This is a genomic window from Streptomyces sp. col6 (assembly GCF_008042035.1).
Lineage (GTDB): Bacteria > Actinomycetota > Actinomycetes > Streptomycetales > Streptomycetaceae > Streptomyces.
The window spans coordinates 1,306,962-1,418,319 of record NZ_RDBL01000013.1 but is presented as its reverse complement, the minus strand read 5'-3'; the positions used below and the strand labels follow the sequence as shown (position 1 = coordinate 1,418,319).

107 protein-coding genes, 7 tRNA genes and 2 pseudogenes (1 of these 116 running past the window's edge) are annotated in these 111,358 nt (G+C 72.4%); 39 read left to right on the top strand and 77 right to left on the bottom strand.

The genetic code is table 11. From position 1 onward, the window contains the following. Both EAO73_RS23170 and EAO73_RS23165 read right to left on the bottom strand, forming a co-directional pair. Positions 1-257, bottom strand: partial view of a DUF6167 family protein gene (locus EAO73_RS23170; RefSeq protein ID WP_147973385.1) — the 5' portion only. 97 nt of this gene lie to the left of the window's left edge; 257 of the gene's 354 nt are visible here — the first part of the coding sequence; the start codon lies at positions 255-257; its stop codon lies beyond the left edge, outside the window. A gap of 7 nt (positions 258-264) precedes the next feature. After that, on the bottom strand, positions 265-705 hold the full coding sequence (locus EAO73_RS23165; RefSeq protein ID WP_147973384.1) for a DUF948 domain-containing protein: 441 nt from the start codon (positions 703-705) through the stop codon (positions 265-267). A gap of 215 nt (positions 706-920) precedes the next feature. Here EAO73_RS23165 and EAO73_RS23160 point away from each other — a divergent pair. After that, a pseudogene (locus EAO73_RS23160) lies at positions 921-3,162 on the top strand (ATP-binding protein). Positions 3,163-3,180: 18 nt separating this feature from the next. Here the strand turns inward: EAO73_RS23160 and rpsD are convergent. Next, complete coding sequence (rpsD, locus tag EAO73_RS23155) at positions 3,181-3,795, bottom strand: 30S ribosomal protein S4 (RefSeq protein ID WP_018524225.1); 615 nt, start codon at positions 3,793-3,795, stop codon at positions 3,181-3,183. Positions 3,796-3,983: 188 nt separating this feature from the next. Between rpsD and EAO73_RS23150 the strand changes: the two genes are divergently transcribed. Beyond that, positions 3,984-4,685 carry a DUF2470 domain-containing protein gene (locus EAO73_RS23150; RefSeq protein ID WP_191134174.1) on the top strand — a complete coding sequence of 234 codons (702 nt, stop codon included), beginning with the start codon at positions 3,984-3,986 and terminating at the stop codon, positions 4,683-4,685. Between the two features lie 33 nt (positions 4,686-4,718). Here the strand turns inward: EAO73_RS23150 and EAO73_RS23145 are convergent, their stop codons facing one another. The 4 genes from EAO73_RS23145 to EAO73_RS23130 form a co-directional block, all read right to left on the bottom strand. Then, positions 4,719-6,095 carry a replication-associated recombination protein A gene (locus tag EAO73_RS23145; RefSeq protein ID WP_147973382.1) on the bottom strand — a complete coding sequence of 459 codons (1,377 nt, stop codon included), beginning with the start codon at positions 6,093-6,095 and terminating at the stop codon, positions 4,719-4,721. Positions 6,096-6,170: 75 nt separating this feature from the next. Continuing rightward, complete coding sequence (locus EAO73_RS23140; protein WP_147973381.1) at positions 6,171-6,806, bottom strand: vitamin K epoxide reductase family protein; 636 nt, start codon at positions 6,804-6,806, stop codon at positions 6,171-6,173. 278 nt (positions 6,807-7,084) lie between these two features. Next, positions 7,085-8,347, bottom strand: a complete 1,263-nt coding sequence (gene hisS, locus EAO73_RS23135; RefSeq protein ID WP_147973380.1) for a histidine--tRNA ligase — start codon at positions 8,345-8,347, stop codon at positions 7,085-7,087. Between the two features lie 13 nt (positions 8,348-8,360). Further along, positions 8,361-9,056 carry an MBL fold metallo-hydrolase gene (locus EAO73_RS23130; RefSeq protein ID WP_147973379.1) on the bottom strand — a complete coding sequence of 232 codons (696 nt, stop codon included), beginning with the start codon at positions 9,054-9,056 and terminating at the stop codon, positions 8,361-8,363. A 147-nt stretch (positions 9,057-9,203) separates the two neighbouring features. Between EAO73_RS23130 and EAO73_RS23125 the strand changes: the two genes are divergently transcribed. From EAO73_RS23125 to EAO73_RS23115, 3 genes are all read left to right on the top strand, one after another. Further along, complete coding sequence (locus tag EAO73_RS23125; RefSeq protein ID WP_147973378.1) at positions 9,204-9,998, top strand: peptidylprolyl isomerase; 795 nt, start codon at positions 9,204-9,206, stop codon at positions 9,996-9,998. Between the two features lie 174 nt (positions 9,999-10,172). Continuing rightward, a complete protein-coding gene (locus tag EAO73_RS23120) occupies positions 10,173-11,402 on the top strand; it encodes a DUF349 domain-containing protein (RefSeq protein ID WP_147973377.1) in 1,230 nt (409 codons plus the stop codon). A 203-nt stretch (positions 11,403-11,605) separates the two neighbouring features. Further along, on the top strand, positions 11,606-12,214 hold the full coding sequence (locus EAO73_RS23115) for an ALF repeat-containing protein (RefSeq protein WP_147973376.1): 609 nt from the start codon (positions 11,606-11,608) through the stop codon (positions 12,212-12,214). Positions 12,215-12,220: 6 nt separating this feature from the next. Here EAO73_RS23115 and EAO73_RS23110 read toward each other — a convergent pair whose 3' ends face one another. The 15 genes from EAO73_RS23110 to pgsA form a co-directional block, all read right to left on the bottom strand. Next, entirely contained in the window at positions 12,221-14,779 is a 2,559-nt protein-coding gene (locus EAO73_RS23110) for a RelA/SpoT family protein (RefSeq protein WP_147973375.1), read from the bottom strand. A gap of 148 nt (positions 14,780-14,927) precedes the next feature. Beyond that, positions 14,928-15,479: an adenine phosphoribosyltransferase gene (locus EAO73_RS23105; RefSeq protein ID WP_132904159.1), complete on the bottom strand. Its 552-nt coding sequence runs from the start codon at positions 15,477-15,479 to the stop codon at positions 14,928-14,930. After that, positions 15,476-16,585 carry a protein translocase subunit SecF gene (gene secF / locus EAO73_RS23100; RefSeq protein ID WP_147973374.1) on the bottom strand — a complete coding sequence of 370 codons (1,110 nt, stop codon included), beginning with the start codon at positions 16,583-16,585 and terminating at the stop codon, positions 15,476-15,478. The genes EAO73_RS23105 and secF overlap by 4 nt, the downstream gene beginning before the upstream one ends. 1 nt (position 16,586) lies before the next feature. After that, positions 16,587-18,320: a protein translocase subunit SecD gene (secD, locus tag EAO73_RS23095; RefSeq protein WP_147973373.1), complete on the bottom strand. Its 1,734-nt coding sequence runs from the start codon at positions 18,318-18,320 to the stop codon at positions 16,587-16,589. 148 nt (positions 18,321-18,468) lie between these two features. Further along, entirely contained in the window at positions 18,469-18,945 is a 477-nt protein-coding gene (gene yajC / locus EAO73_RS23090; RefSeq protein ID WP_147973372.1) for a preprotein translocase subunit YajC, read from the bottom strand. A gap of 164 nt (positions 18,946-19,109) precedes the next feature. Continuing rightward, on the bottom strand, positions 19,110-20,183 hold the full coding sequence (ruvB, locus tag EAO73_RS23085; protein WP_147973371.1) for a Holliday junction branch migration DNA helicase RuvB: 1,074 nt from the start codon (positions 20,181-20,183) through the stop codon (positions 19,110-19,112). Positions 20,184-20,260: 77 nt separating this feature from the next. Then, positions 20,261-20,887: a Holliday junction branch migration protein RuvA gene (gene ruvA, locus EAO73_RS23080; protein WP_147973370.1), complete on the bottom strand. Its 627-nt coding sequence runs from the start codon at positions 20,885-20,887 to the stop codon at positions 20,261-20,263. Beyond that, complete coding sequence (gene ruvC, locus EAO73_RS23075; protein WP_147973369.1) at positions 20,884-21,453, bottom strand: crossover junction endodeoxyribonuclease RuvC; 570 nt, start codon at positions 21,451-21,453, stop codon at positions 20,884-20,886. Before ruvC ends, ruvA begins: the two co-directional genes overlap by 4 nt. A 126-nt stretch (positions 21,454-21,579) precedes the next feature. After that, positions 21,580-22,332 carry a YebC/PmpR family DNA-binding transcriptional regulator gene (locus EAO73_RS23070; protein WP_147973368.1) on the bottom strand — a complete coding sequence of 251 codons (753 nt, stop codon included), beginning with the start codon at positions 22,330-22,332 and terminating at the stop codon, positions 21,580-21,582. Between the two features lie 61 nt (positions 22,333-22,393). After that, on the bottom strand, positions 22,394-22,987 hold the full coding sequence (pdxT, locus tag EAO73_RS23065; protein ID WP_147973367.1) for a pyridoxal 5'-phosphate synthase glutaminase subunit PdxT: 594 nt from the start codon (positions 22,985-22,987) through the stop codon (positions 22,394-22,396). 6 nt (positions 22,988-22,993) lie between these two features. Beyond that, on the bottom strand, positions 22,994-23,914 hold the full coding sequence (gene pdxS / locus EAO73_RS23060) for a pyridoxal 5'-phosphate synthase lyase subunit PdxS (protein ID WP_147973366.1): 921 nt from the start codon (positions 23,912-23,914) through the stop codon (positions 22,994-22,996). 150 nt (positions 23,915-24,064) lie between these two features. Beyond that, complete coding sequence (locus EAO73_RS23055; RefSeq protein WP_147973365.1) at positions 24,065-24,613, bottom strand: LemA family protein; 549 nt, start codon at positions 24,611-24,613, stop codon at positions 24,065-24,067. Positions 24,614-24,654: 41 nt separating this feature from the next. Beyond that, complete coding sequence (locus EAO73_RS23050; RefSeq protein ID WP_147973364.1) at positions 24,655-25,815, bottom strand: glycosyltransferase family 4 protein; 1,161 nt, start codon at positions 25,813-25,815, stop codon at positions 24,655-24,657. Then, positions 25,815-26,759, bottom strand: coding sequence for a phosphatidylinositol mannoside acyltransferase (locus EAO73_RS23045; RefSeq protein WP_147973363.1), 945 nt, complete (start codon positions 26,757-26,759; stop codon positions 25,815-25,817). The genes EAO73_RS23050 and EAO73_RS23045 overlap by 1 nt, the downstream gene beginning before the upstream one ends. Then, positions 26,756-27,406, bottom strand: a complete 651-nt coding sequence (pgsA, locus tag EAO73_RS23040) for a phosphatidylinositol phosphate synthase (protein WP_147973362.1) — start codon at positions 27,404-27,406, stop codon at positions 26,756-26,758. The genes EAO73_RS23045 and pgsA overlap by 4 nt, the downstream gene beginning before the upstream one ends. Positions 27,407-27,699: 293 nt before the next feature. Here pgsA and EAO73_RS23035 point away from each other — a divergent pair. Continuing rightward, positions 27,700-29,875: pseudogene (locus EAO73_RS23035) on the top strand (elongation factor G-like protein EF-G2). A gap of 152 nt (positions 29,876-30,027) precedes the next feature. Continuing rightward, positions 30,028-31,683, top strand: coding sequence for a hypothetical protein (locus EAO73_RS23030; RefSeq protein WP_147973361.1), 1,656 nt, complete (start codon positions 30,028-30,030; stop codon positions 31,681-31,683). A gap of 67 nt (positions 31,684-31,750) precedes the next feature. On the opposite strand, the gene EAO73_RS23025 is transcribed toward EAO73_RS23030, so the two are convergent. Further along, positions 31,751-32,311, bottom strand: coding sequence for an HIT family protein (locus EAO73_RS23025; protein ID WP_147973360.1), 561 nt, complete (start codon positions 32,309-32,311; stop codon positions 31,751-31,753). 66 nt (positions 32,312-32,377) lie between these two features. Here EAO73_RS23025 and EAO73_RS23020 point away from each other — a divergent pair, with 66 nt between their 5' ends. Beyond that, positions 32,378-33,055, top strand: coding sequence for a potassium channel family protein (locus EAO73_RS23020; RefSeq protein WP_147973359.1), 678 nt, complete (start codon positions 32,378-32,380; stop codon positions 33,053-33,055). Positions 33,056-33,084: 29 nt separating this feature from the next. Here the strand turns inward: EAO73_RS23020 and thrS are convergent, their stop codons facing one another. From thrS to EAO73_RS23005, 3 genes are all read right to left on the bottom strand, one after another. Then, positions 33,085-35,061: a threonine--tRNA ligase gene (gene thrS / locus EAO73_RS23015; RefSeq protein ID WP_147973358.1), complete on the bottom strand. Its 1,977-nt coding sequence runs from the start codon at positions 35,059-35,061 to the stop codon at positions 33,085-33,087. A gap of 103 nt (positions 35,062-35,164) precedes the next feature. Beyond that, entirely contained in the window at positions 35,165-36,370 is a 1,206-nt protein-coding gene (locus EAO73_RS23010) for a hypothetical protein (protein WP_147973357.1), read from the bottom strand. Continuing rightward, a complete protein-coding gene (locus EAO73_RS23005; RefSeq protein WP_147973356.1) occupies positions 36,370-36,936 on the bottom strand; it encodes a DUF4365 domain-containing protein in 567 nt (188 codons plus the stop codon). The genes EAO73_RS23010 and EAO73_RS23005 overlap by 1 nt, the downstream gene beginning before the upstream one ends. A 188-nt stretch (positions 36,937-37,124) precedes the next feature. Here EAO73_RS23005 and EAO73_RS23000 point away from each other — a divergent pair, with 188 nt between their 5' ends. Continuing rightward, a complete protein-coding gene (locus tag EAO73_RS23000) occupies positions 37,125-37,850 on the top strand; it encodes a 3'-5' exonuclease (protein WP_147973355.1) in 726 nt (241 codons plus the stop codon). Between the two features lie 70 nt (positions 37,851-37,920). Here EAO73_RS23000 and EAO73_RS22995 read toward each other — a convergent pair. Further along, positions 37,921-37,992, bottom strand: a tRNA-Val gene (locus tag EAO73_RS22995). A gap of 39 nt (positions 37,993-38,031) precedes the next feature. Further along, entirely contained in the window at positions 38,032-38,478 is a 447-nt protein-coding gene (locus EAO73_RS22990; protein ID WP_147973354.1) for an SRPBCC family protein, read from the bottom strand. Positions 38,479-38,561: 83 nt separating this feature from the next. Between EAO73_RS22990 and EAO73_RS22985 the strand changes: the two genes are divergently transcribed. Further along, complete coding sequence (locus EAO73_RS22985) at positions 38,562-41,042, top strand: SCO7613 C-terminal domain-containing membrane protein (RefSeq protein WP_191134173.1); 2,481 nt, start codon at positions 38,562-38,564, stop codon at positions 41,040-41,042. 62 nt (positions 41,043-41,104) lie between these two features. Here EAO73_RS22985 and EAO73_RS22980 read toward each other — a convergent pair. Together EAO73_RS22980 and EAO73_RS22975 are read right to left on the bottom strand one after the other, a co-directional pair. Then, a tRNA-Val gene (locus EAO73_RS22980) sits at positions 41,105-41,176 on the bottom strand. A gap of 54 nt (positions 41,177-41,230) precedes the next feature. Beyond that, positions 41,231-41,722, bottom strand: coding sequence for a TIGR02611 family protein (locus tag EAO73_RS22975; protein WP_147973352.1), 492 nt, complete (start codon positions 41,720-41,722; stop codon positions 41,231-41,233). A gap of 189 nt (positions 41,723-41,911) precedes the next feature. Between EAO73_RS22975 and EAO73_RS22970 the strand changes: the two genes are divergently transcribed. Both EAO73_RS22970 and EAO73_RS22965 read left to right on the top strand, forming a co-directional pair. Beyond that, positions 41,912-42,325 carry an SsgA family sporulation/cell division regulator gene (locus EAO73_RS22970; RefSeq protein ID WP_003959770.1) on the top strand — a complete coding sequence of 138 codons (414 nt, stop codon included), beginning with the start codon at positions 41,912-41,914 and terminating at the stop codon, positions 42,323-42,325. Positions 42,326-42,579: 254 nt separating this feature from the next. After that, complete coding sequence (locus EAO73_RS22965) at positions 42,580-43,155, top strand: CGNR zinc finger domain-containing protein (RefSeq protein ID WP_147973351.1); 576 nt, start codon at positions 42,580-42,582, stop codon at positions 43,153-43,155. Positions 43,156-43,159: 4 nt separating this feature from the next. Here EAO73_RS22965 and EAO73_RS36055 read toward each other — a convergent pair whose 3' ends face one another. The 3 genes from EAO73_RS36055 to EAO73_RS22955 all read right to left on the bottom strand — a co-directional run bounded on the left by EAO73_RS36055 (position 43,160) and on the right by EAO73_RS22955 (position 45,131). Then, positions 43,160-43,315 carry a hypothetical protein gene (locus tag EAO73_RS36055; RefSeq protein ID WP_191134172.1) on the bottom strand — a complete coding sequence of 52 codons (156 nt, stop codon included), beginning with the start codon at positions 43,313-43,315 and terminating at the stop codon, positions 43,160-43,162. Positions 43,316-43,473: 158 nt separating this feature from the next. Next, positions 43,474-44,445, bottom strand: a complete 972-nt coding sequence (locus EAO73_RS22960; protein ID WP_147973350.1) for an acetylxylan esterase — start codon at positions 44,443-44,445, stop codon at positions 43,474-43,476. Between the two features lie 224 nt (positions 44,446-44,669). Then, positions 44,670-45,131: a hypothetical protein gene (locus tag EAO73_RS22955; protein ID WP_191134171.1), complete on the bottom strand. Its 462-nt coding sequence runs from the start codon at positions 45,129-45,131 to the stop codon at positions 44,670-44,672. 158 nt (positions 45,132-45,289) lie between these two features. Here EAO73_RS22955 and EAO73_RS22950 point away from each other — a divergent pair, with 158 nt between their 5' ends. Then, positions 45,290-45,805: a DsbA family protein gene (locus tag EAO73_RS22950; protein WP_147973349.1), complete on the top strand. Its 516-nt coding sequence runs from the start codon at positions 45,290-45,292 to the stop codon at positions 45,803-45,805. A gap of 18 nt (positions 45,806-45,823) precedes the next feature. Here EAO73_RS22950 and EAO73_RS22945 read toward each other — a convergent pair whose 3' ends face one another. From EAO73_RS22945 to EAO73_RS22935, 3 genes are all read right to left on the bottom strand, one after another. Further along, complete coding sequence (locus tag EAO73_RS22945) at positions 45,824-46,660, bottom strand: GNAT family N-acetyltransferase (RefSeq protein WP_147973348.1); 837 nt, start codon at positions 46,658-46,660, stop codon at positions 45,824-45,826. Between the two features lie 66 nt (positions 46,661-46,726). Further along, entirely contained in the window at positions 46,727-47,548 is an 822-nt protein-coding gene (locus tag EAO73_RS22940) for an aminotransferase class IV (RefSeq protein ID WP_147973347.1), read from the bottom strand. Continuing rightward, entirely contained in the window at positions 47,545-48,582 is a 1,038-nt protein-coding gene (locus EAO73_RS22935; RefSeq protein WP_147973606.1) for a chorismate-binding protein, read from the bottom strand. Before EAO73_RS22935 ends, EAO73_RS22940 begins: the two co-directional genes overlap by 4 nt. Before the next feature lie 163 nt (positions 48,583-48,745). On the opposite strand from EAO73_RS22935, the gene EAO73_RS22930 reads away from it, so the two are divergent. The 5 genes from EAO73_RS22930 to EAO73_RS22910 all read left to right on the top strand — a co-directional run bounded on the left by EAO73_RS22930 (position 48,746) and on the right by EAO73_RS22910 (position 49,204). Beyond that, positions 48,746-48,818, top strand: a tRNA-Gly gene (locus EAO73_RS22930). 36 nt (positions 48,819-48,854) lie between these two features. Beyond that, positions 48,855-48,928, top strand: a tRNA-Cys gene (locus tag EAO73_RS22925). 1 nt (position 48,929) lies between these two features. Further along, positions 48,930-49,001 (top strand) — tRNA-Val (locus tag EAO73_RS22920). A 37-nt stretch (positions 49,002-49,038) separates the two neighbouring features. Continuing rightward, positions 49,039-49,110 (top strand) — tRNA-Val (locus EAO73_RS22915). A 22-nt stretch (positions 49,111-49,132) separates the two neighbouring features. Further along, a tRNA-Val gene (locus EAO73_RS22910) sits at positions 49,133-49,204 on the top strand. Here the strand turns inward: EAO73_RS22910 and EAO73_RS36670 are convergent. The 4 genes from EAO73_RS36670 to EAO73_RS22890 form a co-directional block, all read right to left on the bottom strand. Continuing rightward, positions 49,186-49,446, bottom strand: coding sequence for a zf-TFIIB domain-containing protein (locus tag EAO73_RS36670; protein WP_224756398.1), 261 nt, complete (start codon positions 49,444-49,446; stop codon positions 49,186-49,188). The genes EAO73_RS22910 and EAO73_RS36670 overlap by 19 nt on opposite strands. Positions 49,447-49,514: 68 nt before the next feature. Then, positions 49,515-50,474: a phosphotransferase enzyme family protein gene (locus tag EAO73_RS22900; protein WP_147973346.1), complete on the bottom strand. Its 960-nt coding sequence runs from the start codon at positions 50,472-50,474 to the stop codon at positions 49,515-49,517. Positions 50,475-50,777: 303 nt separating this feature from the next. Then, a complete protein-coding gene (locus tag EAO73_RS22895) occupies positions 50,778-50,969 on the bottom strand; it encodes a hypothetical protein (RefSeq protein ID WP_143626140.1) in 192 nt (63 codons plus the stop codon). A 186-nt stretch (positions 50,970-51,155) separates the two neighbouring features. Then, a complete protein-coding gene (locus EAO73_RS22890) occupies positions 51,156-51,416 on the bottom strand; it encodes a hypothetical protein (protein ID WP_147973345.1) in 261 nt (86 codons plus the stop codon). 204 nt (positions 51,417-51,620) lie between these two features. On the opposite strand from EAO73_RS22890, the gene EAO73_RS22885 reads away from it, so the two are divergent. Next, the gene (locus EAO73_RS22885) at positions 51,621-52,916 is read left to right on the top strand and encodes a serine/threonine-protein kinase (RefSeq protein WP_147973344.1); all 1,296 of its coding nucleotides are present in this window, start codon (positions 51,621-51,623) and stop codon (positions 52,914-52,916) included. Between the two features lie 122 nt (positions 52,917-53,038). Here the strand turns inward: EAO73_RS22885 and EAO73_RS22880 are convergent, their stop codons facing one another. The 8 genes from EAO73_RS22880 to EAO73_RS22845 form a co-directional block, all read right to left on the bottom strand. Further along, the gene (locus tag EAO73_RS22880) at positions 53,039-53,857 is read right to left on the bottom strand and encodes a TrmH family RNA methyltransferase (RefSeq protein ID WP_147973343.1); all 819 of its coding nucleotides are present in this window, start codon (positions 53,855-53,857) and stop codon (positions 53,039-53,041) included. A gap of 62 nt (positions 53,858-53,919) precedes the next feature. Beyond that, a complete protein-coding gene (gene cobA, locus EAO73_RS22875) occupies positions 53,920-55,170 on the bottom strand; it encodes a uroporphyrinogen-III C-methyltransferase (RefSeq protein WP_147973342.1) in 1,251 nt (416 codons plus the stop codon). A gap of 291 nt (positions 55,171-55,461) precedes the next feature. Continuing rightward, positions 55,462-58,836 carry a nicotinate-nucleotide--dimethylbenzimidazole phosphoribosyltransferase gene (gene cobT / locus EAO73_RS22870; protein WP_147973341.1) on the bottom strand — a complete coding sequence of 1,125 codons (3,375 nt, stop codon included), beginning with the start codon at positions 58,834-58,836 and terminating at the stop codon, positions 55,462-55,464. A gap of 331 nt (positions 58,837-59,167) precedes the next feature. Then, a complete protein-coding gene (gene cbiE, locus EAO73_RS22865) occupies positions 59,168-60,394 on the bottom strand; it encodes a precorrin-6y C5,15-methyltransferase (decarboxylating) subunit CbiE (protein ID WP_147973340.1) in 1,227 nt (408 codons plus the stop codon). Positions 60,395-60,502: 108 nt separating this feature from the next. Then, on the bottom strand, positions 60,503-61,180 hold the full coding sequence (locus EAO73_RS22860; protein ID WP_147973339.1) for a GNAT family N-acetyltransferase: 678 nt from the start codon (positions 61,178-61,180) through the stop codon (positions 60,503-60,505). A 102-nt stretch (positions 61,181-61,282) separates the two neighbouring features. After that, complete coding sequence (locus tag EAO73_RS22855) at positions 61,283-62,143, bottom strand: MetQ/NlpA family ABC transporter substrate-binding protein (RefSeq protein WP_147973338.1); 861 nt, start codon at positions 62,141-62,143, stop codon at positions 61,283-61,285. 71 nt (positions 62,144-62,214) lie between these two features. Next, entirely contained in the window at positions 62,215-62,883 is a 669-nt protein-coding gene (locus EAO73_RS22850) for a methionine ABC transporter permease (protein WP_147973337.1), read from the bottom strand. Then, a complete protein-coding gene (locus EAO73_RS22845) occupies positions 62,880-63,929 on the bottom strand; it encodes a methionine ABC transporter ATP-binding protein (RefSeq protein ID WP_147973336.1) in 1,050 nt (349 codons plus the stop codon). The genes EAO73_RS22850 and EAO73_RS22845 overlap by 4 nt, the downstream gene beginning before the upstream one ends. A 591-nt stretch (positions 63,930-64,520) precedes the next feature. Here EAO73_RS22845 and EAO73_RS22840 point away from each other — a divergent pair. Both EAO73_RS22840 and EAO73_RS22835 read left to right on the top strand, forming a co-directional pair. After that, positions 64,521-64,880, top strand: a complete 360-nt coding sequence (locus EAO73_RS22840; protein WP_147973335.1) for a hypothetical protein — start codon at positions 64,521-64,523, stop codon at positions 64,878-64,880. 2 nt (positions 64,881-64,882) lie between these two features. Next, positions 64,883-65,320: a hypothetical protein gene (locus EAO73_RS22835; protein ID WP_147973334.1), complete on the top strand. Its 438-nt coding sequence runs from the start codon at positions 64,883-64,885 to the stop codon at positions 65,318-65,320. Between the two features lie 24 nt (positions 65,321-65,344). Here the strand turns inward: EAO73_RS22835 and EAO73_RS22830 are convergent, their stop codons facing one another. Next, complete coding sequence (locus EAO73_RS22830) at positions 65,345-65,851, bottom strand: GNAT family N-acetyltransferase (protein WP_147973333.1); 507 nt, start codon at positions 65,849-65,851, stop codon at positions 65,345-65,347. Between the two features lie 204 nt (positions 65,852-66,055). Further along, entirely contained in the window at positions 66,056-67,216 is a 1,161-nt protein-coding gene (locus tag EAO73_RS22825) for a glycerophosphodiester phosphodiesterase (RefSeq protein WP_147973332.1), read from the bottom strand. A gap of 236 nt (positions 67,217-67,452) precedes the next feature. Here EAO73_RS22825 and EAO73_RS22820 point away from each other — a divergent pair, with 236 nt between their 5' ends. After that, positions 67,453-68,124 carry a lysophospholipid acyltransferase family protein gene (locus EAO73_RS22820; protein ID WP_147973331.1) on the top strand — a complete coding sequence of 224 codons (672 nt, stop codon included), beginning with the start codon at positions 67,453-67,455 and terminating at the stop codon, positions 68,122-68,124. 67 nt (positions 68,125-68,191) lie between these two features. Here EAO73_RS22820 and EAO73_RS22815 read toward each other — a convergent pair whose 3' ends face one another. The 5 genes from EAO73_RS22815 to argH form a co-directional block, all read right to left on the bottom strand. Further along, the gene (locus tag EAO73_RS22815) at positions 68,192-69,736 is read right to left on the bottom strand and encodes an MFS transporter (RefSeq protein WP_147973330.1); all 1,545 of its coding nucleotides are present in this window, start codon (positions 69,734-69,736) and stop codon (positions 68,192-68,194) included. Beyond that, the gene (locus EAO73_RS22810; RefSeq protein WP_147973329.1) at positions 69,733-70,284 is read right to left on the bottom strand and encodes a TetR/AcrR family transcriptional regulator; all 552 of its coding nucleotides are present in this window, start codon (positions 70,282-70,284) and stop codon (positions 69,733-69,735) included. Before EAO73_RS22810 ends, EAO73_RS22815 begins: the two co-directional genes overlap by 4 nt. Positions 70,285-70,380: 96 nt before the next feature. Beyond that, entirely contained in the window at positions 70,381-71,256 is an 876-nt protein-coding gene (locus tag EAO73_RS22805; RefSeq protein ID WP_147973328.1) for a sigma-70 family RNA polymerase sigma factor, read from the bottom strand. Between the two features lie 87 nt (positions 71,257-71,343). Further along, positions 71,344-72,315, bottom strand: coding sequence for an aldo/keto reductase (locus EAO73_RS22800; RefSeq protein ID WP_147973327.1), 972 nt, complete (start codon positions 72,313-72,315; stop codon positions 71,344-71,346). Between the two features lie 67 nt (positions 72,316-72,382). Beyond that, entirely contained in the window at positions 72,383-73,855 is a 1,473-nt protein-coding gene (argH, locus tag EAO73_RS22795) for an argininosuccinate lyase (protein ID WP_147973326.1), read from the bottom strand. Between the two features lie 110 nt (positions 73,856-73,965). Between argH and EAO73_RS22790 the strand changes: the two genes are divergently transcribed. Beyond that, complete coding sequence (locus tag EAO73_RS22790; RefSeq protein WP_147973325.1) at positions 73,966-74,559, top strand: pyridoxamine 5'-phosphate oxidase family protein; 594 nt, start codon at positions 73,966-73,968, stop codon at positions 74,557-74,559. A gap of 62 nt (positions 74,560-74,621) precedes the next feature. Beyond that, on the top strand, positions 74,622-75,329 hold the full coding sequence (locus tag EAO73_RS22785) for a L,D-transpeptidase family protein (protein ID WP_147973324.1): 708 nt from the start codon (positions 74,622-74,624) through the stop codon (positions 75,327-75,329). Here EAO73_RS22785 and EAO73_RS22780 read toward each other — a convergent pair. From EAO73_RS22780 to argC, 5 genes are read right to left on the bottom strand one after another with little or no spacing between them, the layout of a single operon-like run. Further along, positions 75,326-75,862 carry an arginine repressor gene (locus EAO73_RS22780; RefSeq protein ID WP_147973323.1) on the bottom strand — a complete coding sequence of 179 codons (537 nt, stop codon included), beginning with the start codon at positions 75,860-75,862 and terminating at the stop codon, positions 75,326-75,328. The genes EAO73_RS22785 and EAO73_RS22780 overlap by 4 nt on opposite strands. A gap of 10 nt (positions 75,863-75,872) precedes the next feature. Further along, positions 75,873-77,069 carry an acetylornithine transaminase gene (locus EAO73_RS22775; protein ID WP_147973322.1) on the bottom strand — a complete coding sequence of 399 codons (1,197 nt, stop codon included), beginning with the start codon at positions 77,067-77,069 and terminating at the stop codon, positions 75,873-75,875. Further along, complete coding sequence (gene argB, locus EAO73_RS22770; protein ID WP_147973321.1) at positions 77,066-77,968, bottom strand: acetylglutamate kinase; 903 nt, start codon at positions 77,966-77,968, stop codon at positions 77,066-77,068. Before argB ends, EAO73_RS22775 begins: the two co-directional genes overlap by 4 nt. After that, positions 77,965-79,119, bottom strand: coding sequence for a bifunctional glutamate N-acetyltransferase/amino-acid acetyltransferase ArgJ (gene argJ, locus EAO73_RS22765; RefSeq protein ID WP_147973320.1), 1,155 nt, complete (start codon positions 79,117-79,119; stop codon positions 77,965-77,967). Before argJ ends, argB begins: the two co-directional genes overlap by 4 nt. Next, complete coding sequence (argC, locus tag EAO73_RS22760; protein WP_147973319.1) at positions 79,116-80,144, bottom strand: N-acetyl-gamma-glutamyl-phosphate reductase; 1,029 nt, start codon at positions 80,142-80,144, stop codon at positions 79,116-79,118. The genes argJ and argC overlap by 4 nt, the downstream gene beginning before the upstream one ends. A gap of 111 nt (positions 80,145-80,255) precedes the next feature. Here argC and EAO73_RS22755 point away from each other — a divergent pair, with 111 nt between their 5' ends. The 5 genes from EAO73_RS22755 to EAO73_RS22735 all read left to right on the top strand — a co-directional run bounded on the left by EAO73_RS22755 (position 80,256) and on the right by EAO73_RS22735 (position 84,865). Next, positions 80,256-80,690, top strand: a complete 435-nt coding sequence (locus EAO73_RS22755) for a VOC family protein (RefSeq protein WP_147973318.1) — start codon at positions 80,256-80,258, stop codon at positions 80,688-80,690. Continuing rightward, positions 80,690-81,082 carry a DUF6193 family natural product biosynthesis protein gene (locus EAO73_RS22750; RefSeq protein ID WP_224756397.1) on the top strand — a complete coding sequence of 131 codons (393 nt, stop codon included), beginning with the start codon at positions 80,690-80,692 and terminating at the stop codon, positions 81,080-81,082. The genes EAO73_RS22755 and EAO73_RS22750 overlap by 1 nt, the downstream gene beginning before the upstream one ends. Before the next feature lie 26 nt (positions 81,083-81,108). Then, positions 81,109-82,077: a GlxA family transcriptional regulator gene (locus EAO73_RS22745; protein ID WP_147973317.1), complete on the top strand. Its 969-nt coding sequence runs from the start codon at positions 81,109-81,111 to the stop codon at positions 82,075-82,077. Between the two features lie 118 nt (positions 82,078-82,195). Continuing rightward, complete coding sequence (gap, locus tag EAO73_RS22740; protein WP_147973316.1) at positions 82,196-83,194, top strand: type I glyceraldehyde-3-phosphate dehydrogenase; 999 nt, start codon at positions 82,196-82,198, stop codon at positions 83,192-83,194. Positions 83,195-83,368: 174 nt separating this feature from the next. Beyond that, entirely contained in the window at positions 83,369-84,865 is a 1,497-nt protein-coding gene (locus EAO73_RS22735; RefSeq protein WP_224756396.1) for an FG-GAP and VCBS repeat-containing protein, read from the top strand. 62 nt (positions 84,866-84,927) lie between these two features. Here the strand turns inward: EAO73_RS22735 and EAO73_RS22730 are convergent, their stop codons facing one another. Next, the gene (locus EAO73_RS22730; protein ID WP_147973315.1) at positions 84,928-85,332 is read right to left on the bottom strand and encodes a DUF5997 family protein; all 405 of its coding nucleotides are present in this window, start codon (positions 85,330-85,332) and stop codon (positions 84,928-84,930) included. 58 nt (positions 85,333-85,390) lie between these two features. On the opposite strand from EAO73_RS22730, the gene EAO73_RS22725 reads away from it, so the two are divergent. From EAO73_RS22725 to EAO73_RS22705, 5 genes are all read left to right on the top strand, one after another. Next, positions 85,391-86,182 (top strand): LysR substrate-binding domain-containing protein, encoded by a 792-nt coding sequence (locus EAO73_RS22725; RefSeq protein ID WP_191134170.1) that lies wholly within the window; start codon positions 85,391-85,393, stop codon positions 86,180-86,182. Positions 86,183-86,221: 39 nt separating this feature from the next. After that, positions 86,222-86,734, top strand: a complete 513-nt coding sequence (locus EAO73_RS22720; RefSeq protein WP_147973314.1) for a DinB family protein — start codon at positions 86,222-86,224, stop codon at positions 86,732-86,734. Between the two features lie 46 nt (positions 86,735-86,780). Then, entirely contained in the window at positions 86,781-87,278 is a 498-nt protein-coding gene (locus EAO73_RS22715; RefSeq protein WP_147973313.1) for a peptidylprolyl isomerase, read from the top strand. A gap of 148 nt (positions 87,279-87,426) precedes the next feature. Beyond that, entirely contained in the window at positions 87,427-88,200 is a 774-nt protein-coding gene (locus EAO73_RS22710; protein ID WP_147973312.1) for a Clp protease N-terminal domain-containing protein, read from the top strand. Positions 88,201-88,278: 78 nt separating this feature from the next. After that, complete coding sequence (locus EAO73_RS22705; RefSeq protein ID WP_191134169.1) at positions 88,279-90,534, top strand: MMPL family transporter; 2,256 nt, start codon at positions 88,279-88,281, stop codon at positions 90,532-90,534. On the opposite strand, the gene EAO73_RS22700 is transcribed toward EAO73_RS22705, so the two are convergent. Both EAO73_RS22700 and EAO73_RS22695 read right to left on the bottom strand, forming a co-directional pair. After that, positions 90,497-91,057, bottom strand: coding sequence for a histidine phosphatase family protein (locus tag EAO73_RS22700; RefSeq protein ID WP_147973311.1), 561 nt, complete (start codon positions 91,055-91,057; stop codon positions 90,497-90,499). The genes EAO73_RS22705 and EAO73_RS22700 overlap by 38 nt on opposite strands. A 54-nt stretch (positions 91,058-91,111) precedes the next feature. Continuing rightward, positions 91,112-92,593, bottom strand: coding sequence for a PLP-dependent aminotransferase family protein (locus EAO73_RS22695; RefSeq protein ID WP_147973310.1), 1,482 nt, complete (start codon positions 92,591-92,593; stop codon positions 91,112-91,114). Here EAO73_RS22695 and EAO73_RS22690 point away from each other — a divergent pair. Both EAO73_RS22690 and EAO73_RS22685 read left to right on the top strand, forming a co-directional pair. Continuing rightward, the gene (locus tag EAO73_RS22690) at positions 92,592-93,536 is read left to right on the top strand and encodes a DMT family transporter (RefSeq protein ID WP_147973309.1); all 945 of its coding nucleotides are present in this window, start codon (positions 92,592-92,594) and stop codon (positions 93,534-93,536) included. The two genes, EAO73_RS22695 and EAO73_RS22690, sit on opposite strands and share 2 nt — an antisense overlap. A 47-nt stretch (positions 93,537-93,583) precedes the next feature. Continuing rightward, the gene (locus EAO73_RS22685) at positions 93,584-93,799 is read left to right on the top strand and encodes a DUF1918 domain-containing protein (protein ID WP_147973308.1); all 216 of its coding nucleotides are present in this window, start codon (positions 93,584-93,586) and stop codon (positions 93,797-93,799) included. 22 nt (positions 93,800-93,821) lie between these two features. On the opposite strand, the gene EAO73_RS22680 is transcribed toward EAO73_RS22685, so the two are convergent. Then, positions 93,822-95,090 (bottom strand): glycoside hydrolase family 10 protein, encoded by a 1,269-nt coding sequence (locus EAO73_RS22680; protein ID WP_191134168.1) that lies wholly within the window; start codon positions 95,088-95,090, stop codon positions 93,822-93,824. A gap of 198 nt (positions 95,091-95,288) precedes the next feature. Between EAO73_RS22680 and EAO73_RS22675 the strand changes: the two genes are divergently transcribed. Then, positions 95,289-96,149, top strand: a complete 861-nt coding sequence (locus EAO73_RS22675; RefSeq protein WP_147973306.1) for a 3-hydroxybutyryl-CoA dehydrogenase — start codon at positions 95,289-95,291, stop codon at positions 96,147-96,149. A gap of 83 nt (positions 96,150-96,232) precedes the next feature. On the opposite strand, the gene EAO73_RS22670 is transcribed toward EAO73_RS22675, so the two are convergent. The 9 genes from EAO73_RS22670 to infC form a co-directional block, all read right to left on the bottom strand. Then, a complete protein-coding gene (locus EAO73_RS22670; protein ID WP_147973305.1) occupies positions 96,233-96,763 on the bottom strand; it encodes an NUDIX domain-containing protein in 531 nt (176 codons plus the stop codon). Positions 96,764-96,813: 50 nt separating this feature from the next. Beyond that, the gene (locus EAO73_RS22665) at positions 96,814-98,163 is read right to left on the bottom strand and encodes a transcriptional regulator (RefSeq protein ID WP_147973304.1); all 1,350 of its coding nucleotides are present in this window, start codon (positions 98,161-98,163) and stop codon (positions 96,814-96,816) included. 308 nt (positions 98,164-98,471) lie between these two features. After that, positions 98,472-100,982 carry a phenylalanine--tRNA ligase subunit beta gene (gene pheT / locus EAO73_RS22660; RefSeq protein WP_147973303.1) on the bottom strand — a complete coding sequence of 837 codons (2,511 nt, stop codon included), beginning with the start codon at positions 100,980-100,982 and terminating at the stop codon, positions 98,472-98,474. After that, positions 100,982-102,109 carry a phenylalanine--tRNA ligase subunit alpha gene (pheS, locus tag EAO73_RS22655; RefSeq protein ID WP_132903394.1) on the bottom strand — a complete coding sequence of 376 codons (1,128 nt, stop codon included), beginning with the start codon at positions 102,107-102,109 and terminating at the stop codon, positions 100,982-100,984. Before pheS ends, pheT begins: the two co-directional genes overlap by 1 nt. 155 nt (positions 102,110-102,264) lie before the next feature. Further along, on the bottom strand, positions 102,265-103,416 hold the full coding sequence (locus EAO73_RS22650) for a PAS domain-containing sensor histidine kinase (protein WP_147973302.1): 1,152 nt from the start codon (positions 103,414-103,416) through the stop codon (positions 102,265-102,267). Positions 103,417-103,540: 124 nt separating this feature from the next. Further along, entirely contained in the window at positions 103,541-104,383 is an 843-nt protein-coding gene (locus EAO73_RS22645; protein WP_147973602.1) for a TrmH family RNA methyltransferase, read from the bottom strand. A gap of 114 nt (positions 104,384-104,497) precedes the next feature. Beyond that, a complete protein-coding gene (gene rplT, locus EAO73_RS22640) occupies positions 104,498-104,881 on the bottom strand; it encodes a 50S ribosomal protein L20 (RefSeq protein WP_143625552.1) in 384 nt (127 codons plus the stop codon). 107 nt (positions 104,882-104,988) lie between these two features. After that, positions 104,989-105,183: a 50S ribosomal protein L35 gene (gene rpmI / locus EAO73_RS22635; protein WP_003970213.1), complete on the bottom strand. Its 195-nt coding sequence runs from the start codon at positions 105,181-105,183 to the stop codon at positions 104,989-104,991. A 120-nt stretch (positions 105,184-105,303) separates the two neighbouring features. Further along, entirely contained in the window at positions 105,304-106,011 is a 708-nt protein-coding gene (gene infC / locus EAO73_RS22630) for a translation initiation factor IF-3 (protein WP_147973301.1), read from the bottom strand. Between the two features lie 341 nt (positions 106,012-106,352). Between infC and EAO73_RS22625 the strand changes: the two genes are divergently transcribed. Next, the gene (locus EAO73_RS22625; RefSeq protein ID WP_073967877.1) at positions 106,353-106,715 is read left to right on the top strand and encodes a DUF1844 domain-containing protein; all 363 of its coding nucleotides are present in this window, start codon (positions 106,353-106,355) and stop codon (positions 106,713-106,715) included. Between the two features lie 84 nt (positions 106,716-106,799). Here EAO73_RS22625 and EAO73_RS22620 read toward each other — a convergent pair whose 3' ends face one another. Beyond that, positions 106,800-107,507 carry an MIP family channel protein gene (locus tag EAO73_RS22620; RefSeq protein ID WP_147973300.1) on the bottom strand — a complete coding sequence of 236 codons (708 nt, stop codon included), beginning with the start codon at positions 107,505-107,507 and terminating at the stop codon, positions 106,800-106,802. Between the two features lie 83 nt (positions 107,508-107,590). Continuing rightward, complete coding sequence (locus tag EAO73_RS22615; protein WP_147973299.1) at positions 107,591-108,319, bottom strand: SseB family protein; 729 nt, start codon at positions 108,317-108,319, stop codon at positions 107,591-107,593. A gap of 86 nt (positions 108,320-108,405) precedes the next feature. Between EAO73_RS22615 and EAO73_RS22610 the strand changes: the two genes are divergently transcribed. Then, positions 108,406-109,308, top strand: a complete 903-nt coding sequence (locus EAO73_RS22610) for a serine hydrolase (protein ID WP_147973298.1) — start codon at positions 108,406-108,408, stop codon at positions 109,306-109,308. 10 nt (positions 109,309-109,318) lie between these two features. Here EAO73_RS22610 and mycP read toward each other — a convergent pair whose 3' ends face one another. Further along, positions 109,319-110,548 (bottom strand): type VII secretion-associated serine protease mycosin, encoded by a 1,230-nt coding sequence (gene mycP, locus EAO73_RS22605; protein ID WP_412074957.1) that lies wholly within the window; start codon positions 110,546-110,548, stop codon positions 109,319-109,321. Then, the gene (locus tag EAO73_RS22600; RefSeq protein WP_147973296.1) at positions 110,545-111,282 is read right to left on the bottom strand and encodes a hypothetical protein; all 738 of its coding nucleotides are present in this window, start codon (positions 111,280-111,282) and stop codon (positions 110,545-110,547) included. Before EAO73_RS22600 ends, mycP begins: the two co-directional genes overlap by 4 nt. Positions 111,283-111,358 lie beyond the last annotated feature (76 nt).

Genomic DNA, 111,358 nt, shown 5'->3' with positions numbered 1-111,358 from the left:
TGGCGCCGCGCGGGGAGTTCGGGGGCGACCGGGGCCTCCAGGCCCAGCGCCTCGCCGAGTTCGGCCTCGCGCCTGACCATGCCCTCACGGACGTCCAGCGCGAAGTCCTTGAGCTTGTGACCGGCCACGATCGCCTTGTTCGCGGCCTGCGCCGCGAGGCTCTCGGGGGTCAGCTGCTTGATCTTCCGGTTGACCTTGGTGGTGGCCCACACCCCGGCGGCTGCGCCGGCGGTGAACCAGAACGTACGGCGGAACATCGCTGCGTCAGTCCTTAGATCCGCGGGAATTTCGGCCGTTGCGCTTCCTGCCGCGCGCCGACGGCACGGTCCGGCCGACGATGACCGCACGCCGGGACCGCGCCTCCGGTTCGGGGGCGGACTTGCGGCCGATGGCCTGCCGGACGCCGTATCCGAACGCCGCGACCTTGACCAGCGGGCCGCCGAAGGTGGAGGCGACCGTGGTGGAGAGCGCCGAGGCGTTGGAGGTGACTTCCTGCACGTCCGTGGCGATGGCGTCGACCTTGTCGAGCTGGGTCTGCGCGGAGCGTACGGTCGCGGAGGCGTCCGCGAGCAGGGGGACGGCCTGTTCGGTCACGTCCGCCACAAGCTTGGTGGTCGCCCTGAGCGTCTGGGCGAGCCTCACCAGCACGACGGCGAGGAACGAAACCAGGATCGCCCAGAAGACGGCCACCAGAATCCCGGCCACCTCACCACCGGACACAGTGCACCGCGCTCTCTGGCTTGTCGTTGTCTCTGTCTTGTTCTCCTGCTCTGCGGCGAGGGCCGTCGTGGCGGCCGGTCGCCTTCCCCCGAGCCTATCGCGCCGGGGCTCACGCCCCGCACCCCACGACCGGCCGGACCACGGGAGTTCGGGCGACGAGATTGTACGGAGAGCTTTCAAGCCAGTACTCTGCGTGTTTCATGCGACGCCCTCAGCGCCCCTCTCCGCCCGCCGACGACTCCGGTGCCCCGGCCGCCGACCGCGACACCGGCGCGCTCCCCCACCCGGGCAACCTCCCTGCCGAGCTGAACGACTTCGTGGGCCGCGAGAGCGAACTCGGCGCCCTGGCAAGGTCGCTGGAGGACTCCAGGCTCGTCACGGTCACCGGGGTGGGCGGCGTCGGCAAGAGCCGGCTGGTCACCAGAGCGGCAGCGCTTTTGGAGAAACGGTACTGCGACGGGGTGTGGCTGGTGGAGCTGTCCACCGTCCACGACGCCGGGCTACTGGAACACGCCGTGGCCGCGGCGCTGGGCCTCACCGATCACACCGCCAGGCCGCCCCGCGCCGCCCTCGTCGAGCACTGTGCCGGCCGCGATCTGCTGCTGGTCCTCGACGGCTTCGAACACCTGGTGGACGACTGCGCCGCGCTGGTACGGGAGCTGCTGCGCCGCGCCCCCGGGCTGCGGGTGCTCGCGGCGGGCCGGCTGCCGCTGGAGCTGGAGGGCGAGGCGGTGCATCCGCTCGCCACCATGACGGACGAGGACGCGCTCCGGCTGTTCGCCGAGCGGGCCGCCGGGGTGCGCCCCGACTTCCGGCTGACCGAGCGCAGCCGGGGCCCGGCCCTGGAGCTGTGCCGCCGGCTGGACGGGATTCCGCTGGCCCTGGAACTGGCGGCCGGACGGCTGCGGGTCCTGTCGACCGAGCAGGTGCTGCAACGGCTCGACGACCGCTTCCGGCTGCTGACCGGCGGCAGCCGGGGCGCCCTGGACCGGCACCAGACGCTGCGCACGGCCATCGGCTGGAGCCATGAGCTGTGCGCCCCGCCGCAGCGGCTGCTGTGGGCCCGGCTCTCGGTCTTCGCCGGGCAGTTCGACCTGGAGGCCGTCGAGTACATCTGCAGCGGCCCGGATCTGCCCGCCGACTCGGTGCTCGACGTGCTCTCCGGGCTGCTCGCGCAGTCCGTGGTGCTGCGCGAGGACTCCCCCGTGGGCACCCGCTACCGGATGCTCGACACCGTGCGCGAGTACGGGGCCGAGTGGCTGGCCGCCACCGGGGACACCGACCGCCTGCGCCGGCGGCACCGCGACTGGTTCCTGGGCCTGGCGACCTGGTGCGAGCTGGACTGGTTCAGCCCCCGGCAGGCGGAGGTGGCGGCCCGGGTGGAGAGCGAGCTGCCGAATCTGCGCCGCGCCATGGAGTGCTCGCTGGAGACCCCGCAGGAGGCGCACCTGGCCCAGTACCTCGCGGGCACGCTGTGGTTCCTGTGGGTCGGCTGCGGACGGCTCTCCGAGGGCCGGCACTGGCTGGACCACGTCCTGGAGGAGGAGACCGCGTACGACTCCTCGCGGCTGAAGGCCCTGTGGGTGCTCGGGTACGTCGCGGTCCTCCAGGGGGACCCGGTGGGCGCGATCTCCGCCCTCACCGAGTGCCGCGAGGAGGCGGACGCGGCCGGCGACGCCACCGCGGCCGCGTACGCCGTACACCGCACCGGCTGCCTGGCCCTGGTCACCGACGACATGGAGCGCGCCCGCGACCTGCTGGGCGACGCGCTCGCCCGGTACCGGGAGCTGGGCGAGCTGAACAGCAACGTACTGATGGCCCAGGTCGAACTGGCCATGTCCACGGGCTTCCTGGGGGACCCGGAGCGGGCGGTCGCGATCTGCGAGGAGGTCCGGGACATCTGCGAGGACCACGGCGAGCGGTGGGCCCTGAGCTACGCGCTGTACGTCCTGGCCTACGCCACCTTGCAGCGCGGATTCCCGGAGCGGGCCCGGGAGCTGTTGGAGGAGTCGCTGTCCATCAGCCACTCCTTCCACGACCTGCTCGGCACCGTGCTCTCCCTGGAACTGCTGGCGCTCGTCACGGTGACCGAGGGCGACGCGGCCGAGGCGGCACTGCTCCAGGGGGCCGCCGACCGGATCTGGCCGTCGGTGGGGCTTCCGCTGTTCGGTTCGGCGCACTACGGGGCGCCGAGGGCCCGCTGCGAGGAGCTGGCCCTGCGGGAGCTGGGCGCGACACGGTACGCGGCCGCTCTGGGCGCGGGCGGGGAGCTGGGGACGGACGCGGCGGTCGCGCGGGCGCTCCTGGCGAGGCCCGGCGGGCGCGGGCAGGGCGAGGCCGGTGCCGGGGAGCCGGCCGGGGCCCCGGTGCCCGCGCCCGGCAGAACGCGAAAGCCCGCCGCCTCCCCGGGAACCGGGAAGGGGCGGGCCTGAGCGCCGGTGAAGAGCGGCTACGCCTGGATCAGCGGGCGTAGTACTCGACGACGAGCTGCTCGTCGCAGATCACGGGGATTTCCTTGCGGTTCGGGTCCCGGTCAAGGCGGAAGGCCAGGGCCTTCAGGTTCACCTGCAGGTAGCGCGGGGTCTCACCGTCGGTGTCGTAACCACCCTCGCGGGCCACCTGGAAGGGGACCTTGGAGCGGCTGCGCTCGCGGACCTGGACGACGTCGTCCGGGCGGACGCGGAACGACGGCTTGTCGACCTTGCCGCCGTTGACCTCGATGTGGCCGTGGACGACCATCTGGCGGGCCTGGTAGATGGTCCGGGCGATGCCCGAACGCAGGACCAGCGCGTCGAGACGCCGCTCGAGCTCGACGACGAGCGCCTCGCCCGTCTTGCCCTCGGCCTTCTTGGCGCGGTCGTAGGCACGCGCCATCTGGCGCTCGCTGATGTCGTACTGCGCACGCAGACGCTGCTTCTCCAGCAGACGGACCTTGTAGTCCGAGTTCTGCTTGCGGCCGCGGCCGTGCTCGCCCGGCGGGTAGGGGCGGGCCTCGAAGTACTTGACGGCCTTCGGCGTCAGCGCGATGCCGAGCGCGCGGCTCTTCTTGACCTTGGGACGCGACTGATTAGGCACGTTCTCCAGACCTCCGTTGTAGGTTAGGTTAGGCTCACCTTACTCAAGGAGATCGCATGTCTCGCCCTGGGAACACCACACACGTCACGGACAGCACAGACAGCATCGACGCACCTGATGGCGTCGAGATGACGGAGGACCGATCAGATCGTGGTCAGCCGCGTCCCAGCGGGCTTGAAATCACACGGATGCCGTCAGCAGCCGAGCGCACACGAACTCTCGTACAGAGTACCTGCTCCGCGGTACTGCTCGTTCCCGGGCTGGAAACAGCGGGCTGGGACCAGCTCACACCGCTGTCCCGCGGCGTGGGTCCGGACGGGGACGTGTTCCTGGAGTTCCCCGCGGACTCCCCGGCCGTACGGGCCGCGACACACGCCCAGGACGACGAGCTGCCGGCCGTGCTGGAGATCACGGACGTCGCCCCCGTCTCCGTACCCCACCGTATCCGCGGCCGCGGACGGGTCAGCGGCTGGCTGACCTCCGTGCCCGGTATGGCGGGCCCCGGCAGGATGCTGCTGCGGCTGGAGACCGGGGAGGCCCACATCGACGACCTGTGGGGGGTGGAGTGCGTCGACGCGGAGGCCTTCCGCGACGCGGCCCCCGACCCGCTGGCCGCCCACGAGACGGACCTGCTCCAGCATCTGTACGCGGGGCACGGCGAGGAACTGGCGACGCTGTGCGAACTGCTCGGCGAGCGCGCGGTGTGCACCTGCGCCGAGCACCGGCCGTCCGTCGTGCCCCTGGCGCTGGACCGGTTCGGACTGCGGGTGCGCTTCTGCGACCGGGACGGCGGCTGCTTCGACGCGCGCTTCGAGTTCCCCGAGCCGGTCCGCGACGTGGTCGAGCTCAGCCACGCCATGCACACCCTCTTCGCGGCGGCCGGGCACTGAGGAGCCCCCGCGTGAAGACCGCCCGCGGCCGGGTCAGGCCGTGCCCGTCCCGTCCTCGGCGTCCGTCCGGCCGAGCCGCTCCCTGACCCGGTCCACCACGTCCGCGTACCGTGCCTCGGCGCCGTAGCGGGTGGGGCGGTAGTACTGCTTGTCGCTCACGGCGTCCGGAGCGTACTGCTGGGCGGCGATGCCGCCGGGGACGTCGTGCGGGTAGACGTAGCCCTGGGCGTGGCCGAGCTTGGCCGCGCCCTTGTAGTGGCCGTCGCGCAGATGGGCCGGGACCGGGCCGGCCAGCCCCTTGCGGATGTCCTCGCGGGCCGCGGAGATCGCCAGCGTGGCCGCGTTGGACTTGGGGGCGAGTGCCAGGGCGATGGTGGCGTGGCTGAGGGTGAGCGCCGCCTCCGGAAAGCCGATCAGGGCCACCGCCTGGGCGGCGGCCACCGCCGTCGGCAGCGCCGTCGGGTCGGCGAGGCCGATGTCCTCACTGGCCGAGATCATCAGCCGCCGGGCGATGAACCGGGGGTCCTCCCCCGCCTCGATCATGCGGGCCAGGTAGTGCAGGGCCGCGTCCACGTCGGAGCCCCTGATCGACTTGATCAGCGCGCTCGCCACGTCGTAGTGCTGGTCGCCGTCGCGGTCGTACTTCACGGCGGCCCGGTCGACCGTCTCCTCCAGGGTGAGGAGCGTGATCTCCGTCTCCTGCTTGGACAGCGCGGCCCCGGCCGCGGCCTCCAGGGCGGTCAGCCCCCGGCGCGCGTCGCCCCCCGCGATGCGCAGCAGGTGCTCCTGGGCGTCCTCCGGCAGGCTCACCGCGCCGCCGAGCCCGCGCTCGTCGGTGAGGGCACGGCGCAGCAGACCGCGCAGGTCGTCGTCGGTCAGGGGCTCCAGTGTGAGCAGCAGGGACCGCGAGAGCAGCGGGGAGATCACGGAGAAGTACGGGTTCTCGGTGGTCGCGGCGATCAGGGTGACCCAGCGGTTCTCCACGGCGGGGAGCAGGGAGTCCTGCTGGGCCTTGGAGAAGCGGTGGATCTCGTCGAGGAAGAGGACGGTCTCCTTGCCGTAGCCCCCCGTGGCGCGGCGGGCGCCCTCGATCACCGCGCGTACTTCCTTGACGCCGGCGGTGATCGCCGAGAGTTCCACGAAGCGCTTGTTCGTCGCCTTGCTGACCACGTACGCGAGGGTGGTCTTGCCGATGCCGGGCGGGCCCCAGAGGATCACCGACGAGGGGCCCGCCGGCCCTCCGCTGCCCTCGCCGACCAGGCGGCGCAGGGGCGAGCCCGGCTTGAGCAGGTGCTGCTGGCCGACGACCTCGTCGAGCGTACGCGGACGCATCCGGACAGCGAGGGGGCTGCTGGACGGGTCCTTCTCCTGGCGGTCTTCGGCAGCTGCGGTAAAGAGGTCGGGCTCCACATCTCGAAGCCTATGCCACCCCACTGACAGCGCCGCCGGGCCGGACGTCCGGCCCGGCGGTACGGGAGGCGCCGGTCAGCTGGTCCAGAAGTCCCACCAGCGGGTCAGGATCAGCATGCCGATGATCCCGATCCAGAGCACCGGGGGCACCCAGTGGAACTCGGTGAGGCCGTTGCGCAGCCAGGCGGGCGCGGGGATGATCCCGTCCCGGATGTTGTGCGTGGTGATGTAGCAGAACATGAAGATGGTGGCGACCCAGGCCAGGCAGCACCACAGGCACAGCGAGTTGATGTTGTACAGCGACTGGTACTGGAGCCAGGTGCAGAAGCCGACGCCGAACAGCGTGCCCGCGTTCATGCCGAGCCAGTACCAGGGGCGGAAGCGGGCTCCGGCGAGCAGGGCCAGACCGATGGCGATGATCACCGGGTAGGTGACCATGCCGAGCCAGGGGTTGGGGAAGCCGAAGGCGGACGCCTGCTCGCTCTTCATGATGTTGCCGCAGGCCACCACGGGGTTGAGACTGCAGCCCGGGACGAAGGACGGGTCCTCCATCATCTTGAGCTTGTCGAGCGTGATGACCCATGCGGCGAGCGTTCCGGCGGCGCCCGTGATCATCAGCAGGATGGCCAGCGCGCGACTGCCGCCGAAGGTCCGCTTCCCGCCGCTCTCGTCCTGGTCGGAGGAGGGATGGTCAACCGCTGCAGTCGTCATATCGCCGTTTCCGTCACTGAGTAGCCTGCTGGGGCAGGGTCATTGTGCCGCACGGCTCGGCCGCTCTTCCGTTCGATGCACATAAAGGCGTACGCATCTCCGCGGGCCTGTGCGGGAGCGGAACCCCGGCCCCGCAGCCGCGACGAGGAACATCACGGTCCGCCCGGCCGTCCCCCACCGTCATCGGCCGCATGCACGGAATCACCGTCCGGGATGAATCCGCACCCACCGCGTTGACGCGAGGGCCCGGAGGCGGACGGACCGCCCCCGGGTACGTCTCACGCCAGGCGCGCGCGGACCGTCTCGACGACGTCGGAGACCGGGACCGGCGTCTGCTCGCCGGTCTCCATGTCCTTGAGCTGGACGTGGCCCTCGGCCAGGTCGCGCTCGCCGGCCACGATCGTGAACCGGGCGCCCGAGCGGTTGGCGCTCTTCATCGCGCCCTTGAGCCCCCGGCCGCCGTACGCGAAGTCGGCGGCGACGCCCTCCCGGCGCAGCCGGGTGACGACGCCGAACAGGACCCGGCGCGCCTCCTCGCCGAGCGGGACGGCGAAGACGCTGGTGGTGGAGGGCAGCTCCAGCTCGATGCCCTCGGCCTCCAGGGCGAGGACCGTGCGGTCCACGCCGAGCGCCCAGCCGACCGACGGGAGCGCCGGGCCGCCGATCATCTCGGAGAGGCCGTCGTAGCGGCCGCCGCCACCCACCGCCGACTGCGAGCCCAGGCCGTCGTGGACGAACTCGAAGGTCGTGCGCGTGTAGTAGTCGAGTCCGCGGACCAGCTTCTCGTCGTCCTCGTAGATCACACCCGCCTCGTTGAGCAGGTCGCGGACCTCCTCGTGGTACGCCTTGCAGGCGTCGCACAGGAAGTCGCGCAGCACGGGGGCGCCGGTCAGCTGCTTCTGGACCTCGGGGCGCTTGTCGTCGAGGACCCGCAGGGGGTTGATCTCGATGCGCCGGCGGGTCTCCTCGTCCAGGTCCAGCTCGCGCAGGAAGCCCTGGAGCGCGTCGCGGTAGACGGGCCGGCACTCCTTGTCGCCCAGCGAGTTCAGCAGGATGCGGAACTCGCGCAGGCCCAGCGCGCGGTACGCCTGGTCGGCCAGGATGATCAGCTCGGCGTCGAGCGCCGGGTCCTCGGCGCCGATGGCCTCGGCCCCGACCTGCGAGAAGTGGCGGTAGCGGCCCTTCTGCGGGCGCTCGTAGCGGTAGTACGAGCCGGAGTACCAGAGCTTGACCGGCAGGTTGCCGAGCTTGTGGAGGTTGGCCTCCAGGGCGGCGCGCAGCACGGACGCGGTGCCCTCGGGGCGCAGGGCGAGCTGGGAGCCGCCCTTGGTGGTGAGGGTGTACATCTCCTTGGTCACGATGTCGGTGGACTCGCCGACGCCGCGGGAGAAGAGGGCCACGTCCTCGAAGCCGGGGGTCTCGATGTAGCCGTAGCCGGAGTTCTTCAGCGGGGCGGAGATCGCCTCCCGCACCGCGAGGTACTTCGCGGAGTCCGGCGGGGTCAGGTCGTACGTGCCCTTGGGGGCCTTGAAGGTGCTCACGATGTCGCTCTCGTCACATTCCTCGTCGGGGCGCGTTCCCACCGGCCATACCGGTCAGGTACGGGTTGGTGGCGCGCTCGCGGCCGATGGTCGTCTGGGGGCCGTGGCCGGACAGCACCACGGTCGAGTCGTCGAGCGGCAGGCACACACGGGCCAGCGACTCGAGGAGCTCGGCGTGGTCGCCGCCGGGCAGGTCGGTGCGTCCGACGGAGCCGGCGAAGAGCAGGTCGCCCGAGAAGAGGACCTGGGGTACCTCATGGGTCTCGGGCATCCTGAACGTCACCGACCCCTTGGTATGGCCGGGCGCGTGCGAGACGCCGAACTCCATGCCCGCGAGCGACAGCCGCGCGCCGTCGCTCAGCTCCTTGACGTCGTCCGGCTCCCCCACCGTCAGCTCGCCCATGAGCGGCATCCCGATGGAGCGGCCCAGGGCCTTCTCCGGGTCGCTCATCATGTAGCGGTCCTCGGGGTGGATCCAGGCGGGGACGTCGTGTGCGCCGCACACCGGGACGACCGAGGCGACGTGGTCGATGTGGCCGTGCGTGAGGACGACGGCGACGGGCTTCAGCCGATGCTTCCTCAGCGCCTCCTCGACCCCCTGGGCGGCCTGGTGGCCCGGGTCGATGATCACGCACTCCTCACCGGCGGCGGGGGCGACCAGGTAACAGTTGGTCCCCCAGGCCCCGGCGGGGAACCCGGCAATCAGCACGATCGTCCTTAATGGTCGTCCTACGGGGAATGCGGCCGCGAGGTCGCAGCAGTTCAGAGCCTACCGGCGCTCCTCATTCCACAGCTAACCCATATACGGTACGGGGCAACCCAGGCCCGATCGGACGACGTACAAGGAGAACACCCGGTGGTCACCAGCGATCAGCGGCGGCGGCAGCTCGCCAGGGAGAAGTACGAGCGGCAGCAGCAGCGCCGGGAGGAGGCGCGCACCCGGACGAGGCGGCTGACGCTCGTCATCACCTCGGCGGTGGCCGTGGTGGCGGTCGTCGGCGGCGCCACGTACCTCGCCACCAGCGGGAACGACGACAAGGACAAGACGGACGCGGCGGCGAGCCAGAGTCCGTCCGCCGAGGCCTCGCCCACGCCGACGAAGAGCGAGAAGCCCGAGCCGGCGATGAAGATCGACAAGAAGGCCCAGTACACGATGTCGCTCACCACGAGCCAGGGCGACATCGCGTTCACCATGGACGCCTCGAAGACCCCGCACACGACGAACTCCTTCAAGTCGCTGGCCGACAAGAAGTTCTTCGACGGGACGAAGTGCCACCGGCTGACCACGGACGGCATCTTCGTCCTGCAGTGCGGCGACCCCAAGGGCGACGGCACCGGTGGCCCCGACTACACGATCCCGGACGAGAACCTGACCGCCCTGGGCAAGGCGGGCGCGGACGGCACGGTGACGTACCCGGCGGGCACGGTGGCGATGGCCAACACCGGTCAGCCGCACACCGGCGGCAGCCAGTTCTTCCTCGTGTACAAGGACAGCAAGCTGCCGCCCAGCTACACGCCCTTCGGCACCATGGACGCGAAGTCGCTGAAGGCCGTCGAGGCCATCGGCAAGGCCGGTGTGGACGGCGGCGGGGCCGACGGTGCGCCGAAGAAGGCCGTGAACATCTCGAAGCTGACCGTCGACAAGGTGTGATTCCGGCGGCGGGCGCCCGGTGCGGCCGAATAAATCCAGCCGCGCTGAGTGCGGACAGCCGGGCGGCCCGTCGCCTAGATTGGCGTCGTGCAGGGCGGGCGCTGCCCGCCCCAGGAAACTGTGGACGATGCCAGGGGGGTGATCCCCTCGCGGGCATCAGGTGGAGGAGGCGCTGTGAGCAGCGACCCGTGGGGCCGTGTCGATGAGACGGGCACCGTGTACGTGCGTACAGCCGACGGCGAGCAGGTCGTCGGATCGTGGCAGGCCGGTTCTCCGGAGGAGGCCCTGGCCTACTTCGAGCGCAAGTACGAGGGCATCGTGGTCGAGATCGGCCTCCTCGAACGGCGGGTGAAGACCACCGATCTGTCCGCGAAGGACGCGACGACCGCCATCGAGCATCTGCGCGGCCAGGTCGACGAGCACCACGCCGTCGGCGACCTGGACGCGCTGCGCAAGCGGCTGGACGCGCTCGTCGCGACGGTCGACTCGCGGCGCGAGGAGCGCAAGGTACAGAAGGCGAAGCAGGCCGACGAGGCGAAGCAGGCCAAGGAGGCCCTGGTCGCCGAGGCCGAGGAACTGGCGCGGAGCGAGCAGTGGCGCTCCGCGGGTGAGCGGCTGCGTGCCCTCGTGGACACGTGGAAGGGCCTGCCCCGGCTCGACCGCAAGTCCGACGACGAGCTGTGGCACCGCTTCTCGCACGCCCGCTCGGCGTTCTCCAAGCGCCGCAAGGCCCACTTCGCCTCGCTGGACGCCCAGCGCGAGGACGCCCGCAAGGTCAAGGAGAAGCTGGTCGCCGAGGCCGAGGCGCTCTCCGGGTCCACGGACTGGGGGACGACGGCCGCCCGCTACCGCGACCTGATGACGCAGTGGAAGGCGGCGGGCCGCGCCCAGCGCGAGGCCGAGGACGACCTGTGGAACCGTTTCCGCGGTGCCCAGGACGTCTTCTTCGCCGCCCGCGGCGAGGTCTTCGCCGAGCGGGACGCGGAGCAGGGCGAGAACCTCAAGCTGAAGGAGGAGCTCGCCGACGAGGCCGAGAAGCTGGTGCCGGTGACGGACCTGAAGGCGGCCCGTGCCGCGTTCCGGGCCCTCAACGAGCGCTGGGAGGCCATCGGCCACGTACCGCGCGACGCCCGTCCGAAGGTCGAGGGGCGGATGCAGGCCGTGGAGCGGGCGCTCCAGGAGGCCGAGGAGAGCGAGTGGCGCCGGACGAACCCGGAGGCGCGTGCTCGCGCGGCGGGTCTGACCGGTCAGCTCCAGGCGGCCGTGGACAAGCTGCGCGGCCAGATCGACGCGGCCCGTGCCTCGGGCAACAACGCCCGTGCCGACAAGCTGGCCCGTGAGCTGGAGGGCCGGCAGGCGCTGCTCGACCAGGCGCTCAAGGGCCTGGAGGAGTTCGGCGGCTGACACCCTGCCACCGGTTCGAGGGGCCTTTCCGCGTACGCGCGGGAAGGCCCCTTCCGCATGTGCAGGGCAACGAGAGGGGGGCGACGACTGCCGGGAACAGGCAATGTGCGGGAAGGGCCCCGAAGGCGATGATCTTCGTGCCGGCAGGCCGCACGGCCGGCCCGGAATCCCTTGTACGTTCCCGTAGTTGAGGCAGGTTCACGATGAGAACGACCCGCGTCGCCCTGACCGTGGCGGCCGCCGCCCTGGGCCCCGCCCTCCTGCTGTCCGGCCCGGCGTTCGCCGCCGGGCCGGCCGCCCCGTCCACCGCCGTCGCCGCCGCCGCCCCGACGGACTGGTCACCCGATGTCCCGGTGGACGACCTGTCCGACGACGACGTCCGCGTCGCCCTCTTCCGCATCCTGGGCGACCCGGACTCCGGCAAGCGCGTCACCAAGGAGGTCACCGCGCTCCTGGAGAGCGGCGACATCGCGCAGGCCCGCGCGTGGCTGAAGACCGGCTACGCCCTGGCGCAGGCCGAGGACGACCGGGTCGCGCTCTTCCGCATCCTCGCCGACCCCGACTCCGGCAAGCGCGTCGCCAAGGAGATCAACGCGCTCCTCGACCGCGACGACCCGGTGGAGATCCGGGAGTGGCTGGAGACCGGCTACCGCCTCGCCCAGGCCGAGGACGACCGGGTCGCGCTCTTCCGCATCCTCGCCCGCCCCGACATCAGCGACGCCCTGCGCGCCGCCGTCACCGCGGTGATCGACGGCACGCCCGAGGAGATGCGCTACTTCCTGGAGTACGGCCAGTACGAGGTCGACGCCTAGGAGCCCCTAGGGCCTGCGGGCCGAGGTCACCCGATAGACGTCGTACACGCCCTCCACGCCCCGTACCGCCTTCAGGACGTGACCGAGGTGCTTGGGGTCGCCCATCTCGAACGTGAAGCGCGAGGTGGCGACCCGGTCGCGTGAGGTCTGCACGGCGGCGGACAGGATGTTGACGTGCTGGTCGGACAGGACCCGGGTGACGTCCGACAGGAGCCGGGAGCGGTCCAGGGCCTCGACCTGGATGGCGACGAGGAAGACCGAGGACTGCGTGGGCGCCCACTCGACCTCCAGGATGCGTTCCGGCTGCTGCGAGAGCGAGTCGACGTTCACGCAGTCCGCGCGGTGCACGGAGACGCCGCTGCCCCGGGTGACGAAGCCGATGATGGGGTCGCCGGGCACGGGCGTACAACAGCGGGCGAGTTTGACCCAGACGTCCTCGACGCCCTTGACGACGACCCCGGGGTCGGCGTTGGAGCGGCGCTTGTTGCGGCTGCGCGAGGGCGGGGTGCTCTCCTCCAGGTCCTCGTTGGCCGCGTCCTCACCGCCGAGGGCCTGGACCAGCTTCTGCACGACGCCGGCGGCGGCGACATGGCCCTCGCCGATCGCGGCGTAGAGGGACGAGATGTCGGGGTAGCGCATCTCGTGCGCGAGGGTGACCAGCGAGTCGCCGGTCAGGATGCGCTGGATCGGCAGGTTCTGCTTGCGCATGGCCCGCGCGATGGCGTCCTTGCCCTGCTCGATCGCCTCGTCCCGGCGCTCCTTGGAGAACCAGGCGCGGATCTTGTTGCGGGCCCGGGGCGACTTGACGAAGCCCAGCCAGTCGCGGGAGGGCCCGGCGCCGGCCGCCTTGGAGGTGAAGACCTCCACCAGGTCGCCGTTGTCGAGCGTCGACTCCAGCGGCACGAGCCGTCCGTTGACCCGCGCCCCTATGGTGCGGTGGCCGACCTCCGTGTGGACGGCGTAGGCGAAGTCGACCGGGGTGGCCCCGGCCGGCAGCGCTATGACGTCGCCCTTGGGCGTGAAGACGAAGACCTCGTTGCGCGAGAGGTCGAAGCGCAGCGACTCCAGGAACTCGCTGGGGTCCTCGGTCTCCTTCTGCCAGTCCAGGAGCTGGCGCAGCCACGCCATGTCGTTGACGGTGTCCTGGCCCCGGCCGGTGTTCTTGGGGACGTCGGTGCGGACCTTGGAGGCGCCCGCGACGGCCTCCTGCTTGTACTTCCAGTGCGCGGCGATGCCGTACTCGGCGCGGCGGTGCATGTCGAACGTACGGATCTGGAGCTCGACAGGCTTGCCGCTGGGGCCGATCACCGTGGTGTGCAGCGACTGGTACATGTTGAACTTGGGCATCGCGATGTAGTCCTTGAACCGGCCGGGGACCGGGTTCCATCGCGCGTGGACGGTGCCGAGCGCCGCGTAGCAGTCGCGGACGGTGTCGACGAGGACCCGGATGCCCACCAGGTCGTAGATCTCGGCGAAGTCGCGGCCCCGCACGATCATCTTCTGGTACACGCTGTAGTAGTGCTTCGGCCGTCCGGTGACGGTGGCCTTGATGCGGGCGGCGCGCAGGTCGGACTGGACCTCGTCGGTCACGATGGCGAGGTATTCGTCGCGCTTGGGCGCGCGCTCGGCCACCAGCCGCACGATCTCGTCGTACATCTTGGGGTAGAGGATCGCGAACGCGAGGTCCTCCAGCTCCCACTTGATGGTGTTCATGCCCAGGCGGTGGGCGAGCGGGGCGTAGATCTCCAGCGTCTCGCGGGCCTTCTTCTCCTGCTTCTCCCGCTTGAGGTACCGCATGGTGCGCATGTTGTGCAGCCGGTCGGCGAGCTTGATGACCAGGACGCGCGGGTCCTTGGCCATGGCGACGACCATCTTGCGTACGGTCTCGGCCTGCGCGGCCTCGCCGAACTTGACCTTGTCGAGCTTGGTGACGCCGTCGACGAGCAGGGCGACCTGGTCGCCGAAGTCGCGGCGCAGGGTGTCCAGGCCGTACTCGGTGTCCTCGACGGTGTCGTGCAGCAGCCCGGCCATCAGCGTGGCCGGATCCATGCCCAGCTCGGCGAGGATCGTGGTGACGGCGAGCGGGTGGGTGATGTACGGGTCGCCGCTCTTGCGCTTCTGGCCCCGGTGCCAGCGCTCGGCGACCTGGTAGGCCCGTTCGATCTGGCGCAGGGTGGAGGTCTCGGTCTTGGCGTCGTTGCCGCGGACGATACGCAGCAGCGGTTCGAGGACCGGGTTGTACGGGCTGGAGCGCTGGACGCCGAGGCGGGCGAGCCTGGCCCGGACGCGGTTGGAGGAGCCGCCGGAGCGGGAGGCCGGGCCGGTGGGCGCGGCGGAACCGGCCGCGGGCTTCGCCGGCGGCTTGGGCGCGATCGGGACGGGCTCGGCCGGCTGGGCGGGGGAAGCGGGCGCGGGCCCGTTGGCCTCGGCGGACGCCGGGCCCGCCCCGGGCTGGGGCGCGGGGGGCTTCGGCTTCTCCGCGGGCTGCTGCTTCGCGGGCGTGGCGGGGGCCGCCGCGGGCTTGTCGGGCTGCGGGGCGGCGACTGGCTGGGCCTCGTCTGGCAAGAGCGCTCCTCGTGCGGATCCGGACACCCGGAAAGGCCATCGTATCGACCCTGCGGCCGGACCTCCCCCGGGGACCGTCAGAGCCCCCACAACGCCGAGGGGCACCCGGTTGTTCCCGGATGCCCCTCGAAGGTGGTGCGGGTGGTCCTCAGACCGTGATCAGGGCCTCCAGCGGGGCCCCGCGCAGGCCGTCGGCCAGCCGGGCCCGGCCGTCCAGGAAACCCAGCTCCATGAGGACGGCGACCCCGGCGACCTGGGCGCCTGCCCGGCGGATGAGCTCCAGGGAGGCGTCGGCGGTGCCGCCGGTGGCCAGGACGTCGTCGATGACCATGATGCGGTCCTCCGGCGACAGGTCCTCCGCGTGGATCTCGATCTCCGCGGTGCCGTACTCCAGCTCGTACGCCTGGCTGAGCGTGGCTCCCGGCAGCTTCCCGGCCTTGCGGACGGGTACGAAGCCGAGGCCGGCCCGGACCGCGACGGGCGCGGCCAGGATGAAGCCGCGGGCCTCCAGGCCGACGATCTTCGTGGCGCCGTGCCGCAGGCACAGCTCCGCGAGGGCGTCGGTGAGGGCCGTGAACGCGACCGGGTCCGCGAGCAGCGGGGTGATGTCCTTGAACATCACGCCCGGCTTCGGGTAGTCCGCCACGTCACGGATGCGGCTGAGCAGGAGTTCCCTCGTGCTCTCGGTGGTGCTGGTCATCGACGCTTCCCCGAGGTCCGGCCGTGGCCCCTGGGGGGCTGCTGGCGCTGGCCGACGACCGCACCGGCGGGCGTGGTGTCCTCCGGGTCGGCCGTCTCCTCTTCGTACCCGTCCGCCTCGGCGTCCTCGCCCTTGGCGGCGGCGGCCGCGCGCTTGGCGAGGACCCGCTTCTTCAGGGCCTTCATCTGCGGCTCGCGTTCCTTGAGGTCGGCGACCAGCGGGGTGGCGATGAAGATCGAGGAGTACGCACCGGCCGCGAGGCCGACGAACAGGGCGAGCGAGATGTCGTTCAGCATGCCGGCGCCGAGGACGCCGCCGCCGATGAACAGCAGACCGGCGACCGGCAGCAGCGCCACGACGGTGGTGTTGATCGAGCGGACCAGGGTGCTGTTGATGGAGCGGTTGGCGACGTCGCTGTACGTCCACCGGGTCTGCTTGGTGATCCCCTTCGTGCCCTCCTTGAGGCTGTCGAAGACGACGACCGTGTCGTAGAGGGAGTAACCGAGGATGGTCAGCAGACCGATCACGGTGCCCGGGGTGACCTCGAAGCCGACCAGGGCGTAGACACCGACCGTGATGGTGATGTCGTGGATCAGTGCGACCAGGGCCGCGACGGCCATCCGCCACTCGAAGGCGATGGCCAGGTAGATCACGACGAGAACCATGAAGACGCCGAGGCCGGTCCAGGCCTTGTTGGCGATCTGCTCACCCCAGCTGGGGCCGACCAGGTCGGCGGCGATCTTCTCCGACGGGACGGACAGGTCCTTGGAGAGCTTGGCCTTGATCTCGTCCGACTTCGCGGTGTCGACCTCGGTGATCTGGATGCGCAGACCGCCGTTGCCGAGCTTCTGGACGATCGCCTGGTGGCCGGAGGCATCCGTCGCCAGGTCCTCGGCGTCGGAGACGGACACGCTCGTCTTCGGGGTGGTGAAGACGGCACCGCCCTTGAACTCGATGCCCATGTTCAGGCCGCTGACCGCCAGGCCGACGATGGCCGTGATGGTGATCAGGACCGAGACGCCGTACCAGATCTTGCGCTTGCCGATGAAGTCGTAGCCGACCTCGCCTCGGTAGAGACGGGCGCCGAGATTCCCGAGTCGCGACATCTCACGCCTCCTTCGGATCGGTGGGGGCGTTGACACGACGGGAGCGGCGCAGCGGCGGCTTGGCGCCGAGGCGCTTCGGGTCCAGTCCGGACCACGGGTGACCGCTGGCGAAGAACTTCTTGCGGGCCATGATCGTCATGAGCGGCTTGGTGAAGAGGAACACCACGACGACGTCGAGCAGGGTGGTGAGACCCAGTGTGAAGGCGAAGCCCTGCACCTTGCCGACGGTGACCACGAAGAGGACGGCCGCGGCGAGGAACGACACGAAGTCGGAGACCAGGATGGTGCGCCGGGCACGCGGCCAGCCCCGCTCGACGGCGGGCCGCAGCGTGCGGCCCTCGCGGATCTCGTCCCGTACGCGTTCGAAGTACACGATGAACGAGTCGGCGGTGATACCGATGGCCACGATGGCACCGCAGACGGCCGGCAGGTTCAGCGCGAAGCCGATGGCCGGGCCGAGCAGCGACATGATCGTGTAGCTGAGGATGCCGGAGACCAGAAGGCTGAGCAGGGCGATGAGCGCCAGCCCGCGGTAGTAGGCCACCAGGTAGATCACCACGAGGGCGAGGCCGATGGCACCGGCGATGAGGCCGGCCCGCAGCTGCTCGCCGCCGAGCGCGGCGGTGACGGTGGTGACGCTCTGCTCCTTGAAGGAGAGCGGGAGCGCACCGTAGGAGAGCACGTTGGCCAGGTCCTCGGCGGACTGCTGGTCGAAGCTGCCGGAGATCTCCGCGTTGGCGCTCAGCTCCGTACGCACGGACGGGGCCGAGACCACCTCGTTGTCGAGCGCGATGGCGAACTGGTTCTGCGGCGACTGCTGCGCGGCGAGCTTGCCGGTGATCTTCCGGAACTTCTTGGCGCCGCCGCCGTTGAACTCCATCTGGACGATCCACTGACCGTTCTGGTCAAGGGCCGCCTTCGAGGACTTCACGTCCGTGCCGTCGACCTCGGCCGGGCCGAGGACGTACTTGGCGGACCCGTCCTGCTCGCACGCGACCACCGTGTCGGTGGCCTTGGAGCCCAGGGCCGCCTGGGAGCGGGCGGCCTTGGTCGAGCAGTCGAGCTCCTCGAACTTCTTCTGGAGCTTCGCGGCGGCCGCCTCTTCCGCCGCGGAGGCGGAGTCGCTCGCCTTGGGCGTCGGCGACGAGTCCTTCTTCAGGGCGCCGGTGACCGCGCGGCCCTGGGTGGTGGCGGACGCGGACGGCTTCGACGAGGAGCCGGTGGCCTTGTCGCCGTCCGTCGCCTTCTCGGAGGCCGAGGCCTTCGGCGACGGCGAGGTGCTGGCCTTGCCGGAGGACGAGGCGCTGGGCTCCGGGGTGGGCTTGCCCGCGGCGACGGTCAGCACGGGCCGGAAGTACAGCTTGGCCGTGGTGCCGACCTGCTCCCGGGCCTGGGCGGAGTTCGTGCCCTTGGGGATGTTGACGATGATGTTGCTGTTGCCCTGGGTCTGGACCTCGGCCTCGGAGACGCCAAGACCGTTGACGCGGCGCTCCATGATCCGAACCGCGGTGTCCATGTTGGTCTTATTGATCGCCTTTTCCTGGCCCGGCTCGGCCTTGGCCTCCAGCGTGATGGAGGTGCCGCCCGCCAGGTCGATGCCGAGTCGCGGCGTCGGCTGGTCGGCCAGGAACATCCCGCCCGTGAGGGCGACCATGACGATCAGGATCAGCGCCAGGGAACGCCCTGGCTTCCCCTGACCGCCGGCCGCGCCTCGGCCCTTCTTCGGTGCTGCCACCTTGTCGTTTCTCCCTGTCCAACCGCCCCGCGCCGGGTGTGCGCCCGAGCGGCCACGAAGTTTAGTGGGGGCCCGCCCCCGCGAAGGTGCGCACGGACCGGGGAGCGCCGCAGCCCTGTGGGCTCACGGCGTCCCGGCGTCGTACGGACTACTTCGCGTCGGACTCGCCGTCGGCCTTGCCCTCGGACTTCTTCTCGTCCTTGGCCTCGGCCTCGTCGCTCTCGTCCGCGTCCGTCTTCTTGACCAGGTCGGTCTTCGCGTCGTCGGCGTCGGTGGCGTCGGGTCCGGTCAGCGAGGAGGCGTCGTCGGGCACGACCGCGCCGTCGACGTCGAGCTCCTGCTCGTCGCCGTGGACGATGCGGTTGTACTCCGCGTCGTCCAGGACGGCGCCGATCGCGTTCTTCGCGTACACGGCGTGGACGCCGGGCGCGACCTCCAGGAGGACCGTGTCGTCGTGAAGCTCCTTGACGGTGGCGTACATGCCCCCGATCGTCCGGACGCCGGTGCCGGGCTGCATGTCATTGCGCATGGCCGCAGCCGCCGCCTGCTTCTTCTTGGCGGACCGCGTCATCAGGAACATGGCCCCGATGAGCACGATGAAGGGGAGGAGAGTCACGGGATTCACGGGACGAGTTTCCTTCGCACGACCGCGCTGGAAGGCGGCCTGGTCTACGGGGGTGGGTACACCGACCTGTAAGGGCGGCATCGGCGGAGTCTAAGCGAGTCCGCATCGATGGAACAACGCCCAGCATGGCACCGTGGTTCCGCTTCCGGTCAACCTGTGACGCATCACGCCCCGAACAGGCCCTGTTGTCCCGTTACGCCGTGCTGCGGCGGGACGAGCCCGAGGTGGGCCCAGGCCGCCGGTGTGGCGACCCGCCCGCGCGGCGTCCTGGCCAGCAGCCCTTCGCGTACGAGGAAGGGCTCGGCGACCTCCTCGACGGTCTCGCGCTCCTCCCCCACGGCGACCGCCAGCGTGGACAGGCCGACCGGGCCGCCGCCGAAGAGCTTCAGCAGCGCGCCGAGCACCGCCCGGTCCAGCCGGTCCAGGCCCCGGGCGTCGACCTCGTACACCCCGAGGGCCGCGGCGGCGATCTCCCGGTCGATCCGGCCGTCGGCCTTGACCTGGGCGTAGTCCCGCACGCGGCGCAGCAGCCGGTTCGCGATACGGGGCGTTCCCCGGGAACGTCCGGCGATCTCCGCGGCGCCCTCGGCGTCCAGCTCGACGTCGAGCAGGCGGGCGGAGCGGTGGATCACCCGTTCCAGTTCGGCGGGGGCGTAGAACTCCATGTGGCCCGTGAAGCCGAAGCGGTCGCGCAGCGGGGGCGGCAGGAGGCCGGCCCGGGTGGTGGCGCCGACGAGGGTGAAGGGGGGCAGCTCCAGCGGGATGGCGGTGGCACCGGGGCCCTTGCCGACGATCACGTCGACGCGGAAGTCCTCCATGGCCATGTACAGCATCTCCTCGGCGGGCCGGGACATGCGGTGGATCTCGTCCAGGAACAGCACCTCGCCCTCCTGGAGCGAGGAGAGGATCGCCGCGAGGTCGCCCGCGTGCTGGATGGCGGGGCCGGAGGTGATCCGGATCGGGGCGTTCATCTCCGCCGCGATGATCATGGAGAGGGTGGTCTTGCCGAGGCCGGGGGCGCCGGAGAGGAGCACGTGGTCGGCGGTGGCTCCGCGGGCTCGGGCGGCCTTGAGGACCAGGTCGAGCTGTTCGCGGACCTTCTCCTGGCCGACGAACTCGTCGAGGTCCTTGGGGCGCAGCGCCGCCTCGACCGCGGTGTCGTCGCCGTCCGCCCCGGCGTCGACCAGCCGCTCGTCGAGCCGGTCGTCCGTGCCGGCTCCGGTGTCGTCCCAGTTCATCTCGTCTGTCCGCCTCGGGTGGATCGGTGCCCGGCCGGGCGTGGCCGGCCGGGCGGAGAAGGGTGGCCCGCGCGGGGTCAGCGCGCCCGGTTGAGGGTCTGCAGGGCGGCGCGCAGCAGCTGCGGCACGGGCGGCCGGCCGCCCGCGGCGAGGGCTTCCTCGGCCTGTGGTGCGACGGCGGCGACCGCCTCGTCCGCCTCGCGGGTGGCGTAGCCGAGGCCGATCAGGGCGGCCTGGAGCTGGTCGCGCCACGAGGCGGAGACGGCGGTGCCGATGCCCTGGCCGGGGCTGTGGGCGCCGACCGGGTCGCCGAGCCGGTCCTTCAGTTCCAGCAGGAGCTTCTGCGCGCCCTTCTTGCCGATGCCGGAGACCGCGGTGAGGGCCTTCTCGTCACCGGTGGCGACGGCCAGGCGCAGGGCGTCCGGGGTGTGCGTGGCGAGCATGGCCTGGGCGAGCCGGGGTCCGACGCCGCTGGCGGTCTGCAGCAGCTCGAAGACCTGCCGTTCGTCGTCGTCGGCGAAGCCGTAGAGCGTCAGCGAGTCCTCGCGCACGACGAGGGAGGTGGCGAGCCGGGCCTCCTGGCCGACGCGCAGGGCGGCCAGGGTGTTCGGTGCGCACTGGACGGCCATGCCGATGCCGCCGACCTCGATCACGGCCGTGGTCGGGGCGAGCGCGGCGACGGGGCCGCTGACGAAGGCGATCATCGGGGGACCTTCCGGACGGGAACGGCTGCGGTGCGCGAGGGGCGCGGGGTGCGGGCGGCGGCCGCGGCGTGCGCCTGCTGGAGACGGTTGACGGCGGGGGCGCGCCAGATGTGGCAGATGGCGAGCGCCAGGGCGTCGGCGGCGTCGGCGGGTTTCGGCGGGGCGTCCAGTCGCAGGAGCCGGGTCACCATGGCTCCCACCTGCGCCTTGTCGGCGCGTCCGCTGCCGGAGACGGCGGCCTTGACCTCGCTGGGCGTGTGCAGGGCGACCGGGAGGCCGCGCCGGGACGCGCAGAGCATGGCGACCGCGCTGGCCTGGGCGGTGCCCATCACCGTGCGGACGTTGTGCTGGGCGAAGACCCGCTCGACGGCGACGCAGTCGGGGCGGTGCTCGTCGAGCCATTCCTCGATGCCGCGCTCGATCGCCACGAGGCGGTGGCCCAGCTCCGCGTCGGCCGGGGTGCGCACGACCCCCACGCCGAGCATGGTCAGGGGCCGGCCCGCGACGCCCTCGACGACGCCGACTCCGCACCGGGTCAGCCCCGGGTCCACGCCGAGAACCCGCACGGTCCCGCCCCTCCCTGCCGATCGGTCAACTGTTCCAGCAGGCTATCGGTCGGCACCGACAATGCGGCGGGCCGACGGGGTGTGTCCCGTCGGCCCGTCCACCACCCTCACCGCGCGGGGCGCGGCTCAGGCGTCGACCTTCTCCATGACCTCGTCCGAGACGTCGAAGTTGGCGAAGACGTTCTGCACGTCGTCGCTGTCCTCCAGCGCGTCGATGAGCTTGAAGATCTTGCGCGCGCCCTCCTCGTCGAGGTCGACCTGCATGGTGGGCAGGAAGTTGGCCTCGGCCGAGTCGTAGTCGATGCCCGCCTCCTGGAGCGCGGTACGGACCGCGACCATGTCGGTGGCCTCGCTGACGACCTCGTAGCTGTCGCCGAGGTCGTTGACCTCCTCGGCGCCCGCGTCCAGGACGGCACCGAGCACGTCGTCCTCGGTCAGCTCACCCTTGGGGACGATGACGACGCCCTTGCGGTTGAACAGGTACGAGACCGAGCCCGGGTCGGCCATCGAGCCGCCGTTGCGGGTCATGGCGACGCGTACGTCGGACGCGGCACGGTTGCGGTTGTCGGTGAGGCACTCGATGAGCACCGCGACACCGTTGGGGCCGTAACCCTCGTACATGATCGTCTGGTAGTCGACGCCGCCCGCTTCGAGACCGCCACCGCGCTTGACCGCGGAGTCGATGTTCTTGTTCGGGACCGAACTCTTCTTCGCCTTCTGGATCGCGTCCACGAGGGTCGGGTTGCCCTCGGGGTCCACACCACCGGTGCGGGCCGCGACCTCGATGTTCTTGATCAGCTTCGCGAAGAGCTTGCCGCGCTTGGCGTCAATCACGGCCTTCTTGTGCTTCGTCGTAGCCCATTTAGAGTGGCCGGACATCTGCCTTCTCCTTCGCGTCACCAAATTCCGTACGAACCCGAGAGATCCTACCGGGATCGAGTCACCCGGCCGCGCGCACCATCTCGGTGAAGTACGCGTGGAGGCGGTGGTCTCCGGTCAGTTCCGGGTGGAATGAGGTGGCGAGGGCGTTTCGCTGCCGCACCGCCACGATGTGGCCGCCGTGCTCGGCGATCACCTTCGCGCCGGCGCCCACGGACTCGACCCAGGGGGCCCGGATGAAGACGCCCTCCACCGGTCCGCCGCCGATTCCGGCGACCTCGACGGCCGCCTCGAAGGACTCGTTCTGCCGCCCGAAAGCGTTACGGCGCACGATCATGTCGATGCCGCCCAGCGTCTCCTGGCCGGACCGGGGATCGAGGATCTTGTCGGCGAGCAGGATCATTCCGGCGCAGGTGCCGTAGACCGGCATCCCGGCCGCGATCCGCTCGCGCAGCGGGTCCAGCATGCCGAACAGCGCGGCCAGCTTGGACATGGTGGTGGACTCGCCGCCGGGCAGCACGAGCCCGTCGACCTCGGCCAGTTCCTCGGGACGCCGGACCGGCCTGGCCAGGGCGTCCGCCGAGGCCAGGGCGATCAGGTGCTCCCGTACGTCGCCCTGGAGGGCCAGGACTCCGATCACAGGGGTGTCGCTCATCGGTGACTACCAGCCGCGGTTGGCGTAGCGCTCGGTCTCGGGCAGCGTGTCGCAGTTGATGCCGACCATGGCCTCGCCCAGGTTCCGGGAGGCGTCCGCGATGATCTTCGGGTCGTCGTAGAAGGTGGTGGCCTTCACGATGGCGGCGGCGCGCTTGGCCGGGTCGCCGGACTTGAAGATGCCGGAGCCGACGAAGACGCCCTCGGCACCGAGCTGACGCATCAGCGCCGCGTCGGCCGGCGTGGCGACGCCGCCCGCGGAGAAGAGGACGACGGGCAGCTTGCCCAGCTCGGCGACCTCCTTGACCAGCTCGTAGGGGGCGCGCAGGTCCTTGGCGGCGGCGTACAGCTCGTTGTTGTCGTAGCCGCGCAGCCGGGCGATCTCGTTCTTGATCTGGCGCAGGTGGCGGACGGCCTCGACGACGTTGCCCGTACCTGCCTCGCCCTTGGAGCGGATCATGGCCGCGCCCTCGGCGATACGGCGCAGCGCCTCGCCCAGGTTGGTGGCGCCGCAGACGAACGGGGTGGTGAAGGCGAACTTGTCGCTGTGGTTGACCTCGTCGGCCGGGGTCAGGACCTCGGACTCGTCGATGTAGTCGACGCCGAGGGACTGCAGGACCTGCGCCTCGACGAAGTGCCCGATGCGGGACTTGGCCATCACCGGGATGGACACCGCCTCGATGATCTCCTCGATCATGTTCGGGTCGGACATCCGGGCCACGCCGCCGTCCTTGCGGATGTCGGCCGGCACCCGCTCCAGGGCCATGACGGCCACGGCGCCCGCGTCCTCGGCGATCTTCGCCTGCTCGGCGTTGACGACGTCCATGATCACGCCGCCCTTGAGCTGCTCGGCCATGCCGCGCTTGACGCGGGCGGTGCCGGTGGCCGGGTTGTCGGCGGACTGCGGGGTGCTGGGAAGCGTGGACACGGATGACCTCACTGGGGGGAGCGAATGCGGGAGCGCCGAATGACGCACTCCTGAGCAAACTCCCCGGCACCAGTCCACAGCAAGGGCCAATGAGAGGCCGGTGGATCGTTTTGGCCCGCACCCCCGTGTACGGGGAGGGGCCACTGTCCGTCAGCTGCCGGGGCGGTCCGCCAGGGCCACCGGCGGCTCGTCGTCCATCTCGAAGGCCAGCGGGAACGGGGCGTGCCCCGCCAGCCGGAACCAGCGCACCGTGCGGTGGCGCCGCAGCGCCCGCGCCGCCCGCACCGCGTCGTTGTGGAAGCGGCGCGCCATCGGCACCCGCCGCACCGAGGCAGCCAGCTCGGACGCCGCCTCCTGACCCCCGGGGATCTCCCGCACCGCCTCCACCTGCGCGCTCTCGCCGAACACCGCGCGCAGGGCGGCGCTCAGCTCGCTCTCGGCGACCTCGCGATGGTCCTGGGGCGACTGCCTCGCGGCGTGCGCGGCCTCGTACAGCACGATCGACGCGGCCGGGTCGAGGACCCCGGAGGTGGCGAGCTCCTGGGTGACCGACGCCCGGCGCAGCAGTTGCGCGTCGAGTGCGGCCCGCGCCGCGTCGATCCGGGTGTGCAGCCGGTCGAGGCGGCCGGCCGTCCAGCTGAGGTACAGGCCGATCGCGACGAGCACGACGACGGCCCAGATGATGAGGGTTACGGTCACGGGCGGCAAGGCTACCGGGGCGCAGGCTCCCGCCCGGCCGGTTACTCCCGGGCCAGCCCGAACCGGGCACGCAGACCGGTGCGTTCGTCCGCCGCGACCGAGGCGGCGCCGTCCGTCACCGTCTCGTACACCGCGAGGATGTCCGCCCCGACCGTCGACCAGTCGAAGCGCCGGACATGGGCACTGCCGCGCTCGCGCAGTCCGGCACGCCGCTCCGGGTCGCCCAGCAGCCGCACCGCCGCCGCGGCCAGCGCGTCCGCGTTCTCGTTGGCGAACAGCTCGCCCGCCGCGCCCTGGTCCAGGACCTGCGCGAAGGCGTCCAGGTCGCTGGCGAGGACCGGCGCCCCCGCCGACATCGCCTCGACGAGGATGATGCCGAAGCTCTCGCCGCCGGTGTTGGGCGCCACGTACAGGTCGACGCTGCGCAGCAGCCGCGCCTTGTCCTCGTCGCTCACCATGCCGAGGAACTCCACGCGCGGGCGCATCTCCTTCGGCAGCGAGGCGACGGCCTCCTCCTCGTCGCCCCGGCCGGCCACCAGCAGCCTGGTGTCCGGGCGGGCGGCCAGGATCGCGGGCAGCGCGCGCATCAGGACGGGCAGACCCTTGCGGGGCTCGTCGATGCGGCCGATGAAGCCGATCGTGCCGCCCTGCCACTCGGGCCTGGGCTCGGCGCGGGCGAAAAAGTCGACGTCCACACCGTTCGGGATGACCACGGCGTCGCCGCCCAGGTGCTCGACGAGGGTCCGGCGGGCGTACTCGCTGACCGCGATCCGCGCGCTGATCTTCTCCAGCGCGGCCTGCAGGATCGCGTACGCGGCGATCATCGCCCGGGAGCGCGGGTTCGATGTGTGGAACGTGGCGACGATCGGGCCCTGCGCCGCCCAGCACGTCAGCAGCCCCAGCGACGGCGAGGTCGGCTCGTGGATGTGGATGACGTCGAAGGTGCCCTCGTGCAGCCAGCGCCGCACCCGCGCCGCCGACAGGAACCCGAAGTTCAGCCGGGCCACCGAGCCGTTGTACGGGACCGGCACGGCCCGGCCCGCCGAGACCACGTACGGCGGCAGCGGCGTCTCGTCGTCGGCGGGCGCCAGCACGGACACCTCGTGGCCGAGCCGGATCAGGTGCTCGGCCAGGTCGCGGATGTGGAACTGCACACCACCCGGTACGTCCCAGGAGTACGGGCAGACGATGCCGATCTTCACTACTGGTCTCCGCTCCGGTCCGTGCGGGGTGCGAGGTCGGCGAGCCAGAGCCGTTGCAGCATGTGCCAGTCCTCCGGGTGCTCGGCGATGCCCAGGGCGAACGCGTCGGCCAGGGCCTGTGTCATGACGGACGTCTTCCCCGCCCTGTCACCCGACTCCGGCACCTCGACCGCCGGATGGATGCGCGCCTTCATCACCGGCGTGTCGTCGTACGAGAGCGTCACCGGCAGCAGCAGCGCGCCGGTCTGCTGGGCCAGCAGCGCGGGACCGGCCGGCATCCGGGCCGTGTCGCCGAAGAACGACACCTCCACCCCCGACGCCGACAGGTCGCGGTCCGCGACCAGACACACCAGACCGCCCGACCGCAGCCGCCGGGCCAGCGTCCCGAACGCGGCGCCGCCGTTGTGCGGCAGCACCTCCATGCCCAGGCCCTCGCGGTAGGCGACGAACCGGTCGTACAGCGACTCCGGCTTCAGCCGCTCGGCGACCGTCGTGAACGGCACCTTCAGATCGGTGGTGACCCACGCCCCGGCCAGGTCCCAGTTGCCCAGATGCGGCAGGGCGAGGATGACCCCGCGCCCCGAGTCGAGCCCGTCCGTCAGCCGGTGCGCGTCCGTCACGTCGATGGACGCCTTGATCCGCTCCGGGCTCCAGGTGGGCAGCCGGAACGACTCCATCCAGTAGCGCATGTACGAGCGCATCCCGGCGCGCGACAGGGCGGCGAGCCGGGCGGGGCCGGCATCGGGTACGACCCGCGCGAGGTTGGCCTCCAGGCGCAGCACGCTCTTGCCCCGCCGCTTCCACACCTGGTCGGCGAGGGTACGGAAGAGAGCGCGGGCGGCCGGTTCGGGCAGCGTCTTGACCGCCGTCCAGCCCAGCCCGTACAGCGCGTCGCTCAGCCGCTCCTTCACGCCGGGCCGCGCGTCGGCGCCGGCCACGCTCACTGCCCGGCCGCGTCCGCCGCGTCCGCCTCGGCGGACTCGCGGCGGACGGTGACGACCCGCTGGACCAGCGTCACCAGGCTGCCGACGGCGACGATCCACAGCGCGATCGGCAGCAGGACCTGGATGCCCGGCACCCCGAACTTGTGCAGCCCCGCGAATCCGGCCGCCACCAGCGAGATCACCAGGCGCTCGGCACGCTCCACGAGCCCGTTGACCGCCACCGGCAGACCGATCGACTCACCGCGCGCCTTGGTGTACGAGACCACCTGACCGCTCGCCAGGCAGAAGATCGCGACCGCGCACAGGACGTTGTCGTCGCCGCTGCCCGCGTACCAGAGAGCGAAGCCGGCGAAGATCGCGCCGTCGGCGACCCGGTCGAGCGTGGAGTCCAGGAACGCGCCCCACCGGCTGGAGATACCGGCCTGGCGCGCCATGTTCCCGTCGACGAGGTCGGAGAACACGAAGATCGTGATGACGATCGTGCCCCAGAAGAACTCCCCCATCGGGAAGAAGACCAGCGCACCGGCCATCACCCCGGCCGTGCCGATCAGGGTGACCGCGTCCGGGCTCACGCCGAGGCGCAGGAGCAGTGCGGCGAACGGCGTGAGGACACGCGTGAAAAAGGCACGCGCGTACTTGTTCAGCATGGCCTTCCCGAGGGGTAGGTGGGCCGCTTGGCCCCGTCGGCCACCGGCTGGAGGGCGCTGCAGGTCCTGGCCGGATCCAGGGCTGCGAGCCCGGCCAGGGCCTTCAGCACCCTCCGCGCCCATCGTAGTCACGCTCGGCAGCGGCGACCGTCCGGGCACCCCGCGCCGGTACCGGCGCCTCCTATGGACGCGGCCCGCGGGGAGTGCCACGCTCGAAAGACCGCGGGCGTCGCCGCAGCCGCCGCGCCGGCCCTGAGGGTGTGCCCGTGCCCCGTCCGACTGGAGGCACGACCATGGGCGACCAGGCACACGCACACACCCGAGCCGCCACAGGGGTACCGGGGGCCGGCCGTCCCCGCGCCCTGCGCAACGTGGCACTGGTCGGCCACAGCGGCTCCGGCAAGACCACCCTCGTCGAGGCGCTCGCGCAGACCGCGGGCGCCGTCAACCGGCCGGGCCGGGTCGAGGACGGCACGACCGTCTCCGACCACGAGGAGATCGAACACCGCCAGCACCGGTCCGTCCAGCTCTCCCTGGTCCCCGTGGACTGGGACGGCTGCCGGATCAACCTGCTGGACACCCCCGGCTACGCCGACTTCGTCGGAGAGGTGAGGGCCGGACTGCGGGCGGCTGACGCCGCCCTCTTCGTCGTCTCGGCGGCCCAGGAGGCCGAGGCCGTGGCGGGCACCACCCGCGCCCTCTGGGAGGAGTGCGCCGCCGTCTCCATGCCGCGCGCCCTCGTGATCACCCACCTCGACACCGCCCGCACCCCCTTCGACACGATGACCCGGCTCTGCGGCGAACTCTTCGGCGACGACGACCCCGACGCCGTGCTCCCCCTCCACCTGCCCGTGCTCGGCCCCGAGGCCGCCGACGGGCACGCCCCGCTCACCGGCCTCACCGGCCTGCTCCCGCAGCGGATCCTCGACTACTCCGGCGGCGAGCGCACCGAGCGCCCGCCCACCGACGACGAGCGGGCGCCCCTGGACGGGGCCCGCGCCCGGCTCATCGAGGGGATCATCGCCGAGAGCGAGGACGAGACCCTGATGGACCGCTACCTCGGCGGCGAGACCATCGACGTGAAGACCCTCGTCGACGACCTCGAACGCGCCGTGGCACGCGGCACCTTCCACCCCGTCCTCGCCGCCGCACCCGCAGCCGGCGGCGCCCGCCAGGGCATCGGCACCGTCGAACTCCTCGACCTGATCGCCGGCGGCTTCCCCACTCCCCTCGAACACCCGCTGCCCCGCCCTGACGGGCGACCCCGACGGCCCCCTGGTCGCCGAGGTCGTCAAGACCTCCTCCGACCCCTACGTCGGCCGGCTCTCCCTCGTCCGCGTCTTCTCCGGCACCCTGCGCCCCGACGACACCGTGCACGTCTACGGCCACGGGCTCGACGGCCCCGCGCACGAGGACCGCCCCTGCCACGGGACGCGCACCCGGGCCGGCGCCCTCACCTCGCCGTTCGGGAAGCAGCAGCGCCCCCTCGACGCCTGCGTCGCCGGAGATCTCGCCTGCGTCGCCCGCCTCGACACCGCCGAGACCGGCGACACCCTCTCCGGCACCGGCCACCCCCTGCTCCTCGAACCCTGGACCACCCCCGACCCCCTGCTCCCGCTCGCCGTCCGGGCGCACAGCAAGGCCGACGAGGACAAGTTCTCCCACAGCCTGGCCCGGCTCGTCGCCGAGGACCCGGCCCTGCGCCTCGAACAGAACCCGGCCACCGGACAGGTCGTCCTGTGGTGCCTGGGCGAGGCCCACCAGGAGGCCGCCCTGGACCGGCTGCGCGACCACTACGGGGTCCAGGTCGACGCCGTCCCGCACCGTGTCGCCCTGCGGGAGACCTTCGCCAAACCCGCCACCGGACGCGGCCGCCACGTCAAACAGTCCGGCGGCCACGGCCAGTACGCCGTCTGCGAGATCGACGTCGAACCCCTGCCCGCCGGCTCCGGCGTCGAATTCGCCGACCGGGTCGTCGGCGGCTCCGTCCCCCGCCCGTTCATCGCCTCCGTCGAGAAGGGCGTCCGCGCCCAGGCCGCCCGGGGCGTCGCCGCAGGCCACCCGCTCGTCGACATCCGGGTCGTCCTGCGGGACGGCAAGGCGCACTCCGTGGACTCCTCCGACGCCGCCTTCCAGACCGCCGGTGCCCTCGCCCTGCGCGAGGCCGCGGCCGAGGCGCACGTCCGCTTCCTGGAACCCGTCGCCGAGGTCCGCGTCCTTGTCCCCGACGCCTACGTCGGCCCGGTGATGAGCGACCTCTCGGGCCGCCGGGGCCGGGTCACCGGCACCGAGCAGTCGGGCCCCGGGCGCACCCTCGTACGCGCCGACGTCCCCGAACTGGAGATCGGCCGGTACGCGGTCGAGCTGCGCTCGCTCACCCACGGCACCGGCCGCTTCGACCGCGCGTACGCCCGTCACGAACCGATGCCCGCACAACTCGCCGACCGCGTCGCCGCCCAGGACGCCTGACCGGCGGGGCCGCACGCCCGCCCGTTGTCCACAGGGCCCCACGGCGTACGTTTCCGGACGATACGCTGGTACCCCAGCTCAGAAAGTGTGCCGGGCACGGCAGTTGGGAAACAGCCGCAGGAGCGGTTCCTCGGTGGCGAGTGGGGGCGACAGTGGCCAGCAACGGATTCGATTTCTCTCCCGGAGCGCAGATTCCGCTCCAGGGGTCGGCAGGCGCGGCGGTGGCGACCAACGCCCTCGCCTCCGCCGCGTACCGCGACAGCCCGGTGGAGGACCTTCTCAAGGCCAACAGCGAGTGGCACAAGTCCGAAGTGAAGAAGGGCCGTTCCGACTACTTCAAGCCCAACCTCGGCGAGGCGTTCTCCCGCGCCGTCCAGGAACGCATGCTCGGCGGAGCCCGTAAGGCGCTCATCCAGTCCTTCGGCAGCGACCCGCAGACTGTCGTCGAGCACTGCCTGTCCGCGACCCGCCTGCGCAAGGCACGCGACACCAAACTCACCGCCGTCACCGCCCTGTTCGGCTTCCTGTTCCTGCCCGGCATGCTGATGTGGGTCATCGCCTTCCGGGTGCGCGACAGCTTCGCCAAGACCAAGGACAAGGTCCTCACCACCCTCGGCAACAGCCTCCTCCCCCTCGTCGCCATCGGCGCCCTCCTCCTCCTGATCAAGCTGCCGCTGACCGGACTCCTCGGGCTCTACCTGCGCGCGATGGTCGTCGCCCCCGTCATCGGCTGGTACATCGCCAAACGGATCGCGGAGAAGTCCGCCCAGGACATGCGCACCCGCTGGGAGGGCCTGCTCTCCGGCGGCGGCGTCATCGCCAAGATCCCCGAAGCGGTCCCGAAGAACCCCAGCGAGACCGCCCGCGAGGCCCTGCGCCAGGGCCTGGAGAAGCTCTCCGCCGAACAGCAGTCCAACTCCGTCTTCTACGCCGGCCCCAAGGGCATCCTCGGCATGGGCACCCGCTGGGGCAGCTGGCAGCTCGCCGAGGACCTCGTCGCCAAGGACGCCGGCAAGGAGATCCACCAGTTCCGCAGCTGGGACGTCATCCGCGTCATCCACGACCAGCTGAAACTGCTGGAACGCGGCCCCCTGAACACCGGCGGATTCCCCACCCCCTCCGTCACCCACTGGATCGTCACCCCCGTCGGGGAGAACGCCGACGCCGTCACCCGCCGCGAGGGCGAGGACGTCGCCACCTTCCAGATCAAGCCCCACGAGATACAGCGGATCTGCAACCACCAGCAGTTCGGCGGCGGCGACCGGCACTACCTCGGCGTGCAGTTCACCCTCTGGGACGGCCAGCTCGTCATCACCATGATGATCACCGTGACCGTGCTCTTCGAGACCCTGCGCATCGAGGTCACCGGACACGCCCTCGGCCCCGTCCACTCCCTCTTCACCAGCAAGCCCGCCGCCAAGACCCGGACCGTCAACAAGACCGTCCGGTTCTGGGAGACCCGCGACATCACCCTCGCCCTCGTCGACGCCCACGAGGTCACCCGCCTCGCCCTGCGGGCCCCCTTCACCTGGTACCCGCCGCTCCTGGACTACCTCGGCGGCAAGATCGCCCTGCCCGAGCCCTTCGGACTGCGGCACGCCTGGGCCGAGAAGCCCTGGCGCCACCGCTTCATGGCCGACGACGCCATGCGCGCCGCCACCCCGGTCCTGCGCGTCGTGCACAACGCCGCCATCAAGGTCCTGGAGGAGCACGGCGTGGACACCGAGCGCTTCAGCGGCCGCTCGTCGGTCCTCAGCGGCCTCGTCCAGCAGCCCACCCCCGGCAAGGCCGACCTCTACGACGCCTGATCACCCGCGTACGCGAACGGGGCGCCCCGGATTCAATCCGGAGCGCCCCGTTCGCCGAGCGAGCGGATCAGTCGACGGGCCAGGCGTCCGCCAGCATCTTCCGGGTGTCCGCCAGCAGCTGCGGCAGCACCCGCGTGTGCCCCACCACCGGCATGAAGTTGGCGTCGCCACCCCACCGGGGCACCAGGTGCTGGTGCAGATGCGCGGCGATCCCCGCCCCCGCCACCGCACCCTGGTTCATCCCGATGTTGAAACCGTGCGCACCCGAAGCCGCCCGCAGCGCGGTCATCGCCCGCTTCGTGAAATCGGCCAGCTCCGCCGTCTCCGGACCGTCCAGCTCCGTGTAGTCCGCGACATGCCGGTACGGCACCACCATCAGGTGCCCGCCGTTGTACGGGTACAGATTCAGCACGGCGTAGACCTTCTGACCGCGCGCGACGACGAGCCCGTCCTCGTCCGACAGCTCCGGAATCCCGCAGAACGGACAGCCGTCCCCCGCCTCCGGGCCGGTCGGCTTGTTCTCCCCCTGGATGTACGCCATCCGGTGGGGCGTCCACAGGCGCTGGAACGCGTCGGGCGTCCCCACTCCGATCTGCTGCTCCGGCTCACTCGTCATGCCGGCCAGCATATTGCTTCACCTGTGCGGAGCGTGTCGCCGGGGCCGATCCCGTTCACGCACGGCGATGCTGGGCCGATGAGCGCGCGCACCCCGGACCGGCCCACCCCCGCTCTCTCCCACTGGGAGCGGCGCACCGAGGTACCTCTCCTCGCCGCCTCCGTCGTCTTCCTGGCCGGCTACGCCTTCCGCGTCCTCGCCCCGCACGACGCCCAGCCCTGGCACGACCTCTCCCTCGCCCTCGTCGGCGCGACCTGGCTGCTCTTCATCCTCGACTACGCGGTACGCCTCCGGCTCAGCCGCCTCGGCCACCGCTTCCCGCGCACCCACTGGCTCGACACGCTCGTCCTGATCCTGCCGCTGCTGCGCCCGCTGCGCATGGTCCAGGTCTACACAGCGGTCCAGGAGCGGCGGGACCAGCCCCGGCTCGGCCTGTACGCCCGGGTGATCTCGTACGCGGGGATGACGGCCGTCCTTCTCGGCTTCTCGGCGGCGCTCAGCATCTACCACTGGGAGCACGACGCCCCGGACTCCTCGATCCGCACCTTCGGGGACGCCGTCTGGTGGGCGTGCGAGACGCTGACGACGGTGGGGTACGGGGATGTCGTGCCGGTGACGACGGCGGGCAGGATCATCGCGGCGGGCCTGATGGCGTGCGGCCTGGGGCTGCTGGGAGCGGTGACGGGCTCGTTCTCGTCGTGGCTGATCCAGGTGTTCCGCCGGGAGGACGAGAAGGAGCCCCCGGCGGGCGGGTAGCTCACCGGGGGCTCCTGGAACGGCTCGGATCAGACCTGGACGCGGTCCTCGACGGCCTGGGCGATCTTGGCGATGGCCTCGTCGACCGGGATGCCGTTCTCCTGCGAACCGTCGCGGTAGCGGAAGGAGACGGCGCCGTTGGCCATGTCCTCATCGCCCGCGATGATCATGAACGGCACCTTGTTCTTCTGCTGGTTGCGGATCTTCTTCTGCATCCGGTCCGAGGAGGCGTCCACGTCCACCCGCAGCCCCTGCTTGCGGGCCTTGGCCGCGAACTCCTGGAGGTACGGGATGTGCGTGTCGCCGATCGGGATGCCGACCGCCTGGACCGGGGCAAGCCACACCGGGAACGCACCCGCGTAGTGCTCCAGGAGCACCGCGAAGAAGCGCTCGATGGAGCCGAACAGGGCGCGGTGGATCATGACCGGGCGCTGCTTGGAGCCGTCCGGACCCGTGTACTCCAGGTCGAACCGCTCCGGCAGGTTGAAGTCGAGCTGAATGGTCGACATCTGCCAGGTCCGGCCGATGGCGTCCTTGCACTGCACGGAGATCTTCGGGCCGTAGAACGCGGCGCCGCCCGGGTCCGGGACCAGCGGCAGCCCCTGCTTCTCGGCGACCTGGCGCAGCGTCTCGGTGGCCTCTTCCCAGGCGTCGTCCGATCCGACGAACTTCTCCGGGTCCTTGGTGGACAGCTCCAGGTAGAAGTCGGTGAGCCCGTAGTCGCGGAGCAGGTTCAGGACGAAGGTGAGCGTCCGGTCCAGCTCCTCCGCCATCTGCTCACGGGTGCAGTAGATGTGCGCGTCGTCCTGCGTGAAGCCGCGCGAGCGGGTCAGGCCGTGCACGACGCCCGACTTCTCGTACCGGTACACGGTTCCGAACTCGAAGAGGCGCAGGGGCAGTTCACGGTACGAACGGCCGCGCGCGTCGAAGATCAGGTTGTGCATCGGGCAGTTCATCGGCTTGAGGTAGTAGTCCACCCCGTCGTCGAGCTGCATGGGCGGGTACATGCCGTCGGCGTACCAGTCCAGGTGGCCGGACTTCTCGAAGAGCTTGCCCTTGGTGGCGTGCGGCGAGTAGACGAACTCGTAGCCCTCCTCCTCGTGGCGGCGGCGCGAGTAGTCCTCCATGGCCCGGCGGATGACGCCGCCCTTGGGGTGGAAGACAGCGAGGCCGGGGCCGATCTCGTCCGGGAAGGAGAAGAGGTCCAGCTCGTTGCCGAGCTTGCGGTGGTCGCGCTTGGCGGCCTCCTCCAGGAACTCCAGGTGCGCCTTCAGCTCGTCCTTGGTCGGCCAGGCGGTGCCGTAGATGCGCTGGAGCATCGGGTTCTTCTCGCTGCCCCGCCAGTACGCGGCGGCGTTCCGCATCAGCTTGAACGCCGGGATGAACCGGGTCGTAGGCAGGTGCGGCCCCCGGCAGAGGTCCTTCCAGCACAGCTCGCCGGTCTTCGGGTCGAAGTTGTCGTAGATGGTCAGCTCGCCGCCGCCCACCTCGACGTCCGCGCCGTCGTCCGAGGAGGCGGAGCCCTTGATGCCGATGAGCTCCAGCTTGTACGGCTCGTCGGCCAGCTCCTCGCGGGCGGCCTCGTCCGTCACGACCCGGCGGGAGAACTTCTGGCCCCGCTTCTGGATCTCCTGCATCCGCTTCTCGATGGCCTTGAGATCCTCGGGCGTGAACGGCTTCTCGACGTCGAAGTCGTAGTAGAAGCCGTCCTTGACCGGCGGGCCGATGCCGAGCTTGGCCTCGGGGTGCAGCTCCTGCACGGCCTGGGCCATGACGTGCGCGGTGGAGTGCCGCAGGATGTTGAGGCCGTCCTCGGAGGAGATCTCGACGGGCTCGACGGTCTCGCCGTCCTTGAGCTCGTACGCGAGGTCCTTCAGCTCGCCGCCGACACGGGCCGCGACGATGGTGCGCTCGCCGGGGAAGAGGTCGGCCGCCGTAGTGCCCGTCGTCACCACGCGCTCTTCCCGCTCGGAATCGCGTTGGATGGTCACACGGACGTCTGACACCGGTCTCTCCTGACTCAGGGGGATGCGCTCGCACTCGTATTGCGTACGCCATGGGAATCGTACCGAGCCAAGGGCCCCCAATGCGAAAGGGCCGGTTTCCCGCCTACTCCCCCGCACACGCCTCTTCGAACGAGTCCACGTTCTCCTGGAGGGACTTCATCAGCCGGTCCCGCTCCTCGTCGTCCACCTGCACGGGGACGACCTGCGAGGCCCCGGTCAGCCGCCGGAAGCCGCCCCGGCTCTCCAGCCGGCCCTCCACCCGTACGGGCAGCCCGACCAGATGGGCCTGGCCCGCTATCCGGTACGCCTCCTCGTCCAGCTCGATCCGGACGTGCGGCACCTCGGCCCCCGCCAGCACGCGCAGCCGTACGATCCCGGCCCCGCGCGGCCCGGAGCGGCGCAGCCGGACGACGGCGCCGGTGATCCGCACGGTGACGGCGGGCTCGTCGCGCAGGTAGCGGGCACCGGCGCGGCGCAGGGCGGGCAGGTCGCCCGGGGTGAACTCGACGGGCTCGGGGCGGGCGGGGCAGCCGTCGGGCGTTCCGGCGGCGGGCGCCCAGTCGAGCGCGATCGCGGCGCCCTCCGAGCCCCGGACGAGGGCGACGAGTGCCTCGGTGAGCTCGCGGCTGACGCCCGCCGCGACGGCGTTGTCGAAGGCCTCCATGCCGCCGGTCGCCCGTTGGTAGTCGACGGCCTCGCGGGTGGCGTGCAGGGCGTGGTGGAGGCGTACGGCGACGGGGCGGCCCGGTGCGACGGGGACGAACGCGGTGAGCGTGCGGCCGCCGGGGGCGGGGCCGATGAGGACGGGGCCGAGGGCGGCGAGGGCGCGCCTGCGGCGGCGGGCTCCGTGGTAGCCGGCCCGGCCGCGCACGGCGAGGGCGCCGGCCAGCAGGATCTGCCGGGCCGCGCCGTGGAGCTGTTCCGCGCCGAGCCAGTCGGCGGCTCCGGCGGTCGGTTCCGGGACCTCGCGCCACCAGCGGATCTCGTCGCTGGGCACGGCGAGGGCGACCAGGACCTCGCGGGCGGAGGGGGTGGCGCTGCGGGCGAGTGAGGTCAGGGCCTCGCTCAGCAGGTCCTCGCTGTCGGGGAAGGTCCTGGTGTGGGGCACGAGCAGACCTGCGGTGCCGCCGGGCGGCGTCCAGCGGCTGTAGGAGCCGCCGCTCCCGCCGCGCCGCTGCCAGCCGTGCCGGGCGAGCAGGGCGCCGAGCACGGCGGGGTCGACGCGGGCCGGGTCGGGCAGGGACGAGGACGGTGCCGGGGCCTCGCCTTGGAGGCGTACGGAATCGGGCCGGCTGACGGACTCGTGCATCAGGGTCTCCCTCCCGCCCCGACGCGGGTCATGATCTCGCAGAGCGCCCGGTCGTCGAAGACGCAGGAGGTCATGAGCCGCACGGTGGTCCGGTGGCGGCCGGTCACGGGGTGGCCGGCCAGGTTGGTCCAGTAACAGCAGTGCCGCAGGTCGAGGCTGTCGGGCCCGGCGCGCAGCCAGTCGTCCTGGCTGCGCGGTACGAGCATCACGACCAGGATCTTGTGCACCGAGACGGGCGTCCGGGCGAGCTTCACGAGATGGGCGTTGTCCAGCGTGAAGGAGAAGGTCCGGCCGGGCGGCCGGGGCGGTATCTGGTAGGTGCACTTCAGCTGGACCTTGATGGTCACCTCGTCGTCGACGACATGGCCGGGGGCGCCGTGGCTGACGTGCCAGTCGATGCCGTTGTCGGGGAAGGGCTGCGACAGCGAGCAGCCCGCCGCGGCGGCGACGGCGTGCAGGTAGCCCACCTGGAGGGTCTCCATGCAGGCGGTGGTGGCGAGTGCGCCGCGCAGCGGTGCGGTCCGCTGGGGCAGCAGCCCGCTCGGTTCGGGCTGCGCGAGCGCCATGGCTCCGTAAGCCTTCCGGGCCGTACCAATGGGGATGAGGGGTCCGGTCGGTCAACTCGCGCCGCCGGTACTTGTGTTGTCACCGCACGGGGGCGCCGCCAAACGGCGTATCAGGCAAAGGGTGCGGGTATCACCGAACCGGGCAGGGGTACCACGCCATCTGCCGTGCGTGCGCGAGGAGTTCGGGGATGACTCATTGGTACGAAGGGCCGATGGCCGCATTCGACACGGAGACGACGGGTGTGAACGTCGAGGAGGACCGGATCGTTTCGGCCGCCCTCGTCGTCCAGGACCGGGCCGACGGCCCGGTGCGCGTCACCCGCTGGCTGGTGAATCCCGGGGTGCCGGTTCCCCCGGGCGCGACGGAGATCCACGGGCTGACCGACGACCATCTGCAGCGCAACGGCCGCTGGCCGGCGCCTGCGGTGGAGGAGATGGCCCGCGCGCTGGCGGAGCAGAGCGCGGCGGGCCGGCCGCTGGTGGTGATGAACGCGCCGTTCGACCTGACGCTGCTGGACCGGGAGTTGAAGCGGCATCGCGCGTCGTCGCTGGGCGCGTATCTGGAGGCGTCGCCGCTGTGCGTGCTCGACCCCCGGGTGCTGGACAAGCATCTGGACCGCTACCGCAAGGGCCGGCGCACGCTCACGGACCTGTGCGAGCTGTACGGGGTGCTGCTGGACGGGGCGCATGACGCGGCGGCGGACGCGGCGGCCTCGCTGGAGCTGGTCCGGGCGGTGGGCCGCCGGTTCACCGCGCGCCTGGAACGGCTGACGCCGGCGGAGCTGCACACGCTCCAGGCGGTGTGGCACGCCGCGCAGGCGCGGGGGCTCCAGGCGTGGTTCGCGCGCAGCGGGACACCGGAGACGGTGGACCCTGCCTGGCCGCTGCGTCCGGAGCTGCGTACGGCCGCGTGACGGGGCAGGCGCAGCCGGATACACGGAAGCCGGTCCGTCGGTGGTGCTGACGGACCGGCTTCTCCCGGGGTGGGCGATACTGGGTTCGAACCAGTGACCTCTTCGGTGTGAACGAAGCGCTCTCCCACTGAGCTAATCGCCCGGGAACGGGTTGAACCATACAGGGCCGGACGGCCGTGGTTCAAACCGCTTGCAGCCGGGCCGCGAGCCCTCGCCGCCCGGCCCGCATCATCAGGGCGTGGTTGACGCGGAACACCGGCCGGCACGGCAGCGCGAGGACCCGTATCAGTGTCCTGCGTACCTCGACCTCCTGCTCGTACACGACGCGGGTGCCGGGGCCGTACGCGGTGACCGTCCAGCGGGCCCAGCCGTCGAGGTCGCCGACGAGGCCTGCTTCGAGAATGCCGTTCGCCGGGTCCCGCCGTCGCTCGCGCACGGTGGTGACGAGGTCGTACGGGAGGACGGAGCGGATGCGGGTGGTGCCGGAACCGTCGTCCGACCGGCCGGCCTCGCGGACCTGCGGCCACCAGAGCGGGTAGTCCTCGACGCGTTCGAGCTGTGCGTAGACGGCGCCGGGCGGTGCGGGAAGCTCCCACACGCTGACGAATCGGTAGTGGTTCCAGTTCATTTCCTCAGGATGCTCGTACTCAGGCGGGGATCTGAGTACGTGCGCGCATGTCCGCCGGCGTGGCGCGCAGCACACTCGCTTCCATGGAACATGTGCCGCCGCCCGCCGAGGAATTGGCGATCCTCGACCGTGAACTGGCCTGGCTGGACGCCCGCCGGTCCCAGCTGCTGACCCGACGCGCCTGGCTGGTGCAGGCGCTGAGCACCGTCACCGCACCGCCTGCCGCCGCGCCGGGCCCGTGGACGGCGCCTCGGGGACAGGGGCAGGCCGCCGGAGTGTTCGGCCCGCCGGTTCCCCCGGCTCCCGCGCGCGGTGCGCAGAACGTGCTGCTCGTCCTCGGCGGGCTGCTGCTGACGGTCGCCGCGCTTGCGTTCACCCTGGTGAGCTGGGGCGACATGGGGATCGGCGGGCGCAGCGCGGTCCTGACCGCTGTGACGGCCGGGGCGCTGGTCGCGCCGGCGACGCTGCTGCGGCGGGGGCTGTCCGCCACGGCCGAGGCGCTGGCGGCGCTGGCCTCGGTGCTGATGGTGCTCGACGCGTACGCGGTCCACGAGGTGGCGATGCCGGACGCGGACGGTGCCGGTTACACGGCGACGGCCGCGACGGTGCTCGCGGTGCTGTGGGCGGCCTACGGGCTGCTCCTGGACCGGCTGCGGCTGCCGTTGCCGCTCGCGGTGTTCACCGCGCAGCTGCCGCTGGTGCTGTGGGCATGGGCGGCGGGTGCCGGTCCGCTGTGGTTCGCCGCCGCCCTGCTGGTGACGGCCGCGCTGGACGGCGTGGTGGCGCTGCGGGCCGGGCGGGCCTCGGTACGGGTCACGGCGTTCGCCGCTCTGTGTGTGACGGGCGGGGCCGGACTGCTGGTGGCGCTGGTGGAGTCGATGTCGGCGTCCGGGCCGGCGGGCGCGGTGGCGCCGGGGGCGCTGCTGCTGGCCGGTGCGGCGCTCGCTCTGACCGGCGCCCGTACGGCTCCGGGGCCGTTCGCGGTGGCCGGTGGCCTGGTGGCCGGTCTGGCGGCCGTGGCGGCGGTGGGCGGGGTGGCCGCCGCCGGGGTGCCGGACGGCTGGACGGTGCTGGTGTACCTGCTGTGCGGCGGGGCGCTGCTCACCGGCGTACGCGCTCCGCTGGGGGTGGCGGCGCGCGGGCTGGTGTGGGCCTCGGGCGTGGTGACGGCGGGTGCGGTGCTGGTCTCGCTGCCCATGGTGACGGTGGTCGCGGCGGGTCCGGTGTCGCGGCTGGGCGGGCTGTGGTCGGGCGTTCCGCGCGACGGTGCCCGGGGCGCGGTGGGCGCGACGGATCTGCCGTGGGCGGAGATGACCTACGCCCCGGTGGTGCTGTTGCTGGTGGCCGCGGCGCTCGGTGCCGCGTACCGGTGGTGGGAGGGCCTGGTCGGGTGGGCCGGGGCGGCGGCCCCCGGGCCGGCCTGGCGCGGTGCGGCGGGCTCGGCGGCGGTCGTGCTGGGCTGGGCGGGGCTGATGGTGCTGCCGGCGGCGCTGGACCTGTCCTTCGCGGCGGCCCTCGCGACGCAGCTCGTGCTGATGGTGGCGGCGTTCGGCCTCGCGGTGGGCGGGCTGCGGGCCGGCGCGCGGGGCGTGGCGGTGACGGCCGGGGTGGTCGGGGCGGCCGGTGCGGTGGGTGCCGGGCTGCTGTCCCTGGCGACGGAGGCGGCCACGTACACGGCGTTCGGTCTGCTGGTGGCGGTGTTCGCCGGGCTCGCGGTCGCCCTGGACGGGCGGGAAGGCGCCTCGGCGGGGGCGGTGCGGGCGTCGGCGTGCGCGGCCGTGGTGTGTGCCGTGGTGCCGATGGCGGCGCTGGGGTCCTCGCTGGGGTTCACGGCGTACGAGTCGGCTCCGCTGCTGCTGGCCGTCCCGGCGGTGACGGTGCTGGTGGGCGCCCGGCTGAAGGGTCACCCGGTGGCGCTGCCGGTCGAGGTGACCGGTGCGGTGGCGGGTGCGGTGGCCGTGGCGACGGCGGCGGGCGACGCGCGCTTCCTGGCCCTGGTGCTGGCGCTGTGCGGGGTGCTGGCGGCGGGGACGGCACTGCGCGAGGAGCGTCGTCCGCTCGCCGGGTACCTGGCGACGGGGCTGTTCGTCCTGGCGGCGTGGGTGCGGCTCTCGCTGTCGGGGGTGTCGGCTCCGGAGGCGTACACCCTGCCGGTGACCGTGCCGGCGCTGGTGGTCGGGATGCTGCGCCGGCGCCGCGACCCGTCGGCCTCCTCGTGGACGGCGTACGGGGCGGGTCTCGCGGTGACATTGGTGCCGTCGCTGGGCGCGGCCTGGACGGACCCGCACTGGACGCGTCCGCTGCTGCTGGGGGTGGCGGCCCTGGTGGTCACGCTGGTGGGTGCGCGGCTGCGGCTGCAGGCGCTGCTGGTGCTGGGCGGCGTGGTGCTGGCGCTGGACGCGCTGCACGAGCTGGCGCCGTACGTGGTGCAGGTGGCGGGTGCGCTGCCGCGGTGGGTGGCCCCGGCGCTGGCCGGGGTGCTGCTGCTCGCGGTGGGGGCGACGTACGAGAAGCGGCTGCGCGACGCCCGCCGGCTGAAGGACGCGCTGGGGCGGATGCGGTGAGGTGACAGCGGGAACGCCGACGGCCCGGAAGCTCTGGAAGCTTCCGGGCCGTCGGTCCGGGGTGGGCGATACTGGGTTCGAACCAGTGACCTCTTCGGTGTGAACGAAGCGCTCTCCCACTGAGCTAATCGCCCGGGTGCGCTGCATACGTTACCCCATGTCAGCGGCGCCCCCGACCATCTCTTGGGTCACTCGTGGATCTTCCACGGCATGACGATCCCGAACTTCCAGACGTAGATCCCGACGAGCACCGCGATGATCACGAGCCCGATCACCGTGAGGGTGATGTTGCGCCGCCGGACCTTGGGGTCGAGCGCCCGCTGGGCGGCCTCGGTGACCTTGCGCCGGGTCCAGCGCAGCACCAGCTGGGCCCAGACGAACTCGGTCGCCCAGATCGCCATGCCGCCGAAGATCACCAGCCAGCCGGGGCCCGGCAGCGGCAGCATGATGATGCCGGCCACCACGACGGCGAGGCCGACCACGAAGACGCCGACCTGCCAGCTCAGGTGGAGGGCTCTGGAGGCCTTGATGAAGCCGGGCGCTCTGGAGCCGAGCCCCGGGTCCTCCTTGGTCACTCCCTGTATGACGTCCCCCGTCGCATCGCGGGGGGCTTCCCCCGCGGCGGAAGCCGGTTCAGCCGCTGCGGCGGCACCGTCCCGCTCGTCACTCTCCGCGTTCATGGACTCAACCTACCGGACCGTCCCGCGTCACTGGAATGGGCGCATGACGCAAAGTTACACACCGCTGTACGAGCTACCTGAAGCATCACAAAAAGGTCAGAGGGGTTTACAACGCCACCGTAGGTGGCATGTCGATTTCGCCGACGTGCGAATCCCCGAGCGCACACTGAGCGAAAGGCCCTGGCGCTTATGAACACCACGGTCAGCTGCGAGCTGCACCTGCGCCTCGTTGTGTCGAGCGAGTCCTCACTGCCTGTACCCGCGGGCCTGCGGTATGACACGGCCGATCCGTATGCCGTGCACGCCACCTTCCACACCGGAGCGGAGGAGACGGTCGAGTGGGTTTTCGCCCGTGACCTCCTTGCCGAGGGGCTGCACCGGCCCACCGGCACCGGAGACGTACGCGTCTGGCCATCCCGTAGTCACGGCCAGGGCGTCGTCTGCATCGCGCTGAGCTCCCCAGAGGGCGAAGCACTGCTCGAGGCCCCGGCACGGGCCCTGGAGTCGTTCCTGAAGCGGACCGACGCCGCGGTTCCACCGGGCACCGAACACCGCCACTTCGACCTCGATACGGAGCTCTCACACATCCTGGCCGAGAGCTGAGCCAGGCCGAGAGCTGCACGACGCCGTCCGACTCGGGGAGACGGCGTCGCGCGGACAACCTCATACGGCTGACACCGGCGCCGGTGACCACGGAATCCACCGTGGTGACCGGCGCCGGTCGCGTTGCGCCCCGGCCACCGGCGCCCGCGCGAGGCCGTCGCACGCCCCCGTACACCCCTGCGCGCCCCGGCCGAGCCAGTAGAGTCGACCGGCATCGGCGGGCGCCCGCCCGCCGGAGGCCAGGGAGCGAAAGCGTGCTGATCCCCCACGACACCCGGATCGCCCTCGACGTAGTGGTCGATCTGGTGAACACCGCGCCGGAGAGCGAGCCGGAAGGGGGCGAGGCGCCCGCCGACGGTCTCGGCGACATCGAGGCGCTGCACGCGTTCGCCGTCCGCCACCGGGTGAGCGGGGTCGGCACGCTCGACGAGAAGGACCTGCGGGCCGTGCACGACGTACGGGCCCGGTTCGCCGAGGTCTTCGCGGCCGAGGACGCGCGGACCGCGGCCGGACTGGTGAACGCGCTGGTGGCCGCCGCGGGCACCACGCCGCAGCTCACCGCCCACGACGGCTACGACTGGCATGTGCACTACTTCTCGCCGGACGCCTCGCTCGCCGACCACCTGGCGGCCGACTGCGGCATGGCCCTCGCCTTCATCATCGTGGCGGGCGAGACGGAGCGGCTGCGGCGGTGCGAGGCGCCGGACTGCCGGCACGCCTTCGTCGACCTCTCCCGCAACCGCTCCCGGCGCTACTGCTCCAGCCGCACCTGCGGTAACCGTCTGCACGTGGCCGCGTACCGCGCGCGCCGCAGGGAGGCGGCCGGCTGACCGCTCACAGCACGAAGAGATCGTGCAACGCGGCCATCAGCAAGAGGGTGCCGATGACCGTGAGGAAGATCATCAGAGGGGGCTGGGAGAGCGCGAAGAGACAGCCGCGCGGCTCTTCGCCAGGGGGTGCGGGGGCATCGCCCCGAGAGGTGTCCACCATTTCGGGACGATCATGACGCAGTCCGAGGTGTGCTGCGTACCAACATGCCTCTTAGCGACGGGAGTTCACCCGTCATGGGGGCACCCTTATTCGCTCCGGCGTCCGATCGCCACGCGTGCTTTCGGAACTCTTGCCCCGCTCCCCCCGTCCGCGCCGGCTCAGCGCAGGTCGCGCAGCATCCGCAGCTGGACCTGGCGGTGGACGCCGGTGCCGCCCTCGTGGCCGTTCCAGGGGTAGATCTCGATCTCCTTGGGCCCGGCCCAGCGGTTGTAGGCGGCGAAGACCGTGGAGGGCGGGCAGATCGCGTCCATCAGGGCGACCGAGTAGAGCGCGGGCACCGTGGCACGGGCGGCGAAGCTGACGCCGTCGAAGTACGACAGGGTGCGGAACACCTGGGCGTCCGCGCCGTGCCGGGTGGCGAGGTACTGGACGATCTCCTGGTACGGATCCTCGTCGGTGATCTGGACGGCCCGCCGGTAGTGCGTCAGGAACGGTACGTCGACGAACGCGGCCCTGACGTGCGGGCTGAGGGCCGCGACCGCCTGGGCGATGCCGCCGCCCTGGCTGGCGCCGTTCACGACGATGCGGGCGGGGTCGACGGACGGGTGGCTGCGGGCGACCTCGACGGCGCGCACCGCGTCGGTGAAGACCCGGCGGTAGTAGTACGTCTCGGGGTCGAGGATGCCGTTGGTCATGAAGCCGGGCGCCTGCGGGTTGGCGGCGCCGTGCGGGTCCGGGGTGGCACCCGCCGAGTGGTGGTTGACCGCGCCCTGGCCGCGGGTGTCCACGATCAGGGCGGCCCAGCCGGCGGCCGGCCAGACCAGGTGGTCGAGCGGCAGCCCGCGCCCGCCGCCGTAGCCGAGGTAGTGGACGACGGTCGGCAGGGGCCCCTCGGCGCCCGCGGGCACGTTCAGCCAGGCGCGTATCCGGTGGCCGCCCCAGCCGGCGAACGACACGTCGTACGAGTCGACCGCGCTCAACGCGGCGTCGTAGGGCGCGAATTCGGCGTCGAGCGGATGGGCCGCGGCCTCGTCGAGGGTGAGCTGCCAGAAGGCGTCGAAGTCCTCCGGCTCGTCGGGGTCGGGGCGGTAGCCGCGCAGTTGGTCCAGGGGCAGGTCGAACAGGGCCATGGTTTCTCCGTTTCGGGCATGCGGAAGGGGGCGTCCGCCGCACGCGCCACGCGTCCCGCCCCCCGGTGTCATGGGGCCTGAACGCATCGGTTCACAGCCCAGCGGGACGCTATGCGGCCTCGCGGGCCATGGTCAAGGAACCCCGGGCGAAACGATTCACCTGGTGAGACGGCATGGGCCCCGCCGCGTGATGCGGCGGGGCCCGGCGGCTCGGAGGACCGGCGTCAGATGCCGTGCTTCTTCAGGATGGCCTCGATGTCGCTGAAGTCCTCACCGGCTCCGGCCGAGGCGGACCGCTTCTTCTGCCCGCCCTGCGAGCGCGCGCCCGGAGCCGGGGCGCCCGCGCCCAGCGAGGGGGCCGGCGCGGCCGGGGCCACCGCCTCGTCCCGGGCGGCACGGGCGGCCGCCCTGCGCTCCTTGCGGCTGCCGCCGCCCCGCCGTTCGACCGCGCGCGTGAGCATGAACAGCAGCCAGGCCACGCCCAGCAGCCCGAAGCCCAGCCAGACGCTCGGCTTGAAGGCGATGTCCGACACCCACTTCACGACCCCCGTCAGCACCAGGCCGACCGGCACCAGGGAGTAGGCGGCGATCCTCGTCGCGGTGAGGAACCGCTTGCGGTACGCGGTGACGGCCGCGATGCCCAGGCCCGCCGCGGACACCGCGGAACAAATGGTCTCGGCAAGCATCGGTGCCTCCTGGCGCAGGGGGATACGTCCCTTCCATCCTGCACCGGCGACCGGGTGCGCGGCCATGCCCCGGCCCCGTATCAGGGAGATCTCAGGGGCCGGGCTCCTCCCCAGGTGCCGGGCGGCCGCGGCGAGGAGCGCCCTGCGAGACTGGTCCCATGAGCGATTCCTCCCCCGCGGCACCGGTCGTCCTCGACGTCTGGTGCGAGCTCCAGTGCCCCGACTGCCACCACGCCCTCACCGATGTGCACGCCCTGCGCGCCCGGTACGGGGACCGGCTGGAGATCCGGCTGCGGCACTTCCCGCTGGAGAAGCACAAGCACGCCTACGCGGCCGCGCAGGCCGCCGAGGAGGCCGTGTCCCAGGGCGACGGCTGGCCGTACATCGAGGCGGTCCTCGCCCGCACCGGTGACCTCGGGGCGCAGGGCGAGAAGCTGCTGGTCGAGGTGGCCGGGGAGCTGGGGCTGGACGCCGAGGAGTTCGACACCGCGCTCATCGACGGCCGCCACATGCTGATCGTCGACGCCGACCAGGCCGAGGGCAAGGCGATCGGGGTGACCGGCACGCCGACGTACGTGATCGGCGGGGAGCGTCTGGACGGCGGCAAGAGCCAGGAGGGGCTGCGCGAGCGGATCGAGGAGATCGCCGACCGGCTGCTCGCCGAGCGGGGCTGAGGGCCGGGAGCGGGCGCGCTACAGCGGTTTGGCCAGGTTGTACTGGGTCGGTTCGTAGCCGAGCGACTCGTACAGCCGCAGGGCCGGGGTGTTGGCCGTGACGACGTGCAGACCGATCCGCCGCTCGCCCGCCGCCAGGGCGATGCGCTCGGCCTGGAGCATCAGGGCCCGCCCGTAGCCCCGGCCCCGCCGGCTCTCCGCGACCTCCACGTCGAAGACGTAACCGACCAGCAGGCCGGGGTGCATCTCGAACGGTGCTTCCCAGACATGGCCGACCCGCTCGCCTTCATGGACCAGGAGGTCCAGCCGGACTCCCGGGGTGGCGAGGCCGTCCGGCAGGTGGCGGGCGTGGGAGGCGCGGGCGGCGCCCAGCGCCGCCTCGCGCGGGAGGCCGCGGCCGACCAGGCTCTCCGCGTAGCCGGCGATCGCCCCGTCCTCCCAGGCGGCGAACTCCTCCGGTGTCATCGGGCGCGCGGTGAGCCCGTCCGGGAGGGCCGGCGGTTCGGCGGGCAGCGTCTTGACCATGTTGCGGCTGCGCTCGGTGTAGCCGAGCGCGTCGCCCATCCGCCGGCCCACGGAGTCGCCGGCGGCGACCTCCGTACACACCTGGGCGCAGCCCCAGCCGCGCAGGATCTCCTCCGCGGCGAGCGCGGCGATGGTGCCCCGGCCGCGCCTGCGGACGGCTTCGTCGATCCGCAGGCCGGTGAGCAGGCCCGTCGCCCCGCCCGCGCCGGGTTCGACGGCGAGCGCGACGGAGCCGACGGGCCTCCCGTTGTCGCACACGTCGTACGCGCGCCGCTGTGCGCCGTCGGCGCCTGACTGGATCGGCCCGGACGGCCGCAGTGTCGTTGTCATCGATGGGTTTCTATCCCCTGCGCGGGGGCCCGTCATCCGTATTTACGGCCACGGGCCCGGCGGAGGTCACGGGTCGAGGTCGCCGGCCGCCCGCTCGTCGAACACGCGCATCGCCTTCGCGGTCACCGGTCCGGGCACGCCCGTCAGCTCCCGGCCGTCGACCCGGTGCACGGCCTGGACGTCGCGGAGGGTGGAGGTCAGGAAGATCTCCTCGGCCCGGTCCAGGACGTCGAACGGCAGGTCGGTCTCCTGCGCCCCGGTCCACTCCACGGTGAGCGCCCGCGTGATGCCGGCCAGGCAGCCGGAGGCGACGGGCGGGGTGTGGAGCTGCCCGTCCAGGACGACGAAGACATTGGACCCGGTGCCCTCGCAGAGCCGGTCCGCGGTGTTGGCGAACAGGGCCTCGGACGCGCCCTGCTCGTGGGCGCGGGCGAGGGCGACGACGTTCTCCGCGTACGAGGTGGTCTTGAGGCCGGCGAGCGCGGAGCGTTCGTTGCGGGTCCACGGCACGGTGACGACCGCCGTGGTGTCGGGGCGGCGCGTCACCTCGCCGAGCGCGACGACTAGGCCGGGACCTTCGTCGCCCCGGTCGGAGCCGAGGGGTGAGATGCCGCCGGTGTACGTGATCCGCAGTCGGCCGAGTTCCACCGGGTTGGCCCCGACGACGGCGGCGCAGGCGCGGCGCACCTCGTCGAGGTCGGGGTCGGGGAGGCCGAGGCCCCGGGCGGAGCGGGTCAGGCGGTCGAGGTGGCGGGTGAGGGCGAAGGGGCGGCCCTGGGAGACCCGGAGCGTCTCGAAGACGCCGTCGCCGACGGTGAGGCCGTGGTCGAGCACGGACACCCGGGCGTCGTCGGCGGGGCGCAGCTCGCCGTTGACCCAGATCCTCATGGTGCGGTCCTTCCGGTTGCTTCGTATGCGCCCGACGCTACAGCGAGCAGCCTGGACGCCTTCAGCTCGGTCTCGTCCCATTCGCGTTCCGGGTCGGAGCCCCAGGTGATGCCTGCGCCGGTGCCGAAGCGCAGGAGGGGGGCGGGTCCGGTGCGGTCGGTCCAGAAGGTCCTGATGCCGACGGCGAGCGAGGCGGTGGCCCGGTCGGCGTCCACCCAGCCGATGCCGCCGCAGTACGGGCCGCGCGGGGCGGTCTCCAGTTCGCGGATGATCCGCAGCGCGCTGGACTTGGGGGCGCCGGTGACCGAACCGGGCGGGAAGGCGGCGGCGAGGATCTCCGGCCAGCCGGCGCCCTCGGCGAGGCGGCCGCGCACCGTGGAGACGAGGTGGACGAGCCCGGGGTGCTTCTCGACCGCGCACAGGTCCGGGACGGTGACCGATCCGGTGGCGCAGACCCGGCCCAGGTCGTTGCGGACCAGGTCGACGATCATCACGTTCTCGGCGTGGTCCTTGTCCAGCAGGTCGGCCTCGGTGCGGCCGGTGCCCTTGATGGGTCCGGACTCGATCGTGCGGCCGTCCCTGCGCAGGAAGAGTTCGGGGGACGCGGTGGCTATCCCGACGCCGTGCGCGGGGAGCCGGATCGTTCCCGCGTACGGGGCAGGGTTGCCGCGCGCCAGCAGCGCGGTGAGGGCGTCGACGTCCGCCGCGTCCCCGTCCGGCAGTGGTGCGGTCAGTACGCGGCAGAGGTTGGCCTGGTAGACCTCGCCGGTCGCGATGTACGCACGGATGCGCCGTACGCCTTCGGTGTACGCGGCCCGGTCGAGCGAGGAGGTCCAGTCGCCGGCGGCGGGGCCGCGCCAGGCGCCGGGGACCGGGGCCGGCACGGGGTCGGGGCGCACGGTGTCGAAGCGGGCGCAGAGCAGGGAGCCCTCGAAACCGGCGCAGACGGCCCAGAAGCCGGACGAGTCGAGGGCCGCGGGATCGCTGGTCACATCCCGCAGACCGGAGACGACGAGGCCGCCGAAGCGGGCCATGGGAGCGAGGTCGTGCACGTTTGTGAGTCTAGGACGGCGCGCGGCGACCTGCGCCGGGGCGGGCGCACCTCAGCACGCTGCGCAAACGCGTTTTTGTGCTGGCCCCGGAATCCGCTAGAGTTCAACACGTCGCCGGGACGCGCAAGCGGACCGGGAAAGACAAGCGGACGTAGCTCAGTTGGTAGAGCGCAACCTTGCCAAGGTTGAGGTCGCCAGTTCGAACCTGGTCGTCCGCTCGCAGAAGGCGGGGGTCTTCCCGGACTCCCGCCCCTGGTGGAGTGGCCGAGAGGCGAGGCAACGGCCTGCAAAGCCGTCTACACGGGTTCAAATCCCGTCTCCACCTCCATGGACGATTAGCTCAGCGGGAGAGCGCTTCCCTGACACGGAAGAGGTCACTGGTTCAATCCCAGTATCGTCCACTGATCCGCAAGGATCGTCGGTCCGCAAGGATCACCCGCGCGATTAGCTCAGCGGGAGAGCGCTTCCCTGACACGGAAGAGGTCACTGGTTCAATCCCAGTATCGCGCACGCAGTACACGCAGGTTCACCTGCGCGATTAGCTCAGCGGGAGAGCGCTTCCCTGACACGGAAGAGGTCACTGGTTCAATCCCAGTATCGCGCACTGTCACGAAGCCCCGGTCGTCTCGGCGACCGGGGCTTCGTCGTGCTCGCACGCGTACGAGCGGGACGGGCCCCGGCTCCGGCCGGCGGCGGGGCCTGCTGCGTCCACTGGGCCTCGATACGGGTCAGGGACTCCAGCTCGCCGTAGTCCAGGAATATCCCGCGGCAGCCGCTGCACTGCTCGATCTGGATGCCGTTGCGGTTGTACGTGTGCATCTGTGCGTGGCACTTGGGACACTGCATGTTCGGGCTCACTCCTCGCCGTCGGTTCGCCGTCGCCGGAATGCATGCCCGCCGACGGTCGGTTCACCCTACGACGAGTGTTCGGCCGCCAACTCGGGCGGGAGCGAGGCAATTCGGGCACAGGCGTCGATCATCACCTGTTCCACCTCATCCGGAGCGCGGCCCTCCGCCGCGGACTTCGCCCACGCCAGCGCCGCGGTCTGCACGGTCAGTGCGCGGGCGGACACGTCCAGCTCCGGCCAGGGGTCGCCCTCGGCGCGTACGGCGGGCCCGCCGCCGGCCCGGTAGGCCTCCAGGAAGCGGAGCCAGACCTCCGGGGGCAGCAGCCCGGCCGCGTACCAGGCGGCGGGGCGGGCGAGGTCCCAGGCGGGGTCGCCGCGGCCGGTGTCGTCCACGTCGATGAGCAGCCAGGGGCCGTGCGGTGCGGGGTGGCGGACGAGCTGGCCCAGGTGCAGGTCCCCGTGGCAGAGGTACGTCCCCCGGCGCTCCGGAGACGCCGCTTCGCCCCGGGCCCAGGCCGGCAGCCCGCGCCAGGCGGTGAGCACGGGGGCGACGGCCGGGTCGCCGGGGCGCGCGGCGCGCATCCGGGCCACGGCGAGCGCCGCCTTCACGGGCCCGCGCATGGCGGGGAGCGGTTCCCGGACCTCGGTGCGGTGCAGCCGTGCGAGCAGCGCCCCGGCCTCCTCCCAGGGCGCGGCGTCCGGGTCCGAGGGGTCGACGGGCTCGCCGTGGGGCCACAGGGTGACGGGACGGCCGTGCAGCTCGGTGAGGTGGGTGCCGGGTGCTGCGGACAGGGGCGCCAGCAGGGTGCCCGCCTGCCCCGGACCCGACGCCAGGCGCAGCCGTGCGGCCAGGTCGCCGGTGTCCGTACCGGCGGCGTGCGCCTTCGCGACGACGGGGCCGTGGCGGACGACGATGCCGTCGTCCCGGTCGGCGAGCACCACCGGGGGCGGACAGGAACAGTCACCGGGCACGTGGGCCGCGCGATGGGCGAGGTCCCCCAGGGCACGAACGAGTACGGCGGTCACGGTCTCCCCCGGCGGCACGGATACGGGCGCCGTCCCTGGGCGCCCGCGCCGAGCGTAGCCGCCCGGCCGGGAGGGTCGTTCGGGGGCGGTCCGGGCCCGCCGGGCAGGTCTGCGCGGGGCGGGGCGCGGCAAAGGGGCAAAGGGGCGACCGGTGCGACCGGTGCGTCCGGCCCCGGACAGCGCGATGTCCGGTCAGCTCCCCAGCTGACCGGACAAACGCTGCCGTCCGCCGCACCCCCGTCCCCACGGGGTTGTTGGCCGGATGTCCCGGTCCGGACCGCTCTTCCGGACCCGGGGCGCCGCTCAGCGCCCCAGCATCACGCCCACGGACGACGCCTGTGTGACCACTGCTTCCCAGCCGCCGAAGACGACGACGAGCAGGGCCGCCAGGGGAAGGACCATGGCGGTCGCCACCAGCGGGTGGCGGCGGCCGGACGCGGCGTACGAGCCGCGTGTCCGCGTGCGGACCACCGTCCGCGCTGCCGTGTCAGCCATGGTTCCTCTCCTGACCTGATGAGGGGCGGCGGGCGTGTGACCTCGGGGGACGAGTGCAACGCCCGCCGCTTGACCTCAACATTAGGGATCCGGGGGGCGGGCGGCGTCATGCCCGCGTACCGAATCCCGGGCCTCCCGGAGGATGAGCCGTGCGCGGTCGGCGTACTCCCCTGGGTGGAGACGGGGCTACGCGGAACCGGGGTCCTCCCCGAGGGGACGCTCGGAGGTGTCCTCCCTGGGTACCGGTTGTTCGACGAGGGCGAGCACCCTGGTCGACATGAACCGGGCCGTGCGCACCACGGACCCGTTCCGGGTGACTTCACTCACTTCGACCACTCCCCTGCGGACCGCTGTCTCCACCCTGCGGCCGGCCCGGGAGGCCACCACCTCGTAGGTCCGGGTGCTGTCCCCGGCGTCCACGACTATCTCGACTCGATCGCCCTTCATTGATCCAATCCCCCTTCTGCGACGGACCTTTGAGATCTCGCACCGGCCGGGGGCCCGGATCCGCGACCCCCTGACCACTCCTCAAGTTTCCCACCCGGCACTGACAATCGAATCTCCGGCGAGGGCGCGGCCTCTGAGCGCCCCGGGCGGCGGGTACGTAAGCTGTCCGTCGTCAGGCGTACCAGGCAGCGGGGATGGGCAGACATGGCGATGATGCGGCTCCGGCGCGAGGACCCGCGTGTCGTCGGCTCGTTCAGGCTGCACCGGCGGCTCGGGGCCGGCGGCATGGGTGTCGTGTACCTGGGTTCGGACCGGCGCGGCCAGCGGGTGGCACTGAAGGTGATCCGCCCGGACCTGGCGGAGGATCAGGAGTTCCGTTCGCGGTTCGCGCGCGAGGTGTCCGCGGCCCGGCGGATCCGTGGCGGCTGCACGGCCCGGCTGGTCGCCGCCGACCTGGAGGCGGACCGCCCCTGGTTCGCCACGCAGTACGTGCCGGGGCCGTCCCTGCACGACAAGGTGGCCGAGGAGGGCCCGCTGTCGGCCGCCGAGGTCGCCTCGATCGGGGCGGCGCTCTCCGAGGGCTTGGTGGCGGTGCACGAGGCGGGGGTGGTCCACCGGGACCTGAAGCCGTCGAACATCCTCCTCTCCCCCAAGGGCCCCCGGATCATCGACTTCGGGATCGCCTGGTCGACGGGCGCGTCCACGCTGACGCACGTCGGTACGGCCGTGGGCTCGCCCGGTTTCCTCGCTCCCGAGCAGGTGCGGGGCGCGGCGGTGACCCCCGCGACGGACGTGTTCTCGCTCGGGGCCACGCTGGCGTACGCCGCGATGGCCGACTCACCCTTCGGGCACGGCAGTTCCGAGGTCATGCTGTACCGGGTGGTGCACGAGGAACCCCAGCTGTTCGATGTGCACGACGCGCTGGCGCCCCTGGTGAGCGCCTGCCTCGCGAAGGACCCGGAGGAGCGGCCGAGCACGCTCCAGCTGTCGATGCGGCTCAAGGAGATCGCGGCGCGGGAGGCCCAGGGGCTGCACGAGAGCCGGCCGCCCGTCCAGCGTTCGGCCCAGGAGGCGGACCGGCCGACCGGCCGGCTGGACGGCCCGTACACGGAACAGCAGACGCGCCGCGCGGCCGGTCCCGCGCCGGGGTCGCGTCCGCAGAACCGGCCGTCGGCGGCACGCCCCGCCCCGGCCCGCACCGGTGGCGGCCGCCCGGTGCAGCAGCCGCCGCGCGGGGCGACCCGGCCGGGCAGGCGGCCGCAGGGCACCAACGGGACGAACGGCAGGCCGGGCACCCGGCCCGGGACCCGGACGACGTCGACGGGCCGGCGCCCCGCCAACCCCCGGCTGCTGCGGCAGCGGCTCGTCGTCTTCGTGGTGGTGACGCTGCTGGTGGCGCTGGGGATCGCGGCGGCCCAGGGCTGCCAGGGCCCGGCCCAGGGGCTGGGCGTCGACCTCGGCCACAGCCGGTCACAGAGCCAGGGACAGGGCGACCGGTAGCGGCCAGGGCTTCTCGTCCGGACCCGGCCGGAGCCCGCGAGCGCGGCCTGATCCCAACGGAAGGCGCTAGGTGTATTGACCCTCGGATCTTCGCGGACCTGCGAAGATCCGCCGGACAGGCCCTAGTTCTCCGGGCGGCCCGTGGCCACCGCGTAGAAGGCGACTGCCGCCGCCGCGCCGACGTTCAGCGAGTCCACGCCGTGTGCCATGGGGATGCGCACCCACCGGTCGGCGGCGGCGAGGGCGCGGGCGGAGAGCCCGTCGCCCTCGGCACCGAGCATCAGGGCCACCCTGTCCATCCGGTGCGGCGCCGCCTCCTCGATGCTGACGGCCTTCTCGGCGGGCGTCAGTGCCAGGAGCGTGAAGCCGGCCCCGCGTACGGTCTCCAGGCCCCCCGGCCAGGTGTCGAGGCGGGCGTACGGGACGGAGAAGACCGCGCCCATCGAGACCTTGACGGAGCGCCGGTAGAGCGGGTCGGCGCAGTCCGGGGAGAGCAGCACGGCGTCCATGCCGAGGGCGGCGGCGCTGCGGAAGATCGCCCCGATGTTCGTGTGGTCGTTGACCGCCTCCATGACGGCCACGCGGCGGGCCGTGCGGAGCAGTTCGCCGGCGGCAGGGAGGGGCTTGCGCTGCATGGAGGCGAGGGCGCCGCGGTGCACGTGGTAGCCGGTGACGCGTTCGGCGAGGTCCGGGGCGACCGCGTACACGGGGGCCGGAACCTCGTCGATGACGTCGCGCATCAGGTCGATCCACTTGGCCGAGAGCAGCATGGAGCGCATCTGGTACCCGGCCTGCCGGGCGCGCCGGATCACCTTCTCCCCCTCGGCGATGAAGAGGCCCTCGGCGGGCTCCTTCCTGCGCCGGAGTTCCACGTCGGTGAGGCCGAGGTAGTCGCTCAGGCGCGGGTCGTCGGGGTCGTCGATGGTGATGAGTTCAGCCACGGGTCTGCTGCTGCCTTGTCCGGTGTGGGGTGCCGATGGTCCCGTGGGACCACCGGAACGGGTTACTTGCCGCTCGGCGCGGTGGCCGTGCCGACCTCGACGACCTCGCCGATGACGATGACGGCGGGCGGGCGGACGTCCTCGGCGGCCACGCGCTCGGCCACCGTCGCGAGGGTCGCGTCGACGCGGCGCTGGGCGGCCGTCGTGCCCTCCTGGACGAGGGCGACCGGCGTCTCGGGCGACCTGCCGTGCTCGACGAGCGCGCGGGCGATGGCGCCGATCTTGTCGACGGCCATCAGGAGCACCAGGGTGCCGCGCAGCCGGGCGAGGGCCGCCCAGTCGACCAGCGAACGCTCGTCGTCGGGGGCGACGTGCCCGCTGACCACGGTGAACTCATGGGCGACACCGCGGTGGGTGACGGGGATGCCGGCCGCGCCGGGGACCGAGATCGAGCTGGAGATGCCGGGCACCACGGTGCACGGGATGCCCTCGGCGGCGAGCGCCTGGGCCTCCTCCATGCCCCGGCCGAAGACGAACGGGTCGCCGCCCTTGAGCCGGACGACCGCCTTGCCCGCCTTGGCGTGCTCGATCAGCGCGTTGTTGATGGCCTCCTGGGCCATGTAGCGGCCGTACGGGATCTTCGCGGCGTCGATCACCTCGACGTGCGGCGGCAGCTCGTCCAGCAGGTCGCGGGGGCCGAGCCGGTCGGCGATGACGACGTCCGCCTCGGCGAGGAGGCGGCGGCCGCGGACCGTGATCAGGTCCGGGTCGCCGGGGCCGCCGCCGACCAGGGAGACGCCGGTGGTCCGGGTGCGGTGGTGCGGGGCGGCGATGCTGCCGTCGCGCAGGCCCTCCACGATCGCGTCGCGGACGGCCGCCGAGTGGCGCGGGTCGCGGCCGTGGGCACCGGCGGTGAGCACGGCGACGGTCACGCCCTCGCTGCGGCCGGTGGCGGGGGTCCAGGCGGTGGCCGCCTCGGCGTCGTCGCTGCGGACGCACCAGGTGCGGGTGCGTTCGGCCTCGGCGGAGGCGGCCTCGTTGGCCGCGTCGTCGTCGGTCGCGATGAGCGCGTACCAGGTGTCGGTGAGGTCTCCGTCGGCGTACCGGCGGCGCTCCCAGCGGATCTCGCCGGCGTCCGCCATCGCCTCGACGGACGGGGTGGCTGACGGGGACACGAGGACGATGTCGGCGCCGGCCGCGATGAGGGCGGGGAGGCGGCGCTGCGCCACCTGGCCGCCGCCGACGACGACTACGCGGCGCCCGCTCAGGCGCAGTCCGACGGGGTAGGCGGGGCGATCGGCGTGCTCGGCCATGGCGGTGCGGGCTCCTCGTGCGATGCGGGGTGCGCGGCCGCTGCGGCGGTGGAGCGGCGTGTGTGCGTGGGGTTCACGATACGGGGTGGCCCGGGGGCCACGGTGTTCGGTGCCTGGTGGGCGGGGTGCGGGCCGGGACGCCTGCGGCGGGCCCGTTCCCCTGCCCGCCCCTTCCCGAAACCGGGGCTCCGCCCCGGACCCCGCGCCTCAAACGCCGGCGGGGCTGGATCTTCAGCCTCACCGGCGTTTGAGGCGCGGGGTCCGGGGGCAGCGCCCCCGAAACCGGTGCCGCTACTTCTCCGTCACGCCCGCCGAGTCGAACGTCGCCACCTCGTGCATCGCGCGCGCAGCGCTCTGCACGATCGGGAGGGCCAGCAGTGCGCCGGTGCCCTCGCCGAGGCGGAGGTCGAGGTCGACCAGGGGGCGCAGGCCCAGCTTGTTGAGGGCCGCCACGTGGCCGGGCTCGGCGCTGCGGTGCCCGGCGATGCAGGCGGCCAGGGCCTCCGGGGCGATCGCGCGGGCCACCAGGGCGGCCGCGCCCGCGCTCACGCCGTCCAGGATCACCGGCGTACGCAGCGACGCGCCGCCCAGCAGGAAGCCGGCCATCGCCGCGTGCTCCAGGCCGCCGACGGCCGCGAGCACGCCGATCGGGTCGGCCGGGTCCGGCTGGTGCAGTTCGAGGGCGCGGCGCACCACGTCGATCTTGCGGGCGTGCATCTCGTCGTTGATGCCCGTGCCCCGGCCGGTCACCTCGGCCGGGTCCATTCCCGTGTACACGCAGATCAGCGCGGCCGACGCAGTCGTGTTGGCGATGCCCATCTCGCCGGTCAGCAGGCCCTTGTTGCCCGCCGCGACCAGATCGCGGGCGGTCTCGATGCCGACCTCGATCGCCGCGTGGACCTCTTCGCGGGTGAGGGCCGGGCCGGTCGTGAAGTCCGCCGTGCCCGCGCGAACCTTCCGGGGCAGCAGGCCCGGCATCGGGGGCAGTTCCGCGACCGCGCCCACGTCGACCACGCAGACCTCGGCGCCCACCTGCGAGGCGAACGCGTTGCAGACCGCTCCGCCGCCGAGCATGTTGGCGATCATCTGGCCGGTGACCTCCTGCGGCCACGCCGTGACGCCCTGGGCGTGCACCCCGTGGTCACCCGCGAAGACCGCGACGGCCGCGGGCTCGGGGATCGGCGGCGGGCACATCCGGGACAGCCCGGCGAGCTGCGCCGAGATGATCTCCAGCATGCCGAGCGCACCGGCCGGCTTGGTCATCCGCTTCTGGCGCTCCCAGGCCTCGCCGAGCGCCTTGGCGTCCAGCGGGCGGATGTTGGAGATGGTCTCCTGGAGAAGGTCGTGCGGCGCCTCGCCGGGCAGGGCGCGACGGCCGTACGTCTCCTCGTGGACGACCCAGGACAGCGGGCGCCGCTTCGACCAGCCCGCCTGCATCAGCTCCGGGTCCTCGGGGAACTCGTCCACGTACCCCACACAGAGGTACGCAACGACCTCCAGGTGCTCCGGCAGTCCCAGCGCGCGCACCATCTCGCGCTCGTCGAAGAAGCTCACCCAGCCCACGCCCAGGCCCTCGGCGCGCGCCGCCAGCCACAGGTTCTCCACGGCGAGCGCCGACGAGTACGGGGCCATCTGCGGCTGCGTGTGCCGGCCGAGCGTGTGGCGGCCGCCCCGCGTCGGGTCGGCGGTCACGACGATGTTCACCGGGGTGTCGAGGATCGCCTCGATCTTCAGTTCCTTGAACTGCTTGGCGCGGGCCTTCGGCAGCGACTTGGCGTACGCCTCCCGCTGCTGCTGCGCCAGCTCGTGCATCGAGCGGCGCGTCTCCGCGGACCGGATGACGACGAAGTCCCACGGCTGCGAGTGCCCCACGCTGGGCGCGGTGTGCGCGGCCTCCAGGACGCGCAGCAGCACCTCGTGCGGGATGGGGTCGCTGCGGAAGCCGTTGCGGATGTCGCGGCGCTCCCGCATGACCCGCAGGACCGCCTCCCGCTCGGCGTCGTCGTAGCCGGGCGCGGGGGGCGCGGTGGGCGCCTCGTCGGACGCCTCGGCCGGTACGGGCTCCGCCTCGTCGCTCAGGTCCGGGGTCTCGATGACCTCGGGACCGGACTCGGGCTCCGGGGCGGTCGCCTCGGGCTGTATCGACTGCTCGGGCGCCGGGAGCGGGGCGACGCCGGGGGCGTCTGCCTCCGGCAGGGGCGCGGCTTCCTGCGCGGTCACGGGGGCGGGCTCCGGGGCCGGTGCCAGGTCCGCCGCGGCAACGGGTTCGGGCGCGGCCACCGGGGCGGGCTCGGGCTCCGCGACCGGTGCGAGCACGGCCTCCGGCTCGGGCTGCACCGCGGCAGCGGCCTCCGGCTCGGCAACCGGGGCGGGCTCGGCCACGGGCTCGGGCTCTGCGATCGGGTCCGGCTCCGTGAACTGGACGGGCTCCGCGACCTGGGCGGGCTCGGGCACGGCCATCGGCGCGGGCTCCACGACCGGTGCGACGACCGGCTCGGCAGCGGGGGCCTCGGCGGCCGGTGCGGCTTCCGCCGCCACCTCGGGCGCCGTCGCGTCGGCAACCGGGGCTTCCGGAACCGGTACGGCCTCGGGCGCGGGCACCACGTCGGGCACGGCCTCGGGCGCCGGGACGGACTCCGGGGCGGCGACCGCCTCCGCGGGTGCCGCCGCCTCCGCGACCTGCGCCTCCGGAGCCGGTACGGCCTCCGGAGCGGACACGGCCTCGGGCGCCACCACGGCCTGCGGAGCGACGGCCGCCTCGGCAGGTGCTTCCTCCGTCGCGACCGGCCCCGGCACGGGCGCCTCGGGCACGGCCTCCGGCTCGACCGCGACCGGCTCGGTCTCCGCCCGCGCGGGCTCGGCGGGCGCCTCGGCCACCGGGGCCGCCTGGGCGGGGTCCACGGCGGCGGCCTCGGCCGCCACCGCCTCCGGAGCGACCGTTTCTGCTGCCTCCGCCGGCGCCTGGGCCGGCCACGCGTTCTGCGGCGGGATCTCGCCGAGCTGGGGGCCCGGGAGCGGGGGCTGCTCGGTGTACTGCGGCTCGAAGTACTCGGGTTCGACGGTCGCCGGTCCCGCGTGGCGGGCGGCCGGCGCGGGGGCCTGGGCCTGCGCCTGGGGTGCGCCGGCGGGACCCCGGTCGGCCAGGGAGCGGACCACGCCGACGCCCGACGTACCGCCGTAGGACGGCTCGGGCGAGGCCGGGCCGCGGTGCAGCGGGCGGCGCACGGGGGGCTGCGGGGCGGGCGAGGGAATGCGTACGGCGCCGAGGTCGACGGAGCCGGAGTCACGGCCTCCGGACTCGTGCGCGCCGGGGCCGGTCGCGGGGTCCTGCACGGGGGCGGCCTGGTGCATCGCGTACGCCGGGGCCTGCTCCTGGAGCTGGACGGGGCCCTGCGCGTGCGCCGGGTCCGCCGGCTGGGCCTGGAACTGCGGCTGGTACGCGCTTTGCGCGGCTGCGGCGTCCGGGAAGTGGCCGGTGCCCTGGGCCTGCTGGGGTTCGCCCCAGGCGCCCTGGGCGCTCGGCATCAGCAGGAGGTCGTCGTCCTCGGTCGTATGCGCGGAGGGTTCGAGGTAGGTGTAGGAGTCCGGCGCGGGGACGCCCGGCTGCTCCACCATGCCCGCGTTCTCCGGCAGTCCCTCGCCCGGGATCCGGCCGGTGTCACTCATGCGTTCCCCTCGCCCATCGTCAGTGCTCCTTCGGCCCTGCGCCCGGGACGCCCGGACACGGCACGCGGTGCTCGTCCAGTGGAACGAGCGGGCGCGCCGCGCGGCACGAATCGGTCGCGGACATCCTGCATTCTCGCGGTCGTTCGCCGCCGCGGCAGGTCATTTCGCCACGGCCCGCTGTGGACTGCGCCACGTTGCGCGTCCCAGGGTGCTGCCGTACCACAACGAGGACCAAAACGGTCCCCTTTTCCGGACATTGACGAACGAAGCGACGAACGTCCTGGAGCGGTGCGACGATCGGCCAGCCTACCTCGCACCGGTTGCCGACGGGTCAGGGGGCAAGGTCCGAACGCAGTGCGGAAAGCAGAAAGACGACCGTGCGTTCGCGCTCCGACCAGGCGGTCGTGTCGAGTTCGACGGACTGGAGGAGCGAGCAGGCGACCGTGTAGCCGTTTCCGGCCAGTGCGGCACCCAGTGCCTCGGCCTCGTCGCGCGTGGAGGCGTGCGTGACGATCCGCTCCGGCCTGCGGTCGGCGACGGCGGTGACGACGGGGACGCCGCCGCCTCCGATGCGTACGACGTCGGGCTCGGGCAGCCGTTCCAGTACGTGCGGGGCCCGGCCCTCGACGACCTGGAGCTGGACGCCGGAGGCACGGGCGGCGGCCGTGGTGCGGGCGCAGGCGTCGGGGTCGCAGTCCACGGCGAGGACCGCCGCGCCGAAGCCGGCCGCCTCCACGGCGAGGGCGCCGCCGCCGGAGCCGATGTCCCAGACGAGGTCGCCGGTGCGGGGGCCGAGGTGGGCGAGCTGGGCGGCGCGCAGGACAGGGCCCTCGCCCTCGCCGCTCTCCCCCGCCGGGCGGGTGCCGGGCTCGGGGCGGTCCTCGGCGGGCAGGGCCCAGCCGCGTACGCCGGAAGGCCGGCGTCCGGCGATCCAGGCACCTTCCTGCCGCTCGGGGCCGCCGCCGATGACGATGACGACGTTGGGGTCGCGCCAGACGTGGTCGGCGGCTGTGTCGGAGGTGACGACGGTGACCTGTTCGCGGTCGGTGCCCAGTTCCTCGCAGATGACGAAGGTGCGGTGGACGCCTTCGAGGAGCAGGGCCAGTTCGGCGGGTCCGGCGCCGGGCGAGGTGAGGACGGCGACCTTGTGGTGGGCGCGGCAGACGTTCACGGCGCGGCGCAGGGTGCGGGGGTGGGCGACGACCGTCAGGGCGTCCTCCCACGGCATGCCGGCGCGGGCGAAGGCGGTGGCGACGGAGGAGACCGCCGGGACCACCTCGACCTCAAGGCCGTGTTCCGGGGCGCGCAGGGTGCGGACGACGCCGAAGTAGCCGGGGTCGCCGTCGGCGAGGACGACGGCGCTGCCGCGGTGGCCGGCGATGCGGCGGGCGGCGAGGTCGACCGAGCCGAGGCGGATGCGTTCGGCGTCGCGGGGCACTTCCGGCAGCGCGAGGTGGTGGGCGGCGCCGGCGACCAGGGTGGCGGCCGAGAGCGCGGCGGTGGCCGCTCTGGTCAGGGGTGAGCCGTCCCAGCCGATCACTGTGACCCGGTCGGCCATCTTGGTGTCATTCTCCTGGAGTCGTCGCAGGCGGGGCGGGGGTGCCCGGAGGCAGGCAGGGTGAGGTTACCGGGTCCCCGCCGAGGGGGCGCCGGGGCCCCGGCGCGGTCAGTTCCAGTCGTTGTAGGTGCCGTACCCGCCGGCGTCGGCGAGCTGTTCGGCGACCCCTTCGAGGTCCTCCGGGAGCAGGCCCCAGACGATGAGGTCGGTGCGGATGTCGGTCCATCCTCCGTCCTCCGTCTGTGAACGCGCTATGCGGGCGTTGCGCAGGACGCCCTCGCTGATGCAGCCGAGCTTCTGGGCGACCTGCTGGGACGCCGTGTTGTCGGCGGCAGTGCGCAGTTCGATGCGTTCGAAGCCCTGGTCGCGGAAGAGCCACTGAGCGACGGCGAGCACGGACTCGGTGGCGTATCCCTCGCCGCGCGCCCAGGGGGCGGTGATGTAGGCGGCCTCGGTGGAGAGGGTGTGCCAGTCGGTGTTGCGCAGCCGTACGGAGCCGACTAGGCGCTGCGTGAGGAACTCGGTGACGGCCAGGGCGATCCCGTCGCCCTTGGTGCGGTGTGCGGGAGCGATTCTGCGCACCCAGCGTTCGGCGTCGACCTGGGTGTAGGGGTGGGGTGCGCCGGTCCAGGCGGTGACGAGTTCGTCGTTCATCATCTCGATGTACGCGGGGATGTCCGCCATGTCGAATGGGCGCAGCACCAGCCGGTCCGTGCTGATGGAGATGTCCGGGAAGGTGGAAGTCATGCGCAGCTCCATGCCGAAGACCGTGTAAATGCACAGCATGCAGCATCACCGGGGCCGCGCGCATGGCCGGGTCCGTACGGCGGAGCCCCGCACCCCCCGGGCGGGGTGTGCGGGGCTCGTCGGGCAAGTGCCGCGTACGGGTCAGGACTTGGCGGCGTCACCGAAGGCCGGGACGACCGAGCCCTGGTAGGTGTCCTCGATGAACTTCTTGACCTCGTCGGAGTGGAGGAGCTTCACGAGCTTCTGGACGCGGGGGTCCTTCTCGTTGCCCTTCTTCACGGCGATGATGTTGGCGTACGGGTTGCCGTCGGCCTTCTCCAGGACGAGGGCGTCCTTCGCGGGCTTGAGCTCGGCCTCGATGGCGTAGTTGCCGTTGATGACGGCGGCGTCCACGTCGTTCAGGGCGCGCGGGACCGTGGCGGCCTCAAGCTCCTTGAACTTCAGGCCCTTCTTGTCGGTGATGTCGCTCAGCTTGGCGCTGGTGCCGACGCCGTCCTTGAGGGTGATGAGGTCGTTCTGGGCGAGCAGCTGGAGCGCCCGGCCCTCGTTGGTGGTGTCGTTGGGGACGGCGATGGTCTGGCCGGACTTGATGCCGTCGAGGCCCTTGACCTTCTTGGAGTAGAGGCCCAGGGGTTCCAGGTGGACGGTGCCGACGGAGACCAGGTGGGTGTCGTTCTTCTTGTTGAAGTCGTCCAGGTAGGGCTGGTGCTGGAAGAAGTTGGCGTCGACCTGGCCGGTCTCGGTGGCTGTGTTCGGCAGGACGTAGTCCGTGAACTCCTTGACCTCCAGCTTGAGGCCGGCCTTGTCGGCGAGGTTCTTCTTGACGAAGCCGAGGATGTCGGCGTGCGGCGTCGGGGACGCGGCGACGACGAGGGCCTTGGAGCTGTCGGCCGTACCGACGCTCTTGGAGGCCGGGTCGGAGTCGGTGCCGCAGGCGGTGAGGCCGAGGGCGAGGGCGGTGGTCGCGGCGGCCGCGGCGGTGATCTTGATGGTGTTACGCACGAAAAGTGCCTCTTTCAGGTGGTGATGGTGGTGCGCCCGGACAAGGAGTGCGGGCTTGGGGGGAGGTGAAGTCAGGAGGTGCGGCCCCGGCGGGCCAGCAGGCGTACGGCGAGGTCGCCGATCAGCTGGACGAGGGTCACGATGACGATCAGCAGCGCGACGGTGATGAGCATGAAGCGGTTGTCGAAGCGCTGGAATCCGTAGGTGACGGCCTTGGAGCCGAGTCCTTCGCCGCCGACCGCGCCGGCCATCGCGGAGTAGCCGATGAGCACGATGACGGTGGTGGTGATGCCGGAGACCAGGGACGGCAGGGCCTGCGGGAGCAGGACCTTGCGGACGATCGTCGGGATGGATCCGCCCATGGACTGGACGGCCTCGACGAGCCCGTGGTCGACCTCGCGCACCGCCGTCTCGACGAGCCGGGCGAAGAACGGGATGGCGCCGACGGCGAGCGGAACGATCATCGCGGTGGGGCCGATGAAGGTGCCGACGACCCAGGTGGTGAAGGGGATCAGGGCGATCAGCAGGATGATGAAGGGCAGCGAGCGGCCGATGTTCACGATCACGCCGACGGCCTTGTTCACCGGGGTGTTCTGGAGCAGGCCGCCCTTGTCGGTGAGGACGAGGAGGACGCCGAGCGGCAGTCCGGCCAGGACGGTGACGAGGGCGGACCACAGCACCATGTAGAGGGTGTCGACGGTGCCCTGCGTCAGCAGCGGCTGCATTTCGGACCAGGTCACTTCGCCACCTCCTTGGTGAGCTGTGCGGGTACGGGGGCGGGCTCGGCATCGACGAGCTCGGCCTGGAGGCCCTGCTCGCGCAGGAAGCCGATCGGCACGACGTTCTCCTCGAACCGGCCGGGCAGTTCGATGCGCATACGGCCGATCTGCCGGCCGCCGACGGTGTCCATCGCGGCGCCCAGGATCGAGATGTCGATGTTGTACGTGCGGGAGAGCTGCGAGATCACCGGGCGGGCGGCGGCCTCGCCGTGGAAGGTGACGTCGACGACGGTGCGGTCCGGCGCGGAGGCGGTGCCGCCGACGGGGAACAGCTCGTGGGCCAGCTCGGAGCCGGGGGTGGCGAGGAGTTCGCCGACGGTGCCGGACTCGACGATCCGGCCGCCCCGCATCAGCGCGGCGGAATCGCAGATCGTCTTGACGACGTCCATCTCGTGCGTAATGAGCAGGATGGTGAGGCCGAGCTGCTGGTTGAGGTCGCGCAGGAGCTGGAGGATGGAGCGGGTGGTCTCGGGGTCCAGGGCGGACGTCGCCTCGTCGGAGAGGAGCACCTTGGGGTCGCCGGCGAGGGCGCGGGCGATGCCGACGCGCTGCTTCTGGCCGCCGGAGAGCTGACCGGGGTAGGCCTTGGCCTTGTCGGCGAGGCCGACCAGGTCGAGGAGTTCGAGGGCCTTGCGGGAGCGCTCGCGGCCGGTGACGCCGAGGATCTCCAGCGGGAGTTCGACGTTGCGCTGCACGGTGCGGGAGGCCAGCAGGTTGAAGTGCTGGAAGACCATGCCGATACGGCTGCGCGCCTCGCGCAGCTCCTTGCCGGCCCGGCGGCCCCGGCCCGCGAGGGCGGTGAGGTCCTGGCCGGCCACGGTCACGGTGCCCGAGGTGGGGCGTTCCAGGAGGTTGACGCAGCGGATCAGCGAGGACTTGCCGGCGCCGCTGCGGCCGATGACGCCGTACACCTCGCCCTCGCGGACGTGCAGGTCGACGCCGTCCAGGGCGGTGACCTCGCGGTCGCGCGACTGGTAGACCTTCGTGAGGCCCGTCGTGGTGATCACAGGATTTCCGTCACTGTCGAGTGCGCGGCGCGGTGTCCGCCGGGCACGGGGCATGCGTCCGGGGGTGATCCGGACGTTTCGATCGGACGTTTCCGAGCGGTCTCCCGGGGCGGCCGGGCGCGGCGGTCACCGCCGGCCGGGGCCCGTGCGGGCTCGTTCCGCCGGGTGCGGACAAGCCAGGGGGAGGGTTCTCGCTTCGGGGCGCGAGGCTCGGTCGTGGGCCCTCAGAAGGCGCGCATTCGACACATACAACGAGCACCGGGCGTCGTGATCGCCTCGGTCGCAAGGGTGCGGCTGCTCGTCGTGGTCATGGGCACAAGTAAAACAGACGTGAGCTTGCGGCCGGACCGATTGTCCGGATAGCGGACAGCGGTGGATGGTGCGGCGCCTGCGCCGCGTATCGGCCGACGCGTTCCGGCCACACCGCTCTGACCTGCACCGATGCGGCCGCCATCCGGCCCGTACGACTGTCTCCGCGGCGGCCGGGGCCGGTGCGCGCTGTGGTCAAGGCCACGACCGCCCGCTCCTGACGGCCGTCCGGGGCGCGGGGGCGCAGGCGGCGGGCGGGGCGCCCCGTAATACCCTCGGCTCATGCTCGACGCCCTGACGGTCGCGGTCGCCGCGGCCGCCCTCGCCCTCGCCGCCTGGTGCGGATACGCCGCCTACCGGGACCAGCCCACCAAGGACTGGCACTTCATCGGCATGGCCGTCGTCTCGCTGCTGGCCCTGGCGCAGCTGGTCGTGGGGATCGTGCAGCTGGCCCGCGGCGAGCGGCCCGAGCAGGGCATGACCATCTTCATCGCCTATCTGGCCGGGGCGTTCCTCGCCGTGCCGGCGGCGGGGTTCCTGTCGCTGAGCGAGCGGACCCGCTGGGGTTCGGTGACGGTGGCCGCGGGCGCGGTCGTCCTGGCCGTCCTCGAAGTACGGCTCTACGACATCTGGGGAAGCTGACCGTGACCGACACCGACACCACGCAGGCGACGGCCGGCGGCGAGAAGCGGCCCTTCGACCTCGGCACCGGTCCCGGCCGCGTCCTGGTCTGGTTCTACGGCGTGTTCACCGTGGCGGCGGCGTCCCGCTCGATCGTCCAGATGATCCTGGACTTCGGCCGCGCGCCCCTGGCCTATGTGCTGTCGGCGGTCGCCGCGCTCGTCTACGGGTTCATCACGTACTCGCTGGTGCGCGGCGGCGAACGGGCGCGCCGGACCGCGCTGGTGTGCTGCGCCGCCGAGCTGGTCGGCGTGCTGGTCGTGGGGACGTGGACGCTGGTGGAGCCGTCCGCGTTCGCCGACTCGACGGTGTGGTCGTACTGCGGCCGGGACTACCTGTTCATCCCCGTGATCCTGCCGGTCACCGGGATGATGTGGCTGCGCCGCGCCCGTACCGCGTAACGGCGGGGCGCGGCACGCGTACGGCTAGGCGCTGGCCACGTACGCGGTCGTGGCCGGGGCCTCCTTCTCCAGCAGGATCATCATGACCCCGTCGCTGCCGGTGGCGTTGCCCACGGCGGCGTAGCCCGCGCGCTGATAGAGCCTCAGGTTGGCCTCGCTGCGGTGGCCGGTGTGCAGCCGGAAGCGGGTGGCGGCGCGCTCGTCGGCGAGGCCCGCCTCCGCCGCCCGCAGCAGCCGGGCGCCGAGGCCGTGGCCGCGGAGGCGCGGGTGGACGCAGAGCCTCCCGATCTGCCCCGTGCCGTCCTCGTCGGTCGAGCCGCGCACCGAGCCGACCACCTGGTCGCCGAGCCGCGCCACGTACACCAGGTTCTCCCCGATCTCGGCGCGCAACGAGTCGAGGGTCTGGACGAGCGGGTCGATGCGGTAATTGCCGTACAGCTCCGCCTCGCTCTGGAAACAGAGGTACTGCAGCTTCAGTATCTCTTCGGCGTCCTGCGCGTCCGCCGCCGAGATGATCACGCTCATGCCCATGTGCGCATGCCTCCCGCTCACCTGATCCGCCGGTTGTCCCCTGCTCCTTTCCCACGGTTCAGGAGCGACAACCTCCGCCGCGAGCATTCTGCGCAGACATCCAAGGCAACGGGAACGGATGAGGACCAAACTCCCCTGTGACATACCCAACTCCCCTGCGATGTGACGGGAGCGGGGTGCTGACGGGGAGTCGGGGCCGCCGTCCTACCTCTTGTTCGCGAAGTCCGCCGCCGCGAGCAGGGCGGTGTCCGGGTTGTCAGAGAAGATGCCGTCGATCCCGGTCGCGAAGTACGTGGCGAAGGCGCCGAATGCGTCGCCGTACGCGTTGGGGTCGGTGCCGCGCCGGAAGTCGGCGGGCAGGAAGGTGTTCTCGTTGCGCATCGTGTACGGGTGCAGGATCAGGCCCTGCGCGTGGGCGTCGCGTACCAGCGTGGTGGGCTCGGTGAGCCGGCCCGCGGCGTCCTTGGGGATGATCAGGTCCAGGGTGGGGCCGATGCCCTGGGCGAAGGAGCTCATCCACTTCAGGCCGGCCGGTTTCACCAGGTCGTCCGTGGTGCGCGGGTCGCCGGACACCTCGAAGTCCCAGGGGCGGGTGCCGGTGCCGGAGAGCAGGACGATGCGCGGGGTGGCGACGAGCTTCGCCAGGCGCTGGACGCTGCCCGGTTCGAAGGACTGGAGGATCACCGGGGACTGCCCGCGGTGCCGGCCGTAGCGGCGCAGCAGCTTGGCGAGCGGCTCCTCCAGGCCGAGGCCGAGGCCCCGGAAGTAGGTGGGGTGCTTGGTCTCGACGTACAGCCAGACGGGCTTTCCGCGGCGGCGGCCCTCGCGGTCGGCCCAACGCAGGACCTCCTCGAAGGTGGGGACCTCCCAGCGGCCGTCGTAGAGGGTGTTCTTCTGGCGGTTGGCCGGAATGCGCTCCTTGGCGCGCAGGGTCTTCAGCTCGGCCAGCTTGAAGTCCTCGGTGAACCAGCCGGTGAGGGACACGCCGTCGACGCTCTTGGTCGTCCTGCGGTTCGCGAACTCGGGGTGCGCGGAGACGTCGGTGGTGGCGGTGATGTCGTTCTCGTGGCGGCAGACGAGGTGGCCGTCGCGGGTCGGGACGAGGTCCTGCTCGATGATGTGCGCGCCCATGTCCAGGGCGAGCTGGTAGGAGCCCAGGGTGTGTTCGGGACGGTAGCCGCTGGTGCCCCGGTGGCCGATGACCGTGGGGACCGGCAGGTCGAGGCGGTGGCCGCCGCCGTGTCCGCCGTTGCGGTCGGCCGCCTGCGCCGTTGTGGTGACGCCCAGGGCGGCGGTGGAGAGGACGGCCGCCCCCGCCCCGATGACGGTCCGTCGTCCCGGTGCGGCCTGCGCACGCTCTGTCATGAATGCTCCTCGCATGTGATGTACGGCACCTGTCGAGCGAGGGTCGAGCGTAGGCAGGACGGCGGTCCCCGGAGGCGGCACCTGGGCGAACATGGCGCGAACACATGTCAACACGCTGTATCCGATGCGTGAACCCGATGTGCGATCAGCGAGTACCCGCGAGTATCGTCCTCACCTGCATGGACCTTCACAATCCGTCGCCTCGGCCGGGCCCGGCCACTACACCGGAGGAAGCGTTGTCCCGTCTCGCACTCATCAAGGCAGTGCTCGGACCGATCCTGCGCCTGATGTTCCGTCCCCGGATGGAGGGCATCGAGAACATCCCGGGCACCGGGCCGGTGATCCTGGCGGGCAACCATCTGACGTTCATCGACTCGATGATCATGCCGATCTGCTGCGACCGTCCGGTGTTCTTCATCGGCAAGGACGAGTACGTGACGGGCAAGGGCCTCAAGGGACGGCTGATGGCCTGGTTCTTCACCGGTGTGGGCATGATCCCGGTGGACCGGGACGGCGGGCGCGGCGGTGTCGCGGCGCTGATGACGGGCCGGCGGGTGCTGGAGGAGGGCAAGGCCTTCGCGATCTACCCGGAGGGCACCCGCTCCCCCGACGGCCGGCTGTACCGGGGCCGTACGGGCATCGCACGGCTGACGCTGATGACGGGCGCGCCGGTGGTGCCGTTCGCGATGATCGGCACGGACAAGCTCCAGCCGGGCGGCTCGGGGCTGCCCCGGCCGGGCAAGGTCACGGTGCGCTTCGGTGAGCCGATGGAGTTCTCGCGCTACGAGGGCATGGACCGCGACCGCTATGTGCTGCGGGCGGTGACCGACTCCGTGATGGCCGAGGTGATGCGGCTGTCCGGCCAGGAGTACGTCGACATGTACGCGACGAAGGCGAAGGCGGCCTGATCCGCTGACGTATGCGAAAGGGCCCGCCCCGGCCGGGGCGGGCCCTTTCGCGTGTGTCCGGGCGGCGCTACTCGTGGATGATGCCCTCCTCCAGCTCCTGCCCGCGCAGCAGGAACCAGGCGGCGGCCGCCGTCGCCAGCAGGACCACGGCTCCGACGACCGAGGCGAGGTGCAGCCCGTCGACGAACGCGTCCTGCGCCGAGGAGACCAGTTCATGGGCCTCGTGCGGTGGCAGCAGGTGCGAGGACTCGACGGCGCCGCCGAGCGATTCGTGTGCGGCGTCCGAGACGGCCGGCGGGGTGCCGGGCGGGGCCTGGAAGCTCTTGTAGGCCCCGGTCACGATGGAGCCGAGCAGCGCGATACCGAGGGCGGCGCCCAGCTCGTACGCCGTCTCGGAGACCGCGGACGCGGAGCCGGCGTGCTCCTTGGGGACGCTGGAGAGGATCACGTCCGAGGTCACGGTGAACGCGAAGCCCGCGCCCACGCCCACGATCAGGAGCAGGGCGCCGATCAGCGGGTAGGACGTGTCCCGGTGGACGGCTGCGACCGCGGCCAGCGCCACGCCGATCGCGCCGAGCCCGCCGGACACCACCGTCCGTACGGTGAAGCGCCGGGCGACCGTGCCGGCCAGCAGACCCGCGGTGACCGCGCCGATCGCGGCGGGCAGTTCGGCGAGCCCCGCCTCCAGCGGTCCGCGCCCCTGGACCAGTTGGAGGAACTGGGAGAGGAAGAAGACCAGGCCGGACAGGCCGAGGATGGTCAGCAGGTCGGCCAGGACCGCGCCGGAGAAGCCCCGGTGGTGGAAGAGCCGCATGTCGAGCAGGGGTGCGGGGAGCCGGAACTGACGGCGTACGAACCAGACCAGCGCCAGCAGACCGGCGACGCCCACCAGGGCCGGGGTCCAGCTCACGCCATGGGCGGCCATCTCCTTGATGGCGTAGACGACCCCGATCATGCCGACCAGCGAGAGGCCCACGCTCGGCAGGTCCCAGGGGCCGGGCGCCGGGTTCTTCGACTCGGGGATCATCTTGATGCCGACCACCACGAGCACCGCCATCACGGGCAGGTTGATCAGGAAGACCGAGCCCCACCAGAAGTGCTCCAGAAGGAACCCGCCGACGACGGGCCCGACGGCCGCGCCGGCCGAGGCCATCGCGCCCCAGATGCCGATGGCGAGGCTGCGCTCGCGGGGGTCGTGGAAGAGGTTGCGGATCAGGGCGAGGGTGGACGGCATCAGGGTGGCGCCGGCGACACCGAGCAGGGCCCGCGCCACGATCATCATCTCGGGCGTGTGCGCGTAGGCGTTGAGCACCGAGACGGCGCCGAAGGCGGTGGCACCGCACAGCAGCAGCTTCTTGCGGCCGATGCGGTCGCCGAGGCTGCCCATGGAGACCAGGAGCCCGGCGATGACGAAGGAGTAGACGTCACCGATCCAGAGCAGCTGGGTGCCCGTCGGCTCCAGGTCCTCGCTGAGGAACGGCGTCGCCAGGCCCAGCACGGTGGCGTCGACGGCCACCAGCAGCACCGCGAGGACGAGGACGGCCAGCGCGATCCACCGACCGGGGCGGTACGGCTCGACGGCGGGCTCCGGCTGCTCTTCGACGCTGCTCATTGCTCCACGCTCCGGCGTGCGCCGCCGAGCAGCAACTCGACGATCATGTACGGGAAGTCCCGCGCGGCCACCCGGCCCGCCTGAACGGCCCAGGCCCCGCTGCCGATGAGCCCGTACAGGGCCTCGGTCAGCCAGGCCGGGGTCAGGTCGATGCGGAACTCGCCGCGTTCCTGGCCGCGCCGGAAGAAGGCGGCGACGCGGGCGTCCAGCCGGTCCCAGCCGGCGTTCTGGTCGCCGTCCTCCCAGAGCTGGTTCTCGGTCACGAGGAAGGAGAGCAGTCCGGCGCTCGGCTCGACGGCGTGGACGAACCGGCGCAGGGCCTCCTCGCTCGGGCCCTCGTCCATCGCCGCGGCGTCGAGCGCCGCCTCGAACTCCTGGATGCCCAGCTCCTCCAGCGCCCTGACCAGGGCGTCCCGGCCGGCGAAGTGCCGGTGCAGGGTGGCACGGCCGATCCCGGCCGCCCGCGCGACCTCGTCCATGGTGGCGGTGGATTTACGGGTCAGCAGGGCCGCGGCACTCCGCAGCACCTGCTCACGATCAAGACTCATGAGACAACACTAACCCAGGTGAGACATATGCGTCTCACCTGGGTTTCTCGTGTCGTTCTCGGCCTCCGGAGTGGCCCCGGCCGGTCCGGCGGCGGGTCAGTCGTCGAGCAGGACGAGGTCCAGGCCGGGCAGCCGCGCCGGGTCGCTGATCGCGTACATCTCGACGATGCGCCCGTTCTCGACGGTGAACCGCATGACCGAGAAGGACACCCCGGTGGCCGAGGAGACGACCGCCGGACGGCCGTCGAGCAGGGCGGACCGCCCCGCGGTGGCGAACCGCGCGAACATGATCGCCTGCCGGGCCACATTCGCGGCGCCCCGCACGGGCGCGGGCGCCCCGGCATCGCCCGAGCGGACCACCACGTCCGGGTCGAGCACGGTCAGCAGCGCCTCGAAGTCACCGCCGCGGGCGGCGGCCAGGAAGGCCTCGACGACCTCGCGGCGGCGGGCCGCGCCCGGATCGGCCACGGGGGCGGCGCCCCGCACCCGGCGGCGAGCCCGGCTGGCGAGCTGCCGGGCGGCGGCCGGGGTGCGGTCGACGATCCGGGCGATCTCGTCGAACGGCACGGCGAACATGTCGTGCAGCACGAACGCCAGGCGCTCGGCCGGGTCGAGCGTTTCGAGCACCACGAGCAGTGCCAGGCCGACGGAGTCGGCGACGAGGGCCTGCTGCTCCGGGTCACCGGCCGGCCCGGTACGGGGCGGCTCCGGAGCCCCCGGCCCGGCCTCCAGGGGTTCCTCGCGCCGGGAGCGGCGGGAGCGCAGCATGTCCAGGCAGACGCGTCCGACGACGGTCGTCAGCCAGCCGCCGAGGTTGGCGATGCCGGCACTGTCGCTGCGGCCGAGCCTGATCCACGCCTCCTGGACCGCGTCCTGCGCCTCGGCGGACGAGCCCAGCATGCGGAACGCCACCGCCTCCAGATGGTTCCGGTTCTCCTCGAAGCGTGCCGCCAGGTACTCGTGGTCGCTCAACTTCGCCCTCCCGCGTCGGATGCCGTCACCACCCTGACGTACCGAAGGGCTCCGATGTGACGGGCCGGCGCGGGGCCGGGTCCTGGCTCAGCTCCAGGGCAGCGACGCGCGGTGGCGCCAGTAGGCCTCCGGTTCCTCGACCAGGGCGTCGAGCCGGGCCCGCCGTTCCTCGTCGAAGACGGGGACGGCCGCGTGGAGGTTGCCGGCGAGCTGGCCGACGGTGGCCGCGCCGGAGAGCACGACACCGGCCCACGGCTGGTGGAGCACCAGGGCCAGGGCGACCGCGTCGCTCCCGAGCCCTTCCTCCTCGGCGATCTCCCGCACCACGGCGGGTGCCTGGTCCCCCGCGAGCCGGCCGTTGGCCATGCCCTCCTTGACGATGACGGTGAGCCCGGCTGCGTGCGCCTCGGCGAGCGCCGGCCCGGCCGAGGTCTCCAGCGCGTTGTAGGTGGCCTGGACCGTACGGAAGAGGGGCGCGCCATCGGCCGTGACGGCGAGGGCGGCGAGGATCGCTTCGGCCTGGCCGGGCCCGCTGGTGGAGATGCCGACGCTGACGCCCTGCGCGGCCAGCTCGGCGAGGCGGGCGTGCAGTTCCTTGTCCGTGAGCGCCGGACTGTCCGGGGTCACCGAGTGGATCTGGTAGAGGTCGAGCCGGTCGCCGAGGAGCGCGGCGGACTCGGCGCGCTGGCGTTCGAACGCGGCGAGGGAGTGGTCCTTCACCTCGTGCGCCTCGGCGTCGAGGCTCCAGTCGGCGGTGTAGGTGTAGCCCCATTTGCTGCCGACGACGACGTCGTCCGCCTCCGGGTGCGCCGTCAGCCACTCGCCGAGGAACTCCTCGGCGCGCCCGTAGGAGCGTGCCGTGTCGACGTAGCGGACGCCCTGCGCGTAGGCGGCGTCGAGGAGTTCGTGCGTACGGTCGCGCAGGGCCTCCGGCGAGCGGTCGGCGGGCAGGTCGCGGTCCCGGTGGAGGTTGATGTAGCCCGGCCTGCCGACGGCGGCGAGGCCGAGCCCGATGTGGGCGGTGGGGGTGGTCGCTGCGGTCAGTCGGGCGAACGGCATCGCGGGCTCCTCGTCGTCGGGCAGGACACGCGCCTACCCATCAACGTAGCCCGCGATGCGCGGCCGGCTACTTGTGCGCGTCCGCCCAGGCGTGCTGCACCGCGAGATCCGCCTTGACCTCGGCGAGCTGGACGGCGACGGCGGAGGGAGCGGTGCCGCCGCGTCCGCTGCGGGAGGCGAGGGCTCCGGCCACGTCGAGAACGGTGCGGACCTCCGGGGTGAGGTGCTCGGAGATCTTCGCGAACTGCTCGTCGGTCAGCTCGTCCAGCTCGATGCCGTGGTGCTCGCACTCCTTGACGCACTCGCCGGCGACCTCGTGGGCGACGCGGAAGGGCACGCCCTTCTTGACCAGCCACTCCGCGATGTCGGTGGCGAGCGAGAAGCCGGCCGGGGCCAGCTCCTCCATGCGCTCCCGGTTGACGGTGAGCGTCGCCATCATGCCGGTGAAGGCGGGCAGCAGGACCTCCAGCTGGTCGCAGGAGTCGAAGACCGGCTCCTTGTCCTCCTGGAGGTCACGGTTGTACGCGAGCGGCAGGGCCTTGAGCGTGGCCATCAGGCCGGTGAGGTTGCCGATGAGCCGGCCCGACTTGCCCCGGGCGAGTTCGGCGATGTCCGGGTTCTTCTTCTGCGGCATGATCGAGGAGCCGGTGGAGAAGGCGTCGTGGAGGGTGACGAAGGAGAACTCCTTCGTGTTCCAGATGATGATCTCCTCGGCGATCCGGGAGAGGTTGACGCCGATCATCGCGGTGACGAACGCGAACTCGGCGACGAAGTCCCGGGACGCCGTGCCGTCGATGGAGTTGCCCACCGAACCGCGCTCGAAGCCGAGGTCGGCCGCGACCGCCTCCGGGTCCAGCCCCAGCGACGAGCCGGCCAGCGCGCCGGAGCCGTAGGGCGAGACGGCGGTCCGCTCGTCCCACTGCCGCAGCCGCTCCGCATCCCGGGACAGGGACTGGACGTGGGCCAGGACGTGGTGGGCGAAGAGCACCGGCTGGGCGTGCTGGAGGTGCGTACGGCCGGGCATGGCGACGTCCGGGTGCGCCTCGGCGAGACCGACCAGCGCGTCCTGGAGGTCGGCGACCAGGCCGCCGATGATGCGGGCGTGGTCGCGCAGGTACATCCGGAAGAGCGTGGCGATCTGGTCGTTGCGGGACCGGCCGGCGCGGAGCTTGCCGCCGAGGTCGGGGCCGAGCCGCTCCAGCAGGCCGCGCTCCAGGGCGGTGTGGACGTCCTCGTCGGCGATGGTGCCGGTGAAGGAGCCGTCGGCCACGTCCGCTTCGAGCTGGTCGAGCCCGGCGGTCATCCGGGTCAGCTCGTCCTCGGTGAGCAGGCCCGCCTTGTTGAGGACGCGGGCGTGGGCGCGGGAGCCGGCGATGTCGTACGGCGCGAGCCGCCAGTCGAAGTGGACGGACGCGGACAGCCGGGCCAGCGCCTCGGCCGGTCCGTCGGCGAAGCGGGCGCCCCAGAGACGTACGTCGCCGTTGCCGTTGCCGTTGCTCACTGCGTGCTCCTCGGAAGTGCCACGATCACCGTCAGGCATAACTATGCAGAGGTATGCATGCTTTGTCAAAGAGGGGGCGGGCCGGGTGCGACCGTCCCACGGGCTGAAAACTCCGCCGCTCTCCGAGCATCGGTATTGATACTCGTCCCATGGGGAAAACATACGAACGCATCGACGGCCGGCTGCGGACCTTCATCGAGGAACAGCCGATCTTCTTCACGGCGACCGCGCCGCTGGACGGGGAGGCCACGGTCAACCTCTCCCCCAAGGGGGTCAGCGGCTCCTTCGCGGTGCTGGACGAGCGGCACGTGGCGTATCTGGACTTCGCCGGGAGCAACGCCGAGACGGTAGCCCATCTGCGCGAGAACGGGCGGATCACCCTCATGTGGTGCGCCTTCCAGGGCCCGCCGAACATCGTGCGGGTACACGGCCGGGGCGAGCCCGTCTTCCGCGACGACCCCCGCTTCCCGGAACTCCTCGGCCGGTTCGCCGGGGTCGACGCCTCTGCGCACGGGCTGCGGGCCGTCATCGTGGTCACCGCCGAGCTGATCCGGGACACCTGCGGCTACGGCGTCCCCTTCATGACGTACGACGAGGACCGCACACTGCACGGCCGGCGCTTCGCGCGGGAGGACGACGCCTCGCTGAGCGCCTACTTCGAGAAGAAGGAGCACATCGCCACCAGCATCGACGGACTGCCGGGACTCCCCCTGCCCCTGCCGGCGATGCCGCCCGCGCCCTGAACGGCGCACCCGCCGAACGAATTTCCGGGTGACGGGGCGTCGGGCGGCCTAGAGTCCGTGGCATGCGAAGACTTGCGACAACCGCCGCCGTCCTGCTCGCCCTGGGCACCGTGGTCGGGGCGGGTCGGCCGCCGCTGGCCACCGCCCCGCTGCCGGTGCGGCTCGCCGACACGGGCGGCGGCACCCAGCTCATCACCGCCATGGCGGACGCCACCTCGTCCACCACCGGCACGCTCACCTGGTGGGACCTGCGCGACGGGAAGTGGACCCCCGCGGGAACCGCCGCCGCGCGGTTCGGCTCGAAGGGGCTCACCGAGGGCAGCACCCGCAAGCAGAGCACGTACACGACGCCGACCGGCCTCTACGACCTGCCGTACGCCTTCGGGGTCAAGGCCGCGCCCGCCGGCACGCGCTTCTCCTACCGGCGGGCCACCGCCGCGTCCTGGTGGTGCGAGGACAACGAGGCGCGCGACTACAACCGCTGGGTGGAGCCGCTGCCCTCGGACTGCCGGGCCTCGGAGTCCGAGCAGATCACCGCGTACCCCACGCAGTACGCCCGCGCGCTCGTCATCGGCTTCAACTACGACAAGCCGGTACGCGGCCGGGGCGCCGGGATCTTCCTGCACGTCAACGGGTCCGGCGCGACCGCCGGTTGCGTCTCCGTACCGGCGGACGCGATGGACCGCATCCTGGCTTGGGCCGACCCGGCCCGCAGCCCCCACATCGCGATCGGCACCGTCGCCGGCGCGACCGCGATCACCAACTACTAGCGCTCGTTCTGCGCGAGCCGCAGCAGGTGGTCGGCGAGCGCCTGCCCGCCGGCCGGGTCACGGCTGATCAGCATGAGCGTGTCGTCACCCGCGATGGTGCCGAGGATGTCGTGCAGTTCGGCCTGGTCGATGGCCGAGGCGAGGAACTGCGCGGCGCCCGGCGGCGTACGCAGCACCACCAGGTTGGCCGACGCCTCCGCCGAGATGAGCAGTTCGGCGGAGAGCCGGCGCATCCGCTCCTCCTTGGCGGAACCGCCCAGCGGCGCCTGCGGGGTGCGGAACCCGCCCTCGCTCGGCACCGCGTAGATCAGCTCGCCCCCGGTGTTGCGGATCTTCACCGCGCCCAGCTCGTCCAGGTCGCGGGAGAGCGTCGCCTGGGTGACGCTCAGCCCGTCGTCGCTGAGGAGCTTGGCCAGCTGGCTCTGCGAGCGCACCGGCTGCCGGTTGAGGATGTCCACGATCCGGCGATGGCGCGCCGTGCGGGTCTGCGGCACCGACGGCCCCCCGGACTCGGTTTCCTGCGCCTCGGTCATCGTCGTCGCCTCATTCCCCGGAAGGTCCTTCCCCGTATGCCGCGTCGAGGGCGCCCGGCAGCGCCCGGAGGAACGCGTCCACCTCCGCGTCACCGATGGTCAGTGGCGGCATCAGCCGCACCACATCGGGCGCGGGCGCGTTCACCAGGAGGCCGGCCCCCTGAGCCGCCTGCTGCACCTGGGGTGCGCGGGGCTCGGTGAGCACGATACCGAGCAGCAGCCCGGAGCCCCGGACATGGGAGACCAGGGGGTGGCCCAGCCCCTCCACGCCCTCCCGGATGCGCTCGCCGAGCCGCTTCACCTGGTCGAGCGCGCCGTCGGCGGCCAGCGTGTCCAGGACCGCGAGGCCGGCGGCGCAGGCGACCGGATTGCCGCCGAACGTCGTGCCGTGCTGGCCGGGGGCGAGCAGGTCGGCCGCGGCGCCGAACGCGACCGCGGCGCCGATCGGGAGGCCGCCGCCGAGACCCTTGGCGAGGGTGACGACGTCCGGCTCCACGCCCTGATGGGCCTGGTGCTCGAACCACGTACCGCAGCGGCCGATGCCGGTCTGGACCTCGTCGAGCACGAGCAGGGCGCCGGTGGCGCGGGTGATCTCCCGGGCGGCCTCCAGATAGCCCCTGGGCGGGACGACGACGCCGTTCTCGCCCTGGACCGGCTCGATGATCACGAGCGCGGTGTCGGTGGTCACGGCTGCCCGCAGCGCCTCCACGTCGCCGTACGGGACGTGCGTGACGTCGCCGGGCAGCGGGGTGAACGCCTCGCGCTTCTTGGGCTGGCCGGTGAGCGCGAGGGCGCCCATGGTCCGGCCGTGGAAGCCGCCGTCGGTGGCGACCATGTGGGTGCGCCCGGTCAGCCGGCCGATCTTGAAGGCGGCCTCGTTGGCCTCGGCGCCCGAGTTGCAGAAGTAGACCTTGCCGGTGCGGCCGAAGAGCGCCAGGAGCCGTTCGGCGAGCGCGACGGGCGGTTCGGCAATGAAGAGGTTGGAGACGTGCCCGAGGGTGGAGATCTGGGCGGTGACCGCCTCGACGACGGCGGGGTGGGCGTGGCCCAGGGCGTTGACCGCGATGCCGCCGACGAAGTCGAGGTACTCGGTGCCGTCCGCGTCCCACACGCGGGCGCCCTCGCCGCGCACGAGGGACAGCTTCGGGGTGCCGTAGTTGTCCATCAGCGCGTGCTGCCACCGCTGCGAAAGCTCGGCGTTGCTCATGACTCCCCCTGTGCGTCGGGCACGACCATCGTGCCGATTCCCTCGTCGGTGAAGATCTCCAGCAGGATCGAGTGCTGAACCCGGCCGTCGATGACACGGGCCGTCTCGACGCCGTTGCGTACGGCGTGCAGGCAGCCCTGCATCTTGGGCACCATGCCGCTGGACAGCTCGGGCAGCAGCTTCTCCAGCTCGGTGGCGGTGAGCCGGCTGATCACGTCGTCGCTGTTGGGCCAGTCCTCGTACAGCCCCTCCACGTCCGTGAGGACCATCAGCGTCTCGGCGTTCAGCGCGGCGGCGAGCGCGGCGGCCGCGGTGTCGGCGTTGACGTTGTAGACGTGGTTGTCGTCGGCGGAGCGGGCGATGGAGGAGATGACCGGGATGCGGCCGTCGTCCAGCAGGGCCTGGATGGCGCCGGTGTCGATGGCGGTGATCTCCCCGACCCGGCCGATGTCGACCGCTTCGCCGTCGATGGTGGGCCGGTGCTGTACGGCGGTGATGGTGTGGGCGTCCTCGCCGGTCATGCCGACGGCGAGCGGCCCGTGCTGGTTGAGCAGGCCGACCAGCTCGCGCTGGACCTGGCCGGCGAGCACCATGCGGACGACGTCCATCGCCTCGGGCGTGGTGACGCGCAGCCCGGCCTTGAACTCGCTGACCAGGCCCTGCTTGTCGAGCTGGGCGCTGATCTGCGGACCGCCGCCGTGCACGACGACGGGCTTGAGGCCTGCGTGCCGCAGGAACACGACGTCCTGGGCGAAGGCGGCCTTCAGCTCCTCGTCGATCATGGCGTTGCCGCCGAACTTGATGACGACGGTCCTGCCGTTGTGCCGGGTCAGCCAGGGCAGTGCCTCGATGAGGATCTGCGCCTTCGGGAGTGCGGTGTGCTTCCGCGCCGTCGTCATGAGCTGTACGCGCTGTTCTCGTGGACGTAGTCCGCGGTGAGGTCGTTGGCCCAGATGACGGCGGACTCGGTGCCCGCGGCGAGGTCGGCGGTGATCCGGACCTCGCGGTAGCGCATGTCGACGAGGTCGCGGTCCTCGCCGACCGAGCCGCCCCGGCAGACCCAGACGCCGTTGATGGCGACGTTCAGCGCGTCCGGCTCGAAGACGGCCTTCGTGGTGCCGATGGCGGAGAGCACCCGGCCCCAGTTGGGGTCCTCGCCGTGGATGGCGCACTTGAGGAGGTTGTTGCGGGCGATGGAGCGGCCCACCTCGACGGCGTCGTCCTCGGTCGCGGCGTTCACGACCTCGATCCGGATGTCCTTGGAGGCGCCCTCGGCGTCCCCGATGAGCTGCCGGGCCAGGTCGTCGCAGACGGCCCGTACGGCTTCGGCGAACTCCTTCTGCTCCGGGGCGATCCCGCTGGCACCGGAGGCCAGCAGCAGCACGGTGTCGTTGGTGGACATGCAGCCGTCGGAGTCGACCCGGTCGAAGGTGGTGCGGGTCGCGTCGCGCAGGGCGGCGTCCAGACCTGCGGCGTCCACGTCGGCATCGGTGGTGAGCACGACGAGCATGGTGGCCAGGCCCGGGGCGAGCATGCCGGCGCCCTTGGCCATGCCGCCGACGGTCCAGCCCTCTCCGCCGGCGACGGCGGTCTTGTGCACGGTGTCAGTGGTCTTGATGGCGATGGCGGCCTTCTCCCCGCCGTGCTCGCTGAGGGCCGCCGCGGCCTTCTCGATGCCGGGGAGCAGCTTGTCCATGGGGAGCAGGAGGCCGATGAGCCCGGTGGAGGCGACGGCGATCTCGCCCGCGCTGTGGCCGTCCAGCACCTCGGCGGCCTTCTCGGCGGTGGCGTGGGTGTCCTGGAAGCCCTGCGGGCCCGTACAGGCGTTGGCCCCGCCGGAGTTGAGGACGACGGCGGAGACCTCACCGCCCTTGAGGACCTGCTCCGACCAGAGGACGGGGGCGGCCTTGACGCGGTTGGAGGTGAAGACGCCCGCGGCGGCGCGGCGCGGACCGTTGTTGACCACGAGGGCCAGGTCCGGGTTGCCGTTCTCCTTGATTCCGGCGGCGATGCCCGCCGCCGAGAATCCCTGTGCTGCCGTGACGCTCACGGTGCGACTCCGATCGTGGAAAGACCTGTGTCCTCGGGCAGGCCGAGGGCGATGTTCATGGACTGCAGGGCCCCGCCCGCGGTGCCCTTGGCGAGGTTGTCGATGGCGCTGATCACGATGATCCGCCCGGCCGCCTCGTCGTACGCGACCTGGATCTGCACGGCGTTGGAGCCGTACACGGCGGCGGTGGCGGGCCACTGCCCCTCGGGCAGCAGATCGACGAACGGCTCGTCCGCGAACGCCTTCTCGTAGGCGGCGCGTACGCTCTCGGCGCTCGCTCCGGGCTTCGCCTTCGCGCTGCACGTGGCGAGGATGCCGCGGGGCATGGGGGCGAGGGTCGGCGTGAACGACACGGTGACCGGCTCGCCGGCGGCGGCGCTGAGGTTCTGGATCATCTCGGGCGTGTGACGGTGGACGCCGCCGACGCCGTACGGCGACATGTTGCCCATCACCTCGGACCCGAGCAGATGGGGCTTGGCGGCCTTGCCGGCGCCGGAGGTCCCGGACGCGGCGACGATCACGGCCTCCGGCTCGGCGAGCTGCGCCGCGTACGCCGGGAACAGCGCGAGCGAGACGGCGGTGGGGTAGCACCCCGGCACCGCGATCCGCTTGCTGCCCGCGAGGGCGGCCCGGCCGCCGGGCAGCTCGGGCAGCCCGTAGGGCCAGGTGCCCGCGTGCGGGGAGCCGTAGAATTTCTCCCAGTCCCCGGCGTCCCGGAGCCGGAAGTCGGCCCCCATGTCGACCACCAGGACCTCGTCGCCGAGCTGCTCGGCGACGGCGGCGGACTGCCCGTGCGGCAGGGCGAGGAAGACGACGTCGTGCCCGGCGAGCACGTCGGCGGTGGTGGGCTGGAGGATGCGGCCGGCGAGCGGGCGCAGGTGCGGTTGCAGGGCACCGAGGGGCTGGCCCGCGTTGGAGTTGGCGGTGAGTGCGCCGATCTCCACCTCGGGGTGGGCGAGCAGCAGGCGGAGCAGTTCCCCGCCCGCGTATCCGCTCGCTCCTGCCACTGCTGCGCGTACCGCCATCGAAAGCCTCCTAGTCGATGGCATGACTATACGCAGTAGTGCACTCTTATGCAAAGAATGCGGAGCTGAATCCCGTGGAAGGACCGCAGGTGCCCGCCCTAGGGTGACCCCATGGCAACGATCAAGCACTTCCAGGTGACCTTCGACTGCGCGGACCCGGAGCGGGTGGGGCGTTTCTGGTGCGAGGTGCTGGGGTACGTCGCACCGGAGCCGCCGGAGGGGTTCGACTCCTGGGACGCGTACAACGCATCGCTGCCGGCGGAGGAGCGCAACATGTGGTTCGCGGCCTCCGACCCCACCGGGGCGGGTCCGCGGATGTACTTCCAGCGGGTCCCCGAGGGCAAGACCGCCAAGAACCGGCTGCACCTCGATGTACGGGTGGGCACCGGGCTCGTGGGTGAGGAGCGGCTGGCCGCGCTGGAGGCCGAGTGCGCGCGGCTGCTTCCGCTCGGCGCGGTGCGCGGGAAGCTGCTGCTCGCCGACGGCGAGAACGAGTCCTGCCTCAACATGCAGGACGTCGAGGGCAACGAGTTCTGCCTCGACTGATGTCCGCCTCCCCGTCCGACGCCCCGCTCGACCCCGTCCGCCTGATCGAGTCCGAGTGGCAGGAACTGCGGCGGCAGGCGGCCGGACTCCCCTATCCCTGGGCACCGGCCTACCGTTCCCTGGTCGAGGCGGCGTACGCCGAGCCGCGGCTGCGGGCGCTCTACCCGTACACGAGCCACTGGACGCTGCGCTTCTCCACCACGACGCGTCCGCGCCTGACCGCCGTGGGGCCGTGCCTGATCACCCACGACGAGGGCGCGTTCGGCGTGGGCCGGGGCTTCATCACCAGCGACCTCGGCGTGTTCGCCACCGCCCGGGAGGCCGTGGCGGCCGCCCTCACCCACCTTCCGGTCGGTCCCGGCCCGGTCACGCTCGGCGCGGAGCCGCAGTAGGCGCCCGCCCACGTACGCTCGCGCCCATGTCAGCGCCCTCCCCCGCCGCCCGTCTGCACCGCGTCGCCGTCCTCGTGCTGGACGGTGCGAAGCCGCTCGACGTCGGGATCCCGGCGCAGGTGTTCACGACCCGGGCGAGCATGCCGTACGAGGTACGGGTGTGCGGCGCGGCGCCGGGGCTGGTGACCGGCGGTGACGGGCTCGCGTACCACGTCACCCACGGGCTCGACGCGCTCGCCTGGGCGGACATCGTCTTCGTGCCCGGATACCGGCAGCCGGACCGGGAGGACCCGCCCCGGGCGGTGATCGAGGCGCTGGTCGCCGCGCACGGGCGGGGGGCGCGGCTCGCCGCCATCTCCACCGGGGCGTTCGCGCTCGCCGCGACCGGGCTGCTCGACGGCCGGCGGGCCACGACGCACTGGCACTACACGCGGGCGCTCGCGGCGAAGTACCCGCTGGTCCGGGTGGACGAGAACGTGCTGTTCGTCGACGAGGGCAGCGTCCTCACCTCAGCCGGCGCCGCCTCCGGGATCGACCTGTGCCTGCACGTCCTGCGCGGCGACCTCGGCGTTGCCGCGTCCAACTACGCGGCCCGGCGGCTGGTCGCGGCCCCGTACCGCAGCGGGGGCCAGGCGCAGTACGTGCCGCGCAGCGTGCCCGAGCCGCTGGGCGAGCGGTTCGCGGCCACCCGCGAGTGGGCGCTGCACCGCCTCGGCGAACCGCTCACCCTGGACGCGCTCGCCCGGCACGCGGCGGTGTCCCCCCGTACATTCTCGCGGCGGTTCGCCGAGGACACCGGCTACACCCCCATGCAGTGGGTGATGCGGGCCCGGATCGACCTGGCGCGCGAGCTCCTGGAGCGCTCGGAGCGGGCCGTCGAGCAGATCGCCGCCGATGTGGGACTGGGCACCGGCGCGAATCTTCGGCTGCACTTCCAGCGCATCCTCGGCACCACCCCGAGCGAGTACCGGCGCACCTTCACTCGTGGCGAATAGGGCGGATCCGGTCCTTGGCGGGGATGGCGGGATCCTTGCGGACCGTGGCGATCGCGCCGCTGTCCCGGACCTGCGGCGCGCGCGATCGTGGAGGGCGAAGAGAGAAGGGACATCTCACATGACTCGCATCGCCATCAACGGATTCGGCCGCATCGGACGCAACGTGCTGCGCGCGCTGCTCGAACGCGACAGCGACCTCGACCTGGTCGCCGTCAACGACCTCTCGGAGCCGGCCACCCTCGCCCGGCTGCTGGCGTTCGACACCACGGCGGGCCGGCTGGGCCGCCCGGTGACCGTGGACGGGGACACCCTCGTCGTCGACGGCCGCCGCATCAAGGTGCTCGCCGAACGGGATCCCGCGCAGCTGCCCTGGGCGGAGCTGGGTGTCGACATCGCCGTGGAGGCGACCGGCCGCTTCACCTCGGCGAAGGCCGCCCGCGCCCACCTGGACGCCGGTGCGAAGCGGGTGCTGGTCGCCGCGCCGTCGGACGGCGCGGACGTGACGCTCGCGTACGGGGTCAACAGCGACGCGTACGACCCCGAGCTGCACACGATCGTCTCGAACGCCTCCTGCACCACCAACGCGCTCGCGCCGCTGGCCTCGGTGCTCGACGACCTCGCGGGCATCGAGCACGGCTTCATGACGACCGTGCACGCCTACACGCAGGAGCAGAACCTCCAGGACGGCCCGCACCGCGACGCCCGCCGGGCCCGCGCCGCCGGCGTCAACATCGTGCCGACCACGACCGGCGCCGCCAAGGCGATCGGGCTCGTGCTGCCCCGGCTGGAGGGCAAGCTGTCGGGCGACTCCATCCGCGTACCGGTGCCGGTGGGCTCGATCGTCGAGCTGAACACCACCGTGGCCCGGGATGTGACGCGCGATCAGGTGCTGGAGGCGTACCGGGCGGCGGCCGAGGGCCCGCTCGCGGGCGTACTCGAATACTCCGAGGACCCGCTGGTGTCGGCCGACATCACCGGCAACCCGGCGTCGTCCATCTTCGATTCGGAGCTCACCCGGGTCGACGGCCGCCACATCAAGGTGTCCGCCTGGTACGACAACGAGTGGGGCTTCTCCAACCGGGTGATCGACACCCTGACCCTGCTGGCCGGCCGCTAGCAGCGGGGCGCGGGGGCGGCCACGGACCGCCCCCGCCCGCCCCGACTGCCTTTCCCGGCAGCCGAGTTCACCTTCCGTTCGCCGTGCAACCTTCTCCCCGTCGCGCGTGTCTCCTATGCGAGCCCTCACACCTCGTACGCCATTGGCTCCACGTACGCGACCAAGGAGAATTTTGTGGGCATTCGCACCATGCTGACCGTGGCCGCCTGTGCCGCCACGGCGCTGACCGGCGGCGTGGCCGTCGCAGCGCCGGGGGGCGCGCACGCGGGTACGGCCGGGGGAACGGCAACCACCACCGTGCGGGAGGACTTCAACGGGGACGGGTATCAGGACGTCGTCGTCGCCGCCTCCACCGCTCCGGTCGGCGGACAGCCCTACGCCGGGTACATCACCGTGGCCTACGGCTCCGCCCAGGGTCTGAGCACCGCTCGCACGACGACCATCGACCAGAGCACGCCGGGGGTGCCGGGCGAGGTCGGTGAAGGCCACGGCTTCGGCTTCCGGATGGTCCCCGCCGACCTCGACCACGACGGTCTGACGGACCTCGCGCTGTACACCAACGAAACGGTCCCGGAGATGAACAACTTCGGCTCCGTCATCATCCTGTGGGGCCGGACCGGCGGTCTCTCGGGCCAGGGCGCGGTACGCATTCCGGGCCCCGCGAGCAATGACATCGGGAACAACGTCATCGCCGGCGACTTCGACGGGGACGGCAACACGGACCTGATGATGGCGCACGGCTGGGGGGACGGGGACCTCGAACAGCGGAGCGTGCTGTACGGGCCGTTCAACCGGGCGGGCGAGCCGGTCCGCGAGCAGCGCATCACCATGTTCACGTCGGACAACTTCATGAGCAACCCCGCCGTGGGTGACTTCAATGGCGACGGCATCGACGACCTGTGCACGTTCTTCAGCTACGAGGAGCACACCGAGGGAGGGAGCCTGTGGCTGGGCACCCCCCAGGGCCTGTCGACGACCTCCACCCGGCTGCCCTCCGGCTCGTCCCCGACGGTCGGCGACTTCGACAAGGACGGCAAGGACGACCTCGCCGTCCGGGTGGTGCCGAACGGCATATACGAGGACTTTCCCACGGACCCGGGCACCGTCGAGATCTACTACGGCTCCGCGTCCGGTGTGAGCACCACCCGGACCAAGGTGATCACCCAGGACACCGCGGGCGTGCCGGGTGTCGGCGAGAAGGGCGACCAGTTCGGTGCCCGCCTCAGCGCGGGGGACGTCAACGGCGACGGGTACGACGACCTCGCGGTGGGCGTGCCGTTCGAGGCCCTGGAGTCCGAGGCGGGCGCGGGCGCGGTGGTCCTGCTGAAGGGCGGGCCCGGCGGGCTGAGCGGCACCGGCGCCAAGTCCTTCCACCAGGACACGGCCGGTGTGCCGGGCGTGGCGGAGAAGGGTGACCACTTCGGCGCTTCGGTGCGGCTGCTGGACGTGAACAAGGACGGCAAGGCGGATCTGACGGCCGGGGCCCCTGACGAGGACCTGGAGAAGGTCGCGGACGGCGGCGCGGTCTGGTCGCTGCGCGGCACCTCGACGGGGCTGACGACGACCGGCTCTCTCGCCTTCAACCCGGTCGACCTGGGCACCCTCGTGAAGAAGGCCCGGTTCGGCTCGAACGTGGCCGGGGACAACGGGCCCGGGCTCTCCGGCTACTGAGCAAAGCCGTGGGGGCCCGTTCCGCCGCTGCGGAACGGGCCCCCACACGTTTCTCCCCGGCGTCAGGCGCGCTCGTCCCGCGCCTTCGCCTCGCGCTCGGCGTTCCGCTCCTTGATGCGGATGTTCTCCTTGCGGACATCGGCCTGGGTGGCGCGCTCCTTCTGCAGCCACTCGGGGTTGTCCTGCTTCAGCGCGTCGATCTGCTCGGTGGTCAGCGGCTCGGTGACCCCGCCGCGGGCGAGGCCCGCGATGGAGACGCCCAGCTTGGAGGCGACCACGGGGCGGGGGTGCGGGCCGTTGTTCCGCAGGTCGCGCAGCCACTGGGGCGGATCGGCCTGGAGGGCCGCCAGCTCGGCGCGCGAGACGACACCGTCCTGGAATTCGGCGGGGGTGGCGTCGAGGTACACACCCAGCTTCTTCGCCGCGGTCGCGGGCTTCATGGTCTGGGTGGTCTGGTGGGACTTCATGGGGTCAAGGGTATCCAGCGCGTGCGGCGTCCTCGACCACGGCCGGTAACCTGGCGGGGTGACAGGCCCGGAAGAAACCCCTTCGTTCCGGCTGGCGTACGTCCCCGGAGTGACCCCCACCAAATGGGTGCGGATCTGGAACGAGCGCCTGCCCGGCATCCCCCTGACCCTCGTCCAGGTGCCCGCGACCGGGGCCCAGGACCTGCTGCGCGCCGGTGAGGCCGACGCGGGGTTCCTCCGGCTGCCGGTGGAGGGCACGGATCTCAGCGCGATCCCCCTGTACACGGAGACGACCGTCGTCGTGATCCCGAAGGACCACCTCATCGCGGCGGTCGAGGAGCTGTCCGTCGCCGAGCTGGCCGACGAGATCGTGTTGCACCCGCTGGACGACGCCCTGGCCTGGGAGCGGCTGCCCGGCCGCCCGGCCGTCGAGCGTCCGGCGACCACGGCGGACGCGATCGAGCTGGTGGCGGCGGGGGTGGGCGTCCTCGTCGTCCCGCAGTCGCTGGCCCGGCTGCACCACCGCAAGGACCTGACGTACCGGCCGCTGACGGACGCGCCCGAATCGCGCGTCGCGCTGTCGTGGCCGCAGGAGAAGACCACCGACCGGGTGGAGGACTTCATCGGCATCGTGCGCGGGCGGACCGTGAACAGCTCGCGCGGCCGTGCGGGGGCGGCGCCCGCCGACCGGGCGAAGGCGAAGGACAAGCCGAAGCGTCCTTCCGGTACCGGGGCGGCGAAGGGCTCCCGCGGCGGCGCGGGCGGCTCCGGCGGAGCGAAGGGCGCCAAGAGTCCCAAGGGCGCACGCGGCGCTGCCGCCAAGCGCGGCAAGCCCCGCCGGAGGCCGTGACCGCGCTGGTGTCAGTGGTGCCTGACAGCATCGGTGACCATGGAACCCACCGAACGCCCGATGCCGCCGCTCGACGCCGACGAGCGCACCGGCCTGGAGAGCTGGCTCGACTTCTACCGGGCCACCGTCGCCCTGAAGTGCGAAGGCCTCACCGACGAGCAGGCGCGCAGCGCCTCCGTACCGCCGTCGTCGCTGACGCTGCTGGGGCTCGTCCAGCACCTCGCCGAGGTCGAGCGGAACTGGTTCCGCCGGATTCTGACCGGTGAGGACGTTCCGCCGCTGTACGGCCCGCCGGCCGGTCCGGGGGTCCACAGCGGGGGGTTCGACCTCCCTGCCGAGACCACGTTCGCCGGGGCCCTCGCGGTCTGGCAGGAGGAGGTCGCGGTGTCCCGCGCGGTGTGCGCCGGGCGGTCGCTGGAGGATTCGGCGCCCTTCATGGGCGGCGAGGTGAACCTCCGCTGGATCCATCACCACATGATCGGCGAGTACGCCCGCCACAGCGGTCACGCCGATCTGCTCCGCGAGCGGATCGACGGAAGCACCGGCGTGTGACGGGCCGGGTTTCCGGGACGGTCCGGGGAGATGTCAGGATGGATCCATGACGAGCCAGGTTTTCTTCGACATCACCATCAACGACGAGCCCGCCGGGCGGATCGTGTTCAATCTGTTCGACGACATCGTTCCCAAGACCGCCGAGAACTTCCGCCAGCTGGCGACCGGCCAGAACGGCTACGGCTACAAGGGCTCCTCCTTCCACCGGGTCATCCCGGCGTTCATGCTCCAGGGCGGCGACTTCACGCGCGGTGACGGCACCGGCGGCAAGAGCATCTACGGCGAGAAGTTCGCCGACGAGAACTTCAAGCTGGCGCACACCAAGCCCGGCCTGCTCTCCATGGCCAACGCCGGCCCGAACTCGAACGGTTCGCAGTTCTTCATCACGACCATCGTGACGTCCTGGCTGGACGGCAAGCACGTCGTCTTCGGCGAGGTCGCCGACGAGGACAGCATGGTCCTGGTCAAGCGGATCGAGTCCCTCGGCTCGCAGAGCGGCCGCACCAAGGCGAAGGTCACCATCGCCGACTCCGGGATCCTCTGACCCCGGACCCCGGCACGCAGCCCACGGCTGACCGAACGCGCCGCCCGACGTATCCCGTCGGGCGGCGCGTTCTCGTTATCCGGGCGCACACCCCTCGAACTGTCAACCGATAGTTGACACCTCGCCACTGTCAACTTACGGTTGACACATGACGCAACCCGTAGTTCCGACGCACCCCGTCCGCCTCGACGACCTGATCGACGCCATCAAGAAGGTCCACTCCGACGCCCTCGAACAGCTCCAGGACGCCGTCATCGCCGCCGACCACCTCGGCGACGTCGCCGACCACCTGATCGGCCACTTCGTCGACCAGGCGCGCCGCTCCGGCGCTTCCTGGACCGACATCGGCAGGAGCATGGGCGTCACCCGGCAGGCCGCCCAGAAGCGGTTCGTCGCCAAGGCCCCCGGCGAGGGCACCGACCTCGACCCGAGCCAGGGGTTCGGCCGCTTCACCCAGCGCGCCAAGAACGTGGTGATGGCGGCCCAGAACGAGGCACGGGCGGCCGGCAACGCCGAGATCGGCCCGGACCACCTGGTCCTCGGCCTGATCGGCGAGCCCGAGGGGCTGGCGGCGGCGTTCATCAAGGCACAGGGAGTGGCCCTGGACACCGTCCGGCAGGCGGCCGGCGCGGCGCTGCCTCCGGCCACCGACGGCGAGATCCCCGAGCTGATCCCGTACGACGCCGGCGCGCGCAAGGTGCTGGAGCTCACCTTCCGCGAGGCCCTGCGGATGGGGCACAACTACATCGGCACCGAGCACATCCTGCTCGCCCTGCTGGAGCACGAGGACGGCTCCGGCGTGCTCAGCGGACTCGGCATCGACAAGGCCGCCGCCGAACAGGCCATCGCCGAGGCGCTCTCGATCCTCACCGCCGGACAGGGGGCGTCCAAGCCCGAGGAGGGCACCGCGCAGGAGGGGTGACCTCCGAGCGGTGGAACCGCGGCCTCGGCCGAACGTGTCGCACCGCCCGCCCTCCGTACCGGCCTCTACGTTCGCGACGTGAGTACGTATACGGCAAGGGCACAGCGGCGCGGACGGCTGCTGCGGCTCGGTGAGTGGTGCGCCCGCCACTGCGTGGTGGTCCTCGTCCTGTGGCTGCTGGCGCTGGGCGGGCTGCACGTCCTGCAGAGCGCCTTCGGAGGCACGTACTCCGACGACTTCGATCTGTCGGGTACGCAGTCCAGCACCGGTGCCGACCTGCTGCGGGCGCACGACCCGGCGGCGGGCGGCACCGGTGCCCAGGTGGTCCTGCACGACGCGCAGAAGCCGCTGACCGATGTGAGCGGCCAGGTCGACCAGGTGGTGGGGAACCTGGAGAAGCTGCCGCACGTCCTGTCCGCCCAGAACCCCCTGCCCTCGTCGTCCTCCGCCACGTCCACCTCGCTGTCGAAGGACGGGAAGACGGCGTACATCACCGTACGGTTCGACGTGAACCCGACCTCGCTGGACGACTCCTACCTCGACCAGGTCGACACGGCGGTGAAGCCGCTGCGCAGCGCCGGGGTACAGGTGGAGTACGGGGGTCCGCTGGGCGAGCTCGCCCGGCCCGAGACCAAGGACTTCACCAGCGAGGCCATCGGCTTCGCGGTCGCGGTGATCGTCCTGCTCATCGGCTTCGGGAGCGTCATCGCCGCGGGCCTGCCGCTGGTCACCGCGCTGATCGCGGTGATCGTGGGGGTGAGCTGCCTGGGGCTGCTGGCCGCGCTCACCACCTTCGCCAGCGTCTCGCCCACGCTGGCCACCATGATCGGGCTCGGCGTCGGCATCGACTACGCGCTCTTCCTGATCACCCGCCACCGCCAGCTCGTCATGGACGGCGACGACCCCGTACGGGCGGCCGGCCGGGCGGTGGCCACCAGCGGGCGCGCCGTGCTGGTGTCCGGCTGCACGGTCGTCGTCGCGCTCGCCGGGCTCTACGTCTCGCGGGTGTCCTTCATCGGCAAGCTGGGGGCCGCCGCCGCGGTGACCGTGGTCACCGCGGTCCTCGGCGCGCTCACCCTGGTGCCCGCCCTGCTGGGGCTCGTCGGCCGGCGGATCGACCGCTTCCGCGTCCGGCCGCCGGTCGCCGAGGGAGGGGCCGGGGCCGGCGTGGAGCAGCAGGGCGGCTGGCACCGCTACGCCCGGCGGGTGGAACGGCGACCGTGGTGGTTCCTGCTCGCCGGGGTGGTCGTGGTGGGTGTCCTCGCGGTCCCGCTGTTCTCCATCAGGCTCGGGCACATCGACGACGGGGCCGATCCGACGAGCTTCACCGACCGGCGCGCGTTCGACCTGATCTCCACCGCCTTCGGACCCGGCGCCAACGGGCCCTTCACCCTGGTCGTCGACCAGCGGTCGGTGCCGGACTCGGACCGCTCGGCGCTCGCGTCCGACCTGCAGAAGGCGCTCACGGACGTGCCCGGCGCGGCGAGCGTCAGCGCGCTGCAGCCGACGGGCGACGACGCGCTGCTCGTCGGGACCGCCGTGTCGAAGGACGCCCCGCAGGACGCGGGGACGACGGACCTGTTCAAGCGCCTCAAGGACGACGTGCTGCCCGAGGGCGTGTCGGGCACGAAGGCCACCGGCTATGTGACCGGGACGACCGCCGCCCAGGAGGACTTCCTGGCGATCATCGCCGCCCGGCTGCCCGAGATCATCGCCGTCGTGGTGGGCCTCGCCTTCCTCATCATCCTGATCGTCTTCCGCGGTGTGCTGGTCGCGGTGAAGGCCGCCGTCCTCAACCTGCTCTCGATCGCCGCCTCGTACGGGGTGGTGGTGGCCGTCTTCCAGTGGGGCTGGGGCGGTCCCTCGCTGGGTGTCTCCGGGACGGTGCCCATCGAGAGCTATGTGCCGATGATGATGTTCGCCATCGTCTTCGGGCTGAGCATGGACTACGAGGTCTTCCTGATCTCCCGGGTGCACGAGGCATGGCTGCGCACCCGGGACAGCAGGGGCGCCGTCGCCCACGGTCTGGAGATCACGGCCCGGGTCATCACCTGCGCCGCGCTCATCATGGTCAGCGTCTTCGCGGCGTTCATCCTCAGCGACGACATCGTGGTCAAGATGCTCGGCCTCGGGCTCGCGGTCAGCGTGCTCATCGACGCCACCGTCGTACGGCTGCTCCTGGTCCCCGCGGTGATGACGCTGCTCGGCCGCGCGGCGTGGTGGGCGCCCCGGTGGCTGGACCGGGCGCTGCCGCACATCGACACCGAGGGCGAGGCACCGTCCGGGCCGCCCCCGGCTACAGGCGCAGGCTCCAGCGGCGTGGCAGGCCGGTGAGGGTGACGGCGGCGAGCGGGCTGACGTCGACGTTCCAGTACGAGGACGGCGGGGCCTTCAGCGCGTAGACGAGGGCGGCCCGGACGACGGCGGGCTCGGCGACGGCGACGATCGCGCCGTCGCAGGCGGGGCGGGTGTCCAGCCAGCCGCCTATCCGGGAGATGAAGGCGAGCAGCGGTTCACCGCCGTGCGGCGCGGAGCGCGGGTCCGCCAGCCAGGCGTCCACGGCCGCCGGTTCGCGGGCGGTGACCTCGGCGAGGGTATGACCCCGCCAGCGGCCCATGTCGCAGTCGCGCAGGGCCGGCTGGACCAGCGGGTGGAAGCCGAGCGCGTCGCCGGTGGCACGGCTGCGCGGGGTCGGTGAGCAGTAGCGCAGTTCGGCGGCGCCCAGGGGCACCAGGGCCGGGGCGGCGAACGAGACGGCGTGCCAGCCGGCCTCGTCGAGCGGCCGGTCGTCGTCGAAACGCTCGGCGAGCAGGGCGGAGCCGCGCGCGGCGGCGACGAGCGTGACCCGAACACTCATGGGCGCGATCGTGGGGCGGATCGCGACGCGGGTCAAGAGGTCTTTCGCGCACTCCTACGCCGGAGTAGGCAGGCCGGCGGGCGGCTCCGTCGCCGGTGTGCCCTCCCACGCCGTACGCAGCCGGTGCACACCCTCCGCGAGTTCGGCCGGTCCGGCGGCGGAGACGAAGCTCAGCCGGATGTGCGGCGCGGGGGGCTCGGCGCAGAAGTAGGGCCTCCCCGGCGCGACGGCCACCCCCGCGCGCAGCGCCGCCTGGACCATGGCGGACTCGTCCGTACCGGCCTCGGCCCCGGGCAGGCGCAGCCAGAGGTAGCCGCCGCCCGCCGGTAGGTACGGCAGCCCGATGCCGGGCAGGGCCTCGCGCAGGGCCGTCGCCGTGGCGGTGCGCCGGGCCCCGAGTTCGGCGGACACGGCACGCAGGTGCCGGCCCCAGGCGGGCGAGCCGACCAGTTCGAGCGCGGCCTCCTGGAGGGGCCTGGGTACGAAGAAGCTGTCGACGATCTGGATGCCCCGCAGCCGTTCCAGGGCCGGACCCCGGGCGGCGAGCGCGCCCACGCGCAGGCTGGGCGAGGCGGCCTTGGTGAGCGAGCGGGTGTGGACGACGACTCCGTCGGGGTCGTCGGCGGCGAGCGGCCGGGGCAGCGGTCCCGCGTCGTCGTGGGCGAGGAGGCGGGCGAAGTCGTCCTCGACGACGAAGGCGCCGGCCTCCCGGGCGATCCGGACGACCTCGGGGCGCCGGGCCTCGGACAGGACGGTGCCGGTCGGGTTCTGGAAGAGCGGCTGGCAGACGAAGACGCGGGCCCCGGTGGCGTGGAAGGCGGCGGCGAGCAGGTCGGGGCGGACGCCGTCGGAGTCCACGGGGACGGGCACGGGGCGCAGCCCGGCCGCGCGGGCGGCCGCCAGCATGCCCGGGTAGGTGGGCGACTCGACGAGGACGGGCGCGCCGGGCGGGGCGAGTGCCCGCAGCGCGGTGGCCAGGGCGCCTTGTCCGCCGGCGGTGATCAGCACGTCGGCGGCGCCGTGCGCGGGGCCGATGCCGCGGGCGAACCAGGCACGCAGTTCGGTGAGCCCGTCGAGGGGCGGCCGGCTCCAGGCCCCGGGGCGGCGGCCGGCGCGGGCCAGGGCGGCGGCGAGGGCCCGTTCGGGCTGGAGCGAGGCGTGCAGATAGCCGCCGTTGAGCTCGATGACGCCGGTGGGCGGGGCGGCGAGGCTGGCCAGGAGGCCGGACACGTCGACGCTGCGGGGTACCGCCTCCGGGGAGCCGTCTCCGCTGAGCGAGACCTCCTGCCAGGAGGTGTCACCGGCCGGGGGCGCCGCCTGGGAGGGAGGCCGGGCGCGGTAGGCACCGGAGCCGGGGCGGGTGACGACCAGTCCTTCGGCGGCGAGCTGGGCGACGGCCCGCGACACGGTGACGGGGCCGGCCCGGAAGCGTTCGACGAGAGCCCGGCTGGACGGCAGCTTCTCACCAGGAGAGTAGCGGTTCACTTCCTCCCGCAGCGCTGCGGTCAACTCCCCCACACTGCTACGCTCTTGCATGAGAGCAGAGGATAGCGCTACTTCCACGACGACGATAGCGGTCGCGCCCGTCGAGGGCCGCCCGGTCCCTTCCGCCCCGGCCCGTCGGGGGACGCTGCTCGCCCTGCTGGGTGTGGTGACGTTCTCGCTGACCTTCCCCTCCACCGTGTGGGGCCTGGAGAGCTTCGGCCCCTGGTCGCTGGTGGCGCTGCGCAGCCTGCTGGCTGCGGCACTCGCCGGCGCCCTGCTGCTCGTGGGCCGGGTGCGAGTGCCGGGCCGCGAGCACTGGGCGGGGATCGCCGTCGTGGCGGGCGGTGTGGTGGTCGGCTTCCCGCTGCTGACGACGCTGGCGCTGCGGACGTCGACGACCTCGCACGCCGCGGTGGTCGTGGGGCTGCTCCCGCTGACCACGGCGGTCTTCTCCTCGCTGCGGACGGGGACGCGTCCACCGCGCTCCTTCTGGGCGGCGGCGGTGGCCGGGGCGGCCGTGGTGGCCGTCTTCACCGTGGCGCAGAGCGGCGGGGCGCTGTCGGCCGGCGATCTCTACCTGCTCGGGGCCCTGCTGGTGTGCGCCGCGGGATACACCGAGGGCGGCAGGCTGGCGCAGGTGATGCCCGGGTGGCAGGTGACCGGCTGGGCGCTGGTCCTCACGCTGCCTCTCAATCTGGCCTGGGCGGCCGTGGCGCTGGCGCACGAGCCGGTGCGGCCGAGCGTGCACGGGGTCGTCGGGCTGGTCTGGGTGGCGGCCGTCTCCACGTTCCTCGGCCTGTACGTCTGGTACCGGGGCATGGCCGAGATCGGGGTGGCGCGGGCCAGCCAGCTCCAGCTGGCCCAGCCGCTGCTGACCCTGTTCTGGTCGTTCTTCCTGCTCGGCGAGGAGGTCGCCGCGGCGGCCCCGGTGGCCGCAGTCGCGGTCCTGGTCTGCATCGCGCTCACCCAGCGCGCGGCCCGCCCCCGGTCATAGACTGGCGGCAGCACCGCAACACGCCACCCGCGAGGAGGTCACTCCCGATGGAGGCACACAAGGGCGACCAGCTGCTGACGCACGGCAGGACCGTGGGGCGGCACGACCGGGTCGCGGAGATCGTCGAAGTGCTCGGGGACGGGGGCTCTCCCCCGTACCGCGTCCGTTTCGACGACGGACATGAACATCTGCTCGCACCGGGCCCCGACACCGTCGTCCGGCACACGGGCTGCGCGGCGGGCCGGGACGCGGACATCACGTAACCGGCCGCGCACCGCGTGACCGTCAGCGCGGCGGCCTCGCGCGGGTCCGGTAGTGGTCGGCGACCAGCCGGTCCATCGCGCCGATCCGGTCTGCGGCCACGCTCTTCGCCGAGAAGTACGCGTGGCCGCGGACCTGGTCGTGCCCGGCCGCGAGGCCGATGTGGCGGGACAGCTCCGCCGGGTCCTGCCAGGCGGCGGGCTGGGCGGGGTCGCCGCACTTGTACAGGGCCTCGCCGATGAACAGGTCGACGCCCGTGCCGCGTACGGTGTCGGACCACCAGGGCACGAGGGCGGCGTAGTCGGCCGCCTCGTTGCCGATGTGCCAGTACAGCTGCGGGCAGATGTAGTCCAGCCAGCCCTTCCGGATCCAGCCGCGGGTGTCCGCGTACAGGTCGTCGTACGTCTGCACCCCCGCCCGGGTCCGTGAGCCCGCCGGGTCGGTGCCGGCGTTGCGCCAGACACCGAAGGGGCTGATGCCGAACCGGACGCCGGGCTTCAGCGCCTTGATGCGTTCGGCGGTCTCGCGCACCAGCCGGTCCGTGTTGTCGCGGCGCCAGGCGGCCCGGTCGGGGAAGCCGGCGCCGTACTTCTCGTAAGCGGCGCCGTCCGCGAAGGTCTGGCCGGCCACCGGGTACGGATAGAAGTAGTCGTCCCAGTGCACGGCGTCGATGTCGTAGCGGCGGACCGCGTCGAGCATCGCGTCCTGGACGAAGGCGCGGACCTCGGGCAGGCCCGGGTTGTAGTAGAGCTTCCCGCCGTACGGCAGCACCCAGCCGGGGTTGCGGCGCGCCGGGTGGGAGGCGGTCAGCCGTGCGGTGTCGGTGTGGTTCGCGACCCGGTACGGGTTGAACCAGGCGTGCAGCTCCAGACCCCGGTCGTGCGCCTCCCGGACGGCGGTGCCCAGCGGGTCCCAGCCGGGGTCCTTGCCCTGCGTCCCGGTCAGGTACTCGGCCCACGGCTCGTACGGCGAGGGCCACAGCGCGTCGGCGGTCGGGCGGACCTGGAGGATGACCGCGTTGAGCTTCCGCTCCACAGCACCGTCGAGATGGGCGGTCAGCTCGGCCCGCTGCGCGGCGGCCGACAGCCCCGGCCTCGACGGCCAGTCGGTGTTGGCCACGGTCGCGACCCACATCCCGCGCAGCTCGCGCCGCACCACATCGCGCCCGGCGGCCGGACCGGGCAGCGCCCGCGTCCCCCGGGGCCGCGCGACCGCGTCACCGGCCACCGTCGCCGCGCCCACCGCGCCGGCCACCGCCCCGGTCACGAATCCTCTTCGTGGCATTCCTCGCATCGCGTCGCACCCGCTCTCTCTCCGCACTCGAACAAATCCTGGCAATCCGGGCACCAAGGGTGTCCGGAGCCGAGCATGCACGCCCCGGCCTGCTATCCCTGGTAAGGCGCGGAGTAACGTCGGGGAGTCGTGGTGGGGCCCGGAACCAGACGGAAGCCGCCGAACGGGAACAGCGAAAGGCACGAGGTGACGGACTCTATGGCCGACATTGCACGCGTCGGAGTGGTGGGCTGCGGCCAGATGGGCGCCGGCATCGCGGAGGTGTGCGCGCGCAGCGGCCTCGACGTCAAGGTGGCCGAGACGACCGGTGAGGCGCTGGAGATAGGGCGCACCCGGCTCCACAACTCCCTGACCAAGGCCGCCGAGCGCGGCAAGATCACGGCGGAGGAGCGCGACGAGACCCTGGGGCGGCTGAGCTTCACCACGGACCTCGGCGAGTTCGCCGACCGTGACCTCGTCATCGAGGCCGTCGTGGAGAACGAGCAGGTCAAGACCGAGATCTTCCAGGTCCTCGACCAGGTGGTGACCCGCCCGGACGCGATCCTCGCCTCCAACACCTCCTCGATCCCGCTGGTGAAGCTGGCCGTCGCGACCTCCCGCCCGGATCAGGTCATCGGCATCCACTTCTTCAACCCGGCGCCGGTGCAGAAGCTCGTCGAGCTGATCCCCGCGCTGACCACGTCGGACGAGACCATCAAGCGCTCCGAGGCCGTGGTCCAGGACGTCCTGGACAAGCACCCGATCCGCGCCCAGGACCGCTCCGGCTTCGTCGTCAACGCCCTGCTGATCCCGTACCTGCTCTCGGCGATCCGGATGTTCGAGTCGGGCATCGCCAGCCGCGAGGACATCGACAACGGCATGGAGATGGGCTGCGCCCACCCGATGGGCCCGCTCAAGCTCGCGGACCTGATCGGTCTGGACACCGTCGCCTCGGTCGCCGACTCGATGTACGCCGAGTACAAGGAGCCGCTGTACGCCGCTCCCCCGCTGCTCCAGCGCATGGTCGACGCGGGCCGCCTCGGCCGCAAGACGGGATCGGGCTTCTACCCGTACGCCTGAGACCCCTCCCTGTCCCGTTCGGACACGTTCGTACGCGCTCGTACGCGCGAGGACCACGCCGTCCTCGCGCGTACGGGAACGGCTCAGCCCAGGCGTAAGTGGTGCAGCATCATCAGCCCGGCAGCCATGCCCGCTGCCGGGATCTCGCCGGCGGCTATCAGGTCCGGGACCAGCTTCAGGGGGACCCACTCGCGGCGCGAGGACTCGAAGGCGTCGCACGGCTCGCCGGTCCACTCCGCCTCCTCGCCCCAGAACAAGTGGTGCCGGGCGTCGATGAGGCCGTTGGCCGGTTCCGCGGTCAGCAGCGGGTGGAGCGGTCCGGGGCGCCAGCCGGTCTCCTCCTCCATCTCCCGGGCCGCCGCCTCCGCCGGTGACTCGCCGTCCTCCACCACGCCCGCCGCCAGCTCCCAGCCCCAGCTGTCGGTGATGAAACGGTGCCGCCACAGCAGCAGCACCTCATTCGCCTCGTTGACGACGGTGGCCGCCGCCACCGGACGCAGCCGGATCACGAAGTGGTCGAGCCGGCTGCCGTCAGGGAGCTCGACATCGGCCAGGTTGACCCGGAACCAAGGGTTCTCGTACACGGGTTGTTCGTTCAGGTTCGTCCACTGCATGTTTCTGCCACCTTCTGTTCGTCGGTGGCCGTATCGCAGCAGACTTCCGCTCAGAGCGGTACGCGCAGTGCCCCCTCCACACGTTCGGCGGCCCGCTCCGCGTCGGCGCTCCCACTGGCGACCAGGTCCGCGCGGACCGCCCGCAGCCGGTCGCGCAGACGCTGCGACTCCATGCCCCGGACCCGGTCGGCCATCTCGGTGGCCGTGGCCGCCGCCCGGTCCGCCTCGCCCCGGCGCAGTTCGATCATGGTGAGCATGGCGAGGCGGTGGACCCGGCCCCGGTCGTGCGCGGGCGTGCGGACCGCCGCCAGCGCGTGTTCCCGGGCCGCCGCCAGGTCGCCGAGGCTCAGCAGCGCCTCCGCCACCTGCACATCGACCAGTCCGGGCTGGACATAGCCCGTCTCGTCCGGTTCCCGGCCCGGCCGGATGCGGGCGGCCTCCGACTCGGCGCGGCCGATGCACGTCAGCGCGCTCGCCCGGTCGCCGAGCCGCGCGTACGCCTTGGCCTGCATCGCGTGGAGGTCGGCGGCGAGGGCGGGGGAGATCGCGCACCCCGCCGCGCGCAGGGCCGCCTCCGCGAAGGCGACGGACTGGCGGTACTCGGCGAGGAACAGCGACTGATTGACCAGCAGCGCGATCACATAGCCGCCGAGGCCCCGGTCCCCGCTCGCCTTGGCCAGCCGCAGCGCCTGGTGGAAGTAGCGCTGGGCGAGGCCGTGCGCGTCGGAGTCGTAGGCGCAGATGCCCGCCACGGCCACCAGGGCGCCCGTGGCGCGGTGCAGTTGACGGCCCGTCGTATCGCTGTAGCCGCCACGCAGCAGGGGGGCCGCACCGGCGTTGAGGAAGCCGACGACGCGCGGACGTGTCGCGATCCCGCCCGCCCTGCGGTACATCAGTTCGTAGTGGTCACGGGCGGCCCGCAGCGTTGCTATGTCGGCCGCGCCGACCCCGGCCGGCCCGGTCCGCGACACATCGGCGTCCTCCGGCGGGTTCTCCCACTCCCATACGGGCATCACCGCTCCGGTCCCGGTGACGGCCGGGGAGGTGACGACATGCGGGCGCTGCTGGGCGTCGGAGCGCCAGACAGCGGTGGTCCGTTCGACGAAACCGGTCAGCGAGGAGCCCTGCACGGGGGCGTGGCCGTCGGGGACCGCCATGCCGATGTCGTCCAGCGACACGCCCCTGTGCAGGCGGTTCCCGAGGACCTCGCAGATCAGGTCGGGCACCTGGCCGCGCGGGCGCTGGCCTTTCAGCCAGCGCGCGACGGCGGTGTGTTCGTAACGCAGTCCGAGACCGCGCGCGCGGCCGGCCCGGTTCACATGGGCGGCCAGTCCGGCCCGGGAGACGCCCGCCTCCTCGATCAGGGCCTCCAGCGCGGTGTTGGGCTCCTTGGGCCCCATGTCCCCCTCCGGTGGTTCGGCACGCCTGGACGTGTCGCCCCAGTGGAGCACGATTCACACGGGGTGTGAACGGAATGCCCGAACCGTCCCGCCGCGCACCCTGCCGGAGTGGCTGCGGGCTCGCTTGAATGATTCCCCTCGCAGGGCGCGGACGGGCCGTCTGCTCCCCCTCGTACAGCAGGGCGGCCCGCATCCGCGCAGTCCACCCCGCCGGCCTGCCCGACACTCCACGGCGGGGGCGGACGGGCGAGTGCACAGGAGGGGCGCATCCGGTGGCCGGATGCGCCCCTCCTTCGTGTGCGGGGTGTCTACGCCCCGCGCAGTACCGCGCCCGTACGCTCGGCGGCCAGGGCCACCGCCGCGTCACGGGCGGCGCTCGCCTCGTCGACCGTCAGGGTGCGGTCGGCGGCGCGGAAGCGCAGCGCGTACGCCAGGGACTTGCTGCCCCCGCCGATCTGCTCGCCCGTGAAGACGTCGAACAGCCGCAGCGACTCCAGGAGTTCGCCCGCGCCCTCGCGCAGCGCCCGCTCCACGTCGGCGGCGGGCACGTCCTGGTCCACGACCAGGGCAACGTCCTGGGTGGCCACTGGGAAGGCGGAGATCCGCGGAGCCCGCAGGGCGCCGTCGACGGCCTGCTCCAGGACGTCGAGCTCGACCTCCATGGCGCAGGTGCGCTCGGGCAGGTGGAGCTCCTTGATGACACGCGGGTGCAGCTCACCGGCATGCCCGAACAGGGTCTCCTCGCCGTCGACCGTCACGAACAGCGCGGCGCAGCGGCCCGGGTGCCACGGAGCGTGCTGGTCGGCCCTCACCGTCACCTCGACGCCCGCCTCGCGGGCGATGGCACGCGCCGCCTCGACGGAGTCCGCCCAGTCGGCGGGGCGGCCCTTGCCCCACCAGCCGGCCTGCTCGCGGGCGCCCGCGAGGACGACGGCGGCGCGGCGCGGCTGGCGCGGCAGCGCGGCGTCGAGCGAGGCGATGTCCTGCTCCGAGGGGCGCCGGTCGACCGGGAGCCGGACGGGCTTGGTCTCGTCGCCGGTGGGCCTGAAGACGAGGCCGGTCTCGAAGAGCGCGAGGTCGTGGCTGCCGCGGCCGTCGTTGCGCCGCAGCGCGCCGAGGAGGCCCGGCAGCAGCGTGGTGCGCAGCGACGGCTCCTCGTCGGAGAGCGGGTTGACCAGCTTGACCGTGCGGCGGCGGGCGTCGTCCGCCTCCAGGCCGAGCTGGTCGAGGACCGCCTCGCCGACGAACGGGTAGTTCAGCGCCTCGACGTAGCCCGCGCCCGCGAGCGCCCGGCCGACGCGGCGGTGCAGCCGCTGGCGGTCGGTGAGGCCGCGGCCGGAGGGCGGCGTCGGGAGCGTGGAGGGCAGGTTCTCGTAGCCCTCCAGGCGGATGACCTCTTCGGCCAGGTCGTTCGGCTCGGTGAGGTCGGGACGCCAGGACGGCGTGGTGACCAGGAGCTCGTCCTGCCCGTAGACGTCGCAGCCGACCTCCTGGAGGCGGCGTACGACGGTCTCGCGGCCGTAGGCGACACCGGCGACCTTGTCGGGGTGGTCGGCCGGCATCGTGATGGTGCGGGGCGCGGACGGGGCGGTGACCTCGGTGACGCCCGCCTCGGCGGTGCCGCCGGCCAGGAGGACCAGCAGGTCGACGGTGCGCTGCGCGGCAGCGGCGGCGGCCTGCGGGTCGACGCCGCGCTCGAAGCGCTTGGACGCCTCGGAGGGCAGCTTGTGGCGGCGCGCGGTACGGGCGATCGAGATCGCGTCGAAGTGCGCGGCCTCGATGACGACCTCGGCGGTGTGCGCGCCCTCGGCCGCGTCGGCGATCTCCGTGTCGGCCCCGCCCATGACGCCCGCGAGGCCGATGGGGCCGCGGTTGTCGGTGATGACGAGGTCGCCGGAGTCCAGGACGCGGACCGCGCCGTCGAGCGTGGTGAGCTTCTCGCCCTGCTCGGCGCGGCGGACCCCGATCGGTCCGTCGATGCGGGTCCGGTCGTAGGCGTGCAGCGGCTGGCCGAGTTCGAGCATCACGTAGTTGGTGACGTCGACGGCGAGCGAGATCGGCCGCATGCCGGCCTTCTGCAGCCGGCGCTGCATCCAGATCGGGGTGCGGGCCTCGGGCTGGAGCCCGACGACGGTGCGCGCGGTGAAGCGGGAGCAGCCGATCGGGTCGGAGACCTTGACCGGGTAGCCGTACGCGTTGGGCGCGGGCACGTCCAGGAGGGCCGGGTCGCGCAGCGGCAGGCCGTAGGCGATGGCGGTCTCGCGGGCGACGCCGCGCATCGACAGGCAGTAGCCGCGGTCGGGCGTGACGGCGATGTCCAGGACCTCGTCGACCAGTTCGAGCAGCTCGATGGCGTCGGTGCCGACCTCGTACTCCGGCGGGAGCACGATGATGCCGTGGGTTCCGTCGTCGCCCATGCCGAGCTCGTCGGCGGAGCAGATCATGCCGTGCGAGGTCTTGCCGTACGTCTTGCGGGCGGCGATGGCGAAGTCGCCGGGCAGCACGGCGCCGGGCAGGACCACGACGACCTTGTCGCCGACGGCGAAGTTACGGGCGCCGCAGACGATCTCCTGCGGCTCGCCGGTGCCGTTGGCGGTGCCGACGTCCACCGTGCAGAAGCGGATCGGCTTCTTGAAGCCCTCCAGCTCCTCGATGGTCAGCACCTGTCCGACGACGAGCGGGCCGGTGAGGCCGGCGCCGGTCCGCTCGACCGTCTCGACCTCCAGGCCGACGGCGACGAGCTTGGCCTGCACGTCACGGCCGGTCTCGGTGGCCGGCAGGTCGACGTATTCCCGCAGCCAGGAAAGCGGGACGCGCATCAGATCTCCATCCCGAAGGGCCGGGTGAACCGGACGTCACCTTCGACCATGTCTCGCATGTCTTCGACGTTGTGGCGGAACATCAGCATCCGTTCGATGCCGAACCCGAAGGCGAATCCGCTGTACTTCCGGGGGTCGACGCCGCAGGCGGTGAGCACCTTCGGGTTGACCATGCCGCAGCCGCCGAGCTCGATCCAGCCCTCGCTGCCGCAGGTGCGGCAGGGGCGGTCCGGGTTGCCGACGGACGCGCCGCGGCAGACGTAGCAGACCATGTCCATCTCGGCGGACGGCTCGGTGAACGGGAAGAAGTTCGGCCGCAGCCGGGTCTTCATGTCCGGGCCGAAGAGCGCCTGGACCATGTGGTCGAGGGTGCCCTTCAGGTCCGCCATGGTCAGGCCCTCGTCGACGGCGAGCAGCTCGATCTGGTGGAAGACCGGGGTGTGCGTGGCGTCGAGCTCGTCGGTGCGGTAGACGCGGCCGGGGCAGACGACGTAGACCGGGGGCTCGCGGTCGAGCAGGGTGCGGGCCTGGACCGGCGAGGTGTGCGTACGCAGGACGACACCGGACTCGTCGTTCTTCGCGCCGTCGGCGCCCTCGACGAAGAAGGTGTCCTGCATCTGCCGGGCCGGGTGGTCGGGCACGAAGTTCAGGGCGTCGAAGTTGAACCACTCGGCCTCGGCCTCGGGGCCCTCGGCGATCTCGTAGCCCATGGCCACGAAGACGTCGGCGACGCGCTCCATGAAGGTCGTCAGCGGGTGGCGGGCGCCGGCCGGGGTGCGGTCGTACGGCAGCGTGACGTCCACCGCCTCCTCGACCAGGACCCGGGCGTCACGCTCGGCCTCCAGCTCCACCTGGCGGGCCGCGAGGGCGCGGCCCACGGCGGCGCGGGCCTGGCCCACGCGCTTGCCGGCCTCGGCCTTGGCCTGCGGGGGCAGCGCGCCGATCTCGCGGTTGGCGAGCGACAGGGGCGAGGTGCCACCGGTGTGCGCGGTCTTCGCCTGGGCGAGCGCGTCGAGGTCACCCGCGGCGGCGAAGGCGGCGAGCGCCTCGTCCCGGATGCGCTCGATCTCTTCCGGTTTCAGTGCCTCGACCTCGACTGGGTCGTACGACTTGTTCGGTGCCGACATCTCTTCCCGTACTTCCGATTGGCTGAGTGCTGCGCTTACCGGGGGATACTCCCGGACCCCCGTGACCTCGCTCGAAGACCGGAGGACGCAAAGGTGCCAAGGGTCGAGTCTAAGGGTCGCGGGGCGGGTGGGGCGCCCGTGGGCCGCTCGGGGCCTTACGCGAGGTAGGCCGGCGTGCTCACGGGCAGCATAAATCGGAACTCCGCGCCGCCTCCGGGGCCGCGGCCGACCGTGATGGTGCCGCCGTGGGCCTCGACGATGCCCTTGACGATGTAGAGGCCCAGGCCCGTGCCGCCGCGCTTGCTCCCCCGCCAGAAGCGGGTGAAGACGCGGCTCATCGACTCCTCGGGGATGCCGGGACCTTCGTCGCTCACGGTGACGGCCGCTCCCCTCTCGTCGCTCTTCGCCGGTGCGGGTGCCACATCGATGGTGACAGTTCCCTCACCGTGGCGCACCGCGTTTTCCAGCAGGTTGCCGAGCACCTGGTCGACCTTGTCCGGGTCGGCCCACACCGCGGGCAGCGGCTGGCAGGTGCGGACGAGGAAGCGGCCGGGGTCCTGGCCGGCCGCGGTGTGCGCCCGGACGTGGCGCTCGACGGCGGCGGAGAGATCGACGGGCTGGCGGCGCAGCTCCAGGCGCCCGGAGTCGATCCGGGAGATGTCCAGGAGCTCGGTGATGAGGCGGGTGACCCGGTTGGCGTCCGCGTACACCGTCTCCAGCATGAGGCGCTTCTGGTCGTCGGTGAACCGTTCCCACTTGGCCAGCAGGGTCGCGGTGAAGCCCTTGACCGAGGTGAGCGGGGAGCGCAGTTCGTGGGCGACCGTCGCGATCAGCTCGGCGTGGCTGCGCTCGGTGCGGCGGCGGGCCTCGGTGCCGCGCAGGCTGATCACCAGCCGGCGGACCGGGCCGGTGGGCGTCTCGCGCACATAGCGGGCGGAGACAAGGACCTCGCGGCCGCCGGGCAGCAGGAGGTTGCGCTCGGGCTGGCCGACCCGGGTGGCGAGACCGCCGTAGGGGTCGGTCAGCTCCCACCAGCGGCGGCCCTTGAGGTCCTCCAGCGGCAGCGCGTGCTCCACCGGGCGGCCGAGGGCGGCGGCCCTGGGGACGGCGGTGATGCGGACGGCGGCGGCGTTGAAGCAGATGATGCGGCCGGTCTCGTCCGCGACGACGAGCCCGTCGGGGAGGTCGTCGGGGTCCAGCCCGAGGCCGCCCGCCGCGGCGTCCGCGACGGCGGGGCCGTCCGGTCCCGCGGCGGCGCGCACGACGGCCGCGTGTGCCGCGCGCGGCCCGCTCATGCCGACAGCCATTCCCGTACCCCACCTCTCGAACCGGTGCAGTGGGCCACCCCCGAGTGCGTCACCCTACTAGTCGTCGGTGACGGAGCGACACCCTGTGGCGGCTCTCCGTCGAAGCAGGGGCGCCCGGAGGCGCTCAGCCGGTGGTGCGGCGCGGACGCTGGGCGCGCGCGGAGGCGTAGAGGCAGACCGCGGCGGCGGTGGCGAGGTTGAGGCTCTCCGCCTTGCCGTGGATCGGCACCCGCACCACGGCGTCGGCCAGGGCGCGGGTCTCCTCGGGCAGCCCCCAGGCCTCGTTGCCGAAGATCCAGGCGGTGGGCCCGCCCATCGTGCCGGCGTCGAGTTCGTCGTCGAGGTCGTCGCTGCCCGCGCCGTCGGCGGCCAGGATGCGCACCCCCGCCCCGCGCAGTCCGCGTACGGCCTGCTCGACGGGGACGCCCACGGCGACCGGCAGATGGAAGAGCGAACCGACCGAGGCGCGCACCGACTTGGGGTTGTACAGGTCGACGGAGGCGTCGGTCAGGACGACCGCGTCGGCACCCGCCGCGTCGGCGCAGCGCAGCACCGTGCCGGCGTTCCCGGGATCGCGGACGTGGGCCAGGACGGCGACCAGCCGGGGCCGGGCCGCGAGGATCCCGTCGAAGGGCGAGTCGAGGAAGCGGCAGACGCCGATGAGGCCCTGCGGGGTGACGGTCTGCGAGACGTCGGCCAGGACATCACTGTCGGCGAGGTGGACGCGGGCGCCCGCCTCGTGGGCGGCGTCGATGATGGCGGCGTAGCGCTCGGCGGCCTCGACGGTGGCGAAGAGTTCGACGAGGGTCGGTTCGCCGTCGGCGCCCCGGTGCTCGGCGGCCTCCCGCACGGCCTGCGGCCCCTCGGCGATGAACCTGCGCTCCTTGCCGCGGAAGTTGCGCCTGGCCAGCCGCCGGGCGGCGGCGACCCGCGGCGATCGCGGGGAGATCAGTTCGGGGGTGCCCATGTCGGCGGCGAGCCTCTCTGCGTTACGAAAAAGGTCCTGGTGGTACAACGCACCGGACCCGCAGACGGCGAGCGCCTGCGGGTCCGGCTCGAGAGCCAAGAAGTGCGGCCTGGGTCAGGCGGCCTTCGGGGCGTTGACGTCGCTCGGGAGGGCCTTCTGGGCGACCTCGACGAGGGCGGCGAACGCGTTGGCGTCGTTGACCGCGAGCTCGGCCAGGATCTTGCGGTCCACCTCGACGTTGGCGGCCTTCAGACCCTGGATGAGGCGGTTGTACGTCATGCCGTTCTGGCGGGCAGCGGCGTTGATGCGCTGGATCCACAGCTGACGGAAGTCGCCCTTGCGCTTCTTGCGGTCGTTGTAGTTGTAGACCAGGGAGTGGGTGACCTGCTCCTTGGCCTTGCGGTACAGGCGCGAACGCTGACCGCGGTAACCGCTGGCCTGCTCGAGGATCGCCCGGCGCTTCTTGTGGGCGTTGACTGCCCGCTTGACGCGTGCCACTTGTTAACTCCTTGTAGCGGGGCCGTGGTCGTACTCACACGGCCCGGAAACGAATTGGTCCCGGTCGGATCGAGGGCGCGTCCCCGGTGAATCCGGGGACGACGGCCTCACTTGCCGAGAAGCTTCTTGATCTTCTTGGCGTCGGCCGGAGCCACGACGACCGTGCCGGTCAGCGAGCGGGTCTTCTTGGACGACTTGTGCTCGAGCAGGTGGCGCTTGCCGGCCCTCTCGCGGAGCACCTTGCCGGAGCCGGTGATCTTGAAGCGCTTGCTGGCACCGCTGTGCGTCTTGTTCTTCGGCATCGCGCCGTTCTCTCCTCGTCAGTGGCGCCCCTCTCGGTGCGGGCACCGGACTACAGGGGCGTCAGATCTTGATGGGGGTTCCGCGGGGACCCGGGGGTGCCTGGATGGCACCCCCCGCGGTCACGCCTCGGAAGGTGTCTCGGCCTCGGGCGCCGCCTCGGCCGGAGCCTCGGGCGCCTGACCCTCGGGCGCGGCGTCGGGGGTGTTGTTCCCCTGGCGCTCCGCCTTGCGGGCGGCCTGGGCCTCGCGGGCCTCGGCCATGGCTTCGGTCTTCTTCTTGTGCGGGCCCAGAACCATGATCATGTTCCGGCCGTCCTGCTTCGGGTTGGACTCGATGAAGCCGAGTTCCTCGACGTCCGAAGCGAGACGCTGGAGCAGTCGGAAGCCCAGCTCGGGGCGGGACTGCTCACGACCACGGAACATGATCGTGATCTTGACCTTGTCGCCCTGCTTGAGGAACCGGACGACGTGACCCTTCTTGGTGTCATAGTCGTGCGGGTCGATCTTCGGCCGGAGCTTCATCTCCTTGATGACCGTGTGCGCCTGGTTCTTGCGCGCCTCACGGGCCTTCATGGCCGACTCGTACTTGAACTTCCCGTAGTCCATGAGCTTGCACACGGGCGGACGGGCGGTAGCCGCCACCTCGACCAGGTCGAGGTCGTACTCCTGTGCGAGTTCCAGGGCCTTGGCAAGCGGCACAATCCCGACCTGCTCGCCGCTGGGACCGACAAGTCGCACCTCGGGCACGCGAATCCGGTCGTTGATGCGGGGCTCGGCGCTGATGGATCCTCCTCGGTAGCACCACGCGACCGCCTGGCGGACAGCCACGTAACGTCTGTTTCAGACAGACCAACCGCGTCGGAGCAACAAAAATGCCCCGGACGGGACACAGGCGGGGCTCCTGGCAAACCGGAACACCGCCACGGTGAACCGCGGGGCGCATCGGGTGGTTCCATCGTCCGTACGGAACGATGGGGACCACCTGACCGGTGACCCGCCGTCCTGGGGACGGCTAGGTGGGAGAGCGGAGCCTCCACTTGTGGGCCGGGCACATAGCTGCCCAGCCGGTCGTTACACAAGGTTAGCAGCTCGGCGGGGCGGGCACCAACCGGCCCGTGCGGCCGCTCCCGCGGGCGGCGGGCCGGCGCCGTGGGCCTATCGTAAGGCGCATGAGTGACGCGACCCCCAGCAGTGATTCCCCCGGCTTCGACGAGATGGCCCGCGACATCGCGGAGGTGCCCGCCGTCGAGGTCATCGTGACGGTCGCCGTCAACCTGATGAGCGCCGCCGCCGTGAAGCTCGGCCTGACCGAGGACGGCGACGCGCACAAGGACCTCGACGAGGCCCGCAAGCTGGTCCACGCGCTGGCCGGCCTGCTGGACGCGAGCACCACGGAGATCAGCTCCTTCCACGCCGCCCCGCTGCGCGACGGCCTGAAGTCCCTCCAGCTCGCCTTCCGCGAGGCCTCGCTCGTCCCGGACGAGCCGGGCCAGGGTCCGGGCGAGAAGTACACCGGCCCGGTCTTCGGCTGAGACGTCCGCCCCTTCCGTCCGTACGTACGTGAACGAGCCCCCGCCGGTGCTTCCGGCGGGGGCTCGTCGCTTCGCGAGTACGGGTCAGACCTCCGCGGTCGTCTCCCCGCCGCGCATCGAGGGGTGGGTCAGCCGGTGGGCGAGCGCCGCGAGGATGCCGCCGATCAGCGGGGCCACGATGAACAGCCACAGCTGGGAGAGGGCGGCGCCGCCGGCGAACAGGGCCGGGCCGAGGCTCCGGGCCGGGTTGACCGAGGTGCCGGTGAGCGGGATGCCGACCAGGTGGATCACCGCGAGGGAGATACCGATGGGCAGGCCGTCGAAGCCGACGACCGCCACCTTGTGGGTCACCGCGAGGACCACGAAGACCAGCAGGAAGGTGAGCACCACCTCGGCCAGGAACGCGCCGCCGAGGTTGATGTGCACGTCCGAGCGGTCGCCGTAGCCATTGCTGCCGAACTTTCCGCTCGTCTTCAGCCCCGGCACCTGCTTGGCCAGCAGGAACAGCAGCGCCGCACCGGCGATGCCGCCGAGGAACTGTGCGATCCAGTACGTCACCGCCGTGCGCACGTCGATCCGCCGCGCGGCCAGCATGCCGAGCGTGACCGCCGGATTGATGTGGCAGCCGGAGATCGGGCCGAGGGCGTAGGCGAGCGCGAGGAGCACGAAACCGAAGGCCAGGGCGATGCCCAGGGTTCCGATGTAATCGACGCACAGCACCGCCGCTCCCACGGCGAAGAAAACCAGCAGCAGGGTGCCGAGGAACTCCGACACGGCTGTCCGCGCCTGCATACAACCACCTCGCGAAGATCGTCCCTTTTCTTCGCAATTCTCCGGCTGCTCACGCTTTCGCGCACGTTGAGCCGAAGGGGTGATCAGCGCGTGAACAGGGGCTCACCCGGTGTGTGCGCGCCGGCCGGGAGCAGCGCGAGGTCCAGGCCCCGGACCAGCCGGGCCCGCAGCACCTCGTCGGCGGCCAGCGCGCGGGCCACGCGTCCCGCCGCCCGAGCGGGGTCCGCGCCGGCCGCGAGGACCAGGGCGAGGGTGCCGTCGGCGCTGCCGGGGCCGAGGTGGGCGCGGAGCACGGCGGGCTCGGCGGCGACGGCTTCGCGTACGGCGGCGGTGACGGCGGGGTCGTCCAGCGGGTCCGCGCTGGTGCGGCCCTCGGCGAGGGCGCGCAGGGCGGACCCGGTCAGCTCGAAGGCCACCGGTCCGGCGAGGTCGAGCACCACCGTGTCCGCCTTCTCGTGCGCGGCGGCCCGGAGCGCCTGGTGCAGGGGTACGGCGACGGGGCGGGCCTGCGGGTCCCAGCGGGCCAGCGACGCGGTGGAGGTGAAGGCGGGCAGGGCGCGGCGGCCACCGGCCTGGAGCGTGGGCACGGCCATGTCGCTCGTCTTCTCCCGGCGCAGCCCCCGCTCGTCCTCCTCGACCTCGCCGAGTACGGCGACGACGGGGACCAGGAGCCGGGCGCCCTTCAGGGCTTCGAGCACCGGTGCGACGGCGGTGCGGTCCTCGGCCCAGGCGGCGAGGGCCGTGGCCAGGGCGGGGTCGGCGGTGCCGTCGTCGTCGGAGTAACCGGGGTCCGGAATGTTCTTCTGCTCCACGGGGCGAGCGTAGTGCCTGGGCATTCTCATCAGGCCGACAGGTCGGACCCAGCCGGTTCTCAGCCGCGGTTCCTAGCGTCCGGGCCATGCCCCGACACCGCGTACGCCGTCGCGCCCTGCCCGTATCCCTGACGGCCGCCGCCGTGCTGGCCGTCTCGGCCGCCGGGGGCGCGTACGTCATCGGCCGTGCGCCGGACCGGGCGCCGGCCGCGGTCGCCTCCGTATCGTCGGCGTCACCGCCCCCGGAAGCGAGCGAGGAGCCGTCGGTGGATCTGGACGCGGAGCTGGAGGCGGCCGTCGAGCCGCTGGTGGGCGAGACGTCGGCGGCGGCGCTCTCGGTCGCGGTGCTGGACAGCGGCAGCGGTACGCGTGCGGTGTACGGGGGCGCGGACGCGACGTACGCGACGGCGAGCATCGTCAAGGTGGACATCCTGGCGGCGCTGCTGCTGCGGGCCCAGGACGAGGGGCGCACGCTGACCGCCGCCGAGCGCACCCGGGCTGCCGCGATGATCGAGAGGAGCGACAACGACTCCGCGACCGCGCTGCTGGCGGCGGCCGGCGGGGCGGCGGGACTGGACGCGGCGAACGCACGGCTGGGGCTCACCGCGACGACCGCGTCGCACGCCTGGGGGCTGACGAGCACCACGGCGGCCGACCAGCTGACGCTGCTGGGGGCGGTGTTCGGTACGGAGACGGACGCGGCCCTCAGCGAGACGTCGCGGGCGTACATACGTGGGCTGATGGCCCGGGTGGAGGCCGACCAGCAGTGGGGCGTCTCGGCGGCGGGCGACGCCTGGGCGCTGAAGAACGGCTGGATGCCGCGTACCGCCACCGGGCTGTGGAACGTCAACAGCATCGGGCGGGTGACGGCGGACGGCCACACCTATCTGGTGGCGGTGCTGTCCGGCGGCCAGGCGTCCAAGGAGAGTGGCATCGAGCTCGTCGAGTCGGCGGCGAAGGCGGCGGTGAAGGTGCTGAGCGCGCGGTGAGTCCGCGCGCTCAACGGCGCCGGGCGGAGAACGCGCGGCCGCGCCGGAGCAGGACGCCTGCCGCGAGCAGGAGCACACCGAGGCCGCCGGCCGCCGGGGCGAGCCATCCGGCCGGGCCGCCGTCCTCCGGCTCGGGCGTGGGCCCGGGGCCGAAGTACCGCTTGCGGTAACCGGCGGGGGCGGATTCGCCGCGCACCTCGGCGGGGCGCACCCGGCCGCCCGCCTCGATGGCCGCCGCGGGATCGACGATCCCGTAGCCGCGCGCGTCGTCGCGGCCGGAGGCGGGGGCGTCGCGCGCGGTGTCGGTGAGGAGCTTCTTGATCTGCGCGGGCGAGAGCCCGGGGTGCGCGGACCTGACGAGGGCCACCGCGCCGGAGACGAACGCGGCGGCGGCGGAGGTGCCCCACTCCACGTAGTACTTGCGGTCGGGCGCCGGTACGACGATGTCGTCGCCGGGGGCGCTCACGGTGGCGTACCAGCGGCGCGTGGAGAACGAGGCGTGCGTGCCGTACCGGTCGACGGCCGCGGCGGCGATGACCCCGGGGTAGGCGGCGGGATACGAGATGTGGTCGCCCTTCTCGCCGCCGTTGCCGGCCGAGGCGACGACGACGGCTCCCTTCTTCAGGGCGTACTGGACGGCGGCGTCCTCGCCCGGCTCGGGGTGTGCGGACTCGCTGTCGTCGCCCAGGGAGAGGTTGATGACGTCGGCGCCGTGGTCGGCGGCCCAGCGGATGCCGTCGGCGAGCGCGGTGCCCCGGGTCCTGCGGGCCTCGGCGCGGGCCGGGTCGCTCGCTTCGAGGATGACGCGGACCGGGAGGATCCTCGCCTCGGGCGCGATGCCGAGGACGCCGTCGGCGCGTCCGCTGCCGTGGCCCCGGCCCGCGATGATCCCGGCCATGGCGGTGCCGTGCCGGGCCCATGCCTTGTCGCCGCGCTCCGCGCCGAAGCCGATCAGGTCCTTGCCGGGCAGGACCTGGCCCGCGAGGTCGGGCAGGCTGCCGTCGACCCCGGTGTCCACGACGGCGACGGTGACGCCCTTGCCCCGGGTGGCCTCCCAGGCCCGGTCGGTGTGCAGGGCGTCCAGCCCCCACTGCTGGGCCCGGATGGTGTCGGCCCCCGCCGGGGTCGCGGGGAGCAGGACGAGGGCGGTGGCCGCGCAGAGCGTGCCGAGGGTCCGCCGGGCGGACCGTCGCGGACCCACGAACCTCCGCAGGGGCCCGGGGACGCGGTGGCGGATCATCCGGGCTGCTCCGTGAGGTCGGCGACATGGGTGCGCAGGGCGCGCTCGACCCGGTCGGCCACGCCCTTGGCCTCGTGGCCGAGCCCGGCCTGCGCGGCGGCGGTCGTCCCGCCCGAGGCCATGGCCTGTGCGGCGGGCCGGGGCGGGGTGGCGGCACGTCCGTCGGCGAATCCGGACACGGCGAAGGAGACGACGGGGATCTCGGTCAGCACGTGGATGGACCAGCTGGCGCGCTGCCGGTCGCGGAACGCGGCCGCGGGGCTGTCCTTCACCGGGTAGGCGCGGGGCAGCAGGTCGGTGCGCCGGTCCAGGTGCTCGTCGGTGAACCGGGTGCTCAGGGCGCGCATCGCCTCGGTGTCGGCCTCGGTGAAGACCAGTCCGACGGTGGTGACGCTGCTGGCCGTGGCGTCCGTGTACGTGGCCCGCAGCACATGGGCGCAGCCGACCGTGCGCAGCGTCTTGGTCAGCAGCGGGTCGAGTGCGGTGGAGCAGCCGCTGTCCGGGGCGACGGCGAGCCTCGTCCAGACCCGGTCGGCGCCGCCGGGCCCGGCTCCGTCGCCCTTCAGGGTGCGGGGGAAGAGGGTGTCCACGGGGACGCTGTGCCAGGCCTCCCGGCCCATGGTGTACGCGCTGCGGGCGGCGGGGTCGTCGTCCGGGCCTTCGGCCAGCCAGCTGCCGGCGGCGGCCCCGCCGATCAGCCCGAGCCCGAGGACCACGCAGACACCGGCGGCCACGGGCCGGTACCGGCGGGGGCCGCGCAGGGGGGTTTCGGGAGGCGGCCAGGCGGTCTCGTCCGGTGCAGGGCGCGGG

Coding starts and splice junctions, on each gene's coding strand:
- EAO73_RS23150 (WP_191134174.1), top strand. CDS start 3,984: ATGCCGTCAGCAGCCGAGCGCACACGAACTCTCGTACAGAGTACCTGC.
- EAO73_RS23140 (WP_147973381.1), bottom strand. CDS start 6,806: ATGACGACTGCAGCGGTTGACCATCCCTCCTCCGACCAGGACGAGAGC.
- EAO73_RS23115 (WP_147973376.1), top strand. CDS start 11,606: ATGAGAACGACCCGCGTCGCCCTGACCGTGGCGGCCGCCGCCCTGGGC.
- EAO73_RS23105 (WP_132904159.1), bottom strand. CDS start 15,479: ATGACCAGCACCACCGAGAGCACGAGGGAACTCCTGCTCAGCCGCATC.
- secF (WP_147973374.1), bottom strand. CDS start 16,585: ATGTCGCGACTCGGGAATCTCGGCGCCCGTCTCTACCGAGGCGAGGTC.
- ruvB (WP_147973371.1), bottom strand. CDS start 20,183: ATGAACTGGGACGACACCGGAGCCGGCACGGACGACCGGCTCGACGAG.
- ruvA (WP_147973370.1), bottom strand. CDS start 20,887: ATGATCGCCTTCGTCAGCGGCCCCGTCGCCGCGCTCGCCCCGACCACG.
- EAO73_RS23070 (WP_147973368.1), bottom strand. CDS start 22,332: ATGTCCGGCCACTCTAAATGGGCTACGACGAAGCACAAGAAGGCCGTG.
- pdxT (WP_147973367.1), bottom strand. CDS start 22,987: ATGAGCGACACCCCTGTGATCGGAGTCCTGGCCCTCCAGGGCGACGTA.
- pgsA (WP_147973362.1), bottom strand. CDS start 27,406: ATGCTGAACAAGTACGCGCGTGCCTTTTTCACGCGTGTCCTCACGCCG.
- EAO73_RS23025 (WP_147973360.1), bottom strand. CDS start 32,311: ATGCTGGCCGGCATGACGAGTGAGCCGGAGCAGCAGATCGGAGTGGGG.
- EAO73_RS23020 (WP_147973359.1), top strand. CDS start 32,378: ATGAGCGCGCGCACCCCGGACCGGCCCACCCCCGCTCTCTCCCACTGG.
- EAO73_RS23010 (WP_147973357.1), bottom strand. CDS start 36,370: ATGCACGAGTCCGTCAGCCGGCCCGATTCCGTACGCCTCCAAGGCGAG.
- EAO73_RS23005 (WP_147973356.1), bottom strand. CDS start 36,936: ATGGCGCTCGCGCAGCCCGAACCGAGCGGGCTGCTGCCCCAGCGGACC.
- EAO73_RS23000 (WP_147973355.1), top strand. CDS start 37,125: ATGACTCATTGGTACGAAGGGCCGATGGCCGCATTCGACACGGAGACG.
- EAO73_RS22990 (WP_147973354.1), bottom strand. CDS start 38,478: ATGAACTGGAACCACTACCGATTCGTCAGCGTGTGGGAGCTTCCCGCA.
- EAO73_RS22985 (WP_191134173.1), top strand. CDS start 38,562: ATGGAACATGTGCCGCCGCCCGCCGAGGAATTGGCGATCCTCGACCGT.
- EAO73_RS22975 (WP_147973352.1), bottom strand. CDS start 41,722: ATGAACGCGGAGAGTGACGAGCGGGACGGTGCCGCCGCAGCGGCTGAA.
- EAO73_RS22970 (WP_003959770.1), top strand. CDS start 41,912: ATGAACACCACGGTCAGCTGCGAGCTGCACCTGCGCCTCGTTGTGTCG.
- EAO73_RS36055 (WP_191134172.1), bottom strand. CDS start 43,315: ATGGTGGACACCTCTCGGGGCGATGCCCCCGCACCCCCTGGCGAAGAG.
- EAO73_RS22960 (WP_147973350.1), bottom strand. CDS start 44,445: ATGGCCCTGTTCGACCTGCCCCTGGACCAACTGCGCGGCTACCGCCCC.
- EAO73_RS22955 (WP_191134171.1), bottom strand. CDS start 45,131: ATGCTTGCCGAGACCATTTGTTCCGCGGTGTCCGCGGCGGGCCTGGGC.
- EAO73_RS22950 (WP_147973349.1), top strand. CDS start 45,290: ATGAGCGATTCCTCCCCCGCGGCACCGGTCGTCCTCGACGTCTGGTGC.
- EAO73_RS22945 (WP_147973348.1), bottom strand. CDS start 46,660: ATGACAACGACACTGCGGCCGTCCGGGCCGATCCAGTCAGGCGCCGAC.
- EAO73_RS22940 (WP_147973347.1), bottom strand. CDS start 47,548: ATGAGGATCTGGGTCAACGGCGAGCTGCGCCCCGCCGACGACGCCCGG.
- EAO73_RS22935 (WP_147973606.1), bottom strand. CDS start 48,582: ATGGCCCGCTTCGGCGGCCTCGTCGTCTCCGGTCTGCGGGATGTGACC.
- EAO73_RS36670 (WP_224756398.1), bottom strand. CDS start 49,446: ATGCAGTGTCCCAAGTGCCACGCACAGATGCACACGTACAACCGCAAC.
- EAO73_RS22895 (WP_143626140.1), bottom strand. CDS start 50,969: ATGGCTGACACGGCAGCGCGGACGGTGGTCCGCACGCGGACACGCGGC.
- EAO73_RS22890 (WP_147973345.1), bottom strand. CDS start 51,416: ATGAAGGGCGATCGAGTCGAGATAGTCGTGGACGCCGGGGACAGCACC.
- EAO73_RS22885 (WP_147973344.1), top strand. CDS start 51,621: ATGGCGATGATGCGGCTCCGGCGCGAGGACCCGCGTGTCGTCGGCTCG.
- cobA (WP_147973342.1), bottom strand. CDS start 55,170: ATGGCCGAGCACGCCGATCGCCCCGCCTACCCCGTCGGACTGCGCCTG.
- cobT (WP_147973341.1), bottom strand. CDS start 58,836: ATGAGTGACACCGGCCGGATCCCGGGCGAGGGACTGCCGGAGAACGCG.
- cbiE (WP_147973340.1), bottom strand. CDS start 60,394: ATGGCCGACCGGGTCACAGTGATCGGCTGGGACGGCTCACCCCTGACC.
- EAO73_RS22860 (WP_147973339.1), bottom strand. CDS start 61,180: ATGCTGTGCATTTACACGGTCTTCGGCATGGAGCTGCGCATGACTTCC.
- EAO73_RS22840 (WP_147973335.1), top strand. CDS start 64,521: ATGCTCGACGCCCTGACGGTCGCGGTCGCCGCGGCCGCCCTCGCCCTC.
- EAO73_RS22830 (WP_147973333.1), bottom strand. CDS start 65,851: ATGGGCATGAGCGTGATCATCTCGGCGGCGGACGCGCAGGACGCCGAA.
- EAO73_RS22825 (WP_147973332.1), bottom strand. CDS start 67,216: ATGACAGAGCGTGCGCAGGCCGCACCGGGACGACGGACCGTCATCGGG.
- EAO73_RS22815 (WP_147973330.1), bottom strand. CDS start 69,736: ATGAGCAGCGTCGAAGAGCAGCCGGAGCCCGCCGTCGAGCCGTACCGC.
- EAO73_RS22810 (WP_147973329.1), bottom strand. CDS start 70,284: ATGAGTCTTGATCGTGAGCAGGTGCTGCGGAGTGCCGCGGCCCTGCTG.
- EAO73_RS22800 (WP_147973327.1), bottom strand. CDS start 72,315: ATGCCGTTCGCCCGACTGACCGCAGCGACCACCCCCACCGCCCACATC.
- argH (WP_147973326.1), bottom strand. CDS start 73,855: ATGCCTGACGGTGATCGTGGCACTTCCGAGGAGCACGCAGTGAGCAAC.
- EAO73_RS22790 (WP_147973325.1), top strand. CDS start 73,966: ATGGGGAAAACATACGAACGCATCGACGGCCGGCTGCGGACCTTCATC.
- EAO73_RS22785 (WP_147973324.1), top strand. CDS start 74,622: ATGCGAAGACTTGCGACAACCGCCGCCGTCCTGCTCGCCCTGGGCACC.
- EAO73_RS22780 (WP_147973323.1), bottom strand. CDS start 75,862: ATGACCGAGGCGCAGGAAACCGAGTCCGGGGGGCCGTCGGTGCCGCAG.
- EAO73_RS22775 (WP_147973322.1), bottom strand. CDS start 77,069: ATGAGCAACGCCGAGCTTTCGCAGCGGTGGCAGCACGCGCTGATGGAC.
- argB (WP_147973321.1), bottom strand. CDS start 77,968: ATGACGACGGCGCGGAAGCACACCGCACTCCCGAAGGCGCAGATCCTC.
- argC (WP_147973319.1), bottom strand. CDS start 80,144: ATGGCGGTACGCGCAGCAGTGGCAGGAGCGAGCGGATACGCGGGCGGG.
- EAO73_RS22755 (WP_147973318.1), top strand. CDS start 80,256: ATGGCAACGATCAAGCACTTCCAGGTGACCTTCGACTGCGCGGACCCG.
- EAO73_RS22750 (WP_224756397.1), top strand. CDS start 80,690: ATGTCCGCCTCCCCGTCCGACGCCCCGCTCGACCCCGTCCGCCTGATC.
- EAO73_RS22745 (WP_147973317.1), top strand. CDS start 81,109: ATGTCAGCGCCCTCCCCCGCCGCCCGTCTGCACCGCGTCGCCGTCCTC.
- gap (WP_147973316.1), top strand. CDS start 82,196: ATGACTCGCATCGCCATCAACGGATTCGGCCGCATCGGACGCAACGTG.
- EAO73_RS22730 (WP_147973315.1), bottom strand. CDS start 85,332: ATGAAGTCCCACCAGACCACCCAGACCATGAAGCCCGCGACCGCGGCG.
- EAO73_RS22720 (WP_147973314.1), top strand. CDS start 86,222: ATGGAACCCACCGAACGCCCGATGCCGCCGCTCGACGCCGACGAGCGC.
- EAO73_RS22715 (WP_147973313.1), top strand. CDS start 86,781: ATGACGAGCCAGGTTTTCTTCGACATCACCATCAACGACGAGCCCGCC.
- EAO73_RS22710 (WP_147973312.1), top strand. CDS start 87,427: ATGACGCAACCCGTAGTTCCGACGCACCCCGTCCGCCTCGACGACCTG.
- EAO73_RS22700 (WP_147973311.1), bottom strand. CDS start 91,057: ATGAGTGTTCGGGTCACGCTCGTCGCCGCCGCGCGCGGCTCCGCCCTG.
- EAO73_RS22690 (WP_147973309.1), top strand. CDS start 92,592: ATGAGAGCAGAGGATAGCGCTACTTCCACGACGACGATAGCGGTCGCG.
- EAO73_RS22695 (WP_147973310.1), bottom strand. CDS start 92,593: ATGCAAGAGCGTAGCAGTGTGGGGGAGTTGACCGCAGCGCTGCGGGAG.
- EAO73_RS22685 (WP_147973308.1), top strand. CDS start 93,584: ATGGAGGCACACAAGGGCGACCAGCTGCTGACGCACGGCAGGACCGTG.
- EAO73_RS22680 (WP_191134168.1), bottom strand. CDS start 95,090: ATGCGAGGAATGCCACGAAGAGGATTCGTGACCGGGGCGGTGGCCGGC.
- EAO73_RS22675 (WP_147973306.1), top strand. CDS start 95,289: ATGGCCGACATTGCACGCGTCGGAGTGGTGGGCTGCGGCCAGATGGGC.
- EAO73_RS22670 (WP_147973305.1), bottom strand. CDS start 96,763: ATGCAGTGGACGAACCTGAACGAACAACCCGTGTACGAGAACCCTTGG.
- EAO73_RS22665 (WP_147973304.1), bottom strand. CDS start 98,163: ATGGGGCCCAAGGAGCCCAACACCGCGCTGGAGGCCCTGATCGAGGAG.
- pheT (WP_147973303.1), bottom strand. CDS start 100,982: ATGCGCGTCCCGCTTTCCTGGCTGCGGGAATACGTCGACCTGCCGGCC.
- pheS (WP_132903394.1), bottom strand. CDS start 102,109: ATGTCGGCACCGAACAAGTCGTACGACCCAGTCGAGGTCGAGGCACTG.
- EAO73_RS22650 (WP_147973302.1), bottom strand. CDS start 103,416: ATGGCTGTCGGCATGAGCGGGCCGCGCGCGGCACACGCGGCCGTCGTG.
- EAO73_RS22645 (WP_147973602.1), bottom strand. CDS start 104,383: ATGGGCACCCCCGAACTGATCTCCCCGCGATCGCCGCGGGTCGCCGCC.
- rpmI (WP_003970213.1), bottom strand. CDS start 105,183: ATGCCGAAGAACAAGACGCACAGCGGTGCCAGCAAGCGCTTCAAGATC.
- EAO73_RS22625 (WP_073967877.1), top strand. CDS start 106,353: ATGAGTGACGCGACCCCCAGCAGTGATTCCCCCGGCTTCGACGAGATG.
- EAO73_RS22620 (WP_147973300.1), bottom strand. CDS start 107,507: ATGCAGGCGCGGACAGCCGTGTCGGAGTTCCTCGGCACCCTGCTGCTG.
- EAO73_RS22610 (WP_147973298.1), top strand. CDS start 108,406: ATGCCCCGACACCGCGTACGCCGTCGCGCCCTGCCCGTATCCCTGACG.
- mycP (WP_412074957.1), bottom strand. CDS start 110,548: ATGATCCGCCACCGCGTCCCCGGGCCCCTGCGGAGGTTCGTGGGTCCG.